The sequence below is a fragment of the Amycolatopsis echigonensis genome (genome assembly GCF_002846615.1).
GTDB lineage: Bacteria > Actinomycetota > Actinomycetes > Mycobacteriales > Pseudonocardiaceae > Amycolatopsis > Amycolatopsis echigonensis.
Genome location: NZ_PJMY01000003.1, coordinates 5,364,226 through 5,477,645 on the forward strand (window position 1 = coordinate 5,364,226; position 113,420 = coordinate 5,477,645).

The 113,420-nt window shown below is 69.2% G+C and carries 109 protein-coding genes (1 of these 109 running past the window's edge); 87 read left to right on the forward strand and 22 right to left on the reverse strand.

Annotated elements, in window-relative coordinates; genetic code table 11:
* The first annotated feature begins 50 nt into the window (after nt 1-50).
* From ATK30_RS46445 to ATK30_RS30585, 7 genes are all read left to right on the forward strand, one after another.
* Nucleotides 51-518, forward strand: a complete 468-nt coding sequence (locus ATK30_RS46445) for a YncE family protein (RefSeq protein ID WP_244194781.1) — start codon at nt 51-53, stop codon at nt 516-518.
* Entirely contained in the window at nt 508-2,817 is a 2,310-nt protein-coding gene (locus ATK30_RS30555; RefSeq protein WP_244194782.1) for a penicillin acylase family protein, read from the forward strand. Before ATK30_RS46445 ends, ATK30_RS30555 begins: the two co-directional genes overlap by 11 nt.
* A gap of 30 nt (nt 2,818-2,847) precedes the next feature.
* Entirely contained in the window at nt 2,848-3,774 is a 927-nt protein-coding gene (locus ATK30_RS30560) for a polysaccharide deacetylase family protein (protein WP_101438428.1), read from the forward strand.
* A 93-nt stretch (nt 3,775-3,867) separates the two neighbouring features.
* Nucleotides 3,868-5,487: a GAF domain-containing sensor histidine kinase gene (locus tag ATK30_RS30565; protein ID WP_158242513.1), complete on the forward strand. Its 1,620-nt coding sequence runs from the start codon at nt 3,868-3,870 to the stop codon at nt 5,485-5,487.
* Between the two features lie 11 nt (nt 5,488-5,498).
* A complete protein-coding gene (locus tag ATK30_RS30570) occupies nt 5,499-6,119 on the forward strand; it encodes a response regulator (protein WP_244194783.1) in 621 nt (206 codons plus the stop codon).
* A 284-nt stretch (nt 6,120-6,403) separates the two neighbouring features.
* Nucleotides 6,404-6,694, forward strand: coding sequence for a transposase (locus tag ATK30_RS30580; RefSeq protein ID WP_101438431.1), 291 nt, complete (start codon nt 6,404-6,406; stop codon nt 6,692-6,694).
* Between the two features lie 47 nt (nt 6,695-6,741).
* Nucleotides 6,742-7,575, forward strand: a complete 834-nt coding sequence (locus ATK30_RS30585; protein WP_101438432.1) for an IS3 family transposase — start codon at nt 6,742-6,744, stop codon at nt 7,573-7,575.
* A gap of 82 nt (nt 7,576-7,657) precedes the next feature.
* Here ATK30_RS30585 and ATK30_RS30590 read toward each other — a convergent pair whose 3' ends face one another.
* The 3 genes from ATK30_RS30590 to ATK30_RS30600 all read right to left on the reverse strand — a co-directional run bounded on the left by ATK30_RS30590 (nt 7,658) and on the right by ATK30_RS30600 (nt 10,302).
* Nucleotides 7,658-8,731, reverse strand: coding sequence for an IS110 family RNA-guided transposase (locus tag ATK30_RS30590; RefSeq protein ID WP_101434552.1), 1,074 nt, complete (start codon nt 8,729-8,731; stop codon nt 7,658-7,660).
* 195 nt (nt 8,732-8,926) lie between these two features.
* On the reverse strand, nt 8,927-9,247 hold the full coding sequence (locus ATK30_RS30595) for a transposase (protein WP_101438433.1): 321 nt from the start codon (nt 9,245-9,247) through the stop codon (nt 8,927-8,929).
* A 305-nt stretch (nt 9,248-9,552) separates the two neighbouring features.
* Nucleotides 9,553-10,302: an IclR family transcriptional regulator domain-containing protein gene (locus ATK30_RS30600; RefSeq protein WP_183126015.1), complete on the reverse strand. Its 750-nt coding sequence runs from the start codon at nt 10,300-10,302 to the stop codon at nt 9,553-9,555.
* A 97-nt stretch (nt 10,303-10,399) separates the two neighbouring features.
* Between ATK30_RS30600 and ATK30_RS30605 the strand changes: the two genes are divergently transcribed.
* From ATK30_RS30605 to ATK30_RS30645, 9 genes are all read left to right on the forward strand, one after another.
* A complete protein-coding gene (locus tag ATK30_RS30605; RefSeq protein WP_101438435.1) occupies nt 10,400-11,656 on the forward strand; it encodes an aromatic ring-hydroxylating dioxygenase subunit alpha in 1,257 nt (418 codons plus the stop codon).
* Nucleotides 11,656-12,120 (forward strand): aromatic-ring-hydroxylating dioxygenase subunit beta, encoded by a 465-nt coding sequence (locus ATK30_RS30610; RefSeq protein WP_101438436.1) that lies wholly within the window; start codon nt 11,656-11,658, stop codon nt 12,118-12,120. Before ATK30_RS30605 ends, ATK30_RS30610 begins: the two co-directional genes overlap by 1 nt.
* Nucleotides 12,117-13,088 (forward strand): PdxA family dehydrogenase, encoded by a 972-nt coding sequence (locus tag ATK30_RS30615; RefSeq protein ID WP_101438437.1) that lies wholly within the window; start codon nt 12,117-12,119, stop codon nt 13,086-13,088. The genes ATK30_RS30610 and ATK30_RS30615 overlap by 4 nt, the downstream gene beginning before the upstream one ends.
* A complete protein-coding gene (locus ATK30_RS30620; RefSeq protein WP_101438438.1) occupies nt 13,085-14,092 on the forward strand; it encodes a 2Fe-2S iron-sulfur cluster-binding protein in 1,008 nt (335 codons plus the stop codon). Before ATK30_RS30615 ends, ATK30_RS30620 begins: the two co-directional genes overlap by 4 nt.
* Nucleotides 14,093-14,136: 44 nt before the next feature.
* Entirely contained in the window at nt 14,137-15,483 is a 1,347-nt protein-coding gene (locus tag ATK30_RS30625) for an MFS transporter (protein ID WP_101438439.1), read from the forward strand.
* Between the two features lie 299 nt (nt 15,484-15,782).
* The gene (locus ATK30_RS30630; RefSeq protein ID WP_101438440.1) at nt 15,783-16,892 is read left to right on the forward strand and encodes a coiled-coil domain-containing protein; all 1,110 of its coding nucleotides are present in this window, start codon (nt 15,783-15,785) and stop codon (nt 16,890-16,892) included.
* Between the two features lie 334 nt (nt 16,893-17,226).
* Nucleotides 17,227-17,490, forward strand: a complete 264-nt coding sequence (locus ATK30_RS30635; RefSeq protein WP_158242514.1) for a multiubiquitin domain-containing protein — start codon at nt 17,227-17,229, stop codon at nt 17,488-17,490.
* 461 nt (nt 17,491-17,951) lie between these two features.
* Nucleotides 17,952-18,740 (forward strand): IclR family transcriptional regulator, encoded by a 789-nt coding sequence (locus tag ATK30_RS30640; protein WP_101438442.1) that lies wholly within the window; start codon nt 17,952-17,954, stop codon nt 18,738-18,740.
* A 109-nt stretch (nt 18,741-18,849) separates the two neighbouring features.
* Nucleotides 18,850-19,731, forward strand: coding sequence for a fumarylacetoacetate hydrolase family protein (locus ATK30_RS30645; protein ID WP_101438443.1), 882 nt, complete (start codon nt 18,850-18,852; stop codon nt 19,729-19,731).
* Here the strand turns inward: ATK30_RS30645 and ATK30_RS30650 are convergent.
* A complete protein-coding gene (locus tag ATK30_RS30650) occupies nt 19,718-20,896 on the reverse strand; it encodes a glycoside hydrolase family 88 protein (RefSeq protein ID WP_101438444.1) in 1,179 nt (392 codons plus the stop codon). The genes ATK30_RS30645 and ATK30_RS30650 overlap by 14 nt on opposite strands.
* A 265-nt stretch (nt 20,897-21,161) precedes the next feature.
* Between ATK30_RS30650 and ATK30_RS30655 the strand changes: the two genes are divergently transcribed.
* From ATK30_RS30655 to ATK30_RS30700, 10 genes are all read left to right on the forward strand, one after another.
* Nucleotides 21,162-22,085 carry a dihydrodipicolinate synthase family protein gene (locus tag ATK30_RS30655; RefSeq protein ID WP_158242515.1) on the forward strand — a complete coding sequence of 308 codons (924 nt, stop codon included), beginning with the start codon at nt 21,162-21,164 and terminating at the stop codon, nt 22,083-22,085.
* Nucleotides 22,082-23,089 carry a LacI family DNA-binding transcriptional regulator gene (locus ATK30_RS30660; protein WP_101438446.1) on the forward strand — a complete coding sequence of 336 codons (1,008 nt, stop codon included), beginning with the start codon at nt 22,082-22,084 and terminating at the stop codon, nt 23,087-23,089. The genes ATK30_RS30655 and ATK30_RS30660 overlap by 4 nt, the downstream gene beginning before the upstream one ends.
* Nucleotides 23,090-23,172: 83 nt before the next feature.
* Complete coding sequence (locus ATK30_RS30665; RefSeq protein WP_101438447.1) at nt 23,173-24,489, forward strand: MFS transporter; 1,317 nt, start codon at nt 23,173-23,175, stop codon at nt 24,487-24,489.
* Complete coding sequence (locus ATK30_RS30670; protein WP_101438448.1) at nt 24,482-24,946, forward strand: MaoC family dehydratase; 465 nt, start codon at nt 24,482-24,484, stop codon at nt 24,944-24,946. The genes ATK30_RS30665 and ATK30_RS30670 overlap by 8 nt, the downstream gene beginning before the upstream one ends.
* Before the next feature lie 3 nt (nt 24,947-24,949).
* The gene (locus ATK30_RS30675) at nt 24,950-26,140 is read left to right on the forward strand and encodes an acyl-CoA dehydrogenase family protein (RefSeq protein WP_101438449.1); all 1,191 of its coding nucleotides are present in this window, start codon (nt 24,950-24,952) and stop codon (nt 26,138-26,140) included.
* Nucleotides 26,137-26,886 (forward strand): enoyl-CoA hydratase/isomerase family protein, encoded by a 750-nt coding sequence (locus ATK30_RS30680; RefSeq protein ID WP_101438450.1) that lies wholly within the window; start codon nt 26,137-26,139, stop codon nt 26,884-26,886. The genes ATK30_RS30675 and ATK30_RS30680 overlap by 4 nt, the downstream gene beginning before the upstream one ends.
* On the forward strand, nt 26,883-28,073 hold the full coding sequence (locus tag ATK30_RS30685) for a CaiB/BaiF CoA transferase family protein (RefSeq protein WP_220817791.1): 1,191 nt from the start codon (nt 26,883-26,885) through the stop codon (nt 28,071-28,073). The genes ATK30_RS30680 and ATK30_RS30685 overlap by 4 nt, the downstream gene beginning before the upstream one ends.
* Nucleotides 28,066-28,830 (forward strand): SDR family NAD(P)-dependent oxidoreductase, encoded by a 765-nt coding sequence (locus ATK30_RS30690; RefSeq protein ID WP_158242516.1) that lies wholly within the window; start codon nt 28,066-28,068, stop codon nt 28,828-28,830. Before ATK30_RS30685 ends, ATK30_RS30690 begins: the two co-directional genes overlap by 8 nt.
* A 138-nt stretch (nt 28,831-28,968) precedes the next feature.
* Entirely contained in the window at nt 28,969-29,196 is a 228-nt protein-coding gene (locus ATK30_RS45725) for a hypothetical protein (RefSeq protein WP_183126016.1), read from the forward strand.
* Nucleotides 29,197-29,212: 16 nt separating this feature from the next.
* Complete coding sequence (locus tag ATK30_RS30700; protein WP_101438452.1) at nt 29,213-30,727, forward strand: aldehyde dehydrogenase family protein; 1,515 nt, start codon at nt 29,213-29,215, stop codon at nt 30,725-30,727.
* Between the two features lie 23 nt (nt 30,728-30,750).
* On the opposite strand, the gene ATK30_RS44785 is transcribed toward ATK30_RS30700, so the two are convergent.
* The 3 genes from ATK30_RS44785 to ATK30_RS30710 all read right to left on the reverse strand — a co-directional run bounded on the left by ATK30_RS44785 (nt 30,751) and on the right by ATK30_RS30710 (nt 33,435).
* Nucleotides 30,751-31,008 carry a hypothetical protein gene (locus tag ATK30_RS44785; RefSeq protein ID WP_143271451.1) on the reverse strand — a complete coding sequence of 86 codons (258 nt, stop codon included), beginning with the start codon at nt 31,006-31,008 and terminating at the stop codon, nt 30,751-30,753.
* A gap of 146 nt (nt 31,009-31,154) precedes the next feature.
* Nucleotides 31,155-32,312 carry an acyl-CoA dehydrogenase family protein gene (locus tag ATK30_RS30705; protein ID WP_101438453.1) on the reverse strand — a complete coding sequence of 386 codons (1,158 nt, stop codon included), beginning with the start codon at nt 32,310-32,312 and terminating at the stop codon, nt 31,155-31,157.
* A gap of 64 nt (nt 32,313-32,376) precedes the next feature.
* Nucleotides 32,377-33,435 (reverse strand): alcohol dehydrogenase catalytic domain-containing protein, encoded by a 1,059-nt coding sequence (locus tag ATK30_RS30710; RefSeq protein ID WP_244194784.1) that lies wholly within the window; start codon nt 33,433-33,435, stop codon nt 32,377-32,379.
* A 116-nt stretch (nt 33,436-33,551) separates the two neighbouring features.
* On the opposite strand from ATK30_RS30710, the gene ATK30_RS30715 reads away from it, so the two are divergent.
* Nucleotides 33,552-35,540, forward strand: a complete 1,989-nt coding sequence (locus tag ATK30_RS30715) for an alpha-ketoacid dehydrogenase subunit alpha/beta (protein ID WP_101441159.1) — start codon at nt 33,552-33,554, stop codon at nt 35,538-35,540.
* Nucleotides 35,541-35,552: 12 nt separating this feature from the next.
* Here the strand turns inward: ATK30_RS30715 and ATK30_RS30720 are convergent, their stop codons facing one another.
* Both ATK30_RS30720 and ATK30_RS30725 read right to left on the reverse strand, forming a co-directional pair.
* Nucleotides 35,553-36,212 carry a TetR/AcrR family transcriptional regulator gene (locus ATK30_RS30720; RefSeq protein ID WP_101438454.1) on the reverse strand — a complete coding sequence of 220 codons (660 nt, stop codon included), beginning with the start codon at nt 36,210-36,212 and terminating at the stop codon, nt 35,553-35,555.
* A gap of 32 nt (nt 36,213-36,244) precedes the next feature.
* On the reverse strand, nt 36,245-37,021 hold the full coding sequence (locus tag ATK30_RS30725; protein ID WP_101438455.1) for an enoyl-CoA hydratase/isomerase family protein: 777 nt from the start codon (nt 37,019-37,021) through the stop codon (nt 36,245-36,247).
* A 136-nt stretch (nt 37,022-37,157) separates the two neighbouring features.
* On the opposite strand from ATK30_RS30725, the gene ATK30_RS30730 reads away from it, so the two are divergent.
* From ATK30_RS30730 to ATK30_RS44790, 9 genes are read left to right on the forward strand one after another with little or no spacing between them, the layout of a single operon-like run.
* Nucleotides 37,158-37,424 carry a hypothetical protein gene (locus tag ATK30_RS30730; protein WP_101438456.1) on the forward strand — a complete coding sequence of 89 codons (267 nt, stop codon included), beginning with the start codon at nt 37,158-37,160 and terminating at the stop codon, nt 37,422-37,424.
* A 28-nt stretch (nt 37,425-37,452) separates the two neighbouring features.
* Nucleotides 37,453-39,483 carry a hydantoinase/oxoprolinase family protein gene (locus ATK30_RS30735; RefSeq protein ID WP_101438457.1) on the forward strand — a complete coding sequence of 677 codons (2,031 nt, stop codon included), beginning with the start codon at nt 37,453-37,455 and terminating at the stop codon, nt 39,481-39,483.
* Between the two features lie 3 nt (nt 39,484-39,486).
* Nucleotides 39,487-41,415 carry a hydantoinase B/oxoprolinase family protein gene (locus tag ATK30_RS30740; protein ID WP_101438458.1) on the forward strand — a complete coding sequence of 643 codons (1,929 nt, stop codon included), beginning with the start codon at nt 39,487-39,489 and terminating at the stop codon, nt 41,413-41,415.
* A gap of 10 nt (nt 41,416-41,425) precedes the next feature.
* A complete protein-coding gene (locus ATK30_RS30745) occupies nt 41,426-41,824 on the forward strand; it encodes a carboxymuconolactone decarboxylase family protein (RefSeq protein ID WP_101438459.1) in 399 nt (132 codons plus the stop codon).
* Nucleotides 41,821-42,579, forward strand: a complete 759-nt coding sequence (locus tag ATK30_RS30750; RefSeq protein ID WP_244194785.1) for an SDR family NAD(P)-dependent oxidoreductase — start codon at nt 41,821-41,823, stop codon at nt 42,577-42,579. Before ATK30_RS30745 ends, ATK30_RS30750 begins: the two co-directional genes overlap by 4 nt.
* 24 nt (nt 42,580-42,603) lie before the next feature.
* Nucleotides 42,604-43,389, forward strand: coding sequence for an SDR family NAD(P)-dependent oxidoreductase (locus ATK30_RS30755; protein ID WP_101438460.1), 786 nt, complete (start codon nt 42,604-42,606; stop codon nt 43,387-43,389).
* Nucleotides 43,389-44,894: an acyl-CoA synthetase gene (locus tag ATK30_RS30760; RefSeq protein WP_101438461.1), complete on the forward strand. Its 1,506-nt coding sequence runs from the start codon at nt 43,389-43,391 to the stop codon at nt 44,892-44,894. Before ATK30_RS30755 ends, ATK30_RS30760 begins: the two co-directional genes overlap by 1 nt.
* Complete coding sequence (locus ATK30_RS30765; RefSeq protein WP_101438462.1) at nt 44,891-45,634, forward strand: SDR family NAD(P)-dependent oxidoreductase; 744 nt, start codon at nt 44,891-44,893, stop codon at nt 45,632-45,634. Before ATK30_RS30760 ends, ATK30_RS30765 begins: the two co-directional genes overlap by 4 nt.
* A 14-nt stretch (nt 45,635-45,648) precedes the next feature.
* Nucleotides 45,649-46,200, forward strand: a complete 552-nt coding sequence (locus ATK30_RS44790) for a helix-turn-helix domain-containing protein (protein ID WP_143271452.1) — start codon at nt 45,649-45,651, stop codon at nt 46,198-46,200.
* On the opposite strand, the gene ATK30_RS30775 is transcribed toward ATK30_RS44790, so the two are convergent.
* Nucleotides 46,083-47,567 carry an aldehyde dehydrogenase (NADP(+)) gene (locus ATK30_RS30775; RefSeq protein WP_101438463.1) on the reverse strand — a complete coding sequence of 495 codons (1,485 nt, stop codon included), beginning with the start codon at nt 47,565-47,567 and terminating at the stop codon, nt 46,083-46,085. The genes ATK30_RS44790 and ATK30_RS30775 overlap by 118 nt on opposite strands.
* 225 nt (nt 47,568-47,792) lie before the next feature.
* On the opposite strand from ATK30_RS30775, the gene ATK30_RS30780 reads away from it, so the two are divergent.
* From ATK30_RS30780 to ATK30_RS30825, 10 genes are all read left to right on the forward strand, one after another.
* Nucleotides 47,793-48,935 carry a CaiB/BaiF CoA transferase family protein gene (locus ATK30_RS30780; RefSeq protein ID WP_101438464.1) on the forward strand — a complete coding sequence of 381 codons (1,143 nt, stop codon included), beginning with the start codon at nt 47,793-47,795 and terminating at the stop codon, nt 48,933-48,935.
* A gap of 37 nt (nt 48,936-48,972) precedes the next feature.
* Nucleotides 48,973-50,103, forward strand: a complete 1,131-nt coding sequence (locus ATK30_RS30785; protein ID WP_101438465.1) for an acyl-CoA dehydrogenase family protein — start codon at nt 48,973-48,975, stop codon at nt 50,101-50,103.
* Nucleotides 50,100-51,284 carry a CaiB/BaiF CoA transferase family protein gene (locus ATK30_RS30790; RefSeq protein WP_101438466.1) on the forward strand — a complete coding sequence of 395 codons (1,185 nt, stop codon included), beginning with the start codon at nt 50,100-50,102 and terminating at the stop codon, nt 51,282-51,284. The genes ATK30_RS30785 and ATK30_RS30790 overlap by 4 nt, the downstream gene beginning before the upstream one ends.
* A 34-nt stretch (nt 51,285-51,318) precedes the next feature.
* Nucleotides 51,319-52,434: a zinc-binding dehydrogenase gene (locus ATK30_RS30795; RefSeq protein ID WP_101438467.1), complete on the forward strand. Its 1,116-nt coding sequence runs from the start codon at nt 51,319-51,321 to the stop codon at nt 52,432-52,434.
* A complete protein-coding gene (locus tag ATK30_RS30800) occupies nt 52,431-53,546 on the forward strand; it encodes a glycoside hydrolase family 88 protein (RefSeq protein ID WP_244194786.1) in 1,116 nt (371 codons plus the stop codon). Before ATK30_RS30795 ends, ATK30_RS30800 begins: the two co-directional genes overlap by 4 nt.
* Before the next feature lie 45 nt (nt 53,547-53,591).
* Nucleotides 53,592-54,749 (forward strand): GAF domain-containing sensor histidine kinase, encoded by a 1,158-nt coding sequence (locus ATK30_RS30805; RefSeq protein ID WP_101438468.1) that lies wholly within the window; start codon nt 53,592-53,594, stop codon nt 54,747-54,749.
* A complete protein-coding gene (locus ATK30_RS30810; RefSeq protein ID WP_101438469.1) occupies nt 54,742-55,377 on the forward strand; it encodes a response regulator transcription factor in 636 nt (211 codons plus the stop codon). The genes ATK30_RS30805 and ATK30_RS30810 overlap by 8 nt, the downstream gene beginning before the upstream one ends.
* Nucleotides 55,378-55,467: 90 nt before the next feature.
* Nucleotides 55,468-56,397 (forward strand): AMP-binding protein, encoded by a 930-nt coding sequence (locus tag ATK30_RS30815; RefSeq protein ID WP_101438470.1) that lies wholly within the window; start codon nt 55,468-55,470, stop codon nt 56,395-56,397.
* 76 nt (nt 56,398-56,473) lie between these two features.
* Nucleotides 56,474-57,796 (forward strand): MFS transporter, encoded by a 1,323-nt coding sequence (locus tag ATK30_RS30820; protein ID WP_101438471.1) that lies wholly within the window; start codon nt 56,474-56,476, stop codon nt 57,794-57,796.
* Nucleotides 57,797-58,198: 402 nt separating this feature from the next.
* Nucleotides 58,199-58,720: a hypothetical protein gene (locus ATK30_RS30825; protein WP_101438472.1), complete on the forward strand. Its 522-nt coding sequence runs from the start codon at nt 58,199-58,201 to the stop codon at nt 58,718-58,720.
* Nucleotides 58,721-58,746: 26 nt separating this feature from the next.
* On the opposite strand, the gene ATK30_RS45730 is transcribed toward ATK30_RS30825, so the two are convergent.
* The 5 genes from ATK30_RS45730 to ATK30_RS30850 form a co-directional block, all read right to left on the reverse strand.
* Nucleotides 58,747-59,394 (reverse strand): hypothetical protein, encoded by a 648-nt coding sequence (locus tag ATK30_RS45730; protein WP_208637457.1) that lies wholly within the window; start codon nt 59,392-59,394, stop codon nt 58,747-58,749.
* Between the two features lie 264 nt (nt 59,395-59,658).
* The gene (locus ATK30_RS30835) at nt 59,659-60,360 is read right to left on the reverse strand and encodes a TetR/AcrR family transcriptional regulator (RefSeq protein WP_183126019.1); all 702 of its coding nucleotides are present in this window, start codon (nt 60,358-60,360) and stop codon (nt 59,659-59,661) included.
* A gap of 35 nt (nt 60,361-60,395) precedes the next feature.
* Nucleotides 60,396-61,427, reverse strand: coding sequence for an MBL fold metallo-hydrolase (locus ATK30_RS30840; protein WP_101438473.1), 1,032 nt, complete (start codon nt 61,425-61,427; stop codon nt 60,396-60,398).
* 101 nt (nt 61,428-61,528) lie between these two features.
* Nucleotides 61,529-62,476 carry an esterase/lipase family protein gene (locus tag ATK30_RS30845; protein WP_101438474.1) on the reverse strand — a complete coding sequence of 316 codons (948 nt, stop codon included), beginning with the start codon at nt 62,474-62,476 and terminating at the stop codon, nt 61,529-61,531.
* 25 nt (nt 62,477-62,501) lie between these two features.
* Nucleotides 62,502-63,287 carry an alpha/beta fold hydrolase gene (locus ATK30_RS30850; protein ID WP_208637458.1) on the reverse strand — a complete coding sequence of 262 codons (786 nt, stop codon included), beginning with the start codon at nt 63,285-63,287 and terminating at the stop codon, nt 62,502-62,504.
* A 253-nt stretch (nt 63,288-63,540) separates the two neighbouring features.
* Here ATK30_RS30850 and ATK30_RS30855 point away from each other — a divergent pair, with 253 nt between their 5' ends.
* The 5 genes from ATK30_RS30855 to ATK30_RS30875 all read left to right on the forward strand — a co-directional run bounded on the left by ATK30_RS30855 (nt 63,541) and on the right by ATK30_RS30875 (nt 67,366).
* Nucleotides 63,541-64,260 carry a hypothetical protein gene (locus ATK30_RS30855; RefSeq protein ID WP_208637459.1) on the forward strand — a complete coding sequence of 240 codons (720 nt, stop codon included), beginning with the start codon at nt 63,541-63,543 and terminating at the stop codon, nt 64,258-64,260.
* Entirely contained in the window at nt 64,257-64,910 is a 654-nt protein-coding gene (locus tag ATK30_RS30860; protein ID WP_208637460.1) for a cytochrome c oxidase subunit 3, read from the forward strand. The genes ATK30_RS30855 and ATK30_RS30860 overlap by 4 nt, the downstream gene beginning before the upstream one ends.
* A 9-nt stretch (nt 64,911-64,919) precedes the next feature.
* Nucleotides 64,920-65,495 (forward strand): flavin reductase family protein, encoded by a 576-nt coding sequence (locus ATK30_RS30865; RefSeq protein WP_101438475.1) that lies wholly within the window; start codon nt 64,920-64,922, stop codon nt 65,493-65,495.
* 147 nt (nt 65,496-65,642) lie between these two features.
* Entirely contained in the window at nt 65,643-66,170 is a 528-nt protein-coding gene (locus ATK30_RS30870; protein ID WP_101438476.1) for a VOC family protein, read from the forward strand.
* Complete coding sequence (locus ATK30_RS30875; protein WP_101438477.1) at nt 66,167-67,366, forward strand: luciferase domain-containing protein; 1,200 nt, start codon at nt 66,167-66,169, stop codon at nt 67,364-67,366. The genes ATK30_RS30870 and ATK30_RS30875 overlap by 4 nt, the downstream gene beginning before the upstream one ends.
* 545 nt (nt 67,367-67,911) lie before the next feature.
* On the opposite strand, the gene catC is transcribed toward ATK30_RS30875, so the two are convergent.
* The 3 genes from catC to catA form a co-directional block, all read right to left on the reverse strand.
* Nucleotides 67,912-68,190 (reverse strand): muconolactone Delta-isomerase, encoded by a 279-nt coding sequence (catC, locus tag ATK30_RS30885; protein ID WP_101438479.1) that lies wholly within the window; start codon nt 68,188-68,190, stop codon nt 67,912-67,914.
* A 25-nt stretch (nt 68,191-68,215) separates the two neighbouring features.
* Entirely contained in the window at nt 68,216-69,364 is a 1,149-nt protein-coding gene (locus ATK30_RS30890) for a muconate/chloromuconate family cycloisomerase (protein WP_101438480.1), read from the reverse strand.
* Nucleotides 69,365-69,452: 88 nt separating this feature from the next.
* Nucleotides 69,453-70,310: a catechol 1,2-dioxygenase gene (gene catA / locus ATK30_RS30895; RefSeq protein WP_101438481.1), complete on the reverse strand. Its 858-nt coding sequence runs from the start codon at nt 70,308-70,310 to the stop codon at nt 69,453-69,455.
* Nucleotides 70,311-70,597: 287 nt separating this feature from the next.
* On the opposite strand from catA, the gene ATK30_RS30900 reads away from it, so the two are divergent.
* Nucleotides 70,598-71,416: an IclR family transcriptional regulator domain-containing protein gene (locus ATK30_RS30900; RefSeq protein WP_101438482.1), complete on the forward strand. Its 819-nt coding sequence runs from the start codon at nt 70,598-70,600 to the stop codon at nt 71,414-71,416.
* Here ATK30_RS30900 and ATK30_RS30905 read toward each other — a convergent pair.
* Nucleotides 71,410-72,300, reverse strand: coding sequence for a LysR substrate-binding domain-containing protein (locus ATK30_RS30905; protein WP_101438483.1), 891 nt, complete (start codon nt 72,298-72,300; stop codon nt 71,410-71,412). The genes ATK30_RS30900 and ATK30_RS30905 overlap by 7 nt on opposite strands.
* 73 nt (nt 72,301-72,373) lie before the next feature.
* Here ATK30_RS30905 and ATK30_RS30910 point away from each other — a divergent pair, with 73 nt between their 5' ends.
* From ATK30_RS30910 to ATK30_RS44795, 11 genes are all read left to right on the forward strand, one after another.
* Nucleotides 72,374-73,591: an acetyl-CoA C-acetyltransferase gene (locus ATK30_RS30910; RefSeq protein ID WP_205670159.1), complete on the forward strand. Its 1,218-nt coding sequence runs from the start codon at nt 72,374-72,376 to the stop codon at nt 73,589-73,591.
* Nucleotides 73,588-74,364: a 3-oxoadipate enol-lactonase gene (gene pcaD, locus ATK30_RS30915; RefSeq protein WP_240690820.1), complete on the forward strand. Its 777-nt coding sequence runs from the start codon at nt 73,588-73,590 to the stop codon at nt 74,362-74,364. The genes ATK30_RS30910 and pcaD overlap by 4 nt, the downstream gene beginning before the upstream one ends.
* Nucleotides 74,364-75,131: a CoA transferase subunit A gene (locus ATK30_RS30920; protein WP_205670165.1), complete on the forward strand. Its 768-nt coding sequence runs from the start codon at nt 74,364-74,366 to the stop codon at nt 75,129-75,131. The genes pcaD and ATK30_RS30920 overlap by 1 nt, the downstream gene beginning before the upstream one ends.
* A 1-nt stretch (nt 75,132) precedes the next feature.
* Nucleotides 75,133-75,780 carry a 3-oxoacid CoA-transferase subunit B gene (locus ATK30_RS30925; RefSeq protein WP_101438487.1) on the forward strand — a complete coding sequence of 216 codons (648 nt, stop codon included), beginning with the start codon at nt 75,133-75,135 and terminating at the stop codon, nt 75,778-75,780.
* Nucleotides 75,777-76,268 carry a nuclear transport factor 2 family protein gene (locus ATK30_RS30930; RefSeq protein ID WP_101438488.1) on the forward strand — a complete coding sequence of 164 codons (492 nt, stop codon included), beginning with the start codon at nt 75,777-75,779 and terminating at the stop codon, nt 76,266-76,268. The genes ATK30_RS30925 and ATK30_RS30930 overlap by 4 nt, the downstream gene beginning before the upstream one ends.
* Complete coding sequence (locus tag ATK30_RS30935) at nt 76,265-77,164, forward strand: HpcH/HpaI aldolase/citrate lyase family protein (RefSeq protein ID WP_101438489.1); 900 nt, start codon at nt 76,265-76,267, stop codon at nt 77,162-77,164. The genes ATK30_RS30930 and ATK30_RS30935 overlap by 4 nt, the downstream gene beginning before the upstream one ends.
* Nucleotides 77,161-78,138, forward strand: a complete 978-nt coding sequence (locus ATK30_RS30940) for a MaoC family dehydratase (protein ID WP_205670158.1) — start codon at nt 77,161-77,163, stop codon at nt 78,136-78,138. The genes ATK30_RS30935 and ATK30_RS30940 overlap by 4 nt, the downstream gene beginning before the upstream one ends.
* A complete protein-coding gene (locus tag ATK30_RS30945; RefSeq protein ID WP_101438490.1) occupies nt 78,135-79,361 on the forward strand; it encodes a CoA transferase in 1,227 nt (408 codons plus the stop codon). The genes ATK30_RS30940 and ATK30_RS30945 overlap by 4 nt, the downstream gene beginning before the upstream one ends.
* A 66-nt stretch (nt 79,362-79,427) precedes the next feature.
* A complete protein-coding gene (locus tag ATK30_RS30950; protein WP_101438491.1) occupies nt 79,428-80,786 on the forward strand; it encodes an MFS transporter in 1,359 nt (452 codons plus the stop codon).
* Nucleotides 80,786-81,970 (forward strand): acyl-CoA dehydrogenase family protein, encoded by a 1,185-nt coding sequence (locus ATK30_RS30955; protein WP_101438492.1) that lies wholly within the window; start codon nt 80,786-80,788, stop codon nt 81,968-81,970. Before ATK30_RS30950 ends, ATK30_RS30955 begins: the two co-directional genes overlap by 1 nt.
* A 243-nt stretch (nt 81,971-82,213) precedes the next feature.
* A complete protein-coding gene (locus tag ATK30_RS44795; RefSeq protein ID WP_134667175.1) occupies nt 82,214-82,561 on the forward strand; it encodes a hypothetical protein in 348 nt (115 codons plus the stop codon).
* 154 nt (nt 82,562-82,715) lie between these two features.
* Here the strand turns inward: ATK30_RS44795 and ATK30_RS30960 are convergent, their stop codons facing one another.
* Nucleotides 82,716-83,288, reverse strand: coding sequence for a PadR family transcriptional regulator (locus tag ATK30_RS30960; RefSeq protein WP_167442034.1), 573 nt, complete (start codon nt 83,286-83,288; stop codon nt 82,716-82,718).
* A 115-nt stretch (nt 83,289-83,403) separates the two neighbouring features.
* On the opposite strand from ATK30_RS30960, the gene ATK30_RS30965 reads away from it, so the two are divergent.
* The 10 genes from ATK30_RS30965 (at nt 83,404) to ATK30_RS46955 (ending at nt 96,060) form a co-directional block, all read left to right on the forward strand.
* Nucleotides 83,404-84,957, forward strand: coding sequence for a class I adenylate-forming enzyme family protein (locus ATK30_RS30965; RefSeq protein WP_101438494.1), 1,554 nt, complete (start codon nt 83,404-83,406; stop codon nt 84,955-84,957).
* Nucleotides 84,958-84,962: 5 nt separating this feature from the next.
* The gene (locus tag ATK30_RS30970; RefSeq protein WP_101441167.1) at nt 84,963-87,401 is read left to right on the forward strand and encodes a xanthine dehydrogenase family protein molybdopterin-binding subunit; all 2,439 of its coding nucleotides are present in this window, start codon (nt 84,963-84,965) and stop codon (nt 87,399-87,401) included.
* A 2-nt stretch (nt 87,402-87,403) separates the two neighbouring features.
* Nucleotides 87,404-88,183: an enoyl-CoA hydratase/isomerase family protein gene (locus ATK30_RS30975; RefSeq protein WP_101438495.1), complete on the forward strand. Its 780-nt coding sequence runs from the start codon at nt 87,404-87,406 to the stop codon at nt 88,181-88,183.
* A gap of 9 nt (nt 88,184-88,192) precedes the next feature.
* A complete protein-coding gene (locus ATK30_RS30980; protein WP_101438496.1) occupies nt 88,193-89,098 on the forward strand; it encodes an FAD binding domain-containing protein in 906 nt (301 codons plus the stop codon).
* Nucleotides 89,095-90,345, forward strand: coding sequence for a xanthine dehydrogenase family Fe-S subunit (locus ATK30_RS30985; protein WP_101438497.1), 1,251 nt, complete (start codon nt 89,095-89,097; stop codon nt 90,343-90,345). The genes ATK30_RS30980 and ATK30_RS30985 overlap by 4 nt, the downstream gene beginning before the upstream one ends.
* 162 nt (nt 90,346-90,507) lie before the next feature.
* Nucleotides 90,508-91,761 (forward strand): MFS transporter, encoded by a 1,254-nt coding sequence (locus ATK30_RS30990; protein WP_020661413.1) that lies wholly within the window; start codon nt 90,508-90,510, stop codon nt 91,759-91,761.
* A 901-nt stretch (nt 91,762-92,662) separates the two neighbouring features.
* Nucleotides 92,663-93,565 carry a LysR family transcriptional regulator gene (locus ATK30_RS30995; RefSeq protein WP_101438498.1) on the forward strand — a complete coding sequence of 301 codons (903 nt, stop codon included), beginning with the start codon at nt 92,663-92,665 and terminating at the stop codon, nt 93,563-93,565.
* 134 nt (nt 93,566-93,699) lie between these two features.
* Nucleotides 93,700-95,031 (forward strand): MFS transporter, encoded by a 1,332-nt coding sequence (locus ATK30_RS31000; RefSeq protein WP_240690818.1) that lies wholly within the window; start codon nt 93,700-93,702, stop codon nt 95,029-95,031.
* Nucleotides 95,028-95,783 carry a maleate cis-trans isomerase family protein gene (locus ATK30_RS31005; protein ID WP_101438500.1) on the forward strand — a complete coding sequence of 252 codons (756 nt, stop codon included), beginning with the start codon at nt 95,028-95,030 and terminating at the stop codon, nt 95,781-95,783. The genes ATK30_RS31000 and ATK30_RS31005 overlap by 4 nt, the downstream gene beginning before the upstream one ends.
* A gap of 148 nt (nt 95,784-95,931) precedes the next feature.
* The gene (locus tag ATK30_RS46955; RefSeq protein ID WP_255443468.1) at nt 95,932-96,060 is read left to right on the forward strand and encodes a hypothetical protein; all 129 of its coding nucleotides are present in this window, start codon (nt 95,932-95,934) and stop codon (nt 96,058-96,060) included.
* Between the two features lie 519 nt (nt 96,061-96,579).
* On the opposite strand, the gene ATK30_RS31010 is transcribed toward ATK30_RS46955, so the two are convergent.
* Nucleotides 96,580-97,329: an IclR family transcriptional regulator domain-containing protein gene (locus tag ATK30_RS31010; RefSeq protein ID WP_078870664.1), complete on the reverse strand. Its 750-nt coding sequence runs from the start codon at nt 97,327-97,329 to the stop codon at nt 96,580-96,582.
* Between the two features lie 117 nt (nt 97,330-97,446).
* On the opposite strand from ATK30_RS31010, the gene ATK30_RS31015 reads away from it, so the two are divergent.
* From ATK30_RS31015 to ATK30_RS31035, 5 genes are read left to right on the forward strand one after another with little or no spacing between them, the layout of a single operon-like run.
* The gene (locus ATK30_RS31015) at nt 97,447-98,760 is read left to right on the forward strand and encodes an aromatic ring-hydroxylating dioxygenase subunit alpha (RefSeq protein WP_240690817.1); all 1,314 of its coding nucleotides are present in this window, start codon (nt 97,447-97,449) and stop codon (nt 98,758-98,760) included.
* Complete coding sequence (locus tag ATK30_RS31020; protein ID WP_020661405.1) at nt 98,760-99,224, forward strand: aromatic-ring-hydroxylating dioxygenase subunit beta; 465 nt, start codon at nt 98,760-98,762, stop codon at nt 99,222-99,224. Before ATK30_RS31015 ends, ATK30_RS31020 begins: the two co-directional genes overlap by 1 nt.
* Nucleotides 99,221-100,195, forward strand: a complete 975-nt coding sequence (locus ATK30_RS31025; RefSeq protein WP_101438501.1) for a PdxA family dehydrogenase — start codon at nt 99,221-99,223, stop codon at nt 100,193-100,195. Before ATK30_RS31020 ends, ATK30_RS31025 begins: the two co-directional genes overlap by 4 nt.
* A 1-nt stretch (nt 100,196) precedes the next feature.
* Nucleotides 100,197-101,222, forward strand: coding sequence for a 2Fe-2S iron-sulfur cluster-binding protein (locus tag ATK30_RS31030; RefSeq protein WP_101438502.1), 1,026 nt, complete (start codon nt 100,197-100,199; stop codon nt 101,220-101,222).
* A gap of 22 nt (nt 101,223-101,244) precedes the next feature.
* Nucleotides 101,245-102,612, forward strand: coding sequence for an MFS transporter (locus ATK30_RS31035; RefSeq protein WP_101438503.1), 1,368 nt, complete (start codon nt 101,245-101,247; stop codon nt 102,610-102,612).
* 170 nt (nt 102,613-102,782) lie between these two features.
* On the opposite strand, the gene ATK30_RS31040 is transcribed toward ATK30_RS31035, so the two are convergent.
* Nucleotides 102,783-103,847, reverse strand: a complete 1,065-nt coding sequence (locus tag ATK30_RS31040) for a LacI family DNA-binding transcriptional regulator (RefSeq protein ID WP_341867371.1) — start codon at nt 103,845-103,847, stop codon at nt 102,783-102,785.
* Nucleotides 103,848-104,445: 598 nt separating this feature from the next.
* Here ATK30_RS31040 and ATK30_RS31045 point away from each other — a divergent pair.
* From ATK30_RS31045 to ATK30_RS31085, 9 genes are all read left to right on the forward strand, one after another.
* Nucleotides 104,446-105,918, forward strand: coding sequence for a nicotinate phosphoribosyltransferase (locus ATK30_RS31045; protein WP_020661400.1), 1,473 nt, complete (start codon nt 104,446-104,448; stop codon nt 105,916-105,918).
* A 141-nt stretch (nt 105,919-106,059) separates the two neighbouring features.
* Nucleotides 106,060-107,154: an LLM class flavin-dependent oxidoreductase gene (locus tag ATK30_RS31050; RefSeq protein WP_027927861.1), complete on the forward strand. Its 1,095-nt coding sequence runs from the start codon at nt 106,060-106,062 to the stop codon at nt 107,152-107,154.
* A 40-nt stretch (nt 107,155-107,194) separates the two neighbouring features.
* Nucleotides 107,195-107,602, forward strand: coding sequence for an NIPSNAP family protein (locus ATK30_RS31055; RefSeq protein ID WP_020661398.1), 408 nt, complete (start codon nt 107,195-107,197; stop codon nt 107,600-107,602).
* Nucleotides 107,603-107,752: 150 nt separating this feature from the next.
* On the forward strand, nt 107,753-109,255 hold the full coding sequence (locus ATK30_RS31060) for an aldehyde dehydrogenase (RefSeq protein ID WP_020661397.1): 1,503 nt from the start codon (nt 107,753-107,755) through the stop codon (nt 109,253-109,255).
* 2 nt (nt 109,256-109,257) lie between these two features.
* A complete protein-coding gene (locus ATK30_RS31065) occupies nt 109,258-109,950 on the forward strand; it encodes an HAD family hydrolase (RefSeq protein ID WP_199817982.1) in 693 nt (230 codons plus the stop codon).
* Nucleotides 109,947-110,744, forward strand: coding sequence for a glutamine amidotransferase (locus tag ATK30_RS31070; RefSeq protein ID WP_037817691.1), 798 nt, complete (start codon nt 109,947-109,949; stop codon nt 110,742-110,744). Before ATK30_RS31065 ends, ATK30_RS31070 begins: the two co-directional genes overlap by 4 nt.
* A complete protein-coding gene (locus ATK30_RS31075; protein WP_037817689.1) occupies nt 110,741-111,730 on the forward strand; it encodes a ribokinase in 990 nt (329 codons plus the stop codon). The genes ATK30_RS31070 and ATK30_RS31075 overlap by 4 nt, the downstream gene beginning before the upstream one ends.
* A 138-nt stretch (nt 111,731-111,868) precedes the next feature.
* On the forward strand, nt 111,869-112,861 hold the full coding sequence (locus tag ATK30_RS31080) for a ribose-phosphate diphosphokinase (protein ID WP_027927859.1): 993 nt from the start codon (nt 111,869-111,871) through the stop codon (nt 112,859-112,861).
* Between the two features lie 42 nt (nt 112,862-112,903).
* Nucleotides 112,904-113,420 carry the 5' end (the start) of a metal-dependent hydrolase family protein gene (locus ATK30_RS31085; RefSeq protein WP_020661392.1) on the forward strand. 788 nt of this gene lie beyond the right edge of the window, so only the first 517 of its 1,305 coding nucleotides appear in the window; it begins with the start codon at nt 112,904-112,906; its stop codon lies off the right edge, out of view.

The window sequence follows — 113,420 nt, forward strand, 5'->3', positions numbered from 1 at the left end:
GGCGCGGGTGCAGGTGTTCGTGGCGAACACCGGGACCCGACAACGTCACCGTGTACGACACCCGGATGCAGGAGGTGGTCGCCACCGTCCGGGTCGGCCGCTCGCCGGTCGGGGCGGGTGCGGCGCCCGGCGGGGACCGGGTCTACGTCACCAACGAGCTCTCCGACACCGTTTCGGTGATCGACGCCCGCACGTACTCCACCCTGGCCACGGTTCCGATGGGCCTGCACCCGTTCGGCGTCGCGGTGGTCGGCTCGCGCGCCTACGTGACGAATTTCGGGGCCGACACCTATCGGCTCGGCCGAGTCGGAGTGGCCGGCCGGGCAAGGTTTCACCCGTTCACCCCTGCGGGCCGGTGCGAATCGGCCCCGGGAGGAGCTGTCGGGCGCCGCTCCGCTACTCGAACGGCTAGTCGCGGGCTGCTGTCCGGCCGTGAAGTTCTGCCGACACGGCGACCGGGCTGGCTGCTTGACTGCGGTCGACTCGACGATGAGACGGGAGACCTTGGTGGAAGTTGAACGGACCTCCCACACGTTGCCCGGGCTGACCGCGCCCGCGGAGATCGTGGTGGATCGCTGGGGTGTGCCGCACATCTACGCGGCCACCACCTACGACGCTTTCCGCGCCCAGGGCTTCAACGCCGCGCGGGACCGGTTGTGGCAGATCGACTTCTGGCGCCGGCGCGGTCTCGGCCGGCTGGCCGAGGTGTTCGGCGCGGAGCACGTCGAACGGGACCGCGCTGCCCGCCTGTTCCTCTACCGCGGGGACATGCGCCGCGAATGGCTGGCCTACGGCTCGGACACCAAGCGTGCGACGACGGCGTTCGTGGAAGGCGTCAACGCGTTCGTGGAACTGACGCGCGAGGACCCGTCGCTGCTGCCGCACGAGTTCCGTGAGCTGGGCTACGAACCCGCGCTGTGGGAACCGGAAGACGTCGCACGCATCCGCAGTCACGGGCTGTTCTACAACGTCCGCGAAGAAGTCGCGCGTGCTCGCACCCTGCGCGACCTGCCGGGCGACGCGGAGGAGCTGCGTCGGCGGCGTGAGCCGTGGCGACCCGTCGAGGTGCCGGAGGGGCTCGACCTGGACGCGATCCCCGACGATGTCCTGCGCGTCTACGACCTCGCCACGACACCGCCCGCGTTCGGGCCGCCCGCGCCCGAGGACCCACAGGGGGACGTGCTGCCCGAGGGCAGCAACAACTGGGTCCTGGCGGGGACCAGGACGCGTTCGGGTCGGCCACTGCTCGCCAACGATCCCCACCGCGCGGCCGCGGCGCTGCCCGGGCTGCGCTACATCGCCCACCTCAGCGCGCCGGGGCTCGATGTCATCGGCGGCGGGGAACCCGCGTTGCCGGGCATCTCCATCGGCCACAACGGACGGATCGCGTTCGGGCTGACGATCTTCGCGATCGACCAGGAAGACCTCTACGTCTACGAAACCGACCCCGATGACCCGGTGAGCTACCGCTACGAGGGCCGGTGGGAGCCGATGCGCCGGGTGACGGAGACGATCGCCGTCCGCGGGGGAGAGCAGGTCGAGGTCGAGCTGCTGTTCACCCGGCACGGCCCGGTGGTCTGTCAGGATCCGGAGAAGAACGCAGCGTTCGCGGTGCGGGCCGCGTGGCTCGAAGCCGGCATGGCGCCTTACCTCGGCAGCATGGACTACATGCGCGCCCGGAACTGGGACGAGTTCTCGGCGGCGATGAACCGCTGGGGCGCCCCGCCCGAGAACCAGGTTTACGCCGACCCGAGCGGCCGGATTGCGTGGCAGACCGGCGGCCTCACCCCGATCCGGCCGAACTGGGACGGCACCCTGCCGGTGCCCGGCGACGGCCGCTTCGAGTGGGCGGGCTTCTACGACACCGACCAGCTGCCCGGCGCCGTCGATCCGGCCGAAGGGTTCCTGGCCACCGCGAACGAGATGAACCTGCCGGCGGACTACCCGCCCGAGCGGCACATCACCTACGACTGGTACGCGCCCTACCGCAAGCACCGCATCGACGAAGCGCTGTCACAGACCACCGACGCCACGCCGGAGAGCATGGTCGAGCTGCAGAGCGACTTCCTGTCGGTGCCCGCGCGCCGGATCGTGGCGCGCCTGCGTGAGCTGCCTGTGCCCGTCGGCGCCGACGGACTCGACCTGCTCACCGGCTGGGACGCGGTCCTCTCGCCGGAGAGTGCTGCAGCCGCGCTGTTCGAGGTTTGGTACCGCCGGCACCTGCGTCCCGCCCTGCTGGTTCGCGCCCTTGAACCCCTCGTGGGTGCGGAGCGGGCCGGGGAGGCCGCCACCCGCGTGTCGCCCGCCGAAGACCTGCTCGCCGACGCGCGCGTCGACCTGGAGCTGTTCGAAGCTGACGACGCCGACACCGCGGAGATCGTGGCGAAGACCCTGCGCGCGGCCGTCGCGGACCTCGAGCGCCTGCTGGGGCCGGACCGCGACGCGTGGCAGTGGGGCCGCCTGCACACGGCCCGGGCCCAGCACCCGCTGAAGGCGCTGCTCGGCACCGTTTCGGCGGACCGGCTCGCCACGGAAGCGCTGCCCCGCGGTGGCAGCGGCGACACCGTCGGCAACACCGCTTACGGCCCGAACTTCGCTCAGTCGGCCGGCGCGACGTTCCGGATCGTCGTCGACGTCGGCGAGTGGGACTCCTCGCTCGCGATGAACGCTCCCGGGCAGTCGGGCCGGCTCGACGATCCGCACCTGACCGACCTGTTCGAGCCGTGGAGCCGCGGCGAGGCGTTCCCCCTGCTCTACACCCGGGACCGGATCGACGCCGAAGCCGAGACCGTCATCGCTCTCAACCCGCCCGCCTGACCGTCATCATCCCCTGAAGGAGAAGGACACATGGGACACCTGCAGCTGCCGCCCGGCAAGAAGATCGCCGTGAACCTCGGCACCGACTTCGACGCCCAGTCGTTGTGGCTCGGCGGGTTCAACCGGCCCAGCCCCTCGTTCATGTCGCGCGGCCAGTTCGGCGCCGAGGTCGGCGTGCCCCGCCTGCTGGAGCTCTACAAGCGGTTCGACGTCACGACGACCTGGTTCGTCCCGGGCCATTCGGTCGACACGTTCCCCGAGCAGTGCAAGGACGTCGTCGAGGCCGGGCACGAGATCGGCCACCACGGCTACTACCACGAGATCCCGCCCGGCATCAGCCGCGACACCGAGCGCCGGCTGGTCGACCTGGCCTTCGCCACCTACAAGAACGTGCTGGGCCTGCGCCCCACCGGCTACCGCTCGCCCTACTGGGACTACAGCGAGAACACCCTCGACATCATCGAAGAGTCGGGCTTCCGCTACGACACGAGCCTGATGGCCCGCGACCTCGTCCCGCACCACCCGCAGCGCTGGCAGATCAACTGGGAGAAGGGCAACGTGGCCGGTCCGGCCAGCTCCGTGCTCGAGATCCCGGTGAACTGGTACCTCGACGACTTCCCACCGCTGGGCTACACCGGCACGTCCACCGGCATGCAGGACACCGAGACGATCTTCCGGCGCTGGCGGGACATCTTCGACTACGCCTACGAGCGCGTCCCGAACTCGGTGTTCGCCTCGTGCGTGCACCCGCAGATCATCGGGCAGGCGCACAACATGCTCTGGTACGAACGGCTCATCGAGCACATCGTCGCCCGCGACGGCGTCTGGTTCGCCACCTGCGACGAGATCGCCCAAGCCTGGGTCGACGACGAAGAGGACGAGCGGCTGAAGGCGCTGCCCGACGTGCGGGGCGTCGAACCGGCCCCGGCGGACTCCAGCTGGGCGCGGCAGGGCTGATCCCGGGTGGTCGCCCGGACCGGTGTAGCCGCTGGTCCGGGCCCCACGGCGAGGCCTGCGGCCGGTCGTGTGCGACGCTGGTGGGGAGGGGAGGTGACGGTGCTCGTGGACTACCTCGTCGACGGGGGCGGCTTGCGGGCGATCGACGACGGCCTGCGCCCGATCCTCGACGAGATCCAGGCCCTCCTCGGCGCCGACCTCAGCGTGGTCCTCTACCAGCCGCGGCGAGCCGGCGCACCACTCACGGTCCTTTCGGCCGGTTCCGGCTGGGGCGACCCGTTCCTCCCGAACGAGCCGGTGGTCACCAGCCGACCGCTGCCACGGCGGGAACCAGCCGCACTGGCCCAGCTCGAAATCCACTCCCAGCTGCGTCGCCACACGGCGAGGCTCGAGGGGAGCGTGGCGGTGCCGTGGCGCGACGCCCACGGCACCGGCGTGGTCGTCGTCGGGAACCTCGGGGTGCCGGTGCCCGGACCGGGGGCGCTGGCGGACGAGGCCCTGCGGCGGCACTACCGCACCGCGATCGTCCGGGCACTGCGGCACGCGAGGCGGTCCGGCGCGGGGCAACTCGACCGTGACCTGCGGGCCGCGGCCCGGCTGGTCGCGGAGGCGGCCGTCGACGGTTCGGACGTGCCCGCCGCGCTGTCGGCCGTGCTGACGTCGGCGCGCGACCTGTTGCGATCCGAGGTCGCCTACCTCGCTGTCCCGGACAACGGGCCAGGCACGTTCGTCTTCGACCAGATGCTCGGCATCCGGACCGTGGCGTTCCGCAGCCTGCGCGTGCAACTCGGACAGGGCCTCGGCGGGCTCGCCCGGCAGGTCGGCAAGCCCATCCGCTCGGCGAACTACGCCGACGACTCGCGGTTGCAGGCCGCGCCGGTCAGCGAGACGAAGGGCGAGGGCATCATTTCGGCGATGGCGGTCCCGGTGACGGTCGGCCCGGAGATCGCCGCGGTGCTCTACGTCGGCGACCGGCGCATGCGCGCGTTCACCCCGGTCGACGAAGACCTCCTCGAAGAGTTCGCCGGCCACGCCTCGCTGGGCCTGCGCCGACGGCTCGCCGAACGCGACCGGCTGGCGGCGATCGAGCGGACGGTCCGGGAGCAGGTCGCCTACGACCTGCACGACTCGGTGGTCCGGGGGCTCGTCACCATCGGGTTCGAAGCCGAGCAGGCGGGGTTCACCGCGCAGGACCCGGACACCGCCTCCCGGCTCGCGGCGATCGCGCGCGCGGCCGAGTCGTGCATGATCCGGCTGCGCGGCGAACTCGGCTCCCTCGTCGCCGTGGGCCCGCCCGCCGCGACGTACGCGTCGGAGGTCCTGGAGCGCGTCGACCGCCTGCCTGACCGCGGTGTTCGGCGGGCCCTGGAGCTGGAGGGCGAAGACGTCGAACTGTCGGGCGAGGTCGCCGGCGCGCTGGTGAAGGTGGGGGAGGAAGCGGTGGCGAACGCCGAACGGCACTCCGGGGGCGCGACCGTGACCGTCCGGGTGGTGACCACCGGGCCGCACGTCGTGAGCATCGAGGTGACCGACGACGGGACGTTCGACGAGGCCACCTGCGGTGCGGTGGCCGGGCACTTCGGGATGAGCGCCATGCGAGCGGCGATCGAGCGGCTGGGCGGCCGCCTGGCGGTCGGACCGGCCGGGGGCCGCGGCACGACGGTGACGGCGACGGTCCCCACCCAGGGGCGCGTCGGGACGGGGGAGCAGTGATCCGGTTCTGCGTGGTCGACGACCACGACGTGGTTCACGGTGGCCTGCGGGCGATGGCCGATCGCGAGCCTGACCTCGAGTACCTGGGTGGGGCCACGACGGTGGCCGACGGCACGGACCTCGTCGACCGGCTGCGCCCGGCCGTCGCGATCCTCGATCTGCGCATCGGCGAACGCGACGGCGGCAATGGGATCGATCTGTGCCGGACCTTCACTGCGCGGCACCCGGACTTGTCGGTGGTGCTGTTCAGCGCGTACGGCAACAGTGAGCTGCTGGCCCAGGCCATCGAGGCAGGGGCGTCCGGATACGTGCTGAAGGAGACCTCGCTGGGCCGGGTGCCGGCGATCCTGCGCGAGATCAAGGCGAGCGGAAGCTGGTTCGAACCCCGCATCGCCAACGAGCTCTTGCAACGCAGGGTCCACAGTGCACACTCATCGGCCGCGTTTAGCGAGCAGGAACTGGACATTGTGCGCGGCATCGGCCGTGGGGAGAACAATTACGACATCGGCGAGCAGTTGCACATCAGCCCGCACACGGTGAAGTACCACATCGCGTCGATGCTGAGGCGGCACAACGTCCACCGCCGCGCCGAGCTGGTCCGGCTGGCTTCGGACCTGCACCTACTGGACTAGCAATGCTCACCACTGTCCTGCCCGGGCACAGCCGGATCCCAGTGGTCGCCTCCACCGAGCGGCTCCAGGGCCTCGGGGCCGCAGCCGCCGCCTTGCAGGCAGTTCCGTTGGCGCCCCGGGCTGCTCTGCCGCTGCGGACCCGCTCGATCGGGGACGTCGACTTCGCGGCCCAACGACGGGAAAGGGCACCACCGCGCTGCTGACGGCTGCGGAAGAATGAGCTTCCCCCGGTCGTCCGGACACCTGACCTGAGGTGACCGCCGGTCACCAGGGAGGATGTTCCGATGCCTGCACCACACCCGCCTGAGTTTCGTCAGCGTGCCGTCGAGCTGGCCCGTCTGGGCGACAAACCGGTCGCCGCGCTGGCGAAGGACTTGGGGATCAGCGAGTCCTGCCTGCGCAACTGGATGGCCCAGGCCGACGCCGACGAGAACGGCTCGGCCACGAAGCTGACCAGTGCGGAGAAGAAGGAGCTTGCCGAGCTGCGACGGAAGAACCGGCAGCTCGAGATGGAGAACGAGATCCTGAAACGCGCGGCGGCGTACTTCGCGCGGGAGAACATCCTCCCAAAGTAACCTTCCCGCTGGTCCATGAACTGGCCGCGGACGGTATCGACGTCGCGGTGGCCTGCCGGGTATTGAACGTGTCCCGCTCCGGCTATTACGAATGGCGCGACCGGCCGCTCTCGATCCGTGAGGAGGAGAACGCGGTTTTGCTGAAATACATCGAACAGATCCATGCCGATTCCCGCGGCACCTACGGCTCGCCGCGGGTGCACGCCGAACTCACCCTTGGCCTGGGCTTGCCGGTCAACCTCAAACGCGTCGAGCGGCTCATGCGCGAGGCCGGCATCCAGGGCCTCTACCGGCGCCGGCGCCACCACACCACGGTCCGCGACCCGGCCGGGCAACCCAGTACTGACCTGGTCAACCGCCGTTTCGCCGCCGACGCCCCGGACCGGTTGTGGATCACCGACATCACCGAACACCCCACCGAGGAGGGCCGGATCTACTGCGCCGCGGTGATGGACGCCTACTCGCGGCTCATCATCGGCTGGTCCACCGCCGATCATATGCGCACCGAACTGGTCACCGACGCTCTCGGCATGGCCATTCTCCGCCGCCAACCCGACGGCGGCAAAACCATCCTGCATTCCGACCGCGGTTCGCAATACACCTCATGGGCTTTCGGGCAACGCCTCCGCGCCGCCGGGCTGCTCGCATCCATGGGCACCATTGGTGACTGTTACGACAATGCCATGATGGAATCGTTCTGGGGCACTCTTCAGCTCGAACTTCTCGACTCGAAAACCTGGAAAACCCGCGACGAACTTGCCAACGCGATATTCGAATGGATAGAGTGCTGGTACAACCCGAAACGGAGACACTCCAAGATCGGGATGCGCAGCCCCGCCACGTTTGAGGCCCTCAACCAGCCACCAGACGCGGCGGCCTGACCCCACACCCGCCGTGTCCGGCGAACGGGGGGAAGCTCACGTTCACCGGATCTCCTTGATGCTCCTATGTCAAGCCCCTATGTCAAGCCGCCTGCGGCAGCGGTGCAGATTCGGTTGTGGTCGGCCGCTTGGCCGGCGCGGCACGGTGCTCGTCGGCCAGAAGTGCGCGGAACACAACGTCGGAGAGCCGTCGCCGGAGCAGGCGGATGGCCTCTTTGCGGGTCTTGCCGCGCGCGAGGAGCTTGTCGACGTAGTCCTTGCCCGGTCCGATGCCTCGAACCTGGGTGATGGCGATCATGTGCAGGGCGCAGTTGATGGTGCGGTTGCCGCCGCGATTGAGCCGGACCTTGCCAGAGCTGCTGCCCGACCAGACGGGGATCGGGGCGGTTCCACTGAACCGGGCGTAAGCGTCCTTCGAGCGAAACCGTTGCGCCCCAGCCGTTTCCCCAAGGATAACCGCGGCGCCCAGAACCCCGCAGCCGGGGACTTCCAGCAGCGTGGGCGCCAGGACGCGCACCCGGTCACGCAGTTCACGCTCCAGGGCGTTGATCTGCATCGTGAGCTCCCGGCAGCGAGCCAGCAGTTCGCGGGCGATGCGCGCCACAAGACCGTCGCGGCCGGCCAGGCGGCGGGCCAACTCATCGATGACGCAGTAACGGCGCAGACCACGCGCGGGGACATGCAAGTTCGGGTCGATTTCGTGCAGGTGCCAGCGCAACCGATTGATCAGCTCCGTGCGCTGCTCGACGAGGTTGTGGCGGTAGTCGACCAGCAGCTTCACCTCGCGAGTCGGCCCATCCAGCTGCGCGACGGCCAGGTCTGGCTCGCGCAGAGCCGCGTGCGCCACTGCCAACGCATCGATCGGGTCGGACTTCCCGGGCGCGCGCCCGCTGCGACGGGACGCGGCCATCAGATGGGTGGGCACCCGCGCCACCGCGCACCCGGCGCTCAGCAAGTCACGTTCCAGCCTGCGTGTGACATGCCGGCAATCCTCGACCGCGAAGCGCGCGTTCGGCCACTGGCCGGCCCATTCCACAATCTTCAAGTGGTCCTCGCTGGTGGTGCCGACCGTCCGCTCGGCCAGCTTCCGGCCGATCCCGTCAACGGCTACCAGCGTGTGGCTGCGTTTGTGCGCATCCACACCGATCACGACCATGCTCAACCCGGGTTCCCTTTCCTCGCAGACCGATGACACCATCGGGCGAGGCGGGCACGCGTCAATCGGGCCTGCGGCGCGCTCCTATGAAGCCACATCCTCGCCCAGCGGGTGTCCGGCGGGGCCGCACATCAGGACAAGCCACCAGTCGCCTGGGGCAGCGAAGAAACGAGCGAACCCTGCCGGACACCAAGATCATGACATTGACGCGAAGAAAGCTGTCGCTCGTTTGAGGATCTCCACGTCCTCCGAGAGCCGGCGGTTCTCCCGCCGCAACCGGGCCAGCTCCTCCCGCTCGTCGCTGGTCAGCCCGTCGGTGCGGGTTCCCGCATCCAACTCGGCCTGGGCGACCCACTGCCGCACAGCTGTCTCGGTCAGGTCGAAATCCTTCGCGACCTGACCCACCGAACGGTCGCCGCGCTGGCACAGCTCGACGATCTCGGCCTTGAACTCCCGCGTGAACGAACGACGAGGTCGAGGCTTCTTCTTGCCCATGGTCTCCATGATGAGGGACATCCTTCCCGGAGGCTCGCGCCCCCTGATCTCCGATGTCCGTCAAAACGGGTCACGCCCACCTTGCGCGAGAATCCGGCTCCGATGTGTCGAGAGGCGGGCAGGGCCCGTCGTGCCAGTCGGCCGTCGTGGCGTGCACAGGGCAGGACCTGGACGAGCTGCAGCGACGCGTTTGCAGCGACCGTCCGGAAACCCGCCGGTTGGCCGTTGTGTCGCAGGCCGGCTGCCGCGGAATCCGCCGGCCAGGCTGTCCCGTCACTGCAGCACAGGACGTGACTCGGTTTGGTGGCGGTGCACCCGAAGCGACCTCAGAGCTGGCGGCCGAGCAGGCTCGCGTGCTGCTTCATGATCGGCCCGAACCGGGTTCGCAGCTCTTCGGCTGACGCTCGGGCGGCGGAGGTGCTCACCGACATCGCGGCGACCACGTGGCCGGCCGGGTCGGTGACTGGCACCGCGATGGAGAGCAGTCCCAGCTCGAGCTCCTCGTCGCTGATGGCCAAGCCTTCGGTGCGTGCGTGCTCGACGCGTCGTTTGATGTCCTCCGCGGTCACCGGCGTTTTCGGTGTGCGCGCGGGGAAGTCGCCTGAGTCGAGGTAATCGCTCAGCTCGTCGTCGGAGAGGCCCGCGAGCAGGACGCGCCCGGTAGCTGAGGCGTAGAGCGGCACCCGGGCCCCGACGCGTACGCCCGCGTTGACGATGCGCGTGCCCTCGCTTCGCGCGACAAAGAGCGATTCGCCCGCCGAGAGGACCGCGAGGGAGGCCGACTCGTCCACGGCGTCGCGCACGGCGGCGAGGTGCGGCCGCGCGAGCTGTGGCAGCTGGACGGACTCGTCGTAGGTCGCGCCGAGGCGCAGGACCCGTGGCGTGGGGGAGAAGAACTTGCCGTCGAAGGTGACGTACCCGAGCTCTGTCAGGGTCGTCAGGCAGCGGCGGGCGGCGGCCCGGCTCAGGCCGGTGGCGCGGGCGGCGTCGCTGATCGTCAGCCGCGGCGACGACGCTCCGAACGCCTCCAGTACAGCGAGCCCCTTAGCCAGTCCTGCCATTACCTCTGCGGTCATGCGCACATCTTTCCTTGACATCCGGGACAGCGGCGATTCTACTACATGGTGTTCGGATGATAGACACGTGTTCGGTATGCGAACAAGAAGGAGTGCGATGACTGTCACGACACCGTCCCGGCGAAGCTGGCCCAGGTCGCTGACCGAGGTGCCTTACTGGGTGTTCCAAGACGAAGACGTCTATGAGGCTGAGCAGGAGAAGATCTTCCACGGCCCGTTCTGGAGCTACCTGTGCCTCGAGGCCGAGCTGGCCGAGCCGGGCGATTTCTGCGCCACCTTCATCGGTGAACAGCCGGTGCTCGTGACCCGCGACGTCGACGACCAGATCTACGCCTTCGAGAACCGTTGCGCCCACCGCGGCTCGCTGATCGCCATGGAGCACTACGGACACGCCAAGGACTTCACCTGCGTCTACCACGCCTGGACCTACAACCTCCAGGGCGACCTCACCGGGGTCGCGTTCGAGGAGGGCATCAACGGCAAGGGTGGCATGGGCAAGGACTTCTGCAAGGCCGCGCACAGCCCACGCAGGCTGCGCCTGGCGAACGTCCACGGCCTGATCTTCGGAAGCCTGGACAACGACGTCGCCGAGATCGAGGAGTACCTCGGGCAGGAGATCCTCGACCGGATCGAACGAGTCCTCGGTGGACGGAGCCCCGTTGTGCTCGGACGCTTCACCCAGACGTTGCCGAACAACTGGAAGCTCTACATGGAGAACGTCAAGGACTCCTACCACGCCAGCATCCTGCACCTGTTCTTCACCACGTTCGGGCTCAACAAGCTGAACCAGAAGGGCGGCATCATCGTCTCCGAGAACGGTGGCCACCACGTGAGCTGGTCGGCGATCAACCGCGACGCGGAGAGCGGCGAACACTACAAGAGCCAGAAGATCCGCTCCGACAGCGAATACCAGCTCGAAGACCCGTCCCTGGTCGACAGCTTCAGCGAGGTCGGCGACGACATCACCTTGCAGATCCTCTCGGTCTCACCGGGCTTCGTGCTGCAGCAGATCCAGAACGCCATCGCTGTCCGCCAGGTGCTGCCGACCGGAGTCGACTCGACCAGCCTGAACTGGACCTACCTCGGGTTCGCCGACGACACCGAGCAGCAGCGGCTCATCCGGATGAAACAGTCCAATCTGGTCGGTCCGGCCGGGTACGTCTCGATGGAAGACGGTGCCATCGGCGGATTCGTCCAGCGGGGCATCGCCGGTGCGGGCAGCGAGTTCGCCACCGTCCAGATGGGGGGTGACCAGGCGGTCTCCAGCGAGAGCCGGGTCACCGAGGCGTCGATCCGCGGCTTCTGGAAGGTCTACCGCGAGGCGATGGGCTTCACCGTCGAGGAGGGCGCGTGATGGACCCGTTCACCATGATCACCCGGGCGCAGGGCAGCTATGTCCGCGCGATCGACGACGGCCCGATCGAAGACTGGCCGGAACACTTCACCGACGACGCCTTCTACAAGGTGACCACCGCGGACAACCACCGCCGCGGTCTGCCGGCCGGGATCATCTGGGCCGACAACAAGGCGATGCTCAAGGACCGGATCTCCGCGCTCAAGGAAGCCAACATCTACGAGCCACACTCCTATCGCCACCTGCTCGGCCAGCCCGCGCTCCTCGACGAGCGCGCGGACGGGGCGACCAGCGAGACCTCGTTCCTGGTCGTGCGGATCACCGGCAACGGACCCACCGACGTCTTCGCCAGCGGGCGTTACCTCGACGAGTACGTCTTCTCCGACGGCAAGGCACTGCTCACGAAACGGGTCGTGGTCTGCGACAGCTCCCGCACCGACACCTTGCTGGTGCTCCCGCTGTGAGCCGTCTTCTCCTCAGCACCGGTGACCCGAACGGCATCGGGCCCGAAATCGCCGCGAAAGCGGTGGCGCGACTCGGCACCGCCGCACCGGTGATCGTGGGGGACCGGTGTGCCGTTGAGGGGCCCGCCGAGGCCTGCGGGCTGCGGGTGCGCGAAGCCGAGCCTGGAGCGATCGCCGAGGCCGGGGTGTGCGACGTGATCGACATCGGCGTGCTCTCGGCCGGTGAGCTGCGCGTCGGGCAAGTCCGAGCCGAGGCCGGCGCCGCGACCATCGCCTACGCCAGGGCCGCCGTTCGGCTCGCGAGTGGCGGCGGCTTTCGCGGCATCGTCGCGGGCCCGCACTCGGAAACCGCCGTGCGCGACGCCGGCATCTCCTTCGCCGGATACCCGCCGCTGATCGCCGAGCTCACCGGCGTCCCCGAGGAGCGTGTCTTTCTCATGCTGGTCGGCGGCGGCCTGCGCGTCGCCCACGTCACGCTGCACGTCTCGATGGCAGAGTCCTTGCGGCGGTTGAGTGTCGAGCTGGTCACCGACGCCGGCCTCGCATTGCACCGCGCACTCGAATCGATGGGCATCTCAGCTCCCCGGCTCGGCATGTTCGGGATCAACTGCCATGCGAGCGAAGGCGGCCTGTTCGGCGAGGACGATCGCCGGATCACGACCCCGGCCGCCGGACGGTTGCGAGCCGCGGGCGTCGACATCTCCGACCCGGTCGGTGCGGACGTCCTGCTCGGCGCTCCGGATCGCGACGGCTACCTGGCGATGTACCACGACCAGGGCCACATCCCGGTCAAGCTGCTGGCCGGCCGTGGCGCGGTCGCGATCACCATCGGCGCCGGTGTCCCGTTTTCCAGCGTCGGCCACGGCCCGGCCTTCGACATCGCCGGCCAGGGCACCGCCGATCCGAGCGCCTTGCTGTCCGCACTGAGTTTGTTCGAGAACACACCGCAGGAGGCCGCGACGCGATGAACACCATCACCGTCACTGACACCGACATCGCATTCCCGTGCGAGCCAGGACAGACCGTGCTCGACGCCGCGGAGGCGGCCGGTTGGGCGATCCCGTACTCCTGCCGCAAAGGCGTGTGCGACACCTGCCTCGGTGGCATCACCGCCGGTCCGATCACCGTCCCCGGCACGGGCACGGTTCGTGGCCCCGTCGATGGCATCCGGCTGTGCCGGGCCAGCCCGGCCGGCGATGTCGAAATCAGCCCACGCCGCATCACGGCGAGCACGCCACCGATGCGGAAGCGCTTGACGACCACCGTTCACCGCAGGCGTCAGGTCGCTCCCGGTGTGACAATCCTCGACCTGCGCTACCCGATCGGGCGGCGAACCCCGTTCCGCGCCGGACAGTTCCTCAACATCATCCTCGACGACGGCGACACCCGGTCGTACTCGCTGGCCAACGTCCCGCACCACAACGACATGGCTCAACTGCATGTCCGCCACGAGCCGGGTGGTGTGTTCTCAGCGAAGATCCTGAGCCAGCTGGAATTCCACGACACCGTGGAGATCGAGGCGCCGTTCGGCGAGTTCGTCGTCGAGGACTCCGCCGAACCGATCCTGCTGCTGGCGACCGGAACCGGCTTCGCCCCCATGCGCTCCGTCATCCTCGACCGCATCGCCCGGCGGCTGACGACCCCGGTCCATTTGTACTGGGGCGGCCGGACCCCCCACGACCTCTACCTCGCCGACACGGTGGCGGAGTGGACCCGGCGTCATCCCTGGCTGCGCTTCACCCCCGTGCTCTCCCGCGCCGACGCCGGCTGGACCGGTGCCGCCGGCTGGGTGCAGGACGCGGTCCTGGCCGACTACGCCGAGCTGGGACAGCACCACGTCTACGCCTGCGGCAGCGAAAGCATGACTGTCACGGCTCTGGACACGTTGACGCGGGAACGCGGTCTCGATCCCGGACGATTCCACGCCGACGCTTTCGTCCCTGCCACCGGCGCCCGCGTGGCCGGCCGGTAAGCCACCGAGCTCGTCTCCCACTCCCACCCGCCGTGGAGGTTTCCATGTCAGCAAGTACCACCGGCCGGTCGCAGACGTTGCGGCTGCCCGGGTTCATCGACGAACGACGGTCAAGCTGGTTCCAGCGAGGCATCGTGCTGCTTTGCGGCTTGGTGATGTTCCTGGACGGATTCGATACCCAGGCGATCAACTACATGGCGCCGGCGATCACCAAGGAATGGGCGCTCAGCAAGGCCGACATGGGGCCGATCTTTTCCGCCGCACTGGTCGGCCTGATGGTCGGCTACCTGGTGATCGCGCCGCTCTCGGACAAGTTCGGGCACAAACGGCTCGTCGTCGCCGGAACACTGCTGTTCGCGCTCAGCACGCTCGCCTCGGTCTGGGTGCAGAACCCCGAGCAACTCCTGACACTGCGGTTCGTCACCGGCATCGGGCTGGGCGCGACCACCCCGAGCACGATCGCGCTCACCGCCGAGTACAGTCCCAAACGATTGCGGGCCAGTTTCGTGCTCGCGATCTACGTCGGTTTCTCGATCGGCTTCGTCGTGGCCAACTATGCGGCAGACTGGCTGATCCCCGGCTACGGCTGGCGTTCGGTTTTCGCGGTCGGCGCGGCGCTTCCGCTGCTTTTGGTGGTCGCGTTGGTGGCGTGGTTACCCGAGTCGCTGTCCTTCCTGATTCGCCGCGGCCGGCAGGCGGCGGCGTACCAGGTGTTCCGCAGGATCGATCATTCGCTGCCAGTGCTCAGCGACCCACAGATCGAGGCCGGGAACTTCACCGAGGGGAAACGGGTGAAGCTGCGTCAGCTCGTTTCGCGCGGGCAGCTGGTCGGCACCGTGCTGTTGTGGATCGTTTTCGCGCTGAACCTGGCGATGTTCTACGGCTTGCAAAGCTGGGTACCGACCATCCTCGCCGAGCACGGCTACTCCAGCGGAACGTTGGCGACCGCTTCATCGATGACCACGATCGGCGGCATCGCGGTGGCGTTCGCGGTCGGGCCCGCCATGGACCGGCTCGGCGCTTTCGGCAGTTTGGCGACGCTCTACTTCGCGGGCTGCGGCTTCCTGGCGCTGATGACTGTCGCACTGGGCGCGCCGGTGTGGGTGCTGCTGATCGCCATCTTCCTGATCGGGTGCGGCGTCAGCGGCGGGCAGAAGAGCGTGATCGCGCTGGCCACGGTCTTCTATCCGGTCGAGGTGCGTTCCACCGGCGTCGGCTGGGCGCTGGGCATCGGCCGGGTCGGCGGCATCCTCGGGCCGCTGATCATCGGCGCGGCACTCGGCGGTGGCTGGAGCGCCCAGCAGGTGTTCCTCGCGCTCGTGGTGCCCTCGGCGGTCTGCGGGGCGTTGGTGCTCTACCTCGGTCGGAGCAACAAAGCCGCCGCCCGCTGACCGGTCTCGACCGATGATCGCGCGGTTCACCGGACGTGCTGTGTACGCGCATCAGCTCGCACGCAAGGCGAGGAGCCGCGGAGGGTGGTCGCTGGTAGGTTCGTTGCGAGCCGCAGTGTTCCCGGAGGTGCGCTCTACGTCCCGTTCGTGGTCGGCACCGTGGCGGTCGCGTTGGGAATCGTCAGCCTGGCGACCGCTCACCGCCTGCTGCGTGACGCTCATCCCTGCTGGGCCGGCCTTACGGTCCAGCAGGGTGCGGCCAGCTCGGCCTCGACCTGCCCGGGTATCCCGATTTGCAGGTGACGCGAACTCTGAAACGAACCGGAGGCGCCACTTTCGCCGCGACTGTCGGCGGCGCCGCGATCGACGAGCCTCAGTACGAAGCGATTCTGCGTGAAGCTTGGTCGGCGCGGCCGAGCCTGCTGGATGCCCTCATCTTCGGCACCAGAACGGCGGGGAAAGACAGCGGGTTTCCCATCCGCGACCACCTCGCGGACGTCTTCGGTGTTCAGCCGCTTCTCGATGCCGCTTCACAGCTCAAAGAACGACGCGGCGCTTTGACTGCGAAGATCAAGTCGATCCGCGACGATCTCGTAGCGACCGACGAGGCCGTCGCCGAAGCCGACCGAGAGGTGGCCGCCCTCGAGCGCGGAGTCGAGGCTGCAGCTGCGGAACGAAACGTCATTGAAGCCCGGATTGGTGATCTCGAAGCCACTGCGGCGTGCGCCGCAGCGTGGGAGCGATATCGTCGCGACGCACAGGCCTACGGCGATCGGGTGCGCGAGCCGGTTGCGCAGATGACCGACGTGCTGGATGTCGGCACGCACGATCCGGCGCGCGCATTGGCCGACGGTGAGCGTGAAGCTGCCGCAGCTCTGCAGGAGAGTCCGGATGCCCGGCCGGCTGCCGAAGTCGCGTCGGCCGCAGCCGCGAACGCCTCCGATCTCCTCGGTGCCGCGACCACCGAGTGCCCAACCTGCCTGCGGCCACTCAGCGCGGCCGAGCGCGACGCCGCACTCGCCTCGCACGGCGACCTCGGCGTTCACGCACGCACCGAAGTCGAACGCCGGCAACGGGAAACCGCATCCGTCCGACAGCGGCTCGAAACGATCGCGGACTTCGGGCGAACCCTGAACGGCCTGCACACTCCGATCGAACCCGACAACGAGGACCCGGGCCCGGACGCAACCGTCGAGCTGGCCGAGGCACGCCGGCTGGCGTCCGAGCTCGCCGAGAAACACGGCGCACTCGGCGCTCGGCTGCCGGAAGCAAAGCGGAAGGCTGCGAACCTCCGCCGGGCCGGAAATGAGCAGAACGACCTTCTGACAGCGGCGCGCGAGGAAGCCGTCGCCGAGGTCACGGCCTCGGTGACCTCAGCGGAGGCGAACGCGCGACTGCCCTATTGGTGACCAGATTGCTCCTGACGAGGACGTTGGCGCGCGCATCGACGATCTGGTTCGACGAACCCCTCGAGCACCTCGACCCCCGCCGCCGTGCCACCATCGCACGAACGCTCCTGCTCGCCGCCGAAGCGGGTGCTGTCGACCAGGTGGTGGTCACGACCTACGAGGAAGGGCTTGCCCGCCGGTTGGCTGCGATCGCGCCGCGCACCGTCGAGCTCACGTACGCGCGAATGAGCAAAGAGTTGCAAGATCTTCCCGAAGAGGGGGTGTGGAACCGACGGGGCCGACGACCTCTTAGTGAAAGCCCGCAAACGGCGGGCCGATCAGAGGAGGCGACGACGTGTCAGCCACCCACACCGGTGCCGACATCGACGACACCCCGGGACGTCACCCTGGGGAACAGCGGACCGGGTTCGTGTTCGACGTCGACGGTACGACCTGCGAGCACAAGCATCCCACCATCACCGGCGCGGAGATCATGGTCCTCGCCGGAATCAGCTCGAGCGACGGACTGATCCAGATCCTGCCGGACGGGACCCGCAAGACCGTCGCACCCGATGAGACGGTTCACCTGGTGCCCGGAGCGCAGTTCAAGCGGGGCTGATGATGACGGAGCCGAATCGGCTCGCGGTGCGCCTGGCGCAGGAGGAAACCCTGCTGCGCCGGGCATACCCCGGAGCCCGCATCGATCGGCACCCAGGTCGGCCCCCGGCAAGTCGCCGGCCCGCGCGAAGGCTGTATCGATTGCGGCGGAATTCGCCGGCGGGCCGGCCGCCGGTCTTATTCGGCGGCCTGACTGGTCAGCGGCTGAGGGGCCTTGGACAACGCCGGCCGGAGAACGGCGCAGTGCCCGGTGGGGGAGTGATGCCCAGCACGCAGCCCTCAGTCAGGTGGACTTGATGATGCAGGCCGGCCTGGAAGGGAACTCGTCGACCGGGTGGTCCTGTCGGGCCCGCTCGGCTTGGGCCTTGAGCACGCCGATCTCCGCTGTTGTCCACGGACTGAACCGCGGCGGCTGCGTCCAACTATACTGAATGCCATTCAGCAGCACAGGAAGGACCGGACGTGGCGGAATCACCGGTGCGCAGCGTGGACAAGGCGCTCGCCGTACTGCAGCTGCTCGGCGAGAAGGGACCGGACGGTCTGTCCCTTGTGGACATCGCGCAGGCACTCGGCAGTCCCAAGAGCGGGGCCCACCTCACCCTGTCCGCGTTGCGGCACCGCGGTTTCGTCACGCAGGACCGGGAAAGCGGCCGGTACCGGCTCGGCGGCGAGACGTTGCGGGTCGCCGCGTCCTACGAGGAAAAGCTGAGCTTCCGCACCAGCCTGCTGCCCTTGATCAGACGGTTGTCCGAGGAGATCCGGCAGGTGTGCCACGTCGGCATCCTGGACGGCGCGGACATCATCTACCTGGAGAAGGTCGATGCCGACCGGTCGGTGACGGTGGGCTCGAAGATCGGCGGCCGCAACCCGGCGGCGAGCACCGCGCTCGGTCGCGCGGTGCTCGCCTGCCACGAATGGAACAGCGGGGCGTTGCGAGCCCAGCTGGGGGGCACGAAGGCAGGTCCGCTGCCCGGACTCAGCTGGACCCACCTGCAGGACGCGCTGGAGCAGGCGCGGGCTCGCGGCTACGCGCTCGACCTCGAGGAGAACGAGCCAGGGATCGCCTGTGTCGCGGTTCCGGTGCTGCTCAACGGAGTTCCGTGCTGCGCGATCTCGATCTCCACTCTCGCCGGGGAAACCGGTCCCGCCACTCTCGCGGGCTACGTGGAGCGGCTGCATGCTCTCGCGGCGCAGTACCTCGTGCCTCCGCTCCAGCTCCCGCCCCGCCCGGTGGGCGCCCGGCCCCGCTGACCCGCCCCCTGCGTTGACGGGTTGCTCGTGGGCCCGTAGTGTCTGACTGATACTGAACGGCGTTCAGTATCGCTGAACTCCGAAGATGCTGAAGCATAAGGGGAAAAGCGTGACCCATCTTGTTCGATTCGCCGAGCCCGGCCATCCGGCGGACATCCGCGTCGGGGTGCTGGACGATGAAGGTGAGCGCCTGCGCGCCCTTCCCGTAGGCAGCATGAGCGAGCTGCTCGGCCGGCCGCTGACGGAAATCCGGGAGCTGGTCGCCGCGGCCGCCGGCGCACCGGCCGTGCCCGCGTCCGGTGCGCAGTTGCTGCCGCCCCTCGACGGGCGAATGGAGGTGTGGGCGGCCGGCGTGACCTACCGCCGGTCGGAGGAGGCCCGCCGCGAGGAAAGCGCGGACGAGGACATCTATGCCCGCGTCTACCACGCCCAGCGGCCCGAGCTGTTCTTCAAGTCTGCGGCCTGGCGGGTGGTCACCGAAGGCCAGCCGATCGTCATCCGGGCCGACTCGCCCAACAACGTGCCGGAGCCCGAACTCGGCCTGCTGCTGACGAGCCGCGGCGAAATCGCGGGCTACCTGGTGGTCGACGACGTCAGCTCGCGCAGCATCGAGGGCGAGAACCCGCTGTACCTGCCGCAGGCGAAGATCTACCAGGGCTCCTGCGCGGTGTCGGCCGGAGTGCGGCCGGTCTGGGAGATCGACGACCCGCTGAAGCTGGACCTGAGCATGCGGATCCTGCGCGACGGGCGGGAGGTGTTCAGCGGGCGCGCCAACACCGGTGAGATGAACCGCAAGCCGGCTGAGCTGGTCGAGTACCTCTTGCAGGACAACACCTACCCGGACGGCGTGGTGCTCTCCACCGGCACCTCGATCGTGCCCGAGCTCGATCTCGGCCTGGCCGAAGGGGACGTGGTCGAGATCGAGATCGGCGAGGTGGGCACCCTGCGCACCCCGGTGGTACGAGGTGCGGGCAAGCTCAATCGGGATTGATCGCCCGCTCCGGGACGAGGTCGGCCACACCGCGCACCAGCGCCAGCGCGGCGAGGTAGTAGTAGTCGCCGTACGGCAGGGGTCCGTCCATCCCGAGCCGGTGGGGCGCCGAATAGCAGGCGTGGGCGAGCACGCCGACCTCGTCCTGGAAAAGCGCGTCGCGCCGCAGCGCGCGCAACATGCGGGTCAGCCGGTCTTCCGCACCCACCAGACGAGCCAGGTCCGCGTCCCGCCGCAAGGTGAGAGCGAGGCCGTAGCAGACGATCGCGGCGGCCGACGAGTCCTGGATGCCGGTGTCCACCACCAGGTCGTACGGGGTCAGCGAGTCGATGTCGTGGCTTCCGCAGTAGAAGTCGAGCAGCCGCGCCGCGATCCGGCCGTACTCCGCCGAACCGGTTTCGCAGGCCATGGTGAGGTAGCCGGCGATTCCCCACGCCTGACCGCGGGCCCAGCAGGAGTCGTCGGCCGCGCCCTGGAACGTGCCCTGCCAGAACGCTTCGCCGTCGTCGCCGATCCGCGCCAGGTGGTAGGTGGAGCCGTCCGGGCGCAGCAGGCTCCGGGCGGTCCGATCGGCGTGCGCGCGGGCGATTTCGGCCCATCCCGGTGCCCCGGTGTGGTGGTGCGCCCACCACAGCAGCGGCAGGTTCATCATCGTGTCGATCGTGCTGGTGGGCCGGGACCGGTCCTCGCCGACCGCGCCGAACGCCTGCAGGTGGCCCGAACCGGGTACCCGTCGCTTCGCCAGGACCTCGGCGGCGCGCAACGCCGAGGACGCCGCGGCCGGATCGCCGAACAGCCGGGCGACCAGTGCCGCGCTCGGCCAGAAGATGAACCCGATGTCGTGCGTGCCGTGATCGTCCACCCGGCAGTCCAGCTTGGCCGACAGCGTCCGGGCTCGCTCGACGAGGCCGTCGTCGGCGCAGCCGAGCTGAGCGAGGTGCAGCATCGCCCCCGCCCAGAACCCGGTGGTCCAGTTGCCGTGGTCGTAGTCCGTGCCGACCCACCGGCTGGCCTCGTCGATGGGGCGGTAGACCCAACGGCCGTGCTCGGCGTAGTGCGCGGCCCGGTCGGCGCCACCACCGAGCACCGCGCCGGTCACCCGCCTGCCCATTTCCTCGATTTCTTCCCGGGTCGGCAGGAATTCGCCGGTGAATTGACTGTCCATGACTCTCCTGTGGCTGAAGCGAGGTCGACGAAGCGACGGATGTCGCTTTTCGGGAAAGGGCGGCCGCGATCAGGACGGTTCAGCAATGCTGAACGGTATTCGGCCGTGATGATCAAAGGTTAGGCACCCCCCTGCGTCCGAGTCAACCCGCTCGGCGGTCGCCGGGCAGGCGTCGAGTGAAGGTCGAACTGCCTCTTGACAACTTCAGTGTTCGTCAAGGTATGGTCCACGCAATCCATTGCGCAACCGATTGCGGAGAGAGTCAGTGGACCTCAACGGAGTAATTCCGGCCAACATCCTCCCCCTCGACGACGACCTCTCGATCGACGTCGAGGCCTACCGCAGGCACGTACGGCACCTGGCCGGCGTCGCCGGCGTCGTGGCCATCACCTGCAACGGACACGCCGCCGAAGTGAGCAGTCTGGACCGGGCGGAACGGCGGAAAGCCGTCGCGCTCGCCGCGGAGACAATCAACGGAAAAGTGCCGCTGATTTCCGGCGTCTACGCGGACAACCACATCCAGGCGGTCGAGTACGCCCGGGACGCGAAAGACGAGGGCGCGGACGCGCTGCTCGTCTTTCCGCTGCCGGCACTGGCGCTGGGTGGCAGCCAGGAGATGGCCTATCGGCACGTGGCCGAGCTCGCCGGCGCGACCGGCCTGCCGCTCGTGCTGTTCTCCTACCCCGAGTTCACGGGGATGCACTACGGCTTGGACACCCTGGCGCGCATCTGCTCGCTCGAGCAGGTCGTCGCGGTGAAGGAGTGGAGCCTCGACCTGCGCAAGCACGAGGAGACCCGCCGCGTGCTGCGCGAGCTGGACCGGCCGGTCTCGCTGCTCACCAGCTTCAGCACGAACCTGCTACCGGCACTGGTCTCGGGCGCGGACGGTATCCTGTCCGGGCACGGTAGCGTGATCGCCGACCTGCAGGTCCGCCTGCTGGCCGCGGTCCGGGCGCACGACCTCGCCGAGGCCGAGCGGCAGTACGCCCGCATCCAGGCGCTCACCAGGGTGATCTACCGGGCGCCGATGGCGAACATGTACGCCAGGATGAAGGAGCACCTGATCATGCTCGGGCACGAGCTCACCCCCGCGGTGCGTCCGCCGCTGGAACGGGTGAGCGAGGCCGAGCGCGGGCAACTGAGGCAGGCGCTCGCCGAGGCCGGGCTGCTTCCGACAGGCGCACGATGACCGGAGCCGCTCGACCGGGCACCGCAAAGGCGGTCGCCGAACTGGCCGGGGTCTCGGTGACCACCGTCTCCCGGGTGCTCAGCGGCCAGGCCTCGGCGATCCCGCAGGAGACGCAGGACCGGGTGTTCGCCGCCGCGCGCCAGCTCCGCTACCGGCCGAACTCCCTGGCGCGCGCCCTGCGCAAGGGGACGACGCAAAGCATCGGCCTGATCGTGCCGGACATCTCCGACGCCTACTTCCACCAGGTGGCCCGCGGGGTCGAGGACGTCGCGCAGGCCGCGGGCTGCGTGGTCATCCTGACCAACACCGATCGCGTGCCCGCCCGCGAGGAAGCCTGCGTGAACCTGCTGCTGGACAAGCGGGTCGACGGCATCGTGTTCGCCGGCGGCGGGATCGACGACGACACCCACCTCGACGGCTTCGACTGGAGCTCGACCAGGGTGGTCACGATCGGGCCGCACCAGCTGCCCTTCCCGTCGATCACCGTGGACGACTCCGCCGCCATCTCCGACGCCGTGCACCACCTGGCGGAGATCTCGTGCCGCCGCATCCTGTGCCTCGCCGGGCAGCCCAACTGGCTGGTCACCCAGCGGCGGCTCGCGGGCTACCGGCAGGCGGTCGCGGAACTGGGCCTCGACACCGACCCGGATCTCGTCGTCTACGGCGATTTCACCGAGTCGGCCGGCGAAGAGCTCACCGCCAAGGCGCTCGCCGCCGGCTCGTTCGACGGCGTCATCGCGTTCAACGACTACACCGCCATCGGCGCGATGCACGCGCTGGCGTCGGCCGGCGTCCGGGTGCCGGACGACGTCGCCGTCATCGGCTGCGACGACATCCCGGTGGCCCGGATGGTGCACCCGGCGCTGACCAGCGTCAGCTTCTCCCAGTACGAATTCGGCCGCAACGCCGCGGAGATGATCCTGGGCTCGGTCCCGCTCCCGGCCGGCCAGCGCATCACGTTCCCGCACGAACTCCTGCGGCGGCACAGCACAGCCCGCCGCTGACCGGTCCGTTCCGGACCGTTCCGTCACCTCCGACCCCCGATCCACACCGACACTGCCCTTCAGTGTGGAAGGAGCACGCCCTCATGTCCTTGCAGACAGCCATGTCCAATCGCCGGTACCGGGTGGCCATCGCCATCTCCTTCGCGTTCTTCGTCGCCTACTTCGACCGGACCAACGTGTCGGTCCTCATCGCGAACCAGGAGTTCACCGACAGCCTCGGCATCACCGGCAACAAATTCGCCCAGGGCCTGCTGATCACCGGGTTCCTGTTCCCCTACGGCCTGTGCAACTTCTTCACCGGACCGCTCGGCGACAAGATCGGCGGCCGGCGCGGGGTGATCTGGTCGATCATCGCCTGGACCGTCCTGATGTGCGCGATGGGCCTGGTCTCGAACTTCGTCGTGATGCTCGTCCTGCGCATCGTGCTCGGGCTCGGCGAGTCCATCATGACCCCGTCCTGCAACATGATCGTCGCCGAATGGTTCCCGGACCGGGAACGCGCCCGGGCGAACTCGGCTTGGCTCGGCGGCCTGTTCCTGGCGCCCGCCGTCTCCTTCCCGGTCATCGTGTGGATCGTCAACGTCTTCGGTTGGCGGGAAAGCTTCTTCGTGCTGGCGGCGGTCGGCGTGCTCGTCGCCTTGCCGATGATGTGGCGCTGGACCGCCAACCGCCCGGAGGAGATGGCCGGTGTGTCCCCGGCGGAACTGCGCCACATCCGGGACGGCCAGGCGAAACCGGCCGACCCCGAGCCGGTCAAAGCCAGCCTGCGCAGGCTGTTCGCGAACTACCGGTACTGGCTGTGTGTGTTCTCCTACATGGGATACGGTCTCGGCTTCTGGGGCATCAGCACGTTCGTGCCGTCCTACCTGGAGCACGAACGCCACCTGGGCTTCACCTCGTCCGGCACCTTCGCCGTGATCCCCTGGCTGACCGCCGCCGTGCTGAACCTGGTCGGCGGGATGATCGGCGACCGGATGCCCCGCGGCCGGGTGCTGCTGTGGTCCGGCGGCTACGTCCTCGGCGCGCTGCTGTCCTACCTCGGCGTGGCCACCGGGACGGTCGGCATGTCGGTGGTGTTCATCTCCGCGGCGGTCGGCTTCCTCGGCTTCACGCTGGCGCCGATGTGGTCGGTCATCCAGGAGCTCACCCCGCGCGGCACCACCGGTCTGGGCACCGGCATCGCCAACGGCGTCTCCTACATCGCCTCGGCCTTCGGCCCGGCACTGGTCGGCGCGCTGGTGGACAGCTCCGGCTCCTACAACCTCGGCTTCTTCCTGTTGGCCGGCTTCCTCGTGGTCACCGCACTGGCACTGGCGCCGTTGTGGCGCGGGCACGTCAGGCGCGGCGACCTGGCAGAAGTCCCTTCCACCGCAACGAAAACGGAGGCTCACCATGACTGACGGCAACACCGCCACCAAGCTGGTGCCCATCTCGCCCGAACTCGCCGAAGGTGCCTTCGCGATCGGCCGCACGACCACCTTCACGAAGACTGTCGGCGAGAGCGATATCTACCTTTTCGCCGGTGTGAGCGGAGATCTCGGCCCGAACCACGTGGACGAGGAGTACATGAGCAAGACCCGGTACGGGCGCCGGATCGCGCACGGCGTGCTCATCGTCTCCTACATGTCGACCTGTTCGTCGAAGCTGATCGAGGAAGCGGGCAACGAACCCGCCGTGTCCTACGGCTACGACCGGGTCCGGTTCGTCAAACCCGTTTTCATCGGCGACACCGTGACGGTGACCTACACCGTCGCCGAACGCGACGACGAACGCGGTGAGATCAGGTCCCAGGTGACCGCGAAGAACCAGCACGGCGACGTGGTCGCGGTCGCCACCCACATCCTGCGGAGGGTCTGAACCATGGCTTCCACCACCCCGTCCATCCCCCTCGGCGAGCTGAGCGAGGAACACGAGCTGCTGCGGCAGACCGTGCGCAAGTTCGCCGAATCCGAGGTCGCGCCGCGGGCGTTCGAGATCGACCGCGAGGACGAGTTCCCGCACGATCTGTACCGGCGGATGGGCGAACTGGGCTTCCTCGGGCTCAACGTGCCCGAGGAGCACGGCGGCAGCGGAGCCGACGAGCTGAGCATGTCGATCACCCTGGAGGAGCTCGCCAGGGTCTCCGGCACGGTCGCCAACGCCTGCCTGCTCGCGAAGCTGCAGTCGGAGCTGATCGTCAAACGCGGCACACCCGAGCAGATCCGCACCTACGTGCCCCGGATCGCCGCCGGCGAGCTGATCTGCCTGATCGCGGTCACCGAGCCCGGCGCCGGGTCCGACGTCGCAAGCGTCAAGACCAGCGCGAAGCGCACCGGCTCGGGATGGAAGCTCAACGGCACCAAGGCGTTCATGACCGCCGGCGCGGTGGGCGAGCTGGCCGTCGTGCTGGCCCGCACCGATCCGGCAGCGGGCAGCAAGGGACTCACCACGTTCCTCGTGCCCAAGAGCCCCGACGGCGACCCGGCCAAGGGCTTCCTGGCCGACCACAAGGAACAGCTGATGGGCATGCGCGGCCTGGCCACGGCCGGGATCACGCTGCAGGACACGCTCGTCTCCGACGAGCACGTGCTCGGGGAACCCGGCCGCGGACTGGGCAACGCGCTGGGCTCGTTCAACAACGGCCGCATCGTGATCGCTTCGCTGGCTCTCGGCCTCGCCGCGGGAGCGCACGACGCCTCTCTGCGGTATTCGCAGGAGCGTGAGGCGTTCTCGCAGCGCATCGGCGACTTCCAAGCGGTGCAGTTCATGCTCGCCGACGCCTGCGTCGAGATCGACGCGGCGCGGCTGCTCGTCCGCCGGGCGGCCCAGCTCAAGGACGCGGGCGCGCCGTTCGCACTGCAGGCGTCCCAAGCGAAACTGTTCGCCTCCGACGTCGCGGTCCGGGTCGCGACCAACGCCGTGCAGATCCACGGCGGTTACGGCTACACCAAGGACGCCGTGGTGGAGCGGATCTACCGGGACGCGAAGCTCACCCAGATCTACGAGGGCACCAACCAGATCCAGCGGGTGATCATCGCCCGGCACCTGCTGCCGAAGGCCGGCGGGAAGTGACCGTCCACTGCGGACTGGACAACGGCGTGGCCGAGCTGGTGGTGGACAACCCGCCGCTCAACCTGCTCACGCTCGCCGTCCGCGCCGAGCTCGCGGCGCACGCCCGCCGTCTGGCGGGGGACGAGTCCTGCCGGGTGGTCGTGGTGCGTGGGGCGGGGGACCGGGCCTTCTCGGCCGGTTCCGACATCCGGGAGTTCCCCTCGGACGAGGCGCGCGGCTTCGAACGCGCCGATCTCGAACACGGCTGGTTCGCCGCGCTCGCCGAGCTTCCGCAGCCGACCATCGCCGCCGTGCACGGCCACACTCTCGGTGGCGGCCTGGAACTCGCGTTGACGTGCGATATCCGGGTGGCCGACGAACAAGCACACCTGGGCTTCCCGGAGGCGGGGCTCGGGCTGGTGCCCTGTGGCGGTGGCACCGCCCGGCTGCCGCACCTCGTCGGCGCGGCCAGGGCGCAGCTGCTGTTGCTGTCCACGGAGCGGATCACCGCCGGTCAGGCGCTGGCGTACGGGCTCGTGGACAAGGTGGCTCCGGCGGGCCGGCTGCGCGAGACGGTGGCCGAGCTGGCGGCGTCGATCGCGGCCGCACCGGGCGCCACCACCCGTGCCATCAAGGCCGCGGTCCGGACGAGCGTGACCGAAGGCGTCGACGCGGGGCTGGCCGCCGAGCGGCGTCTCGGCGGCCCGCTTTTCGCGACCGAGCGCGCGCAGCAGGCCGTGCGCGGCTTCCTGAAGGAGAAATCATGAAACCCCTGCAGATCCTGCGTGACGTCAAGATCGTCGCGTTCACCCAGTTCCTCCTGGGCCCGGCGAGCGTGCAGTACCTCAGCGACCTCGGCGCGGACGTGATCAAGGTGGAGCAACCCGGGCGGGGCGCGTACGAGCGGTCGTGGTCCGGCGGCAACACCTACGTCGAGGGGGTAAGCGCTTTCTTCCTGTTGTCGCATCGGAACGTGCGAAGCGTGACGATCGACCTGAAGTCGCCGGAGGGGCAGCGAGCCGCGCTCCGGCTCGCGTCGAGCGCCGATGTCGTGGTGGACAACTTCCGGCCGGGCGTGCTGGACCGCCTCGGCGTCGGTTACGCAAAGCTGTCGGAGCTGCGCCCTGACCTGATCTACGCCTGCGGGTCCGGCTACGGCTCCGACAGCCCTCACCGCGACCTGCCCGGGCAGGACCTGCTCCTGCAGGCGATGACCGGGCTGGCCGCGGCGACCGGCCGTGCCGGTGACCCGCCGACCCCGGCGGGCGCGGCGGTCGTCGACCAGCACGCCGCGGCTCTGCTGGCGATGGGCATCCTCGCCGCGCTGCACCACCGGCAGCGCACCGGCGAGGGCCAGCGGGTGGAGGCGACGATGGTGCAGGCGGCGCTCGACCTGCAGCTGGAGCCCGTGGTGTACCACCTCAACGGCGGCCTCGTTGAGCGCCCGGCCGAGCCGCTCGGCTCCAGTTTCCACGAGGCGCCCTACGGGGTGTACGAGACGGCCGACGAGTTCATCGCGCTGTCGCTCAGCCCGGTCGCCAAGGTCAGCGCGGCACTCGGTGATCCGGCCGAACTGCGGGAGTTCCTGGACCCGGCGGTGAAGTTCAGCCGGCGCGAACAGATCCGGAGTGCGCTCGGCCCGTTGTTGCGCAACCGCTCCGCGAAGGAGCTGCTCGCGTTGTTCCGCGAGCACGGGATCTGGTGCGCACCCGTCAACGACTACGACGCCGTCTTCGCCGACCCGGTGGTGACGCACCTGGATCCGGTGCTGGAGTTCGAGCATCCCCGGGCGGGCAAGGTGAAGATGCTCAAGCATCCCGTGCGGTTCAGCTCGGGCGAACCGGAACTGCGCACCCCGCCGCCCGAACTGGGCGAGCACACCGACGCGGTGCTGAGCGAGCTCGGCTATTCGGCCGAGGAGATCACCGAGCTCCGGGAGGCCGGCGTTGTCTGAGAGCCTGTTTTCCTTGCAGGGCAGCGTCGCCGTCGTGACCGGTGGAGCGCGCGGAATCGGGAAGGCGGCGGCGCGGGCGCTCGCCCAGCACGGGGCCGGGCTGCTACTGGTCGACCGGCTCGAGGCGGAGCTGGCCTCGACGGCGGCCGAGCTGGCCGAGGCGGGCGCCGCGGTGGACACCCTGCTCGCCGACGTCACGGCGGACGACATCGGCGAACGAGTCCGCGCCGCGGCGACCGCCGCCGGGCCGGTCACGGTGGTGGTCAACGCCGCCGGGGTGATGGTGCGGTCCGCGATCACCGAGCTCACCGTGACCGAGCTGGACACCCTGTGGCGGGTGAACGTGCGGGGGACCGTGGAGGTCACCCAGGCCCTGCTTCCCCAGCTGATCGAGCGCGGCTACGGCAAGATCATCAACGTCGGCTCGCTGGGTTCGGTCCGCGGCCTGGAACGGCGGACGGGGTACGCGACCACCAAGGGCGCGGTCGCGCAGTACACGATCAGCCTCGCCAGCGAGGCCGGTGCGTACGGGATCAGGGCGAACGTGGTGGCGCCCGGCTACGTCGCCACGGACATGGCCTCTCCGTGGATCTACGGCGACGCCGACCGCACCGAACGGCTCCGGGCCCGGATCCCGCTCGGGCAGTTCGCCACGCCCGCGGACCTGGCCGGCACGTTCGTGTTCCTCGCCGCCCCGGCGTCGGACTACGTCACCGGCCAGATCCTGCTCGTCGACGGTGGCTGGACCACCACCTGAGCCGGAGCCGGGCTTCGGTGAAGCGCCGGCCGCGGTCGGCCACGCGGCGCTCGCTCCGACCCCGTCGCTTCGACCTTTCCCGGGCACTCGACCGACGCCATGCCGGTCGCCGCCCCGGCCTGATTCAGGAGCACCACCATGGCTTTCGTGATCACCGATGCGTGCCTCGACGTCCTCGACCCCTCGTGCACCGGGGAATGCCCGGTCGGCTGCATCTACGAGGGCCTCGGTCGCCGACCGGACCCTGACCGGCACCGAGGTGGCACTCCCCGGCCGCGAGTCCCCGCTCGGCGCGCCGGCGGGGCTTCCCACCTCGGTGCCGTGGGCGCCGATACCGCCGCCGTCGCCGCATTCCCGCGCCGCTGACCCCCGAAGGAGCACCGTGACCGCCGCCCTGACCACCGGACGAGACCCGCGCACCGGCGCCGCACTGCCCGGTGGGGAACCGCTGAGCGATGACGCCGCCGTCGAGCGGATCGTCGCCGCGGCGCAGGCCGCCGCACCCGCGCTCGACGCGCTCGGCCGCAGCGGCCGCGCCAGGCTGCTGCGCGCCTTCGGCCACGCCCTGGACAACCGACGCGACGACGTCGTGGCGATCGCCGACCGGGAGACCGCGCTCGGCGCGGCCCGGCTCGGGGGAGAGCTCACCCGGACGAGCTACCAGTTCACCTTCTTCGCCGACGTCCTCGAGGAGGGCAGCTACCTCGAGGCGACCGTCGACCACGCCGGCCCCACCCCGATGGGGCCGAGGCCCGACCTGCGCCGGATGCTCGTGCCGATCGGCCCGGTCGCGGTCTTCGGCGCGAGCAACTTCCCCCTCGCCTTCTCCGTCCCCGGCGGGGACACCGCGTCGGCGCTCGCCGCGGGCAACCCGGTCGTGGTCAAGGCCCACGGCTCGCACCCGGCCACCTCCCGGCTGGTCCACGACATCCTGCGGACGGCCGCCGCCGAGGCCGGCGCTCCCGAGGGCACGATCGGCATCGTCTTCGGCCGCACGGCCGGCGAAGCCCTGGTCCGCCACCCGGCGGTGCGGGCGGTGGGCTTCACCGGATCGCTCAGCGGCGGCCGGGCGCTGCTGGATGCGATCAACGGCCGCGACGACCCGATCCCCTTCTACGGCGAGCTGTCCAGCCTCAACGCCCTGGTCGTCACCGAGGCCGCCGCGGCCGGGCGGGCGGCCGAGATCGGCGCCGGGCTGGCCGCCTCGGTGACCGGGTCCGCGGGCCAGCTGTGCACCAAGCCGGGGCTCGTCCTGATCCCGGCCGGCGCCGCCGGGGACGCCGTGGTCGCCGCGGCGGCGCAGGGACTTGAGGGCACGGAGGTCGTGCCCCTGCTCAACGAGCGCATCCACGCCTCCTACCTCGCCGACACCGGCCGGCTCCGCGCTGCCACGGGGGTGTCCGCGGTGGCCGAGGGCGACGCCGAGCGGGGTGGCTTCCGGGTGGCTCCGTTGCTGGTCTCCGTCGAGGCGAGCCGTCTGCCGGAGCAGGCGCTCGCCGAGTACTTCGGCCCGGCGACGGTGCTCGTGCGCTACCGCACCGAGGACGAGCTCACGGCCGTGATCGGGCGCCTGCCGGCCTCGCTGACCGCGTCGGTGCACCTCGGCGCCCGGGAAACCGCGCCACGGTGGATCGGCGCGCTGCGGGACAGGGCCGGACGTCTGGTGTTCAACGGCTACCCGACGGGCGTCGCGGTCAGCTGGGCCCAGCACCACGGGGGACCGTGGCCGGCCACCAACAGCCTGTTCACCTCGGTCGGGGCGACCGCGATCCGCCGGTTCCTGCGGCCGGTGACCTGGCAGGACGCCCCCGGGCAGGCACTGCCCGATGAGCTGCGCGACCACCCCGCCCGCCCGGTGCCCCGCAGGGTGGACGGCGTGCTGCGGCTACCCGGCTGACCCGGCCACGCAGGCCGGGTTCCTCAGCGGAACCGGCTCCCGCCGTCCGCCACCGGGGCGGAGACACCTGGCCCGGCCGCGCCCTCGGGTACTGCCGTCCACGAGCCGAGCGCGTCCACCGGCGGCGACGCGGGCAGGCCGGATCGAAATCGGGTCTCGATCGGCGCAGAGGTCGGCATGTGGGCGACCGGGGCCGGCTGCTCGCGGGCCAGGTCCGTCGCCTGGCTCGCCAGCTTGCGTTCCGGCTGCCGGTGAGTCCGCGATCGCGGAACTACCCTCATCGGCCATCTGGGGAAATCGGGCGCGATGGTCGATGGGTGAGTGGTCCGCCGTTCGCGCGTCGCGAGCATGACTGGCGTGAAACAGACCGGGCGACGTCGCTTGGTTCGTCGCCGCCCGGTCGGTACTTGGTTGTGGGCTCCGCGGCTCAGCTTGTGCTGCGGGTGAGTGCCCGGGCGATGACGTTGCGCTGGACTTCGCTGGTGCCTTCGCCGATCTCCAGGATCTTGGCGTCGGCGTAGAAGCGGGAGATGGTGGATTCGCGGATGAAGCCGTAGCCGCCGTGGATCTGTACGCTTTCGCTGGCCGCGCGGTTCGCCACTTCGGACGCGTACAGCTTCGCCATCGCCGCGGCGGTGCCGAAGGGGCGGCCCTGGTCGGCGAGCCAGGCGGCGTTGTAGACCAGCCAGCGGGCCGCGGCGATTTCGGTCGCCATGTCGGCGAGTTTGTGGCCCACGGCTTGGAAGCTGTGCAGCGGCCGGCCGAACTGCTCGCGTTCACCGGCGTGGCGGACGGCGAGGTCGAGGGCCTTCTGGGCGAGGGACAGCGACAGGGCGGCGACGCTGATCCGGCCACCGTCGAGGACTTCGAGGAACTGGCGGAGTCCGTTGCCTTCTTCGCCGATCATGTGGTCGTCGCCGATCCAGCAGTCGGTGAAGACCAGTTCGCGGGTGTCGAGCGCGTGCCAGCCCAGTTTTTTCAGCGGCTGGCCCTTTGCGTAGCCGTCGGTGCCGTCGGGGACGAAGAAGGTGCCGAAGCGCTTCGAGCCATTCGAGTTTTCGCCGGTGACGGCCAGGACAGTCACGCCGAGGCTCATCTCGGTGCCGGCGTTGCTGATGAACATCTTGGTGCCGTCCAGCACCCAGCCGCCGTCGACCCGGCGGGCCCGGGTCCGGATCCCCGCGGCGTCGGAGCCCGCGGTCGGTTCGGTCAGGCCGAACGCGCCGAGTGCCTCGCCCTCGGCGAGCGGGCGCAGCCAGCGTTCCTTCTGCTCGTGGGTGCCGAACGTGGCGAGCGGGAGAGCGGCGATGGTCGAGTGCGCGTTCCAGGCGGAGGCCACCGACTGGTCGGCCGCGCCGAACTCCTCCATGGCGGCGACGTAGGAGACGAACCCGGCGTCCGCGCCGCCGTACTTCTCGTCCACCAGCATGCCCATCAGCCCGAGCTCGCCGAGCCGGCGGAAAACGCCGGCCGGGAACTCGCAGCGTTCGGACCAGTCGGCGGCGAAGGGGGCGATCTCCTTGGCCGCGAAGTCCCGGCAGAGCTGCTTCAGTGCGAGGGTCTCTTCGGGCAGGTCGAAGTCCATCAGTCCTCCATGCGGTGTCGTGCGGCCCCGGGAGGCTGCGTGGGGTCGGTCGTGTTCGGCGGCATCAGGGCCGCCCGGGTTCGAGGAGGATCTTGAGGTGGTTGCCGCGATCGGCGGCCAGCTCGGCGAAGGCGTCCGCGCCCGCGGAGAGGGGGCGCACCCCGGTGAGCAACGGGGTGGCGTCGAGCCGTCCGGTGGCCATGAGGTCCAGGACGCGGGGGATGTCGTGGTTGTAGCCGAGCGAGCCGAGGATGGTGCGTTCGAACGGGACGATCTGGGTGATCGGCAGGGCCGTCTCGGCGCCGCTGATCCCGCAGAGCACGGCTCGTCCGCCGCGGCGGACGGTCGTCACCGCCAGCTGGACCAGTTCCGGGCGGCCGGTGGCTTCGACCACGACGTCGGGGCCGACCCGGCCGGTGCGCAGGAACACCTCGCGCCGCACGTCGGTGGTGGCCGGGTCGTAGACCTCGGTGGCGCCCAGTTCGGCGGCGGTGCGGGCGCGCGCGTGCACCGGCTCGCTGACGTAGATCCCAGCGGCGCCGGCGAGCTTCGCGGCCAGCAGCGCGGCGACGCCAATGGGGCCGGCGCCGAGCAGCAGCACGTTGTCGCCGGGCTGGACGGTCGTTCGCCGGATGGCGTGCAGGCCGACGGCCAGCGGCTCGGCGAGCGCGGCGAGCTGGTCGGAGACGCCGTCGGGGATCGGGACGAGGCCCTCGACGGGGACCGTGGCGTGCGAAGCGAAGCCGCCGTCGGAGGCCAGGCCGACCGAGCCGCCCTTCGCGCAGATGTGGTACTCGCCGTGCAGGCACCAGCGGCAGACGCCGCAGCGAAGGCAGGGGTCGACCGCGACGCGGGTGCCGACTTCGATCCCGGGCACGGGAGAGCCGAGCGCGACGACGGTGCCGCTCATCTCGTGCCCGAGGGTGATCGGCGGCTTCACGCCGGTGAGGGGATGGGCGCCGGTCCGGATGAGGTTGGGTCCGTGGACGAACTCGTGCAGGTCCGTGCCGCAGATCCCGCAGAACGACACGGCGATGACCGCCTGCCCTGGCTTCGGTGCTGCCGGAGCACCCACATCGTCCAGGCACAGCTTGCCCTTCGCGTGCCAGCGCAACGCCTGCACGCCGATCACCTCCGACCGCGAGTTGTTTTTTCGACCAATCGGTACAAGAATCGTCGTTCCCGGCGCGATGTCAAGAGGCCGGGCGGAAATCGATGGACGGCAAGGGCAGGAGCGCGATGACTTCCACCCGGGTGAGCGACCTGGCAACGGCTTTCGACGGTGAGCCGGACACACTGGTGGGGATGTACCGGCGGATGCGGCTGATCCGGCAGTTCGAGGACCGCGCGTCCCGGCTGTACCGGAACAACGAGATCCCCGGCTTCCTGCACCTGTCGATCGGGCAGGAGGCGTCGGCGGTCGGCGCCTGCTGGCCGCTGGACGACCGTGACGTGATCACCTCGACCCACCGCGGGCACGGGCACTGCATCGCCAAGGGGATCGACGTCGAGGGTATGTTCGCGGAGCTCATGGGCAAGGAGACCGGCACGTGCCGCGGGCGTGGCGGCTCGATGCACATCGCCGATCCGCGGCGCGGGGTGTTCGGCGCCAACGGCATCGTCGCGGCCGGCGTGCCGATCGCGGTCGGTGCCGCGACCGCCGCCCAGCTGCGCGGTGACGGCGGCGTCGCCCTGGCGTTCTTCGGCGACGGCGCCGTGGCCCAGGGCATGTTCCACGAGGCCGCCAACCTGGCCTCGGTGTGGCAGCTGCCGGTGATCTTCTTCTGCGAGAACAACAAGTACGCCGAGTTCTCCCCGATCGCGACGCAGACGCGGGCTTCGCTCGCCGACCGCGCGCCCGGCTACGCGATGGATTTCCATCAGGTCGACGGCAACGACGTCGTCGCCGTGGCCGACCTCGTCCGGCGCCTTGCCGGTGACCTGCGAGCGGGAGCCGGCCCGGTGATGGTCGAGGCCGAGACCTACCGGTGGCACGGTCACTACGAGGGCGACCCGCTGAAGTACCGGGACCCCGGCGAACTGGCCGAGTGGAAGGAACGCGATCCGCTGGTCCGGCTGGCCGCCCGGTTGCGGGAGCTGGGCGAGGACCCGGCGGTGGTCGACGCGGCCGTCGACGCCGAGATCGACGCCGCCGTGGAGAAGGCCCGCGCCGCCGCCCAGCCCGCCGAGGAGACGCTGCACCACTTCGTGGGTGTCCCGCGCGAACCGGTGCCCGAGCCGGCCGAAGCGACCGGCGAGGTCTTCCGGACGATGGATGCGGTCCACGACGCACTCGAGCACGAGCTGGAGACCGACGGCTCGGTGTTCCTGGCCGGGATCGACGTCGGCGCCGGTGGCAACGTGTTCGGCCTGACCAGGGGCCTGGCCGGGAAGTTCCCGGGCCGGGTCCGCGACACGCCGATTTCGGAAAGCGCGATCATCGGCGCGGCCGTCGGCGCGGCCATGGCGGGGCTGCGCCCGGTCGTGGAGGTCATGTACTTCGACTTCATCGGCGTCTGCCTCGACCAGCTGATGAACCAGGCGGCCAAGCTGCGGTTCATGACCGGCGGCGCGGTCAGTCTGCCGATGGTGGTCCGCACCCAGTTCGGTGCCGGGAAGTCCTCGGGCAGCCAGCACTCGCAGAGCCTCGAGGCCCTGCTCGCGCACATCCCCGGCCTGACCGTCGTGATGCCCTCGACGCCGGCGGACACCTACGGGCTGCTGCGTGCCGCGATCCGCGACCCCAACCCGGTCGTGTTCATCGAGAACCGCCTGATGTACGGGCGCAAGGGCCCGCAGCCGCCGGCGTCGCACCTGATCCCGCTGGGCAAGGCCGCGATCCGCCGGGCCGGCACCGATGTCACGCTGGTCTCGTACTCGAAGCTGGTGCACGACTGCGCCGACGTCGCCGAGGAGCTGGCCGCCGAGGGCATCAGCGTCGAGCTCATCGACCTGCGGACGATCGCGCCGCTGGACACCGAGACGGTGCTGCGCTCGCTCGCCAAGACCGGGCGGCTGGTCGTCGCGCACCAGGCGGTGGGCGAGTTCGGCGTCGGCGCGGAACTGGCCGCGGTGGCCGCCCGTGAGGGGTTCTGGACGCTGGACGCCCCGGTCATCCGGCTGGGCGCGGAGCGGACCCCGGCGCCGTACAGCCCGTCGCTGGAGCGCGTGTGGCTGCCCTCGAAGGACGCGATTGCCGCGGCGGTGCGGGAGGCTGCCGGCGCCTGAGCGGGCGTGGCCTCAGGCGGAGGAGCGGTCGCGGTAGTCCGCGAGCCGTTTCTCCAGCCCGGCCACGTCGTAGCCGCTGTTGCAGAACCCCGAGAAGAGTGTTGCGCAGTACTCGCGCGACAGGAACTCCGCGTCCCACTGGCCGTCACGATGCGCCCACTGGTAGGTGTGGTTGTGCAGGTTGAGGAACTGCAACATGGCCAGCCGGGGGTCGAGGCGGCGGAACGCCCCGGACTCCATCGCCTCGGCCAGCAGATCCAGCACGATCTTCTCGAACTCCCGGCGCTGCCGCAGCAGGCGGGCCCGGTTGGCGCCGCGCAGGTGCCGGTAGTCGTGCTCGTAGACCCAGATGTGGTCGAGCCGGGCGAGGATGTTCCCGAGCAACGTCTCCGACAGCAGCCGCAGGCGCAGCACCGGGTCCTCGTCGAGCGCGGCGATCTGCCGGGCCGCGGTCAGCAGCGGCCCCAGGACCCGGTCCTGGATCTCGACGAGCAGGTTCTCCTTCGAGCCGATGTAGTAGTACAGCGCGCCCTTGGCGAGGCCGGCGACCTGTCCCAGCTCCGCGATGCCGGTGGCGGCGTAGCCGTGTTTGGCGAACAGCGCGGCGGCCTGGTCGATGATCTCCTGGCGCTTGATCTCGTAGCCGGGCCCGTGCCCCGGTGGTCTCGGCATCGTTCCCCTCCGTCGGTGACAGGTTGTTCACTTTAGGCGGGATCACCGAACCTCGCCTTGCCCGGTCCGTGCTGCAGGAACGATGCCATGCCCGTGTCCCGGTCGGTCGTCGCGAACAGACCGGCGATCAACGAGCGCTCCAGCGCCAGCCCGCCCGCGATCGGCAGGTCGATCCCCTGGTCGACCGCCTCCTTGATGGCCTGGATCGCGAATCGGGGGCCGGCTGCGAGCTCGTGTGCGAAGCCGAGCGCTGCCTCGTAGGGATCCTCCGCGAGCCGGTCCACAATGCCCAGGTCCAGGGCTTCTTGCGCGGGTACCCGCCGCCCGGTCATCATCAGTTCCTTCGCCTTGCCTCGCCCGACCAGCCGGGTCAGGCGTTGCGTCCCGCCGGAGCCGGGGATGATCCCCAGCAGGACCTCGGGCAGCCCGAGGACGGCGTCTTCGGCGGCGATCCGGAAGTCGGCGGTGAGGGCGAGTTCCATCCCGCCGCCCAGCGCGTAGCCGGTGACGGCCGCGACGACCGGCACCGGCAGTTCGGCGAACCGCGTGAACGTCTGCTGCAACGCCCGGTTCCAGCCGGTGATGTCCTCGAAGCCGAATGCCGCGAGCTGCTTGATGTCCGCGCCCGCGGCGAAGCACCGTGGACCGCCGTAGAGCACCACGGCGTGGACTCCGGGATCGGCCTCGAGCGTGGCGGCCGCATCGGCCAGCGCGCGCTGCATCCCCGTGTCGAACGCGTTCAGTGGTGGCGCGTCCAGGCGGACGGTCGCCACGCGGTCCGCGATCTCCAGCTGTACCGGTGTCGTCATCGCCGAAGCTCCCCTTCTCACCCGGTCCGGGCTTGTCAGGCCGCAGCCGGAGACCTACAGTGCTCACCATCACGGTTTCGTAGACCGATTGGTACACGAAACTCGCCAGCGGCACAACACACCGGAGTGATGGCCCATGGATGCAGTCGAAACACCCGTCCCGGAGGGACTCGCGGTCACCCGGGAGGAAGTCACGGCGGACGAGCTGGCGGCGCTGGGCGTCGACCTCGAACGCGATTTCCCGGGTTCTTCAGCGGCCGACTTCCGCCGCTACCCCGTGCTGACCGAAGGCGGCTGGTTCACCGTCGTCAAGCACCAGAAGACGCTCGAATCGGTGAGCCGTGAACGCGGGCCGCTGCTCGGCCCGATCGTGCTGACCTCGGACGGCCTCGACGTCTACTGACCACCACTTGCGAAAGGCGGGAAGTTTCATGATCGGAGTAGACGTCGGAGGCACGTTCACGGACGTGGTGGCGATCGCGGACGGAGAGATCCGCACGGTCAAGGTGTCCACGGACGTGCGCACGACCGAACGCGGTGTGCTGCGCGGCGCCGAGGAAATCGGGGTCGCGGATTCCGCGGTCTTCAACCACGCGAGCACGCACGGCTTGAACGCGATCATCACGCGCCGGCTGCCGAAGATCGCGTTCCTGACCACGTTGGGACACCGGGACATCCTCGACATCGGCCGCACGTGGCGACCGGTGGAGGGCCTGATGAACCCGTCGTGGCGCCGCTCCTACGGCGACGCGAACCAACCTCTGGTGCCGCGTTATCTGCGGCGCGGGATCCGGGAGCGCCTCACCGCCGACGGCGGCATCCTGATCCAGCTCGACGAAGACCACGCTCGCGAGGAACTGCGGATCCTGCGTGGCTGCAACGTCGAAGGCGTCGCGATCTGCTTGATCAACGCCTACGTCAACAACCACCACGAAGAACGCCTGCGCCAGCTCGTGCACGAAGAGCTGGGCGACATCCCGGTCTCCATCTCCAGCGAAGTTTCCCCGCTGGCCAAGGAGTTCGCCCGCGCATCGACCACCGTGGTCGACGTGTTCATGCGGCTGACCTACGACGAGTACACCCGCCGGCTCGACTCCGGTCTGCAGGAGCTGGGCTTCACCGGCGACCTCAACTTCGCCGACTGCGCCGCCCAGCTGGTGCGCTCCGACGTCGCGATGGAACACCCCTTCCGCATCGTCTTCGCCGGCCCCGCGGCCGGCACCGTGTCCAGCGCCCACTTCGGCAGCCTGATCGGCGCGGGCAACCTGCTGTGCGCCGACGTGGGCGGAACTTCGTGCGACATCAGCATGGTCACCGAGGGGCGTCCGTTCGTGAACACGACGTTCGAGCTCGAGCACGACCTGATCGTGAACGCGCTGTCGAACGAGATCTCGAGCATCGGCGCCGGCGGCGGCAGTCTCGTCACGATCAACGCGGCGGGCGAGCTGAAAGTGGGCCCGGGCAGCGCCGGTGCCGACCCCGGCCCGGCCTGCTACGGACTCGGCGGGACCCAGCCCACGACCACCGACACCTGCCTGCTGATGGGCATCATCGACCCGGACGGCTTCGCCGGTGGCCGGATGAAGCTGAACCCGGACCTGTCCCGGCAGGCCTTCGACGCGCTGGACTCCAAGCTGTCGTTCGACCAGCGGGTCAGCTACGCGTTCAACATCGGTATCAACAACATTGCCGAGGGTGTCGTCAACATCGCCATCCAGCACGGCGTCGACCCGCGCGACTACAGCCTCGTCGCGTTCGGCGCGGCCGGACCGATGCTGCTGCCCGCGGTGCTCGACCTGGTGCACGCGGCCGAGGTCATCGTGCCCCCGCACCCCGGTCTGTTCTCCGCCCTCGGCCTGGTCAGCTCGGACCTGGTCTACGCCGACAGCCGCAGCGCCTACACACTGCTCACCGCCGAGGCGGCCGAACAGGTCGACAAGGTCTACCACTCGATGGAGGAGCGGCTCCGCGAACGGCTGCAGGAGAAGGACCGCGGCAACGTCACCTTCGTCCGCAGCTTCGACGGCCGCCTCGCCGGCCAGACCTGGGAGACGCCGTTCGTCGGCGTGCCCGACGGCGAGATCGACGCCGACGCGATCGCGACGATGGTCGCCAACTTCCACGACGCCTACGCGGAACGCTCCGGCAACCGCTTCGAGGCGCTGCCCGTGCAGGGTGTCACCTACCGGGTCCAGGCGGTCGTGCGGGCCGACAAGGTCGAGTACCCGACGCTGCCCGAGCGCCCGGCCGGCGAGTCCGCCGAGCCGACCCGCACCCTGCCGATCCGCTACCTCACCGACGAGGTCCTCGACGCCGGTGAGTACCAGCGCAGCGACCTGCGGGCCGGTGACCGGGTCCCCGGCCCCGCGGTGATCCGCGAACCGCTGTCCACCACGTTCCTCGTCCCCGGTCAGGTCGCGACCGTCGGGGCCCACGGCGAGCTGCGCATCCGGAAGGCGTGAACCATGACTTCTCTCAAGGACCTCGACGACGCCCAGTTCACCGAGCTCTACGGCTCCGACCGGTTCACCGCGTCGGTGCTGGCGAGCCGGATGCGGTACATCGTGCAGCACATGTGCACGGGCCTGCTGAACAACGCGTTCTCGCTCATCCTGCGCGACTGGTACGACTTCGCGGCCACGATCTCCGGCCCGCCGGAGCAGAACTACCCGATGTCGTCGGTGAGCAACAGCCTCGCGATGTTCCTCGGCACCATGTCCGAAGCCGTGCGCAACACCATCGAGGAGTACGGCCCGGAGAACCTCAACCCGGGTGACGTGGTGATCTGCAACGATCCGTACCGCGCGGGCAACCACGTCAACGACGTCTGCTTCATCCGCCCCGTCTTCCACGAGGACAAGCTGATCTCGTTCGTCACCCTGCGGGCCCACCAGCTCGACATGGGCGGCGTCGTGCCGGCCGGGTTCAGCGGTACGAAGCGCAATGTCTACGAGAACGGTCTCGTGATCGCGCCGACGCTGCTCTACCGCGACAACAAGCCGGTCAAGTCGGCGTTCAACCTGATCTTCGACAACGCCCGCTTCTGCGCGCTGCTGCTGCCGGACATCAAGACGATCTACCAGAACCTCCTGCTCGGCGAGCAGCTGATCCTGGAAAGCGTCGAGCGCTACGGCGTCGACGCCTACCTCGGCGCCGTCCGCTACGCCACCGACGTCTCGGCCGAGTCGATGCGGACCGCACTGGCCGGGCTGCCCGACGGCGTCTACGAGGCCGAGGAAGGCATCGACTGCGACGGGGTCGACGACTCGATCGAGTACCGGATCCGCCTGAAGATCACCAAGGCCGCCGACCGGATGGAACTCGACTTCAGCGGCACCTCACCGCAGGCCCGCACCAGCATCAACGCGGGCATCCTCGACACCAAGACCGCGGTCGGTGTCGCGCTGAAGTTCCTCGTCGACCCGGCCACGCCGTTCACTTCCGGGGCGTATCGGCCGATCGACATCGTGCTGCCCGCCGGCACGTTCATCAGCGCCACGCCACCGGACGGCGCTGTGTTCCTGTACTGGGAGAGCACCGGCCCGGTGCTGCTGGCGGTGTTCCGCGCACTCGAGAAGGCGCTGGGCCGCAAGGCGGTCGGTGGCGACTACGGCTCGCTGAACATCCACAACGCCAACGGCGTGCTCGCCGACGGGACCCCGTGGGTCACCACCGCCCAGTGCGGTGGCGAGCACGGGCCGTGGGGCGCGACCGAGGCCGGAGACGCCGACAGTTACTCCGTCGTCTACCAGGCCAACAACCTCGACCCGGCGACGGAAGCCATCGAGTCCGAGGTGCCCGCCGTCGTGCTGCGCAAGGAGTACGTGCCCGACAGCTCCGGCGCCGGGGAGAACCGTGGCGGCGCGGCCGTTCTCAAAGACACGCTGTACCTGACCGCGGCGGAGCACTGGTCGAGCCCGCTGCACACCAAGTCCGCCAGCGGCGTGGGCGTCTACGGCGGGCGGGCCGGTGCGCTCGGCGCGACGTGGGTGTTCGACCCGGACTACAAGAACGTGCCGAAGGACAAGGACCTCATCGGCACCGGCCCCGAGGTCTACGCCGGCTCGACGCCGGTGGCCGGGATGCTGGACCCGCGGACCAGGACGGTCGACCCCGGTGGTGAGTACTTCTACTTCGCCAGCACCCCGGTCTGGCACACCAAGCCGAACGCGGTGTTCCGCTACCTCACCAACGGTGGCGGCGGCTGGGGCTCACCGCTGCAGCGCAGCCCCGAGCGCGTCTGTCGCGACGTGCGCGACGAGTACGTGACGATCGAAGGCGCCTACCGCGACTACGGCGTCGTCATCACCGGCGACCCGCACGGCGACCCCGAAGGCCTGAAGATCGATCACGACGCGACCGCCGAGCGCCGCGCCGAGATGGCCGCGAAGTAAGGAGGATCGGGTGTCCGACAACGGAACAGATGTCGCCCGCCAGAACGCATTGCGCGACGCGTTCATCAAAGAGCGCGGCTATTGGAACCCCTTCTGGGAGGGGTTGCTGAGCCTCGATCCCGACTTCTTCGACGCCTACCGCGAGTTCTCGGCCGTGCCGTGGCGCAAGGGCGTTCTGGAACCGAAGATCAAGGAACTGATCTACACCGCGATCGACGCGTCCACGACCCACCTGTACGAGCCGGGGTTGCGCCAGCACATCCGCAACGCGCTCGGTTACGGCGCCACCAAGGAAGAGATCATGGAGGTGCTGGAACTGACGAGTGTGCTCGGCATCCACACCTGCACCCTCGGCGTGCCCGTGCTGATGGAGGAGCTGGCCGCTCACGAGCAGCAGAAGGCGACGTGACGCCCGGTGTTCTCGACCCGCGCGGCCCGGCCTCCCTGGCCGGGCAGCGTGCGGTCGTCACCGGGGCCGCGCGCGGGATCGGCAGCCGGGTTGCCGTCGAACTCGCCCTCGCCGGAGCCCACGTCACGGCGCTGGACCGGCACGACCCGGCCGGCACCGTCGCCGAAATCACCGAGCTCGGCGGCAGCGCGGCCGGCCTGCAGGCCGACATCACCGATCGCGAAGCCATCGCCACCGCGATGGCCGAGGCCGCCGGGCCACCGCGGCGGCTCGACGCGCTGGTGACCTGCGCCGCGGTCTACGGCGAGACCGTCGCGCTGGACGAGCTGTCCGAGTCCGAAGTGGACCTCGTGCTCGGCGTGAACATCAAGGGCACACTGTGGTGCATCAATGGTGCGCTGCCGTTCCTGCGAGGGCACGATTCGCGAGTGGTGTGCATCGGCTCGGTGGCGGGCAAAGTCGGGGGCGTGCTGGCCGGGCCGCACTACGTGGCCAGCAAGGGCGCCGTGCACGCGGTCGTGAAGTGGCTCGCCAAGACCGAAGCCGGCAACGGAATCCTGGCCAACGCCGTCGCCCCCGGCGTCGTCGACACCGAGATGATCCGCGGCAAGGGGTATTCCGACGACTACAACCCGCTGGGCCGGCTGGCCCGGCCCGAGGAGATCGCCCGGGTGGCGGCCTTCCTCGCCTCGCCGGCGGCCAGTTACATGACCGGCGCGGTCGTGGACGTCAACGGTGGCTATGCGATGGGCTGAGGCCCGAAGAACAGGAGGTCTGCAGTGGATACAGCGGGATGCGCGGTCGTCACCGGCGCGGGTTCCGGAATCGGCCGCGCCTGCGCCATGCGGCTCTCGGAGTCCGGACTCGCCCTCGCCCTGCTCGACGCCAACGGCGAAGCCGCGGAGAAGACGGCGGCCGAATTGCCCGCCGCGGCCGCGTTCGGCGTCGACGTCACCGACGAGACCCAGGTCGCCGACGCGGTGCGCGAGGCCGCCCAGCGGTTCGGAGCGCCGAAGGTGCTCGTCAACGCGGCGGGGATCATCGTCCGCAAGACGCTGCTGGAGTCGAGCGTCGAGGAGTGGCGACGGGTGCTGGACGTCAACCTCACCGGCTACTTCATCCTGCTCCGGCAGGTGGTCCCGCTGATGGCAGCCGGTGGCGGCGGAAGCATCGTCCAGATCGCCTCGATCGCCGGGCACACCGGCTACGGGTTCTCGTCCTACACCGCCGCAAAGGGCGGTGTGCTCGCCCTGACCCGCCAGCTCGCGGCGGAACTGGCGAAGGACGGCATCCGGATCAACTCCGTGAGCCCGGGCGTCGTCCACAGCGGACTCAACCGCGACACGCTGTCGAACAGCGCGATCCACGCGGCCACCGTGGCCAACACGCCGCTCGGCCGCATCGGCGAGCCCGACGACATCGCCCGTGCGGTCGCCTTCCTCGCGAGCCCCGACGCCGGCTACGTCACCGGCACCGACCTGGTCGCCGACGGCGGCATGATCAGCACGATCCACTGGGGCCCGGCCGGGGACGAGCTGCACAGCTTCCACGCCCAGGAGCGCTGATGGCGAACTTCGCGACGATCCTCGACCACAACACCGGCCGCGACCCGGGCCGGACCGTGCTCAGACAGGGCGAGCGCAAGCTCACCAACCGCGAGCTGCTCGACCGCGTCGACGCGGTCGCCGCCGGCCTCGCCGGACTCGGTGTCGGCCGCGGCGACGTCGTCGCCATCCTGCTCTACAACCACCTGGAGTTCCTCGAGACCGCGTTCGCGGTCAACCGGGTCGGTGCCGCGTTCCTGCCGCTGAACTATCGGCTCTCCCCAGAGGAGTGGCGCTACATCATCGACCACTCCGGCGCCGTGGCGCTGCTGACCGAGCCGGAGTTCCGGCCCGCGATCGAGCAGCTCGCCTTGCCGGCGTTGAAGCACCGGCTGCTGCTGGACGGCGCTGCCGACGGGTGGACGGGCTACGCCGATCTGCTGGCGGCCAACGAAGGGAAGTCCGTCGTTCCCGTGCCGGTCGCCCCGGACGAGCTGCAGCGGCTGATGTACACCTCCGGGACGACCTCCCGCCCCAAGGGCGTGCGGATCACGCACGGCAATCTGGCGTGGAAGAACCTGGCGCACATCGTCGAGTTCGGCATCACCGCCGCCGACACGACGCTCGTGTGCGGGCCGCTTTACCACGTCGGCGGGTTCGACCTGCCCGGCGTCGGGACACTGCACGCCGGGGGTTCGCTCACGGTGCTCCGCAAGTTCGACGCGGCGGAGGTCGTGGCGGCCATCGAACGCGAGCGCCCGACGAACATCTGGCTGGCCCCGGCGATGATGAACGCGATCCTGCAGCTGCCGGACCTGGCCGGGCGGGACACGTCCTCGATCCGGTTCATCATCGGTGGCGGTGAGAAGATGCCCGTCCCGCTGGTCGAACGGATCCTCGCCGCGTTCCCGAACGCGTGGTTCGCCGACGCCTACGGGCTCACCGAGACCGTCTCGGGCGACACGTTCAACGACTACGAGCACATGCTGGCCAAGGTCGGCTCCGTCGGGCGCCCCGTCGTCCACCTCGAAGTCCGCATCGTCGACGAGACCGGCACGTCCGTCGGACCGAACGAGCTGGGTGAGATCACTCTCCGCGGCCCCAAGGTCAGCACCGGGTACTGGCACGACGACGAGGCCACCGCCAAGGCCTTCCGCGACGGCTGGTTCCACACCGGCGACATCGGCCGCGTCGACGAGGACGGCTACCTCTACGTGGAAGACCGCAAGAAGGACATGATCGTCTCCGGCGGCGAGAACATCGCCACCCCCGAAGTCGAACGCGTCCTCTACGAGCACCCGGACGTCGTCGAGGCCGCCGTCGTCGGCATGGGACACCCGCGGTGGGGCGAAGTCCCGCAGGCGTTCGTGGTCCTGCGCCCCGGCGCCCCGGCCGATCGCACCGCGTTGATCGAGTTCTGCCGGGCCCGGCTCGCCAAGTTCAAAGTCCCCGCCGACCTGGTGTTCCTCGACGCGCTGCCCCGAACACCGTCCGGCAAGGTGCTGAAACGGAACCTGCGCTCATGACCGCGTTCGACCTCACCGGAAAAGTCGCCTGGATCACCGGCGCCGGCAAGGGCCTCGGCCGGGCCGTCGCGGAAGCTCTCGCCGGGGCCGGCGCGACCCTCGCCGTCACTTCCCGCACCCGCGAGGACCTCGACCGGCTCGCCGCCGACCTCGGTTCGGCGTTGGTGCTGCCGGGCTCGGTGTCCGAGCCCGCCTTCGCCGAAAGCTGTGTGGAGGCGATCGTCGGACGCTTCGGCCGGCTCGACGTGGCCGTCACCGCCGCGGGCATCAGCCCGACGTTCCGGCGCAGCGAGAACAGCGCCGACCGCGACTGGGCCCAGGTACTCGACGTGAATCTCTCCGGCACCTACTACTGCGCGCGGGCCGCCGGACGTCACATGCTCGAGCAAGGCTCCGGTTCCATCATCACCGTCTCGTCGGTGCACGCACGAACCGGGTTCGACCGGATCGCCGCCTACGCCGCCAGCAAGGGCGGCGTCGAGGCGCTCAGCCGCGTCCTCGCCGTCGAATGGGCGCCCCGCGGCGTGCGGGTGAACGTGCTCGCCCCGGGGTACTTCCACACCGATCTGTCCGAAGGACTGGTGACGAGCAAGTGGGGCCAGCGGATCCTGGCCCGCATCCCGCAGAACCGGGTCGCGAACCCGCCGGAGCTCGGCGGCGCCGCGGTCTACCTGGCCTCGGACGCCGCCGCCTACACCACCGGGAGCACTCTCACCGTCGATGGCGGCTGGACCGCCTGAGAAGTCCGCGAACGATGGCCTTCCCGGTCGCGTTGGACATCCGCCGGAAGCCGAGATCGCCCGATGGTGCGACGACCTTGACGACGAGACCGCTTCCGCTGGTGATCCACCGCAGCACCCTGCGCCACCGGCGGGGCCGGATCCAGGAGCTCACGGACCTCGACCTGGATGACGTCGACAGCAGGCTCGACCTGCACGTGGCCACCAGGCGTGTTCGTCGACGCGGCCGAGGACGTCGGCGAATGCACTCGGCACGGGGGTCGCGCCCGAGCAGGCGCGACCCCCGTGCCGCCGCAGTGCGTACCACCGGAGATGCCCTGGCCGGTCCGGTTGCCCCCTGCTCCGCCGAGCAGGTCTCCTCGTCCCGGCGGCGGGCATTCCGTTCCTGCTCCCGGTGCCACGCGCGGTCGTGCGGCCGGCCCCGGTCGTGCTCGCCGAAGACGGGCCGCTACCGCGGCGCGGTCACCGGTGCGGCTGTGAGCGCACCGTCCACCCGCCGCGGGATGCGGAGGTCGTTCGCGTCGCGCAGCGCGGGCGGCAGCACCGTGTCGGGCACCGACTGGTAGGCGACCGGGCGCAGGAACCGGCGCATCGCGGTGACGCCGACCGAGGTGTGCACCGAAGTCGTTGCCGGGTACGGGCCGCCGTGGTGCTGCGCCCAGCCGACCGTCACGCCGGTCGGCCAGCCGTTCCAGATGACGCGGCCGGCTCTGCCGGTCAAGGTGCGCAGCAGGGCCGGTGCGACCGGGTCACCGCTCTGTTCCCCGTGCACAGTAGCGGTGAGGTTGCCGTCCACCAGGTCCGCCGCGGCAGGCAGCTCCGCGTCGTCGGTGTAGGTCACGACCAGCGCGAACGGTCCGAAACACTCGACGAGCAACTGCCCGGGACACCGGGCGAGCTCCGTGGCGGTGGTGCTGACCAGGACCGGCCGGACGACCGACTCGTCCGCGGCGTCCTGCTCGGGGACGCTCAGCGGCCGGACCGCCGGGTGGGCGGCGAGCCGCGCGGCCTCGGCCCGGAAGGCGGTGCCGATGCCCTCGTGCAGCAACCGCATCGGCGCCGTGGCCGCCTCGGCGGCGATCAGGTCTTCCAGTCCGTAGCCCGCCGGCACGAACAACACGCCCGGTTTGGTGCAGAACTGGCCGGCGCCCAGTGACATCGACGCCAGGAAGCCGCCGGCGATCTCCTTGCCGCGGACCCGGGCGGCTTCGCGGGTGACGAACACCGGATTGAGGCTGCCCAGCTCCCCGTAGAACGGAATGGGGGAGGGGCGCGTCGCGGCCAGGTCGGCCAGTGCCCGTCCGCCCGCCGTGGAGCCGGTGAAGGCGACGGCGGCGATCCGGGCGTCGGTCACCAGCTTGCGCCCGTTCTCCATCCCGTGGACCACGGCGAACGTGCCCTCGGGCGCGCCGGCGGCGTGCAAGGCGTCGACGACCACCCGCGCGTAGGCCCCCGACAGCCGGGGCTGTGCGGGATGTGCCTTCGCGACCACCGGGCACCCGGCGGCCAGCGCCGCGGCGGTGTCGCCCCCGGCCAGCCCGAAGGCGAACGGGAAGTTGCTCGCGCCGAACACCGCGACCGGACCGAGCGGGATCAGCATCCGCCGCAGATCCGGGCCGGCGCCGCTCGCACCGGCGCGGTCGATGATCGCCTCCAGCCACGAGCCTTCCTCGACGGCATCGGCGAACATCTCCAGCTGCCCGGCGGTTCGTTCGACCTCGCCGGTGAGCCGCGGCACGCCCAGAGAGCTGTCCGCGTCGGCCAGCGGCACCAGCTCGTCCGCCTGCGTGCGCAGCGCACCGGCGACGGCGCGCAACAAGCCGGCGCGCTCGGTCAAGGGCATCGCCGCGAGCACCGGGGCGGCCGCCTGGGCCGCCGTCAGCACTTTCTCGTACTCCTGGCAGGTGGTGTCCGCGGTCGCGGGGGCAGGCATCATCGCTCCTCTTGCTCGCCGAATGGCCGGAAGTTTCTGGCTGCACGGGAATCCGTGGCTCCTCACGATCACAGGCGGCCCGCCGGAACCGGTACCTCCAGCTGGAGGTACCGGCGTCGTGGCGCCCCGGGTGAGCATCGATCCATCGCGGCGACCCGCGACCTCGCTGAGGAGGACAGTTTTGCTTCATTCCGCAGTTCTTTCCCGGTCTGCCGGGGGTGCTCGATGACCGGCCGGGCGGCCGGACCGCTCGCCGGAATCCGGGTGCTCGACATGACCAGGCTCGCTCCGGGCCCGTACGGCAGCATGCTGCTGGCCGATCTCGGCGCCGAGGTGATCGCGATCGGCGGCGGCCGTTCCGGCCTGCCGGTGCCGGCGCTTTCCCGGGGCAAGGAATTCGTCACGCTCGACCTGAAGACCACCGAGGGCCGCACCGCCCTGCACCGGCTGGTCGCCGAGTCCGATGTGGTCATGGAGGGCTTCCGGCCCGGGGTGGCCGACCGCCTCGGCGCGGGGTACGCGGAGCTCAGTGCGCTCAATCCGCGCCTGGTCTACTGCAGTGTCACCGGCTACGGCCAGACCGGCCCGCTCTCGCAGCGGGCCGGCCACGACATCAACTACCTCGCGATCGGCGGTGCGCTGGGCACCTTCGGGCCGGCCGGGAGCCCACCGGTGCCCCCGCTGAACCTGGTCGCCGACTTCGCCGGTGGCGGCCTGCTCGCCGCGTTCGGCATCGTCGGTGCGCTCTACGAACGGGAGCGCTCCGGCCGCGGGCAGTACCTCGACGCGGCCATGGTCGACGGCGTGCTGTCCATGATGGGCATGAACTTCACCGACTGGGGCCGGGGTGCGCTGCCGCGGCGCGGCGAGGGTGTGCTCGCCGGGTCGATGCCGGCCTATCGCTGCTACGAGTGCGCCGACGGCCGGTACGTGGCGGTCGGCGCGCTGGAGAACGCGTTCTTCGCCAACCTCTGGCAGGCACTCGACCTGGGTGAGGTGCCCGACCACTTCGACCCGGCGAACTTCGCCGGGATCGAGGCACGGCTGAGCGACGCCTTCCGGCAGCGCCCGATGGCAGAGTGGACGAAGTTCTTCGCCGAGATCGACGCGTGCGTCACGCCGGTTCTCGAACCACACGAGCTGGACGGGTTCGCGCAGATCGCCGAGCGTTACCAGGGATTTCACCCGCAGTCCGTGCCGGCGGTGCCGGTGTTCTCCCGGACCGCCGCGGCGCCCGGGCCGACCGACACCGCCGACGCGACCGAGCGGGTGCTCGCACGGTTCGGCCTCTCCGCCGAGGAAGCGGGCAAGGCGGCGGGCGCCCGCGACGGCAGCGCCGTCACGGGCCTGCGCTGGCCACCGATGTGAACCGGTACTTCGAAAAGCCTTGAGGAACAGGAAGAACATGAACACCGAGTACGAGGACTTCCGGGCGAGTGTGCGCCGGCTGGCGGCGGACAAGATCGCGCCCCACGCGGCGGACGTGGACGACAAGGAGCGTTTCCCCGAGGAGGCCTGGGCAGCGCTGCGCGCGGCGGACCTGCCGGGCCTGCCCTACGACGAGAAGCTGGGCGGTTCCGGCGCCGATCTGCTCTCCCAGGTGATCGCCGTCGAGGAGGTGGCGGCGGCCTGTGCCAGCTCCGCGCTGGTGCTGCTGGTCAACTGGGCGGGAACGTCCACGGTGGTCAGTCATGGCTCCGACGAGCTGCGCGCCGAGGTGGTGCCGAGGGTCGCCGGTGGCGAGGCGGGTGCCGCCTGGTGCATGACCGAACCGACCGTGGGCTCCGACCTGTCCGGCATCAGGACCACCGCGACCCGGGATGGTGGCGACTGGGTCCTCAACGGACAGAAGCGGTTCATCAGCAACGCCCCGTGGGCCGAGTGGTACGCCGTGCTCGCCCGGACCGGGGAGAAGGACTTCGGCGTCTTCATGGTCCACAAGGACGATGCCGGCATCTCCTTCGGACCGCACGAGAAGAAGATGGGCATGCGGGGCAGCCCGACCACCGACGTCGTCCTGGCGGACTGCCGGATCCCCGGCAGGCGTGTCGTGGCCGACCCGACGCAGGGCTACCGCTACATCAACGGCGAGCTCAACGTCAGCCGGGCCCTGATCGCCGCACAAGCACTCGGAATCGCACAGGGCGCCTTCGACGCCGCCGTCGCCTACACGTGCGACCGCCGGCAGTTCGGGCAGGCATTGTCCCGGTTCCAGCTGCTGCGGGGGATGGTCGCCGACATGGCGGTGAAGATCGAGTCCGCCCGAGCGCTGCTCCACGACGCGGTCGCGCTCATCACCGCGGGCGACCCGCGGGCGCGGTCCCGGGTCTCCATGGCGAAGCTGCTCTGCAGCGACAACGCGATGTCGGTGACCACGGACGCCCTGCAACTGCACGGCGGCTACGGGTTCATCCGCGACTACCCGGTGGAACGCATGATGCGCGACGTGAAGATCACCCAGATCTACGAGGGGACCAACCAGATCCAGCGGCTGGTCATCGCGAAGGACGTCTACGCCGGGCAGGTGCGGTCATGAGCCGGGTACTCGACGGAATCCGCGTCCTCGACCTCGGCGAGATCATGCAGGGTCCGCTCGCGGCGCAGGTCCTCGGTGACTTCGGCGCCGACGTGATCAAGGTCGAGCGCGGGATCGGCGGCGACATGATGCGGTCGCTGGACCGCGCGGCGGGGGAGGCGGGGGAACCCTGCTCCTACTTCGTCGCGGTGAACCGGAACAAGCGCAGCGTCTCGCTCAACCTCAAGACACGCGAGGGCATGGACGCGCTGCACCGGTTGCTGGCGCGGGCCGACGTGCTGGTGCACAGCTACCGGCCGGCCGCGGTGCGCCGGCTCGGCCTGACCTACGCAGAACTGGCCGAGCGCTACCCGAAGCTGGTCTACGCTTCGGCTTCCGGCTTCGGCGAGAGCGGACCGTACGCGCACAAGGCGGGACAGGACATGCTCGCCCAGTCGCTGAGCGGCATGGCCCGCACCGTGGGCGACCCGAACCTGACGGCGCACATCCTGCCGGTTCCCGTGGTCGACTACGCGTCGGGAATGGCGCTGGCACAAGGGATTCTCGCCGCCCTGCTGGAGCGTGAACGTTCCGGCCGGGGGCAGCACGTGAGCGTCAACCTGCTCGACACGGCACTGGCGCTGCAGACGCTGGAAAGCGCGTCACTGCTGATGTACCAGCGTGAGACGAACTGGGTCACCGACTGGTACAGCGGGATCTTCGAGACCAGTGACGGCATGGTCACCGTGCTCGGGCTGTTCCGGGAGAACGCACTGCACCTGGTGTGCAAGGCGCTCGAAGTGGAGGACCTCAGCCGTCGCCCCGAGTTCGCCACCGCCGAACTGCAGGCCCGCAACAAGGACAAGGCCAACGAGTCCCTGCGGGACACCGTCCGTGCGCTCACCACGGACGACGCGATCGCGCGGTTCGACGCCACCGATCTGCTCTCCGCGCCGCTGCTGACGCTCGAGGAGGCACTGGCACACCCGCAGGTGCTCGAGAACGGCACGATCACCCAAGTCGAGGTCGGCGGGCGGCGGACGACCCGCATTCTCGGCAACCCGGTCAAGCTGTCCCGGACCCCGGCCACGACCAGGCGGGGCGTCGCCGACGTGGGCGAGCACACCGAACCGGTATTGCGCGAGTTCGGCTTCACCGACGACGACCTCGCGCGACTGCGCGCGAGCGGGGCCGTCCGATGAGGACGATCGAACGAACCCAGCGAGGAGGATCCCGATGAACGAGCGCAAGGCCGTGGTGCTGAAGGAGTTCGGTGCCGACCTGGAGGTCATCCGGTTCCCCGGGGTGCGACCCGGACCGGGCGCGGTGGTGGCCGACGTCACCCACGCCGGTGTCTGCGGCACCGACATGCACCTCCAGCAGGGCCGGATGGCGATCCCGCTGCCGGTCGTGCTCGGCCACGAAGCGGTCGGCCGGGTCCGCGAGCTCGGGGAAGGGGTGTCGGCCGACGCCACCGGCGCGCCCCTGCGCGAAGGCGACCTGGTGTCCTGGGCGTCGAACATCCCGTGCGGCACCTGCTTCCACTGCACTACCGCGGGCGAGCCGTCGCTGTGCGAGACCCGCAAGGTCTACGGCATCAACCAGAGTTGTGCTCAGCCCCCGCACCTGTCCGGCGGCTGGTCGGAGCAGATCTACCTGCAGCCCGGCTCCACCATCGTCAAGCTGCCCGAGGGCATCCGGCCGCAGCAGGTGATCGCGCTGGGTTGTGCCGGTCCGACCGTCGTGCACGCGGTGCTGGACATCGGCAAGCCCCGAGAAGGCGATGTCGTGGTGGTCCAGGGCAGCGGGCCGGTCGGCATGGCGGCGGCCATGTTCGCCGCCGTCGCCGGCGCGAGCAAGGTGATCATCGTCGGCGGGCCGGCCAACCGGCTCGAAGTCGCACGGGAGATCGGCGTCGGCGACGTGCACCTCGACATCTTCACCGAGACCGACCAGGAGGCCCGGCTCGCCAAGGTGCTGGCGGAGACGCCGGACGGGCGTGGCGCCGACCTCGTGATCGAGGCGACCGGGGTGCCGGCCGCGGTTGCCGAGGGCATGGCCATGACCCGGCGCGGCGGCACGTACCTGGTGGTCGGCCAGTACACCGACCACGGGCCGACGATGCTCAACCCGCACCACATCACCCGCAAGCAGTTGCGGGTGCTCGGCAGCTGGGCGTTCTCGCCGCGGAACCACCTGGACTACGTGCTGTCCCTGCCCGATCTCGCCGCGCGCTTCGACCTGGAGCGGCTGGTCACCGCCTATCCGCTGGAGCGGGCCGACGAGGCGCTGGCGGACATGCGCGCGGGCCGGACGCTCAAGCCGGTGCTGGTGAGCGGAGACCGGTCGTGAGCGGGCGGTGGGACGCAGCTTCGCAGCGGATGCTGCTGCGGATCGACGAGACCGCGGCCGACGTGGCGACGGGCTTCCCGAACTACGCCGACACGGACACGGGCGAGTGGACCCGCAGCGCGGACGGGTTCTGGACCGGCGGCTTCTGGGGCGGCCTCCTCGCGCTGGCGGCCGTCGACTCCGGTGCGCGGCGGTACGCGCGGCTGGCCGATGACGTCGCCGAGCGGCTCACGGTCCGGGCGAGCTCGGACACGGCGTTCCGCGGTTTCCTGTTCTTCTACGGCGCCGGGGTCGCACACCTGACCGGGAAGAGCGAAACCACGCGTGAGGCGGCGCTCGCCGGTGCGCGGGCGCTCGCGTCGAGCTTCAACCACGACGCGGGGCTGATCCCGCTCGGCAGTCAGGCCGAGGAGTCCGACGCGGTCGGCGCTGGTGCCGCCAACATCGACGCCGTGCCCGGCACCGTCGCGCTGCTCGCCTGGGCCGCGCGGGAGACGGACCGGCCGGAGCTGGCGGACATGGCCCGCGCGCACGCGCAGCGCCACGTCGAGTACTGCCTGCGCGAGGACGGTTCCGTGTGCCAGTCCGCTGCGTTCGACGAGTGGGACGGGACCCTGTTGCGGCGCTACACCCACAAGGGACGCTCCGACGACAGCACGTGGGCCCGCGCCCAGGCCTGGGCGATGCTCGGCTTCGCCCAGGCCGCCCGCTGGGTGGGTCCCGAGTTCGCCGGGCCGGCGACGACGGCCGCGGACTGGTGGCTCGATCAGCTGCCCGCCGACCGCGTCGCACCCTGGGATTTCAGTGCCGGACCGGACGAGCCGCGGGACACCTCCGCGACCGCCATCGCCGCGGCCGCACTGCTCAAGCTGGCCGCGCTCCTCCCGGACCGCCCGCGGTACCGGGAGCACGCCGCCGCGATGGTGGACACCCTGACCACGTTCGTCACGCCGACCGGTGTGGGGGACCACCGCCGGCCGGGCATGTTCACCGGGGGCTGTTTCGACCCCCGGCGCGGGGTCGCCACCGACGCGGAGCTGGTCTGGGGCGACTACTTCCTGCTGGAGAGCCTCCTGGCGCTGCGGGGCGTGCTCGAACCTGCGGAGTTGTAGATCACCCCGGTTATCATGATCACACGTGGACCAGGAGAGGTCGCAATGACGGATGTGCCGGAAACCCCGGTGGAAGCTCTGCTGGAGCAGCTCGCTTCGCGGCATTCCGAGTTGCTCGTCCTGTCGGACGGCTCACTCGCGATGAAGTCGGTGGCCCGCCGCATCCGGGAGCTGGGCGAGTTCGACATGTCCCTGGTCGGCCGGCTCGAGCCGGGGCGCCGGCTGGTGCACCGGAGCTGGCAGGGCACGATGAGCACGGCCCTGCACCGGCTCGTCGTGCCCGAGGGCGTCGGGCTGGGCGGTAAGAGCATCGCCGAGCGACGGCCGGTCTGGGTGCGCGACTACCGCACGTCGGACACGATCACCCACGACTTCGACGAGCTGGTCGCGCGGGAGGGGCTCGGCGCCATGCTGGCCGTCCCCATGATCTACGGCGGGGAAGTGCTCGGTGCCGTGTACGTCGGCATCCGCGACGAGGCGTCCTTCGGCGACCGGGTCATCGCGCGGGTGGAAGAGGTGGCGGCCGTCGCTTCGGTGACCCTGGTCAGCTCCGAGCGGGCGAAGCTGCAGACGGGAGTCGCGCTGGACGCCGAGCGGGGGCGGATGGCGGCCGACCTGCACGACTCGGTCAGCCCGGTGCTCTTCCGCATCGGCGCCGAGCTCCGCAGCCTGCGGTCGATGGACGACCTCGACCGGATCCGGGACCGGCTCGACGAGGTGGAACGGCAGGTCACGTCGGTGAGCGCGCTGCTGCGCAACTCGCTGGCCCGCCTCAACGAACAGCCCCCGGAGCGCCGGCTCGCGGTGGCCATCCAGGAGGACTGCGAAGCCTTCGAGGAGCGGACCGGCCTGCCGGCCTCGTTCGTGGCGCTCGCGGAGATCCCGGAGCTGGCGCCGGGGCGTACGGAGGCGCTGACCAGCGTCGTGCGCGAGGCGCTGGTCAACGTCGAGAAGCACGCCCAGGCTTCCACCGTGGTCGTGAGCGTCGTGGTCGCGGGCGGGCGGCTCACCGTCGTGGTCGCCGACGACGGGCACGGCTGGGCCACCGGGGACCTGGCCAAGGCGGGCCACCTCGGCCTGCCGCTGTCCGAGCGCCGGATGGAGCGGGTGGGCGGCGGCGTGTCGGTCGTCGGCAACGAAGACGGCGGCACGACCGTGCGGGCCTGGGTGCCCTGCGAGGCCGAGAGCACCGGCGATGGGTGAGCACACCGACATCCGGGTGCTCGTGGTGGACGACCACCCGGTGATCCGCGGCGGCGTCGAACTGCTCGCCGCCGAGGACCTGGCGATCACCGTGGTGGGCGGCGCGAGCACGGGGCACGAGGCGATCAAGGTCGCGCAGGAGGTCGCCGCCGACGTGATCCTGCTGGACCTGCGCCTGCCGGACATGCCGGCGCCCGAGCTGGTCACCCGGCTGCGGCGGGTCGCACCGCGCGTGAAGATCCTGCTGTTCACCGCGTTCGCCGACCACGGCGCGATCGACGTGCTGATCGAGGCGGGCGCGGACGGCTGCCTGGTCAAGGACATCACCGGCGGCGACTTCGCCACGGCGGTGCGGCGGGTGGCCCGCGGGGTCCGGGTCGTCGATCCCCGGCTGGCCGGCCGGCACGCCTCCGCGACCCCGGAACTGCTGTTCCGGGTCGGCCTCACCAGGCGCGAGTACGAGGTGCTGCGGCTCGCCGCGATGGGACACAGCAACCCGGAGATCGCCGAGCGGCTCGCGCTCGCCCGGAACACCGTGAAGACCTACCTGCAGACCGCGATGCAGAAACTGAACGCGCGGAACCGGGTCGAGGCCATCGCCAAGGCGCACGAGCTCAGGCTGCTCTAGCCGGTTCGCTTTCCCCGTTCAGCCGGTTCCGCTTTCCCGGCGATTTCCACGAGTCGCCGTGCTGTCACGAATTCGGTGAGGTGTTTCGTCATGAGTGCGTTCCTGGACTACTGGGGAAAACACGGAGGCAGGCCGGCGATGGTCTGGGTGGATCGGGCCGGGCGCCATCGCCTGCTCCCTTATTCCCATTTCGCCGGCCGCGCCGCGCGGTTCGCCGGCCTGCTGGACGACCTCGGACTCGCGACGGGGGAGTCGGTCGCGGTACTGCTGCCGCCGGTGCCCGAATGGTGGGAGGTCGCCGCCGGGACGATGCGGGCCGGGGTTCCGTTCGCGCCGATGCCGTGCGGCGAGCTGGACGGCGACCGGTTGCGATCCGCCGGAGCGGCTGTGGTGGTGGTCGACGAGGCACGCCTCGAACCCGCGCTGGCGCTCCGGCGGGCGGGCGTGGTGCGGCACGTGCTCTGTGTCGGCGGCCTGCCGCACGCCGAAGCGATGAACTACCGGGCCATGATGTTCCTGACGGAGCCGGACCACGAACCGGAAGCCGCGGACGGCCCGGTCCTGCTGACCGGCGACGAGAGTTACAGCCACGCCGATCTGGGACGGCTGGCGGACGGACTCGGCCTGGCGTGGCTGGATCGGAGCCACGACGACCTGCACTGGAGTCTCACCCCACGGCACACGGCCGCCGGCGTCCTGCTCGGCTTGATCGAGCCGTGGTCGGCGGGGGCGGCGATCCTGGTCGACGAAGCCGGTGGTGACCCGACGCGGGTACGCGGCCTGGTGGCACGGTTTCCGGTAACCACGATGTCCGCCCCCGGAACGTCCTATGTGGAGCTCGCGGCAGCGGGAGTGGGTGGTCTGCGGAACTCGTCGTTGCGCCGCGTGCTCGCCACCGGCGCGCAGCCGGACGCCGACGCCGCGCGGACGTGGTTCCGGCAGACGGGCCTCTGGATCCATCCCGGCCCCGCACCCGCCGCGGAGCTGACGACCTGCGCGACTTTTCCCGGCGCCTTTTGACCTCTCCAGGTGGAGGTACCACGTGGTGCCCGCCGCGAAGAGGCTTTCGGAAACCCTCCGTTGAAAAGGAACACCGATGTCCCTGATCTCGCGCAGCGGAAAAGCAGGATTCGCCAGCGCCGTCGGCACGACCGTGGAATGGTACGACTTCTTCATCTACGGCACCGCGGCCGGACTCGTCTTCAACAAACTTTTCTTCCCCCAGTTCGACGCCGTGGTCGGCACGTTGTTGTCGTTCGCGACGTTCTCCGCGGCATTCGTCGCGCGGCCGATCGGCGGAGTCCTGTTCGGACACTTCGGCGACCGGATCGGCCGCAAGTCCATGCTGGTGCTGACCCTGAGCATCATGGGGACCACGACCTTCGCCGTCGGCGTGTTGCCCAGCTACGGGACGATCGGGGTGGCCGCCCCGATCACCCTCGTCACGCTGCGGTTCGTCCAGGGCCTCTCGCTCGGCGGTGAATACGGTGGCGCGGTGCTGATGACGGTCGAGCACGCGCCGTCCCACCGCCGCGGCTACTACGGGAGCTGGGTGCAGATGGGTGTGCCGGCAGGCCTCATGCTCGGCAACGCGGTGTTCCTCGCCTTCGGTGCGATGTCGCCCGAGAGCTTCCTGTCCTGGGGCTGGCGCGTGCCGTTCCTCATCGGCGGCGTGTTCGTCCTCGCCGGACTCGTCGTGCGGCTGAAGCTCGGTGAAAGCCCCAGCTTCGACCGTCTGAAGGGCAAGGAGAACGTGGTCAAGCTGCCGATCGCCGTCGTGGTCCGGCAGTATCCGAAACAGGTCCTGCTGACCGGCGGTGCCTACCTCTCGATCGGGGTCACGTTCTATCTGACCACGGTGTTCGGCCTGAGCTACGGTGCCCAGCAGATCGGTTTCAGCCGAAACTCGATGCTGTGGATCGTGCTGGCGGCGATGGCACTCACCTTCGTCACCCTGCCGCTCTTCGGCGCCCTTTCCGACCGCATCGGCCGCAAGCCGGTCTTCGCCGCGGGGACGGTGGCGATGGGTGTGCTGGCGTTTCCCTGGTTCTGGCTGCTCGGCACCGGTTCGTTCCTGCTCGCCACAGCCGGTTATCTGTTGATCTGCACCGGTTTCTCCGCCGCGTTCGGTCCACTCGCCGCGTTCTTCGCAGAGGCCTTCGAGACGAAGATCCGGTATTCGGGCATCTCGTTCGGCTACACCCTCGGCACGTTGGCCAGCAGCGCGCTCGCGCCGATCATCGCCACCTGGCTACTGGACCGCACCGGCGGCGTCATGGCGGTGGCGTGGTACATGGTCGGCACCGCCGTGCTCTCGCTGCTGTGCACGTTCGCCTTGCGCGAGACCAACGGATCAAACCTGTCCGGCCGGCCACGAACGGCGTCGCGGAGCGAGTCGCCACTGCTGCCTGCCGAGTGAACCACGGCGCCGACGTTGTCTCCCCGGAGGAGGCGGACGCCGACCGGTCGGTGACGGGCGAAGGACGGCGTCGCAACCCGGCGGCCGCCGCCCTGGTGCTCGCTTACCGGGAACGGGACAGTGCGGTGTTGGGCCCAGCGGGGGCACGAAGGCAGGGCCCCTGCCCGGCCTCAGCTGGGCCACCTGCACGACGCGCGGCAGAGCTGGGGCCGGCTCGGGGCGATGTGCTCGAGCCGCCCAGCGCGGTGCCGGGCGCATCGGACCGCACCCTCGGGTGCCTCGGGTGTTTCGTAACAAATCGACACGATCAGGTCACGGCGAGGCTCTCGGTGTAACAGCGATCGCCCGATCGGCGACCTCGCACACGCACCATGATCCAAGGGGAATTTCATGCGAATGAGAATGATCGTCGCTGTCGCCGGGAGCGTCCTCCTCGCCGGCTGCAGCATGCCGAATGCCAACACCGGCAGTGTCAGCCCGGCCTCGGCCGGTGCACCCAGCGCGGCAGCGCCGGCCGAGCAGAAGCCCGCGCCCACCTGGGGACAGCGCTATACGTGGAAGTCGGGGCTGGCCATCGAACTCGCGGCGCCGGTGGCGTGCAAGCCGTCGTCCTATGCGTCGCCGCCGAATGTCGAGCGTGCCGTCAAAGTCAAGTTCACGATCGTCAACGGCACCGACAAGCCGTACGAGGCCGCCGGGCTGTCATTCGGGAACGACGTGCAATTCTCCGGTGCGAAAGCCGAACCGATCTTCGACAGCAACGGTAGCTGCGGTGGTGGTGGACTCGATGCCGCCACGGTGATGCCGGGCAAGACCTACACGTACGAACAGGCTTACTCGGTCGGCAAGGCGAAGGGCGAGTTGCAGATCGCTCTTCAGCCGGACTTCGGGTCCGACAAGGCCGTGTTCGTCGGCCCGGCCTGACAGTCAAGGGGCGTTGAACGCGATCGTCAGGTGCGACGGCCCGCCGGAGTGGGACGATCGAAGCCGTCGCCGGCGGGCCGGAGCGGTCGTCGTGGGTGCGACGGGTGTGGATCCGGACCCTCCACGGGTGCCGAAGGGCTTCCGGCCGGGATGTGGGCGGCCTGATGCGGCGGCGAGCAGTGCCACGCTTGCCGCCGGGCAACGGCACCGTCGTGGCGACGCGGCCCGTGGCGGTGTCGAGCAACGCGAGCCGGTCCGGGTCGCGCACGCCGACCGCGACGCGATGGGTGACGCCGTCGGCGACGATGCCTTCCCGCGGCGCGCCGACCGGCATGACCTCGCCCGCCGGTGCTGCTGTAACCGGTGCCGGTGCGGGCTTTGCCGGCGGCCAGCGCGAACATCGCGACGGCGGTCAGGCCCGTCCAGACCACGCCGCCCAGGCTGTGACCGGGCCGGAAGCCGGTCGCCAGCGCAAGGGAGGATTGGACGGCGAGGTAGACCGCGAGCAGTCCGAAGGCGATGCCGATCAGGCGCAGCGCGCGATCCCGGCGTAGGGTGCCGGAGCCGGACAGCTCCCAGACGACCACGATCGACGCGCCGATCTCGATCAGCGAGTCCACGCCGAACCCGGCCAACGCCACCGAGCGCGCGGTAATGGCGGTGACGGCCAGCACCGCGATGCCGACGACGTTCCAGTCCAGCGTGAGGTACTCCAGCAGGAGCCCTCGACGCAGCAGGGCGGCGCGGTGCTCTGATCGCGACGCTCATGCTTCGCATGATGGCAGGCCGGCCAGGCAGCGCGGGCCGGCGGCGGGGTGCTCGGCACCGGCGGTGACCGTCGTGGCGGTGTACTAGGTGCGCCGGTTGTAGACCGCAAACGACAAGGTCCGTGAAGCAGGCTTCCTGCTCGTCGCGACCAGCAGGGTTCGATTGGCCTGTCAGCGGTTCGAAGCCGTTTTGGCCGGCTTGCGCGCTCGTGAACGCTGCGGCTTCCGCATGGGCTCGGCTTCGACGGCCTCGGGGACGGCCAAGCCCGCACGCACAAGCGACTTCGCTGTGCGGATCACTTGGTCGAGGGTGCCGCGGCGAGGGTTCCACCACTCGGCGGCCCAGTTGAGCGCCCCGAGTACGAGCATGCGCGCCGCCCGTGCGTCGAGGTCGGGGCGGAGGGCGCCTTCGCGCTTGGCGGCGTCGAAGAGCCGTCGCCAGACGTCACCGTAGCGATTGGCCTCGGCTTCGTACCGGGCTCGCATGTTGTCCGGGAGCTGGCCGGCGTTGCGGATCGCCGCGGTCGTGTAGTCCGAGGTCTCGAGCTGGTACCGCAGGTGGGACTCCACGGCAACCTCGATCCGATCGAGCGGACCCGTTTCCGGCGGGAGCGCGTCGAGCTGCTGCTGCACGTGGTCGGTCATGTTCGCGATGCCCGACCACATGACCTCCTCGATGAGCTCCTCGCGGGACGGGAAGTGGTAGTAGATCGCCGGCGCCTGCAGCTCGGCGACCTCGGCGACGTCGGTCAGCCGGGTACCGGCGAACCCTTTCCGGCTGAGCACGTGCGCGGCCGCGTCGAGGATGCGCTGGCGCGTGCGCGCCGACTTGCCGCCCGCGCTGCTCGTCGTGTTTGCCGGTTTTCTAGCCACGAGTCGATCCTAACGGCCGCAGGCCGCCAACCTGGTCAAGCAGCCCGGTAGCGGCGGGTGGCGGGCGTTTCGTCCACGGTGACGCGGCCGAGGTGGGCCAGCACGTCGAGGTGGGCCTCGATCTCCATGACGGCCGACATCTGGTGGTCCAGCTGGAGGTTGTCGAGCCGCCGGCGGTGCCGTGTCCACGGCAGGCGCTGGGCGACCTCGTACGCGTTGGTGGCGCCCGCCACCAGCAGGCCGTTCACCTCGTCGAGCCGCTCGCGGTGGTGGTCGAGGATCTCGTGCACGCGGGCGTGGGTGCTCGCGCCGACGGGACCGTGCGCGGGCAGCAGGATCATGTCCGGCCTGCTCAGCAGCAGCTTCAACGAGGAGATGAACGAGCGGAGGGGAGTGGCCTCGGGTGCGATCTCGAAGCCCAGGGAAGGCGTGATCGTCGGGAGCACGTGGTCGCCGGCGATCAGCACGCCGGCGTCGGCGTGCGCGTAGACGACGTGTCCCCGGGTGTGGCCAGGGGTCGCGACGGCTTCGAGCTCGCCTTGACGCAGGGGGATGCGGTCGCCGTCCTCGAGCCAGCCGTCCGGCGGGCCGTACGGTGTCGCGACCTCGTATTCGGGCATTTCGTCCGTTCGGAGGCGCTCCGCCAGCTCCTCGGCCCCGCAGCGAGCCAGCAGCGCCGGGTGCTTCGGGAACCTGCTGGTCCCGTCGAAGCCGTTGATGCTGAAGCGTTCGTTCTCGCCGATGAAGAGCTTGAGGCGCAGAGTCTCACGCCACGCGAAGGCCTGGGTGTAGTGATCCCAGTGGTGGTGCGTCGCGAGGCAGATCTTCACGTCGTCGAGCCGGTGGCCGAGTTCGGACAGCGCGGCGGCGACAGCTCGTTCGTTTGCGGCGCTCACCCAGCCCGGGTCGACCAGTACCAGGCCGTCGTGCCCTTCGAGCAGGTAAGCATTGACGGCGGACAGCCCGTTGATCGGGAGCGGCAGCGGAATGCGGTGGATCCCGGGTCCGACGGCATGCGCTCCGGGGGTGGTCCAATCGTCCGCCTGGTCGATGGGATTCGCGGCCATTCGCCTGTCCTCGTCTAGTTGTCGCCCGTACGCAACGACTTTAACATTAATTAGATTAAGGAGACGGGCATGTCATGCACGTCGTCCTCGTCGGCAGCCGGTCAGCCGGCGAGGGCGTAGTCCCGCAGCGGTGGCTCCGACGGAGTGCACGGAAGGGAGTAGAAGGCGCCTGCTGCCGCAACCGCCGTGTTCAGCAGCCGCGCGCGGCCGGCCTGGTCCAGTCCGGGTAGGTCCGTGGCGAAGCAGGTCGACGCGGCGACGCGCGCGGGCATGGCCGGTCCAGCGTGGGTCAAGGCGTCGGCCACGAGGGCGTACGCGACCGCGTCGGAGAGCATGCCGAGGTGTCCGACCAGCCGGTCCGGGCAGACGTCCTGGACGAAGATGTCGGTCGCGCCGGGGAAGCGGGTCGCGGTCGGGGCGGGGAACACCACTTCGTCCGAATAGGAGCCGATCGACGTGAAGGCCACGCCGTCGAGCGGTTCGCGGACGAGGGCTCGCATCCACTTCGAACCCGCGCTCAGCTGGTGGGCGACGTCCGGGCACCTGCCGGGCACGCAGACGCCGTTCGCCAGCCGAGTGCCGTCCTGCGGGCCGGACAGTGCGATGGCGTCGTCCACTTCGGCCGCCAAGTCGGGCCAGAACCGCAACGCCCACGGGATGAGGCCCCCGCCCTGGCTGTGCCCGATGACTGAGACCTTGCGTTCCGCAGAGCTGTACACCGACCGGATCGCGTGCACGACGTACTCGACGCTCACCTGCATGTCGATCTCGGCGCGATGGGGCAGCTGGACGGTGCACACCGGATAGCCCGCCGTCCGCAGCGCGCGCTGATAGCCCCACCTCCACGTTTCCTCAGGCGTGGTGAACGTGCCGTGCACCAGGATCACCGGCGTCTTGGCCGGAGAGCTGACATCGGCGGAACAGCTCAGCGCCTGGCTGAGGGAGCTGGTGGGTTCTTGCAGGACGGGGCCGGAGGCGGCCGACGCCGGGACCGTGATCAGCGCGGAAACGAGGGCAGTGAACAGTGTCGCGAGAACGAACTTCGCCATTGAAGCTCCTTTGTGGACTTTGATCTCAGCCGTTGCCGATGAGGCCGTGTGCGCGGCACCAGTCGGTCATGGCGGCCATGACCTCGGCACGGTTGGTTTCGTTGAGGATCTCGTGCCGGGCACCGGGGTAGGCGACCACGGTGACGTCCTTGAGGCCGGCTTCGCGGTAGCGCTGCTCGAGCGGGTGGAGGAGGGCGAGACCGCCGTTCACCGGGTCTTGGTCGCCGACCGCGATGTAGAGCGGCAGGTCGGCACGGACCTCGTCCGTTCGCGTGGCCGCCAGTGCGGCGCCTTCGAACACCGCCTTGATGCCATCGGGATCCAGGCTGAAGCCACATCGCGGGTCGGCGATGTACGCGTCGACAGCCGAGTCGTCCCGGGAGAGCCAGTCGAAGTCGGTCCGCGCCGGCTGGAACGGCGCGTTGAACATGCCGGGCTCGAGCGGGGCGTCCGCGGGTAACGCGGCCGCCAGCAGGTCGACGGCCGCGGTTCCCGTGAGGATGACGGCATCCACGTCGGCGCTGTGGTCGACGAGGTACTGCTGGGTCGCGAACGAGCCGAGGCTGTGTGCGAGGAGGGTGAGAGGCAGGCCGGGATGCTCCCGGCGAGCATAGCTGCCGAGGACTCCGATGTCGGCGACCAAGGCGGGCCAGCCGTCCGTTCCGAGCACCCCGAACTCCTGGGGCGACGACGCACTCGCACCGTGGCCACGGTGATCCTGCGCGTAGACGACCACGCCTTCGGCGGTGAAGCGTTCGGCAACTTCGGCATAGCGCAACGCGTGCTCGCCCATGCCGTGGGTGATCTGCACTCTCCGATCCGCCGGTGAGCGCCCGCACCCCAGTGTCCGAGCGTGAAATTTAACCTAACATAGAAGGTGGCCGAGGCGTGCCTGGTCGAGCCCGGCGAATCGAGGGCACATCGTCGGGCTCCTGACGGGTTGGAGCTTCCCCCTTGCGGGATCGCTCGACGCTCAATAATCTAGTCGAGATTAAAATCGGTCGACGCGGACCGGCTGTCGTGATGTGGCCGGGTCCGTTCGCCGGACACGTCGGGAGCGTGCCATGAACACGAAGATCAAGCTGCTGTGCGCCTGGAGTGGGCCCGCCACGGTGGTTCTCGCTCTGACGGGCTGGTTGATCGCCGGGGTGCTGCCGATGCCGCCCGCGGCACATCAAAGCGCGACGGAGATAGCCAACTTCTACGGCGACTCGTCGAGCAAGGTCCTCTTCGGGCTCATCCTGTCCGCGCTCGCGGTCGGTTTGGTCTTCCCGCTGATCGCGCTCATCGGGGTGCACATGGTGCGGATGGAGGGCCGGACCCCGCTGCTGACCTTCCTTCAGCTCGTCACGGGCGCCGCGACCGGCGTCCTGCTGCTCATTCCCCTGCTGATGATGGCGGTCTGCGCCTTCCGTCCGGACCGTGCGCCGGACCTCACCCTGATGCTCAACGACCTCGCGTGGCTCTTGTTCATCACTCCGATCGCGCCGTTCATGATCCAGAACATCGCGATCGGCCTGGCCGTGCTCCGCGATCGCAACCCGGAGCCTGTCCTGCCGCGGTGGGTCGGCTACCTGAACTTCTGGGTCGCGTTCCTGTTCGTCCCCGACGTGCTCGCGTACTTCTTCTACAGCGGGCCATTCGCGTGGCAGGGCATCTTCGTCTTCTGGCTCGCCCTGACCGCCTACGCGGTGTGGCTGGTCGTGATGGGCCTCGTGCTTCGCCGGGCGGTCCTGCGCGCGGAGGTACCGTCCGGCGAAGCTTCGGAACCGGTTCCCTCGTGACGGAGGTGAGTCGCGTCGACGACGAGCTTCCGGACTTCCTGCAGCCGGAGCCGTTTCGTGCGGCCACGCGAAGGCCTCGGCGCCAACCCGTGGATCGGCCGCCCGGGGAGTACGGGCTCTGGATCTTCATCTTCGGAGATCTGACGCTCTTCGCTGCCTTCTTCGTGGTGTTCACCTGGGAGGCCGGTCACGACCGCGCTCTCTTCGGCGACTCGGCGCGCCGGCTGCTGGTGCCGCTGGGGGCGGTGAACACCCTGGTCCTGCTCCTGAGCTCGTTGCTCGTGGTCGCCGCTGTCCGGGCCTACGCGGCCGGAGCCGCGGCGGTCGCGTCACGCGCCTCGGCCGGCGCCATCGGTTGTGCGGCCGTGTTCGTCTCGATCAAAGTGACCGAGTACGGGCACGCAGTGGGAGCGGGGAGCACGCCTGGGACGAACCTCTTCTTCACTTTCTACTTCGTGCTGACCGGCATTCACCTGCTGCACGTCGTCGTCGGCACCATCCTGCTGGGAGCGGTTCGCCGCCGAGCACGTGCCGGGGTGCCGTGGGACGCGGCGCGGCGCCTTGTCGAGGGAAGCGGCGTCTACTGGCACATGGTGGACCTCTTGTGGATCATCCTTTTCTCACTGCTTTACCTGGTGGGTGCAGCATGAGGAGGCGTCATGGACGAACCGGACTTCCGCCGTGCGATTAGCCGCTTCGCCACCGGCGTCACTGTCGTCACCGCGCGAACGGGAGATCGAACATACGGCATGACGCTCAGCGCCATGACGTCGCTGAGCCTGGAACCGCCCTCGTTGCTTGTCTGCATCAATCGCAGGGTGCCGACCGAACAAGCCGTGGCCAGCAGCGGGAAGTTCGTCGTCAACGTGCTGGCCGATTACCAGGAACGTATCGCGCGGCGGTTTGCACGTCCGGCAGCGGACAAATTCGACGGGGTGGACATCGAGTTCTCGCGAACGGGGATCCCGGTGCTCAAGGGGACCGTCGCAAGTTTTGAATGCACCGTGCGGGAACGCCTCGCCGGCGGTACGCACTCGATCTTCGTCGGACACGTCGATTCTGCCCGTTTCAACGACAGGCTCCCGCTCGTTTACCACGCTGCCGGGTTCGGCGATTTCAACTCGCGGACAGGACGCACAGTCGCGGAGGGACAAGTTGGATCAGACCAGTTCGCCTCATTCGGCACCACCCCGACCGAAGGACTCGCCGGAGTGGGAGCCTTCTTCTCGTCATGACCGCCTGCTGTGGCAGTTGCTCGATGCTGCTTCGACCCGGCCCCCGCCGATCGATCTCAGGGACGCGGGCCTGCCCTGCGCCATGACTGGATCGAGGGAAAACGTTGGATCCTCTTCACGGCCGTTGCATGACACGGAGGCAAGATAATGGTCGACCCGATTCCGGCGATCCGCGCTAATCATGTTGTCTTGTTCGTTTCCGACCTCGAGCGATCGGTGCGCTTCTGGACCGCCGCTTTTGCTATGGACGTCGTCGCGCGGGAACCGAGCGCGAATGCCGCGTTCCTCCGTCTTCGCCGATCGGGGAACCATCATGATCTGGGACTGTTCGGCATCGGTCCGTCCGCCCTGCCGAAAGTTTCGGGATCCATCGGGATGTACCACATCGCGTGGCAGGTGGACATGATCGAAGACCTCGAGGAGGCGCGGCTGGTTCTCGTCGAACTGGACGCCTATACGGGCGAATCGAGCCACGGCGCGACCAAGAGCGTGTACGGCAGGGATCCCGATGGCAACGAATTCGAGGTGATGTGGATGATGCCGCGAGAGGAATGGGGGGCCTATGAGAGCGAGGCGCCCGTGGGCCCGCTCGATCTCAGCAGGGAGGTCGCTGTCTGGAGCGGAGTGGCTACCGCGGAGTCCGTCGGAGGCGGCGTGTTCGGGGAGGCGTCGTGACTTCCGCCTCGTCGCAATACGGCGAGCCGGTCGTAGTCACCAGCGGAAACGACGATGAAGAAGCCCCGCTGGTCGTTCTTCTCCACGGCCGGGGTTCGCATGAACGAGACATCATTTCGCTCGCCGACCATCTTCCGCCCGAATTCGGCTACGCAGCCGTTCGTGCACCGATCGTGGAAGGAGGCGGCTACGCGTGGTTCGCGAACCGCGGCATCGGTCGGCCAGTCGCCGCGTCGCTGCGCTCCACTACGGACTGGTTCCGCGGCTGGCTGGACTCGGCCGTGCCGAGAGAGCGTCCGGTGGTGCTCGCGGGATTCAGTGGCGGAGCCGCGTTCGCCGGCGGCTTGATCTTGGACGAACCCGGGCGGTTCGCCGGCGCGGCGATCCTGTCGGGAACGATGCCGTTCGATGCGGGAATGCCGGCCACGCCGGCGCGCTTGGCCGGCCTCCCGGTGTTCCTCGCACTCGGCGCCCGCGACACTGTGATTCCCGCGGAGCTGCTCGCGAGGACATGGGCATATCTGACGGGGGAGTCAGGCGCGCCGACCGTCGCCCGGCGGGACGCGACCGGGCACTCGATCACCGAAGAGCAGCTCCGGAATCTCGCCGGATGGGTCCGGGAACGCTTCCTGTTCATCAAAACCAGCGGCCTGGCACCGAACCCAGCGGAGTCTCGCTCGGCGCGCTGGCCCACACTGCCGGCGGGTGCCTTGGCGGCACGAGTGGGCCGGCGACCCGAAGTGACGACCTCGATCCCTCAACAGCAGGTATCGCAGAATGCTCCGGCGACATTGCAGGAACAGCTGTTCGCGACTCTTGCCGGGCTGCCGGGGGTCACAACGCAGCAGTCTGAGGTCTCGGTGCCGGGTGCGCGCGGCTTCGTGCTCGAAGAGCGGAGAGGCCCGGAATCGGCTTTCCTCGTTCCCTCGGCTGGAGAGTTCGCGCATCTTCACCCCGCCTTCGACGGTTCGATGCATCTCGCCCTTCCATTGGTCTTGGCCGCCGATGCCGTAGCGAAGGGCTGGGCGCTGGCGCATCCCCTCGCCGGCGTGCGCCTCCCGCCAGGCATGGTCATGGTCTACGGCCCGCGTGATGGCGACGAGCTGCACACCGTCACCGAGATCGCCCGCAGCTCGTATCTGTTCGCCTCGGGCCGGCTGCGCGCGGATTTTGCGACCGATTGGCGGAAGTCCTAGTCGGCCGCTCCGTCGGCCGCCTGCGGACACTGGCCGACGCAGGTCGCAGGGCTGCACGCGGCACCGGTCGAGATCAGCTGCGCTCCGCAGCCGGCAGGCCCGTCGTAGCGATCCTCGACCACGCGCAGGTAGGCGTCGCGCGGGCGACCGGCTTCAACCGGTCGCCCGCGCGACACCGGAGGATCAGGTTGACGAACATGAGTTCGTCGGCCCTCTTCTCGTTTCGCCTCCGGACGTTGCCCGCGCACTCCCCGGAGAACACGGGTGTCTGAACCGGCCCGGCGACCGGAGCCGCCGTGCAGTCCGGCCCGTGCGCCAAGCTGTCGCTGCGCTGCAGAGCCCGTTCGGCAGAAACCGCCCGTTCCGAAGGTTCTCCAGCCGCTGCGCTCCGGCCGGCAGTTCGTCGACCGGCGCCGGTGGTCTGAGGTCCTGCGCGGGTCCCCGGCGAACAGCGTGCGTCGCCGAGTCCGCCTTCGTTCGTGCGATCGGAGCGGGCGCTAGGCCGAAGCGAGATGCTCCGTGGCGGCAGGCTGCTCGGCGTCCGGTCAGCCGGCTTTCGAGGGGTGCGCCGCGAGCGGCGTCACTTTGATTTTCATGTAGGGAAAGAGCGGCAGGCTCGAGAGCAGGGTGTGGAGCGCGTCGTTGTCTTCGACGTCGAAGATGCTGATGTTCGCGTATTCGCCGACGATTCGCCATAGTTCGGGCCATGTCCCGGTGCTCTGGATCTCTTCGGCTCGTGCTTTCTCCCGCGCGACGAGGTCGGCTCGGGTTGCCGAGTCCAGCTCGTGCGGGATCGCGACGTCCATCCGAACGTGGAACAGCATTTTTCCTCCTGGTCTGATGCGGGGGTCAGTCGCGAGTGAGTCCGCGGCGCCGGAGGGCGCGGACTGCTTCCGGGTCGACGGTGACGCCCAGGCCCGGGCCGGTGGGCACGTGCAGGTGTCCGGCGGCGAAGCGCAGAGGCTCGGCGATGATGTCTTCGGCGAACAGCAGGGGCCCGAACAGTTCGCTGCCCCAGGTGATTCCGGGCGCGGCGCAGGCCAGCTGGAGCGAGGCAGCGGTGCCCAGCCCGGTTTCGATGGATGTCCCTGCGTGGCAGGGGACTCCGGCGGCTGCGCCGAGAGCGACGAGGTCACGGGCCCGGCGGAAGCCGCCGACTTTGGTGAGTTTCATCGACCACACGTCGGCTGCTCTGGTCCGGATCAAGCGCAGCGCGTCCTGGGAGGTGCGCAGGCTTTCGTCGGCCATGACGGGCACGGGGAGCGCGTGGTTGATCTCGGCGAGTGCGTCGATCTGGTCTCCGGGGACCGGCTGCTCGATCAGGTCGATGCCGGCGGCGGCCAGCCGCGGCAGGAGCCGGAGGCTGGTCAGGAGGTCCCAGCGGGCGTTGAGGTCCACGCGCAGACTGGCTGAGGACGACATCTTCTCGGCGATCGCGGCGATCCGGTCGATGTCGTCGGCCGGATCGAGGGCGCCCATCTTGAGCTTGAAGCTGCGGTGGTCGCCGCTGGCGAGGATCCGCTGGATCTCGTCCACGACGACGCCGGCGGGTTCGGCACCCAGGGCCCAGGTGACCTCGATGCGTTCGCGGGCGAGGCCGCCGAGGAGGGTGTGCACCGGAACGCCGAGGCTGCGTGCCCAGGCGTCGTGGAGGGCGACTTCCACTGCTGTCTTGGCGTAAAGGTTCGCGGCGACGTGGTCGGTGACGTCCCGCATCAGGTCGTCGATCCGGTCGACCGGCCGTCCGCGCAGCAGCGGCGCGACATAGGTGTCGATGGTGACTTTCATGGACTCGACCGATTCGCCGCCCCACCACGGGCCGCCGGGCACGACGCCTTCGCCCGTTCCGACGATCCCGGCTCGGGTGCGGACGAAGACCAGCAGGACCGGTTGCGCGTGGAGCGTCACCCGGGCGAACTTGTGCGGGCGACGGAGGGGGACGTCCAGGATGACGGTTTCGATGCTTTCGATGAGAACGTCGTCAGGGGTCGGGGACATGGTGCCTCTCGGGAGCCTGGGCGGAATGCAACTGCAAGGCGTGGCTGCAGGGGCGGCAGGCGCCGTCCCCGCAGCCACGTGGGTGGCGTCAGTCCTTTTCCAGTTCGAAGTCGTATGTGACGCGGCGGACGCCGGCGCCGTCGTCTGCCGGCGCGATGACGAGTTCGGGTTTTGTTGCCGCGGCGACGTCGGAGTCCAGGTACTCGCCGGCTTCGAAGTACAGCTGGGTGGTGATCGTCCGATGACCGTCGGCGCGGACCATGAGGTGGATGTGCGCCGGTCGCCACGGGTGCCAGCCGGCGCTTTCCAGCAATGCGCCGGTCGGGCCGTCGTGCGGAATCTGGTAGGGCGCGGGCTGGACGGTGCGGATCGCGAACCTGCCGTGGTCGTCGGTGACGACGACGCCGCGGAGGTTCCCGTCGGGAAGGTGCGGGGCGAATCCGGCGTAGTAGCCCTCATCGTCGGCGTGCCAGATGTCGACCTCGGCTCCGGGCAACGGGTTGCCGTCGACGTCGCGCACCTGGCCGGAGAGCACCAGCGGAGTTCCCTTTTCGTCCGGGCGCATGGGAAGCGTGCACTCGGCGGAAAGCTTGGCCTGGCCGGGAAGGTAGTAGGGCCCCTCGATCGAGCCCTTGGTGCCGTGCTGCGACCTCGACACCTGGTCCTCGACGAAGTGTTCGACGAACACGTCGAGCACCAGCGGCCATTCTCCGCCTTCGCCGACCGACATCAGCCACGCTTTGGCGGCCTGGTATTCGGGGTATGTGACGTCGTGGCGGTGCACGACGTCGTCGATGGCCTTCAAGATGTCGCCGACGATGCCGGCGACGCGCTCGGGGCTGCTTCCTGCGGTGCTGCGCCGCGTGGAGCTTTCCTTGAACGCAGCGGTCGCGCTGGCGCCGGATCCGGCCGCGGTCGGGGAGTGATGTTCATGGGTGGCAGTCATTCGGTGCTCCTGGTCGGATGATCAGCGGTTGAGAATGCCGCTCGCGTCGGTAGGGCTGATGAGGTCCAGCACCTTTCACGGGCGCGCCGTGCGGCCGGTCTCCACCGGTCGTTCGGCCGGTGCCGGTGGCGAATCGGCCGAAGGCCTCTCGCAGAGGTCGAGAGTCCACACTGGACCTTCGTCGTACGCTATGCGTACGATGAATACGCTGTGCGGTTCACACCGTGGGCTGCGACGGCGGCTTTGTCAAGTCGGATCCGCGCGCCAATTGCTGGGAGGATGGGCCGATGGAGCGCAAACCCGTCAACGAGCGAGACTTCGTCCAGAGCATCGAACGCGGTTTCGCCGTGCTGAACGCTTTCGACGAACAGCATCCGCGGATGGCCATGCCGGAAGTCGCGCAGCGGACAGGGCTGTCCCGTCCGGCTACCCGCCGGATCCTCCTGACGCTGCAGGAACTGGGCTACCTTGCGAACGCGGGCGGCGCATGGTTCCTCACCCCGCTGGTGCTCACCCTGGCGCAGCGCTATTCCGCCAGTCACAGCATGATCGAGTGGGCGCAGCCGCTGCTGCTGCGGCTGGCCGAGGAGACGCAGGAGTCGGCGTCGCTGGCGACCCTGGTCGGCACGGAAGTCGTCTACGTCGCGCGCGTCCAGGTGCGCCGCATCCTGAGCAACACCGTCGACGTCGGCAGCCGCATGCCGACGACCGCGACCTCGACCGGTCGCGTGCTGATGGCCTGGCGTGAGCCGGACTTCCTCGCCAAGGTGATCGCCGAACAGGGCATGCCGAGGCTGACCGCGCACACTGTCACCGATCCGGTGCGGCTCGCCGACATCCTGCACGAGGTCCGACAGCAGGGGTACTGCATGGTCGAGTCCGAACTCGAAATGGGATTGCTGGCCGCTTCCGTGCCGGTGCGCGACGCCAGCGGAGAGGTGACCGCGGCCATCGCGTACTCGACGTCGCTGGGCAGATTCACCCGCGAGCACGTCGAAACCAAGGTGATTCCGCTGATGCTCGACATCGCCGGCGAGCTGTCGCGACTGCTCGGCCACGGTTCGGCGGACAAGACGCCGCGCCCGGAACGAGACGGGTTCTACTGAGCGCTGCTGCTCATCCGGCCGAGAATCGCGAGCGCGCGCTGCATCACCAGGTCGGTCTCGTCTCTCGTCGCGGCGACGAGCGGGACCGTCGGCACGTCGTCGAGCGGCAGGTGCACGACTCCCGGCACGCCGAGGAACGCGGTCGGCTCCGGCACCACCGCAACGCCGAGGCCGGCGGCCACGAAGGTCAGCAGCGTTGAGGTTTCGGCGACTTCGTGCGTGACGTGCGGGGCGAATCCGGCGTCCTCGCACAGCCGAGTCACCAGCCGGTGCATGGAGGATCCAGCGGCCCCGCTGTGCAGGACGAGGCCCTCGGCCTCGAGATCGCCGATCGCTAGACGCGCACGCGTGGCCAACGGGTGGTCCTGCGGCACCGCGACCAGCAACCGGTCCTCGCGCAGCACGGTCAGGCGCAGGTCCGGAGCCAGTCCCTCGGTGTGCCGCAACAGGCCCAGATCGAGTGACCCCTCGCGCAGGCCCGCGACCTGCTCCGGGGCGAGCATCTCGCCGCGGAAGCGGACCTCGACCGCGGGCAGCTCCGCCCGCAGCTCCCGGGCCAGCGCCGGCAGCAGCGAGTACGTCGCCGACCCGACACAGCCCACGGTCAACCGGCCTTCGCGGCCCTCGGCGACGCGTCTGGCCCGGGCGCGCGCCGCATCGACCGCCGCGAGCACCGCGCGAGCCTCGTCCAGATACGCCGCCCCGGCCGGGGTGAGGGCGACCCGGCGGGTCGTCCGCTCCAGCAGGTCGACGCCCAGTTCGGCCTCCAGGTGCCGGATCGCTCGGGACAGCGGCGGCTGCGCCATCCGCAGCCGCTCTGCGGCGCGCCCGAAATGGCTTTCCTCGGCGACGGCGACGAAGTACCGCAGGAGGCGGAGCTCCATTAATACCTCCAGAGTTGATTTACGAACTTAAATGATACTTCTGTTCTCTCGGTCGGGCTCTTACGCTCGCCGCGTGAGCAATGTGGTGATCTGCAATCCGGTCCGTACGCCGGTCGGCCGCTACGGGGGCGCGCTGGCTTCGCTGACCGCGACCGACCTGGCATCCGGGCTGCTGCGCGAACTCGCCGGCCGAACCGGGCTGGGCGAGGGCGACGTCGACGACGTGCTGCTCGGCCAGTGCTACCCGAGCGGCGAGTCGCCGGCCATCGGCCGGGTCGCCGCGCTCGACGCCGGTCTCGGGACTTCGGTGCCCGGGCTGCAGATCGACCGCCGCTGCGGCTCGGCGCTGCAGGCTGTGCTCTACGCGGTCGGGCAGGTGGCCTCGGGCGGTGCACGGCTCGTCGTGGCCGGCGGGGCCGAGTCGATGTCCACTGTGGAGCATTACGCCACCGGCCTGCGCGCGGGCAAGATCGCCGGCGGGATCCAGCTGCACGACCGGCTCGTGCGAGCCCGGGAAACCGCGGGCGGCAACCGCTTCCCGGTGCCCGGCGGGATGCTCGAAACGGCCGAGAACCTGCGCCGGCAGTACCGCATTTCCCGCCGAGAGCAGGACGAACTGGCCGCAGCGTCGCACGAGCGGGCTGCCGCCGCGCACGAGACCGGGAAATTCGCCGACGAACTCGTCCCGGTGGTCGTCCCCGGCGGCCGGCGCACGCCGGAGACCACCGTGGACCGGGACGAGCACCCGCGGCCCGGCACGACCGCGGAGCAGCTCGGCAGGCTGCGTCCGGTGCGGCTCGCGATGGACGAGGCTGCGACAGTCACCGCGGGCAACGCCTCGGGCCAGAACGACGGCGCCGCGCTGTGCATCGTGACGACCCGCGAGGAAGCGGACCGCCGCGGCCTCACCCCGGTGCTGATGCTGAAGTCGTGGGCAGTGGCCGGCGTCCGGCCGGAGGTCATGGGCATCGGCCCGGTGCCCGCCACCCGCGCGGCGCTCAGGCGCGCCGGGCTGACCATGGCCGACCTCGACGTCATCGAACTGAACGAGGCGTTCGCCGCCCAGGTGCTGGCCTGCCTGCGCGAGTGGGGCGTCGACGCCGACGACAAGCGGCTCAACCCCAACGGTTCCGGCATCTCCCTCGGCCACCCGGTCGGCGCGACCGGAGCGCGGATCCTGGCGACGCTGGCGCACGAGATGACGCGGACCGGGGCACGCTACGGCCTGGAAACCATGTGCATCGGCGGTGGCCAGGGCCTCGCCGCGATCTTCGAAAGGGTTCAGTCGTGAACGAGTCCATTGTGGTCCATCATGCGGTGACCGGCAGGGAAGACGGCCCGGTCGTGGTGCTCTCGAACTCGCTCGGGACCACGATGGCGATGTGGGACGCGAATCTGGCGGAGCTGGAGAAGCGTTTCCGCGTCGTCCGGTACGACACCCGCGGCCACGGGGGCTCACCGGTCCCGAGCGGCCCGTACACGATCGACGACCTCGCCGACGACATCGTCGCGCTGCTGGAGCGCCTCGGGGTGCGCAGCGCCCACGTCGTGGGCCTGTCCCTCGGAGGCATGACCGCGATGCGGCTCGCCGCGCGCCGTCCGGATCTGGTCGACCGGATGGTGCTGCTGTGCACGAGTCCCTACCTCGAACCGTCGTCGGCGTGGCGCGACCGTGCGGAGCTCGTGCGGGCGGAGGGAACCCAGGCCGTCGACGCCGCGGTCGTCGCGCGCTGGTACACCGCAGCGCACCTCGAGGCCCACCCCGAGGTCAAGGCGGCGGGCGCGGCCATGGTCGCTGCGACACCGGCCGAGGGCTACGCCTCGTGCTGCGAAGCCATTGCCGCCATGGACCTCCGGCCGGATCTTGCGTCGATCACCGCGCCCACGCTGGCCGTCGCGGGCGCGGAGGACCCCGCCACGCCGCCGCCGCACCTGCAGCAGATCGCCGACGGTGTCGCGCGAGGCCGCCTCTTGGTGGTCGACAAATCGGCCCACCTGGCCAATGCCGAGCGACCCGAAATCGTGACGCCGGCGATCCTCGCGCATTTGGGAGCGGCGCAATGATCCCGGACAAGGTCGTCGCCGATGCTGCCTCCGCGGTAGTCGACGTCCGGCCGGGCAGCACCGTCGCGGTCGGCGGGTTCGGCCTCGCTGGCATCCCGTGGTTCCTGATCGAGGCGCTGCTCGAGCAAGGGGCCGACGACCTCACGGTCGTGTCCAACAATTGCGGCGTGGACGGCGGCGGGCTCGGGTTGCTGCTGGAGCAGCGGCGGATCAGCCGGGTGATCGCGTCCTACGTGGGCGAGAACAAGGAATTCGCTCGCCAGTACCTCGCCGGCGAAGTCACTGTCGAGCTGACGCCCCAGGGAACGCTGGCCGAGCGGCTGCGTGCCGGGGGTGCGGGGATCGGCGCGTTCTTCACCCCCACCGGCGTCGGCACCGTGGTGGCCGAAGGGGGTCTGCCCTGGCGCTACCGCCCGGACGGCTCGGTCGCGCTCGCTTCCCCGGCCAAGGAAGTGCGCACGATCGCAGGCCGCCCGATGGTTCTGGAGGAGTCGATCGTCGCCGACGTCGCGCTGGTCCGGGCCGCGGTGGCGGACCGCGCAGGGAACTGCCGATTCCATCGCTCCGCCCGCAACTTCAACCCTGCCGTGGCGACCTCGGGCCGGCTGACGATCGTGGAGGCCGAGCGGCTGGTCGAGGTCGGCGACCTCGACCCGGACGACGTCCATCTGCCCGGCGTATTCGTCCAGCGGGTCGTGCCGTTGGCCCCGGACCAGGCGTCGCGCAAGGAAATCGAGAAGCGCACGATCCGCGAAAGGCGGGCATGACATGCCGTGGACCCGTGAGCAGATGGCGGCCAGGGCCGCACGCGAACTGCGCGCCGGCGAGTACGTCAACCTGGGCATCGGACTGCCGACCATGATCACCGAACACCTCGCCGTCGGTTCCGGGGTGACCGTGCACGCCGAGAACGGGATCCTCGGCGTCGGCCCCTTCCCCTACGTCGACGAGGTCGATCCCGACCTCATCAACGCGGGCAAGCAGACCGTGACCGTGACGCCCGGGGCGTCGTTCTTCGGCTCCGACGAGTCGTTCGCGATGATCCGCGGAGGCCACATCGACGTCGCCGTGCTGGGGGCGCTTCAGGTGGCGGCCAACGGCGACATCGCGAACTGGAGCGTTCCCGGCCGGATGATCAAGGGCATCGGCGGCGCGATGGACCTGGTGTCGGGCGCGTCACGGGTGATCGCACTGATGGAGCACCGCACCCGTGACGGCGAACCGAAGCTGGTCGCCGAGTGCGCGCTGCCGCTGACCGGGCGCGGCGTGGTGTCCCGGGTGATCACTGACCTGGCCGTGCTCGACATCTCCGACGGCAGCTTCGTCCTCGTCGAGTGCGCGCCCGACGTCGCGCCGGAACAGGTGCGCGCCGCCACCGGCGCGCAGGTCGCCGAGCGGCAGGCGGTGGCCGGATGAGCCTCGAAGAACGCGTCCGGCGGATGGAAGATCTGCATGCGCTGCAACAGCTGCGCGCTCGCTACTGCCAGTACCTCGACGACGGGCGCTGGACGGAACTCGTGGAACTGTTCACTCGCGACGGCGCCTTCGTCGGGCTGTCCGCGGTCCGCGGGCACGCGGAACTGCTGGAGTTCTTTCCCGGGCTGCAAAAGGGAAGCCTGAGTTCCTGGTGGCATTTCTCCGCCAACGAAACGCTGGAGCTCGACGGCGACACCGCGACCGGCGAAACGTGGCTGCTGCAGCCCTGCGTCGTCGACGGCCGGGCACAGCTGGCCGCCGGCCGGTACGCCGATCGCATGGTTCGTGCCGCAAACGGGGACTGGTTGTTCGACGAACGCAAGGTCACCTTCTTCTGGTGGTCCGACCTCGCCGAAGGCTGGGACGCCGGACGGTTCGCCTGGCCTCCCGCGCGCGTCGCGGCCGACGACCGGTATCCCCCGCGATGAGCGCGCGAACACCGGATTCCGTGCTCGTTCCGCGCTCGTGCCTGGTGGTGCCCGCGAGCGACGAACGCAAAACGGCCAAAGCCCTTGCCTCCGCCGCCGACGAAGTCGTGCTGGACCTCGAGGACGCCGTCGAGCCCGGGAGCAAGGCGAGCTCCCGCGAACGCGTCGCGCAGATCCTGGCCGAGGCCGGACGGCCAGGTCTCGCGGTGCGGGTCAACCAGGTCGGGACGGCCTGGTGCCACCTCGACGTGCTCGCCGCGGCGGCGGCCGCGACCGGCCCGCTGACCCTGGTCGTGCCGAAGGTCGAGGACGCGGCCGACGTGTCCTTTGTGGATCGTCTGGTGGCCGGGGCGGTCGCCGGTCGCGACGGCTGCCCGGACATCCGGCTGGACGTGCTGATCGAATCGGCCGCAGGGCTGGAGAACCTGGACCGCATCGTGCCCGCGGCCGCGCGAATCCGCGCAGTCGTCATCGGTTACGCCGATCTCGGCGCGAACCTCGGATGCGACCTCGACGCCGCCTCACCCGGCGCGCGCAGCTTGCGCGCCCAGGTGCGGAGCCGGGTCTTGCTCGCCGCGCGGGCCGCGGGTCGCGCCGTCGTCGACGGGCCGTGGTTGTCGATCGCCGCCGACGCCGAGTTCGCTGCGGACCGCCGGGAGGCCCGCGACCAAGGCTTCGACGGAAGCTGGACTATCCACCCCGCTCAGCTCGGGGTGGTCAACGACCTGTTCACCCCCGCACCGGCCGAAGTGGACTGGGCCCACGGCGTCCTCGACGCGCTCGCCGGCGCCGCCGCCCGCGGTTCGGGCGCGGTCGCGCTCGACGGGCAGATGCTCGACGAGGCCGTGGCCGTCCGGGCGCGCCGGGTGCTGGCCCGCGCTGGGGAGCGACGGTGACCGGGACTGTCGTGCGCGCCCGGGGACCGTACTTCGACGAGCTCGAACGCGGCGAGGTTTTCGACGCCGCACCGCCGGTCACGCTCACTGCGGGCGGTGCGGCGGTGCATCAGATGATCGTCGGGGACCGGCTGCGCTACGCGACCGATCACGTGGCCGGAGCCCGCCTCACCGGGCGCGGTCCGGTCGCTCACCCCGCCTACGTCTGGGACGTCGCCATCGGTCAGTCGACCCAGGCTACGCATTTCGTCCGGGCCAACCTGTTCTACCGCGGCCTGCGCTTCCTGAGTTTCCCCGTGCTCGGCGACACCCTGCACACGCGGACCACCGTGGTGGGGCTCCGGGAGAACACGCGGCGGCCCGGCCGCGGCGCCACCGGACTGGCCGCGTTGCGGATCCAGTGCGTCGACCAGCGCGGCGCGGCCGTGCTGGACTTCCACCGCTGCGCGATGCTTCCGTTGAGCCCGGACGCACCCGACACCGGGCACCAGGACGACCTCAGCGGCATCGGGACCGACGCGCCGTCGGCCGAAGCCGCGCTGCAGACCCTTGACCTGACACAGCACCGGACCCGCACACCGCCGGAACCCGGCACGACGATCGAGGTGGTCGGCGGCGACGTGGTCAGCTCGGCGCCGGAGCTGGCGCGGCTGACGCTGAACGTCGCCCAGGTGCACCACGACGCCGGAGTCACCGGAAGGCGGCTGGTCTACGGCGGGCACACCATCGGCCTTGCCGCCGCTCAGGTCGCCCGTGCCTTCCCGGACCTGGTCGCCTTCCTGGGCTGGGAATCGTGCGACCACACCGGGCCGGTGCACGAGGGCGACACTCTCCGTTCGACGATCGACCTGCTGTCGGCTCGCCCCGGGCCGTCCGGCAGCGTCGTCGCCCAGCTGCGGGTTCGCGTCACCGCCGAAGCGGGAAACGACGTTCCGCGGGACGTGCTGGACTGGCGCTGCGAGGTGCTCACGTGACCGCGCCACTGGCCGGGCTGCGCGTCGTCGAGGCCACCAGCTTCGTCGCCGGGCCGCTCGCCGGGATGACCTTGGCGCAGCTCGGTGCCACAGTGCTGCGGATCGACCCGGTCGAGGGCTCGGTCGACGGCGGCCGCTGGCCGCTGGACCGCGTCGGGCGAAGCCTGTTCTGGGCCGGCCTCAACAAAGGCGTCCGCTCCGTCGCGCTCGATCTGCGCATTCCGGAAGGCCAGGAACTGGCGACCGCGCTGGTGACCGCGCCCGGCGACGACGCGGGACTGTTCGTCGACAACACGATCGGCCGCCTGTATTTCGACCACGACCGCCTGCGGGCCCGCCGCGAGGACCTGGTGCACGTCCACATCCAGGGCTACGCCGACGGCCGCGCGGCGATGGACTACGCGGTGAACCCCCGCTACGGCGTGCCGATGCTGACCCGCCACACCGATCTCGACCGGCCGACCAACCACGTCCTGCCAGCCTGGGACATCGCCACCGGGCTGCTCGCGGTGTCCGGACTGCTCGCCGGGCTGCGCCGGCGCGCGCTCGACGGTCAGGGTTCGCGGATCGACCTCGCGCTCGACGACGTCGCGGCGGCGCACGTGGCGCATCTGGGCTGGCTGGCCGAAGCAGAGGAGAACGGCCGCGACCGGCCCCGGCTGGGCAACCACATGTACGGGGCGTTCGGGGTCGACTTCGCCTGTGCCGACGGGCGGCGGGTGATCGCCGTCGCGATCACCCGCCAGCAGTGGCGGGATCTGGTCCGGGTCACCGGGACCGAGAAGGTCTTCGCCGCGCTCGAAACCGCACACGAGGTCGACCTCGACGAGGAAGGGGCGCGCTTCGAGCACCGGGCGCTGATCGAAGCGGTCCTCGCGCCCTGGTTCGCCGCCCGCACGGCGGCGGAGGTGCTCGACGCCGCGAAGAGCACCCGGGTGATGGTCGGCGAGTTCCGCACGCCGTCGGAAGTCGTCGCGGCCTACCGCCGCGGCGAGGAATCGGCGGTGCTGGTCGACGTCGCCGCGGAAGGGCGGCCGCCGATGCTGACGGCGACGTCGCCGCTGCGCTGGGATGAGCGCTACCTCGAGACGTCGGGCGCCCGCCCGTTCGGCTCGGACACGCACTGGGCGTTGAGCGAGATCCTCGGCCTGTCCGACCGGGAAATCGGCTCGCTGGCCGATCGCAAAATCGCCGGGTCGCGCTCGGTGCCTGGCCGCCGGTAGCCCGCTCCTTTTCCCAGCCCGAGAACCACGTTCGCACCCAGTTCGAATCCAGAAGGAGTGACATCGATGTCGCACAACCCGGTCCCCGCGGGCGGCCCGCGCACGCTGGCCAGAGTCGCCGGCGCAGCTCTCATCGGATCCGCACTGGAGTGGTACGACTATTTCCTGTACGGCACCGCTGCCGCGCTGGTCTTCAACAAGGTTTTCTTTCCGGAGCAGAGCGCGACGACGGCGTTGCTGCTTTCGTTCGCCACCTTCGGCGTCGGGTTCGTCGCCCGACCGGTCGGCGCCGCGATCTTCGGGCACATCGGCGACAAACTGGGCCGCAAGCCCGCACTCGTCGCGACCCTGTTGCTGATGGGGGCTTCCACGACGCTGATGGCCGTCATCCCGTCGTACGGATCCATCGGCATCGCCGCGCCGGTGATGCTCGTCGTGCTGCGGCTGTTGCAGGGCGCGGGGTCGGGCGCGGAATACAGCGGTGCCGCGATCTTCGCCGTCGAATACGCGCCCGCACACCGTCGCGGGCTGTACGGCGCTCTCGGCGCCAGCGGCTCCTACGCCGGCATGGCGCTGTCGTCGGCGGCGGTTTTCCTGTCCACGTCGCTGACCACCGACGAGCAGTTCCTCTCCTGGGGCTGGCGGCTGCCGTTCCTCGCCAGCGTGGTGCTCATCGGGCTCGGCATGTGGCTGCGGCTGCGGCTGGACGAAACCCCGGCCTTCGAGGAGAACCAGCGGGAAACCGCACCGGCCGAGGAAAGCGGCGTTCCGATCTTCACCTTGCTGCGCACGCGGTGGAAGAACGTGTTGCTGGTCGTGGGCGTGGTTGCCGCGCCGCTGGCGCTGAGCTACGTGTACCAGGTTTACGCGCTGGCTTTCCTGAAGCAGTCGGGCCACTCGGCCTCGGTCGGCACCGCCAGTCTGGTCGTCGCCGGCGTGACCGTGATGGTCACCGCGCCACTGGCCGGGCTCGCCTCCGACAAGTGGGGCCGGCGCCCGGTTCTGATTGGCGGCGCTGTCTTCGCAGCGGCCTACGCGTTCCCGTTCTTCTGGCTCGCCGGAAGCCACAACACCCTTCTCGCGATCGTCGCGGTCGCCATAGCCCAGGGCGGCAGCGTCGGCATCATGTTCGGTGTCCAGGGCGTGATCCTCGCCGAGCTGTTCGCGACGAAAACCCGCTACAGCGGGGCGGCCGTCAGCCGCGAGATCGGCGCAGTCCTTTTCGGCGGCCTGGCCCCGCTCATCTCGGTCAGCCTCGCCGCGGCCGGCGGCGGCGCCCCGTGGCCGGTGGGCCTCTACGTCCTCGGCCTGTGCGCGATCACCGCCGTCGCTGGGCTCTTCGCCCCGGAAACCGCCCGCACGACCCTCGATTCCCTCGACGACGTCGTCGAGGGAGGCCACTCCGAAAGCAAGGTGGACGCCTGATGACACACCGCCCTGTCCCGCGGCCCGGCACGCCGCGATATCTCACCGAAGACCGGCGCGACGTCCAGCAGCTGGCCCGGCAGTTCGCCCGCGAACGGGTCCGGCCGCTGGCCGACGAGCTCGACTCCCGGCAGGGTGCGATCCCCGACAGCCTGCGCGACGAAATGGCCGAACTCGGTTTCTTCGGCCTGATGATCCCCGAGGAATACGGCGGACTCGGGCTCGGCGTCTTCGAGTACTGCCTGGTCGCCGAGGAGCTGGCGCGCGGCTGGCTCAGCGTCGCCAGCCTGCTGGCCCGCGGCAACGGAATGGGCGGCGAGTTCACCGAGGAACAGCGCAAGGAACTGTTGCCACGCATGGCTGCGGGGGAGTATCTCGGCGCCTTCGCGCTGTCGGAGGCCGAGGCAGGCTCGGACGTCGCGAACCTCTCCTGTCGCGCCCGCCGCGACGGCGACGATTGGGTCGTGCACGGCACGAAAATGTGGTGCACGTACGCGGATCAAGCCGACTACCTCGTCCTGTTCGCGCGGACGTCGGACAAGGACCCGGCCAAGCCGCACCGGGGGATCAGCGCCTTCCTGGTCGACAAGCCCCGGGGCTCCTTCCCCGCGGGTATGAGCGGTACGAAGATCCGCAAGATCGGCTACTTCGGCTGGTCGACCTGGGACCTGGCGTTCGACGGCCTTCGGCTGCCCGCTTCGGCGATGCTCGGCGAGGAGGGGCGCGGCTTCTATCTCGCGCTGAGCGGTCTCGAGGTCGGTCGCGCGCACACCGCGGCGCGCGCCATCGGGCTCGCCCAGGCCGCGTTCGACGACGCGGTCGAGTACGCACGCACCCGGCAGCAGTTCGGCGGACCGCTCACCCAGTTCCAGGACCTCCGGTTCAAGCTCGCCCGCATGGCCGCCGACATCGAAGCGGCTCGCCAGCTGATGTACCACGTGGCCACGGAAATCGACTCTGGCCGCCGCTGCGACCGCGAGGCCGCAATGGCCAAGTACTTCGCCAGCGAAATGGCCGAGCGGGTGACCAGCGAAGCCATGCAGATCCACGGAGGTGCCGGGTACACCACGGACTTTGCCGTGGAACGGCACTGGCGAGACGCCCGGCTGACTCGGATTTTCGAAGGTGCCAACGAAATCCAGCTCCGCGTGATCTCCGACGACATCCTCGGCCCCGCGAGATGACACGAGCCGCAGCTCGGACCGTATGTCGATGGCGGCTGGCGCTGTGCCGAGGTCGATGCTGGGTGTGGAGTACTCGCTGATGCCCGCCACCTGCACGGCTGCGCGCTGATGCATGTCAGGACGGCAGCCCGGCGAAAGCCGGTTCGACGGCATGCTGCGCCGACAGGGTGAGCCGAGCCGCGGTTCAAACGCCGCGGGCTGATTCGCCTGGGCAAAACCGCATCGAAGGTCCTGGCCTGCCCGGTGGGACGTCGCCGGACCGTGCTGGGCTACCGGCCGGTCGGCTATATGGCCGTAATTGCGGCGCTGGGCGGCAAGGCCGCTCTGCGCCGCGGGGTGCATTTGAGGAGGATGCCGAGGCATCGGCGGGAGCTGCTCAATGTCCTCGTCCAGCTGACGTCGCCGTTCGCTCCGTCGTTGAGGGCGATCATCATTTCTCTCGGTCGACGCAACAAGTACACGACTGGCAACGCCGGTCGAAGGGGGCGGCATGCTGCGCCGGAAGAGGTGACCGTGCGGTCTCCGTCCGTGCGGGGGTCGTCTGTCCGGCAGCAGCTGGCTACGGCCGGCCGGCTGCGGATCAAAGGCTGAACTTCGCCTCATCGCTCTGGGTGGTTTCCGAGGTCTTGGAGCCCAAGGGTGCACACCAGGCCCAACGGTTCCCGCGGCGCGTTGTCGGCGCGAGGTAACTGGGTGGACGAGGCAGAGAGCCGCGTTCCGGGCGGCGGCCGCCGGCGCGGGGACGCTAGTCCCGAGGCGACTGCTTTCCGATCTCGAACTCGCCGCGGTCGGCGCGCTCGCGTACGCCGCGCCAGAACTCGAGGGCGGCGTATTCCATGCCGAGCCCGAGTTCCAGGGTGATCATCCGGCCGGCTACTTCCTCGATGTGGCCGAAGCGGCGCTGCATTTCCTCGTATTCGGCGATCCGGCGCTCGTGCTGCTCGACCTGACCCTTCGCGAGCTGTGCCACGTCGTCCGGTCCGGCCAGCTCGCTGAAGAACAGCTTGATCTCCGCTACGTCGCGCAGCTCGAAATGCTCGTCGACAGGCTCGGCCATCCAGCCGCGCAGCGCCTTCCGGCCGGCTTCGGTGATCGAGAACGTTTTGCGCCGGCGCCCCGAATCTTCCTCGTCGAGTTCCAGCAAGCCGGCTTCCTCGAGCCGTTTGGGCTCCGAGTACAGCTGCGCGTGCGGGAAGTTCCAGAAGTAGCCCACTGACCGGCCGATCGCGCGTTTGAGGTCGTAGGACGTGGAAGGCCCGCGCAGCGCGATCATGCCGAGCACCACGTACGACGTCGTCGACAACCGAACCGTTGACATGCTCCGAACCATATCGTAGGTTCGCAACCATCCGAAACAGACGGTCGGAATCGTACCGTGTGTTACGTACGGTAGTTCCGATCGGCACGACCGCTGTCGCGATGGAGGGACGGTCATGGATCTGGGTACGGTTCTGCGCTGGACGGCGGAGCGTTATCCCCGGCGCCGTGCGGTGGGCGGCAGAAGCCCCATGACCTATGCGGAGTGGGATGCGCACACCGACCGGCTGGCACGGGCGCTGGCCGAGCTCGGCGTCCGGCCCGGCGAACGGGTGGTGCTTTCGCTCGCCGGTGGCGAACCGCTGGCCAGCCTGCACCTGGCCGTGCAGAAGCTCGGTGCGGTCTCGGTGCCCTTGTCGTTCCGGTTCGCGCCGCCCGAACTTGCCTACTGCGTCGCCGACGCCGCGCCCGCCCTGGTGATCACCGACGCCTCGACCGCGGCTCTCGCGGACGAGGCGCTGGTTGGGCTGCCCCCGGTGGCTCGGATCGCCTCCGGGCCACCGGGCGAGGACACCATCGAGCGCCGGGCGCTGGCTCAGCCGAGCGGCTGCCTGGGCATCCGAGTGTCTGATCAGGACATCAGCGTGATGCTCTACACCTCGGGCACCACCGGGAAGCCGAAGGGCGTGCCGCGCACGCACTCTGCCGAGCACTACGCGGCGATCGCGCATTTGATCCAGAGTGGACAGTCCCGCTTCGACGCCACGCTGGGCGTGATGCCGCTGTTCCACACGATGGGGCTGCGCACTCTGCTGGCCACTCTGGTCGGCGCGGGAACCTGGGTGCCGCAGGTGAAGTTCGACGCGGACGAGACGCTCGAATTGATCACCGCGGAGGGGATCGGTTCGCTGTACCTGGTGCCGACGATCTACTGGTCGCTGGTGCGCACCGGCCGGCTCGCCGAGGCGCGAACCGTGCGCAGGCTGGCCTACGCGGGCTCGTCGATGACCCCGGCGCTGGCCGAGCAGCTCGCCGGCGCGCTGGCACCGGAGTCCTTCGTCAACCACTTCGGCAGCACCGAGATCTACACCTTCACCATCGGGCCGGACGTGCTCGCGAAGCCCGGCTCGGCGGGCCGCGCCGGCATTTTCTCGCGGGTCCGGCTGGTGGACCCGGACCCCGCCGCGCCGCCGGACGCCGAGGTGGCGCCGGGGGAGCAGGGCCAGATCGCCATCTCGATGGCCAGCCCCGAGGCGTTCGCCGGGTACTGGCACCGGGCGGACGCCAACGCGAAGTCCATCCGCGACGGCTGGTACTTCCCCGGCGACCTGGCGATCGCCGACGAGGACGGGGACCTCTGGGTCGCCGGCCGGGTCGACGACATGATCAATTCCGGGGGCGAAAACATCTACCCCGACGAGATCGAGGACGCGCTGATCCGCTGTGCGGCGGTGCGCGAGGTGGTCGTCGTGGGCATGGCCGACGACCGGTGGGGGCAGGCCGCCACCGCGTTCTTCGTCCCGGGCGACGGCATGACCCCCGAACACGCGACCGAAGTGCTCGAGGCCTTCGTCCGCGAGCAGTCCGGGCTGCCGTCGTTGAAGTGCCCCAAGCGGTTCGTCGCAGTCGACACCATCCCCAAGTCCGGGGTGGGCAAGATCCTCCGCCGCGAACTGAGCTCCGGGAACTACCGCGCGCTGTTCGACAGCGTCGCAGAAGCAGGCAGGTGAACCGCATGACCGCAGTTTCCGGAAAGCCGGCCAGGAGGACGGCGCGGATCGAGGACCCCGCGCTGCTCACCGGCCGCGGCAGGTTCCTCGACGACATGGACCCGTTGCCGGGCACGCTGACCGCGGCGGTGGTGCGCAGCCCGCACCCGCACGCCCGGATCCGCGGCGTCGACCTCGAACGGGCCCGCCGGCACCCCGGGGTCGCCGCGGTGATCGGTCCCGAGGAGGTCAAGGCGGCCCTGCGCCCGTTCCCGCTGGCGCTCAAGGCACCGATGCCGTACTACCCGACGGCGACGGACAAGGTGCGCTTCGTCGGCGAACCGGTCGCGGTCGTCGTCGCGAACGATCGGTACCTGGCCGAGGACGCGGCGGAACTCGTCGAGGTCGACTACGAGCCGCTGCCGCCGGTGGTCGACGTGGAGAAGGCACTGCTGCCGGACGCGCCGCGGCTGCACGAGGACGCCGACAGCAACGTCGCGACCGACCGGACCTTCACCTTCGGCGGCGTGGACGACGTGTTCGCCAAGGCGGATCACGTGGTCAAGGGCAAGTACGACTTCCCGCGCTACTCCTCCACCCCGATGGAGTGCTACTCGGTCGTCGCCGAGTGGCAGGACGAAGGGGACGGCCCGGCCATCCAGGCGTGGGCGAACTTCCACGGCCCGTTCTCCATGGTGGCGGTGCTGGCCGGCGCGTTCGGCCTGCCCGCGTCGCGGATCCGGCTGATGATCCCGGCCGACAACGGCGGCAGTTTCGGCATCAAGGCGGGCATCTATCCCTATGTCGCGCTGATGGCGCTGGCCAGCAAGCACGCGGGCCGGCCGGTGCGCTGGACCGAGGACCGCATCGAGCACCTGCTGGCCAGCTCGGCCGGCTCGGACCGGGCGATGCGGTTCGAGGCCGCCGTCTCGAACGACGGCACGGTGCAGGCGCTGCGCGCCGACCTGGTGGACAACGTGGGCGCCTACCTGCGGCCGCCGGAGCCCAGCACGCTGTACCGCTGCTTCGGCAACATCACCGGCGCGTACAAGATCGACGCTGTCGAGATCCGCTCGCGCGCTGTGGTGACGAACAAGACGCCCACCGGGCTCAACCGCGGCTTCGGCGGCCAGCAGCTGTACTTCGGCCTGGAACGGCTGATGGACAAGGTCGCCGAAACCTGCGGCCTGGACCCGATCGAGCTGCGCAAGCGGAACTTCGTGCGGCACGAGGACTTCCCGTACGCCACCCCGACCGGCGGCATCTACGACTCCGGCGACTACCACCGCGCCCTCGACATGGTCGTGAAGAACGCGGACTACCAGGCCCTGCGCGAAAAGCAGCGGGAGGCGCGGGCGAGAGGCGAGTACTTCGGCCTCGGCGTGGCCACCATCGTCGACCCGTCCGCGACCAACATCGGCTACGTCGGCCTGGCCACCCCGGCCGAGCAGCGGGCGTCCGGGCGCGGCAAGTCCGGCTCCACCGAGCACGTCCGGATCAGCGTCGACCCCAGCGGGCAGGTGTCGGTGCTGCTGGGCACCGTGCCGCAGGGCCAGGGCCACGCCACCGTCGCCCAGCAGGTGGTCGCCGACCAGCTCGGCCTGCCCCTGGAGCAGGTGCGCCCGATCGTCGAGATGGACACCGCCACCACCCCGTGGACGATCAGCTCGGGCAGCTACTCCTCCCGCTTCGCGCCGCTGCTGACCAGCGCGCTGGTCGAGGCCGCGGAGAAGCTCGCCGAGACCGTCAAGATCGCCGGCGCCACCCTGCTCGGCGTCGCGGCCGAGGAGGTGGAGCTGGCCGAGGGCCACGTCCGGCAGCGCGGCGAACCGGGCCGGGCGGTCCCGTTCAAGCACGCGGCCGGGCTGGTGCACTGGGACCCCGGCGCGCTGCCGGAAGGCACCTCCGCCCGCCTCTACGAGGAGGCCGCGTTCACCCCGCCGCAGTCGAAGGCGGCCAGCCGCTCGGACCAGATCAACTCGAGCCTGTGCTACGGCTTCGTCGCGGAACTGGCCGTCGTCCGGATCGACCCGGAGACCCGGGAAGTGAAGCTCGAGCAGGTGGTCACGGTGCACGACGCCGGCACGATCCTCAACCCGACGCTGCTCGAAGGCCAGGTGCACGGCGCGCTCGCGCACGCACTGGGCGGCGCGCTGTTCGAGGAGATGCGCTACACCGACGCCGGGCAGCCCACCGCCACCTTCATGGACTACCTGTGCCCGACCACCGCGGAAACGACCTTCGAGCTCAACAGCGACCACCTGGAAACACCGTCCCCGCTGACCCGGCTCGGGGCGAAAGGCTGCGGCGAAGGCAGTTGCATGAGCCTGCCGGTCGCGATCGCCAACGCGGTCGCGGACGCGCTCGCTCCGGCCGGAGTGGACGTCACCAGCCTGCCCCTGCACGGAAACGTGCTCCACGAGCTGCTGACCGGCAGCACCTCGCAGAACGAAAGGAACCACTGACGATGGCACTCACCGGAGGCGAGATCAGGCTCGACCGCGGCCACGAAGGCCGGGTCGCCTACTTGACCCTCGATCACGGCAAGTACAACATCATCACCTGGGAGACCCGTCAGGTGATGGCCGACCGGTTCGCGGAGATCGACGCCGACGACGAGATCAAGGTCGTCGTCGTCCAAGGCGCGGGGGAGCACTTCTCCTCCGGCGGCGACATCGCCGGGTTCATGGAGGTCGACCCGATCGACTTCACCGACCTCGGCCAGAACGTGACCGCTCCGGCGCGCAGCCCCAAGCCGGTGATCACCGCCGTCGACGGCTACTGCTTCGGCGTCGGGCTCGAACTCGCGCTGTCCACCGACATCCGGGTGGCGACCAAGCGGGCCGAGTTCGCGCTGCCGGAAATGCGGCTGGGCATGATCCCCGGCTCCGGCGGCACGCAGCGCCTCGCCCGGCTGATCGGGCTGTCCCGCGCGAAGTACCACGTGATGACCGCGTCGCGGATCAACGCGCAGCAAGCCGGGGACTGGGGCCTGGTGGCGAACGTGGTCCAGGACCGCGCCGCGCTGGACGCCGAGGTGGAGCGGATCGTGGGCGTGCTGCTCGGGTTCTCCCCGCTCGCCGCGCGCACCGCCAAGGAGGTGCTCGACAAGGGCGTGGACGCGCCGCTGTACTCCGGCATCGAGCTGGAGCGCAAGGCGTACTCGATGCTGCGCTCCAGCAACGACTTCGCTGAGGGCGTCGCCGCGTTCACCGAGAAGCGCGCACCGAAGTTCCAGGGCCGGTGAGCTGACACCATGAAGGCCGCACCATTCGCCTACGTCCGGCCGTCGAGTCTGTCCGACGCGATCGCCGAACTCGCGAGCACGGGCGGCGGCGGCAAGGTCATCGCGGGCGGGCAGTCACTGGTCCCTGTGCTGGCCATGCGGCTCGCCCGCCCCGAAACCTTGGTGGACATCAATTCCGTCCCGGAGCTGGACCGGGTCGACACGGCGGGCGGGTACCTGGAAATCGGCGCCACGGTGCGCCAGCGCCGGGTCGAACGGGACCCGGCGGCTGCCACGGTTCCCCTGCTGGGCATGGCGTTGCCGTGGGTCGGGCACCGGGAACTGCGCAGCCGGGGCACCGTGTGCGGGAGCCTCGCGCACGCCGATCCCGCCGCCGAGCTGCCGGCCGTCGCGTGCTGCCTGAACGCCGAGCTGACCGTGACCGGCACCGGGGGTTCCCGTCAGGTGCCGGCCCGGGAGTTCTTCTCCGGCGCGATGACCACCGCGCTCGGACCGGACGACATCCTGACCGCGGTGCGCTTCCCGGCCGTCGGCGATCGGGAAGGCTTCGGGTTCGCCGAGATCGCGCGCAGGCACGGCGATTTCGCGCTCGCCGGGGTCGCGGTCCGCGTCCGGGTGCGCGGTGCGGAGACCGAGGCGGAGCTGACCGGGTTCGGCGTGTCCGATCGGCCGGTCACCCGCTCCGTCCGCGCCGAGCTCGCCGCCGCGCTTGGTGAGTGCGGCAGCGACGTGCGCCGCCTGGCGAGCGCTCTGTCCGACCCGCTCGCGGCGGTGGCCGACGAACTGGTCGACACCGACGGCGACGCCCACGCGTCCCGCGACTACCGTCGCCGGCTTTTCCGCACGTTGGCGAGCCGGGAACTGTGCAAGGCATACGAGCGCGCTCGCAGGAGCGCCGGTGAGGTGACCTCGTGAAGACTGTTCCGGAAACGACCGAACCCTTGGCGCAAAAAGGAAAACCGCGTGCGGTCAAGGCGGCCGCGGACGCTCTCGTCGAGGTCAGGATGACGGTGAACGGAACGCCTGCCGTGCTCAGCGTGCCCGCGCGAGTGACGCTCGCCGACGCGCTGCGGGACCACCTCGGGCTCACCGGCACGCACGTGGGTTGCGAGCACGGCGTGTGCGGGATGTGCACGGTGCTCGTGGACGGGGAAGCGGCCCGGGCCTGCCTGCTGTTCGCGGTCCAGCTCGACGGGGCGGACATCGTCACCGTGGAGGGCTTGGGCCGGCCGGACGACCTGCACCCGCTGCAAGAGGCATTCGGCCGCAACCACGCGCTGCAGTGCGGTTTCTGCACCCCCGGCTTCTTGATGAGCTCGTATGACCTGCTCAGCAACAAGCCCGAAGTGACCGAGGACGAACTGCCCGGGGAGCTGTCCGGGGTCATCTGCCGCTGCACCGGGTATCGCAACATCCTCGCCGCGGTCGAGGAAACCCGGGCGGCGCACCCGGACGGCATTCCCGCCCCGGGCAACTGCGCGCGCCGCGCGCTTGTGGGCCGGGCCAGCGGTCAAGCGGGCAGCACCGACGGCCGCGAAGCCGACGAGGACAGCAACGCCGCCGAGACCCGCCGGGTCGATATCGTGCTGCCGGACGGCGATCCGACGATCGCGGTCGACATCGAGACCGAGATCGGCGTGCCGGTGGACGCGGTGTGGCGCGTGTTCGACGATGTGTCGCTGCTCGCCCGGTGCCTGCCAGGAGCAGAGCTCACCGAGGACCTGGGCGAAGACCACTATGCCGGCCGCGCGCGCGTTTCGGTGGGCCCGATCAAGCTCGCGTTCAAAGGGGTGGCGCACGTCGTCGAGCACGACCGCGCCAGTCAGCGGTTGCGCGTGCTCGCGCAGGGGCAGGACACCGGCGGAGCGCAGACCCAGGCCGACATCGTGCTGCGCACCGAGGCCACCGCCGCCGGTACCGCGATGCGGGCCGAAGCCCAGGTCTATCTCACCGGGCGCATCGCGCAGTTCGGCCGCGCGCTGGCCGGGGACGTGAGCCGGCGCATGTTCGAGCAGTTCGCGGACGCCCTGGCCGAAGCCGCGACCTCCGGGCAGGCGCCCAGCGGTCCGGTCAAAGCGCCGAGCGCGCTGAAACTTCTGTTCGCTCCGCTGTTCGACCGGATCCGGGCAGCTCTGCGTCGCACGCGCCGGAAGTCCCGCTGATCTGGATTCGCGGGCAGGAGTCCACGTTTCGGATTCCTGTCCTGGTTCTCGCTGTCCTGTCTCATCTCCCGTGAGGGGAAAACCTTGACACCCGATATCGCACCACGGTCAAAGTCGCCTCGTGCCGCGGTATTCGCATCCGTCGCCGGCTGGTCCTTCGACTTGTTCGACCTGTTCCTGCTGCTCTACGTGGCCGGCCCGATCAGCAAGAACATCTTCCCGAGCACCAGCCCGACCCTGGGTATCGCCGCGGTGTTCGGCTCGTTCGCGGTCACCGTCGTGATGCGCCCGGCGGGCGCCGCGATCTTCGGCGAGCTGGCCGACCGCAAGGGACGCAAGGCCACCATGGTGCTGGTCATGGGCGGCGTCGGCATCACCACCGCCGCGATGGGCCTGGTCCCGCCGCACGCCGCGGTGGGCGTGCTCGCCCCGATCTTGTTCCTGGCGCTGCGGATCGCGCAAGGATTGTTCGTCGGCGGTGTCACCGCGACCACGCACACGCTCGGCACGGAGAGCATCGGCGCGCGCTGGCGCGGCCTGATGAGCGGGCTGATTGGGGCCGGCGGAGCGGGCCTCGGCGCCGCGCTGGCCAGCCTGGCCTACATCGTGGTCTCGGCGATCTTCACCGGCCCGGCATTCGACCAGTGGGGCTGGCGGGTGCTGTTCTTCTGCGGACTGCTCAGCGCGCTGCTGAGCTTGTTCGTGCTGCGCAAGGTCGAGGAATCTCCGGAGTTCGAAGGGAAACAGCGGGCTCCGGTGCCGTTTCGGGAACTGGTTCGGGGCCGCGGAAAGAAGATCCTCGCGCTCAACATCGCGGTGGCCGCCGGCGGCGGCGCGCAGTACTACCTGACGTCCGGGTACTTGCCCACCCTCCTCAGCGAGGTGGTGGGGGTACCGGCAGGTCAGCGCGGCGCCATCCTGCTGATCAGCAGCGTCGTGGTGATCGGGGCGGCGATCGGTGCGGGTGAACTGAGCGAACGGCTCGGCCGCCGCCGCACCATGATCGGGTTCGGCCTGTGCAACCTCTTCGCGTTGCCGTTGCTCACCTGGGGCATCGCCTCCGCCGGAGGCCATCGCGGCGCGGTCGTCGCGGTGCTGTGCGTGATCATGGTGATGCTGTCCAACGCCGCGTACTCGCCGCTGATGATCTTCCTCAACGAGCGGTACCCGACCGAATTGCGGGCCAGAGGCACCGCAGTGAGCTGGAACCTCGGCTTCATGCTGGGCGGGCTGATGCCGACCGTGGTGAGCCTGCTCAGCCCGGCTCTGTCGGACGTTCCCTCGCGGCTCGTGATCTTCTTGGCGGGCGCGACCCTGGTGTTCGTCATCGCGATCCTGGCCAGCCCGGAAACCCGGGGTGCGCTCGATCGTGAGCGCGGTGCCAGGACCGCGGCCGACGACGCCACTCCCGTCTGACAGTGGCGGTACATCGAGTACGTGTTCTTCGGTCGGTGGGCGAGGCAGGGCATGCGGCTCGATCCGGACGCCGTGGCGGCTGGGCACGTGACGCGCTTCCGGCCCGCGCCGGCTGATCGGGATGCCCGGACCTACTACCGGTGTGCCGCGCGTGTCGGTGGCCAGTTGAACCCCCGGCTGACTCCCCCCTGGCGGCCAGTTAGCGGGAGAGTTATCTGCCATGCGCCCGACTGCGTAGCGTGCCTCCCGGCGCGTTCGCGGAAGCCGGGCAGGACGAATAGCAGCCTGTAGCTCCCGATCGACATGGTCGTGCACAGTGCGACCGCGCTCTGGGTGCAGTCCGCGAGCCCGCCCAGCAACCGGCCGAGTTCGCCGGTTCTCTATCGACAAACCGATGCGATGAACGCAAGACTATGGTTTGACCATCCGGTGAGATGCGAGTCAGCGTGCTCGCCAGCGGAGCTATCCGACCAGTCGTTTTCCTTTATGGCAGAGTCTTCGGCTGGCTCTCGCTGTCGCCGAGGCGGCGAACGCGGCCAGCGAGACGCTAGCCGTCGAGAAACATTCCATCGAGTTCGTGCCGAGCTCCGGGGCTCGATGATGTGCAGTGCAATCAGGCATTGCGGGATCTGGTTTCCGCCGGAATACTGCATTCCGTTGCGAGTGGCGCTGCGACTCCCTCAAAAGGTAATCGCGACATTCGCAAACTCCTAGGTGGTCACTTGAGCTGAAGGCGGTGCGCTTGTCGCACGTCGCGTTCCCGCGGGATGTCTGCGGCGGGCTCGGGGATGCGTATCCTTTCGAACGAAGCCTCCCGATCGCATTACTTTCCCGCACCCTGCCGAAACGGGCCAGGAGCAACCGGGGAATGCTCAGATCGGTGAAAGGAGAGACCGGAGCGATGACGCTGGACCCGACGTCCCTGAAACTGTTCGTGCAAGTGGTCGACCACGGCACGATCGCCGAAGTCGCCGACCGCGAGCATCTCGCCGCCGCCGGGATCAGCAGGCGGCTGCGCGATCTGGAGCAGATGCTGGGAACGGAACTGCTGGTGCGCACCAACCGCGGAATCACCCCGACGGCGGCCGGTGCCGCTTTCGCGGTCTCGGCCCGGCAGGTGCTCGACGACCTGGCAGACCTGACGCGACGGATGCGGGACTTTTCGTCCGGGGCGCGCGGGCTCGTGCGTCTGCTGGCGAACATCTCCGCGGTGTCGACCTTCGTGCCGCCGCTGGTCGCGTCGTTCGCCGCCCGCTATCCCGGCGTCCGGCTGCAGGTGCTCGAACAGGACAGTCTCGCGATCACCGAGGCGGTCGCCGAGAACCGGGCGGATATCGGGCTGTTCACCAGCCTGCCGTACCACGCCGACATCGAGGTCTACCCGTTCCGCCGGGACGAGCTGAAGGTGCTGGTGCCGGAACGGCATCCGCTGGCCGCGCGCGATTCGGTCGGCTTTGCCGAAACGCTCGACCACGAGCACGTCGTGCTCCGCACCGGAACGCATCTGCGGCTGCAGATGCTGACCGCCGCCGGGCAAGCCGGGCGGACGCTGCGGCATCAGATCGAAGTCGCGTCCTACGACGCCCTGTGCCGGATGGTCGAATGCGGCCTGGGGATCGGCGTCGTTCCGGCCGGGAACCTCGTGGGGTACGCCTTGACCGGCACCAGAACGCTGGCTCTCGACGAGCCGTGGGCCAGCCGCGACCTGTCCCTGTGCGTCCGCCGAGCCGAGGCGCTGCCACCCGCGGCGCGGCTCATGTTCGAACACCTCCTCAGCGACGAAGGTCGCGCCCTCCAGCCATGACGGCAGGTGATGGCGGTCTCGCGAATCATTGCTGTGCAACGGCAACGCGTCCTGCTTAATCTTCATCGTCCGCTCCGGACCAGCCGTCGGGCACTGGCGCCGGAACACCGGAACAAGGGAGAGAGAGGACATCGATGATCCGTGCTGACTCGCCAGAGTCGCCGTCTGCCGGCATGGGCTCGGTCGCACCTTCCGTGCGCTGGAAAACGCTCGGAGGTTGCTGGGGTGCTTGGCTTTTCGACGCGCTCGACGCCGCAGTGTTCAGCTTCGTCCTGCTCGCGGTCGCGCACACGTTCCACACCACACTCGCCGAGGTCGCTGCCTCCGTCGCCTGGTTCTTGCTGGCTACCGGTGTCGGCGGCTATCTTTTGGGCTACCTCTCCGACCGCATCGGGCGGAAACGCACGTTGCTGGTATCGGTCGTCACCTATGCGACCGGAACCCTGCTCTGTGGCTTCGCCCACAATGTCGTGGAGCTGAGCGTCTACCGGCTGTTGGTCGGCATCGGCGTCGGCGGCCTGTGGTCGGCCGCGGTCGCGCTGGTCAGCGAAGTCTGGCCGACGCGGAAACGCGCGTGGGCGATTGCGGTCATGCAGACCGGATGGTCCGCGGGCAACCTCCTGGCCGCGGTCCTCGCCTGGACCGTGCTGGATCCCGCCGACCCGGCGTCATGGCGCAAGCTGTTCGTCATCGCCGCGATCCCCGCGTACGTCGTCGCTCTCGGCATTCTCGTCGCGGTGCGCGAATCTCCCGTCTGGATCGCCGAGCAAGCATGTGGGGGACGCGAAACCGCCCGGCCCGGCATCGCGGCGATCTTCCGGCGGGAACTCCGTGCGACCACCGCAAAAGCCTTGTCGATTTCCGTCCTGGGCATGTTCGGCTACTGGGTGATCATGACGTTCACGCCGACGTTTCTCCAGAGCGTGCTGCACGTCCGGATCGACCAGGCGCCGGTTTTCCTGGTGTGGACCGGGGTCGGCGCGACCGCCGGCTACCTGCTGTTCGGCGCCCTCGCCGAACGGATCGGCAGGAGGCGGGCATTCGCGTTCTTCTTCGCGGGCATCGCCGTCGCGATCCCGCTGTTCGCCTACGGCGTGCGCATGATCCCGCTGCGCGACGGAGCAATGGCCTGGACGACAGCGAACATCGCGATCGTCGGCGGGCTTTCGGCCCTGCTCGGCTTCTTCACCGGGTACTTCAGCGGATTTGGCGCCTGGTACGCCGAACTGTTCCCCACCCGTGTCCGGGCTGCCGCGGCCGGGTTCTGCTTCAACTTCGGGCGGGTCGGGGCGATCGCGGGAATCGTCGTCGTGCCGCTGCTGGTGCCCGTCGCCGGCTTTGCCCTCACCTACTGCCTGGCCTCCGTGACCTACCTCCTCGCCGCCGGCCTCGTTTTCACTTTGCGCGAAACCGGCGGCGAGGAACTCGACGTGAACCACTACCCCGTTTCCGAGGAGAACGCATGACCACCAACTTCCGCATCGGCCAGATCGTGCCGAGTTCGAACACGACGATGGAGACCGAGGTTCCTGCGATGCTGCACGCGCGGCACCGGCTCTTCCCCGAAGAGCGCTTCACGTTCCATTCCGCGCGGATGCGGATGATGCACGTGGATCCCGACGAGCTCAAGCGCATGGACCTCGACAGCGACCGCTGCGCCGTCGAGCTCAGCGACGCGCGGTGCGATGTGCTCGCCTACGCATGTCTGGTGGCGATCATGTGCCAGGGGCCGGGTTACCACCGCGTGTCCGAGCAGCGGCTCGGCGAGGTGGCCGAGGCTAACGGGGCACCGACGCCCGTGATCAGCTCGGCCGGGGCGCTGGTCGCCGGTCTCAAGACGATCGACGCCAAGAAGGTGGCGATCGTGACGCCGTACCTGAAGCAGCTGACCGCTCAAGTCGCCGGATACCTGGAGAGCGAGTCGATCGAGGTGAGCGACGCGCTGAGCCTGGAGGTGGCGGACAACCTCGCAGTGGGCCGCCTCGACCCCGCCGACCTGCTCGACCATGTCGAGCGCCTGAACATCACGGGTGCGGACGCTGTCGTCCTGTCCGCGTGCGTCCAGATGCCCTCGCTGTCCGCGATCGAGCCGGTGCAGGACAAGCTCGGCGTGCCAGTGGTCACCGCGGCCGCGGCGACCGTGCATCGCATCCTCACCACGCTGCGTCTCGACACCACGGTGCCGGACGCCGGTCATCTGCTGTCCGGCGCCTACTGACTCCTCCATACGGGATACCTCGAACGGACAGTCGTGCGGTGCCGCAGGCGTGCTGCCTCCACCGGGCAGAACGTGCGCCAAACGGCCGCAACGGCAGGCAAACCGGCTACATCGACGTTCTCCATTACGTCCACTATGGAGCGAATCGATGACGTCCGGCGAAGGGTCCCTGCGACGCAGTCTGTCCACCCGCGCCGTGATCGCCACCGTCGCGATGGTGTTCACCGCACGGTCGCCCGGCGCGGCCGGGGCAGGCCACTCGGAGGGCCCGATGTGAGCACCCCGATTCCGTTGTGCCGCCTGGATATCGCGGATCGCCCGGAAGGAGCCGTTGACCGGATCCGGTTCCCGGGCGTGGGCGAAAGCCGGCGGCGCTCGCTGTGCCGAGAGAACCTGTGGTGCATCCCGTGTTCGGGGATGTCATGCGACGAAGCCTGTCTTGGTACCTCGCGCCTGGCGTTGGGAAATCCTTCGTCCAGTTGAGGTTCGCTCGTGCTCTGGACACGGGTGCGAGCGTTGGCAGAGGGCCGGTCTGGCGTGCCTAGCCGCCCGGGCGAGGGCAGCCGCGTGCACGGTTGAGTGGTAGTGGCAGCGGTTGCTCCTTCGATGAGGCCCATGTCCCGCAGCATCGCTAGTTACCGGTCCGCTGAGGGCACCGGTATCGCCCACTGCCCAGCAAGCTCCTTCACTGAGGCATCGGCCGCTGCGCGGCGAGGGCGAACAACGTCACCAGCGCCCGGCGAGCGCTGTCGGGTTCGGGCGTGCCACCCCGGTGTTCTCCGCGGCTCGTTCCCAGTCAGAGCTGCCGCCCGAGTTCGGCCGCGTGCTGTTGCATGACCGGCCGGACACGGTCGCGGAACTCCTCGACAGTGACCCGGGAGCTCGAGGCGCTGATGGAGATGGCGGCAACGACCTGGCCGGCCGGGTCGCGGACCGGCACGGCGATGGAGAGCAGTCCTGGTTCGAGTTCCTCGTCGCCGATGGCCACACCGTCCGCACCGGCGTCCTTGACGCGCTGTGCGACGGCGTCGGCAGTGGTGGGCGTCTTGGGGGTGCGCGCTGGAAATGGCGCGGCGGCGAGGTAGTCGGCCAACTCGGATTCGCTCAACGCGCCGAGCAGGATCTGTCCGGTCGAGGAGGCATAGAGCGGGATTCGCGCGCCCACCCGAATGCTGCTGTTGAGGATCCGGGTGCCCTCGCTCCGGGCGACGAACAGCGAGTCGTTTTCGTCGCGGACCGCCAGCGAGACGGATTCGTCGATCACGTCGCGGATAGCCGCCAGGTGTGGTCGTGCGAGCTGCGGGAGAGCTGCGGACTCGGTGTAGGCGGCACCGATGCGGAGGACTCGGGGAGTGGGGGAGAAGAACTTCCCGTCGAAGGTGACATAGCCGATTTCCGCAAGCGTGGTCAGACAGCGTCGAGCGGCGGCGCGGCTCAGCCCGGCGGCCTGGGCGGCGTCGCTGATCGTCAGCCGGGGCGTGGCCGTCCCGAATGCCTCGAGGACAGCGAGCCCTTTGGCGAGTCCTGCCATTCCTTCGACTGCCATGCAGCCCTCCTCTTGACATGCGCGCCCCGCGGCACGTCTACTGAAGCAGATGTTCGGAAAGCGGTTATACGTTCGCATACCGAACGGAATTAGTCAAGTGTCTCCGGAGGGAATGCGTTGAACGAGTCGAGAGGGGCAGGGGCGGCGTCGCAGGCCGCGGCGCGTGCCGACATGTCGAGCCGCGCGTGGCCTGTGTCGCTGACCGAAGTTCCGTACTGGGTTTTCCAGGACGAGGACGTCTATCGAGCCGAGCAGCAGAACATCTTTCACGGCCCCACGTGGAACTACCTCTGCCTGGAAGCGGAGCTCGCCGAGCCGGGAGACTTCTGCGCCACCTTCATCGGAGAGCAACCGGTGCTCGTGACCCGCGATCACGACGGCCAGATCTATGCCTTCGAAAACCGGTGCGCACACCGCGGCTCCTTGATCGCGATGGAGCACTACGGGCATACCAAGGACTTCACGTGCGTCTACCACGCCTGGACCTACAACCTCCAAGGCGACCTCACCGGCGTTGCCTTCGAAGACGGCATCAATGGCAAGGGCGGAATGCGCAAGGAGTTCTGCAAGGCCGCGCACAGTCCGCGGCGGCTCCGCCTCGCGAACGTCCACGGCCTGATCTTCGGCAGCCTCGACAACGACGTACCCGCGATCGAGGAGTACCTCGGCCAGGAGATCCTCGACCGGATCGAGCGTGTTCTCGGCGGGCGCAAGCCGGTAGTGCTCGGGCGGTTCACCCAGACGCTGCCGAACAACTGGAAGCTGTACCTGGAGAACGTCAAGGACTCTTACCACGCCAGCATCCTGCATCTGTTCTTCACCACCTTCGGGCTCAACAAGCTGAACCAAAAGGGCGGCATCATCGTCTCCGAATCCGGCGGCAACCACGTGAGCTGGTCGGCGATCAACCGGGAGGCCGAAGCCAAGACCGCTGAGCACTACAAGGACCAAGGCATCCGCTCCGACTCGGAATACCAGCTCGAGGACCCCTCGCTGGTGAACAGCTTCCGCGAGTTCGGCGACGACGTCACCCTGCAGATCCTGTCGGTCTCGCCGGGATTCGTGCTGCAGCAGATCCAGAACTCCATCGCGGTGCGCCAGGTGCTCCCGACCGCGGTCGACTCCACCCGCCTCAACTGGACTTACCTCGGCTTCGAGGACGACACCGAGGAACAGCAGCTGGTGCGGATGAAGCAGTCGAACCTGGTCGGCCCAGCCGGGTTCGTCTCGATGGAAGACGGCGCGATCGGCGGCTTCGTGCAGCGGGGCATCGCCGGCGCGAGCGGTGAGTTCGCCACCGTTCAGATGGGCGGCGACCAGGCGGTTTCCAGCGAGAGCAGGGTAACCGAGGCCTCGATCCGCGGCTTTTGGAAGGTCTATCGCGAAGCCATGGGTTTCTCGATCGACGAGTGCGAAGGAGTGCGCCGGTAATGGACGCGTTCACGCTGATCAGCAGGGCCCAGGGCAGTTACGTGCGCGCCATCGACGACGGCCCGATCGAAGACTGGCCCGAGCATTTCGCCGAGGACGCCTTCTACAAGGTGACCACCGCCGACAATCACCGCCGCGGCCTGCCCGCTGGCCTCATCTGGGCCGACAACAAGGCGATGCTCAAAGACCGGATCTCCGCGCTCAAGGAAGCCAACATCTACGAGCCGCACGTCTACCGGCACCTGCTTGGCCAGCCTGCGATCCTCGCCGAGAGCAAGTCCGGCGCCACCAGCGAAACCGCCTTCCTGGTCCTTCGCATCGCCGGCAACGGGCCGACGGATGTCTTCGCCAGCGGCCGCTACCTTGACGAGTACGTCTTCGCCGACGGCGCGGCGCTGTTGAAAAAGCGGGTGGTGGTCTGCGACAGCTCCCGCACCGACACATTGCTGGTGCTTCCGCTGTGAGCGAGCCGCGCAGAGCGCTGCTGAGCATCGGTGACCCGAACGGCAGCGGCCCCGACATCGCGGTCAAAGCGGTTGCGATGCTCGGCGCCGCCGCACCGGTCGTGGTGGGAGACCGGCACGTCCTCGTGGAACCTGCCCGCAAGGCCGGCCTTGCCCTTCGGGCAGCGGTCCCCGGGGCGAGGGCCGACGCGGGAATGTGCGACGTGATCGACGTCGGCGCACTCGATCCCGCGGAGCTGGCCATCGGCCGAGTGACCGCTGCGGCAGGCGCAGCGACCATCGCCTATGCCGCCAAGGCAGTTGCGCTGGCGATGGACGGCGGCTACCGAGGCGTCGTCGCCTGCCCGCATTCAGAGAACGCGGTCCGCCAGGCCGGCATCGCCTTCGCGGGCTACCCGCCGCTGATCGCCGAGCTGACTGGTACGCCGATCGACGAAGTCTTCTTGATGCTGGTCGGCGGCGGCGTCCGGATCGCGCATGTGACTCTGCATGAACGGCTCGTCGACGCGATAGGCCGGCTGACCCCAGAGCTGGTCGTCCAGGCCGGTGTCGCTCTCCATACGGCGCTTCGCCGGATGGGCATTGCCGCGCCACGGATCGGCGTTTTCGGGATCAACCCGCACGCAGGCGAGCATGGCCTCTTCGGGGACGACGACCGCCGGGTCACCGAGCCTGCGGTGGCGGCCTTGCGTGCGCGTGGCATTGACGCCGAGGGGCCGACCGGGGCAGACGTCTTGCTCGGCGGCACGCGGGACGCGGACGCGTACTTGGCGATGTACCACGACCAAGGGCACCTCCCGGTCAAGACACTGGCCGGGCGCACCGCCGCCGCGATCACGATCGGCGCGGGCATTCCGTTCTCCAGCGTCGGTCACGGCCCTGTTTTCGACAAAGCCGGGAGCGGCACCGCCGACCCGAGCGCCGTGCTCTCCGCCCTCCGGTTGCTCGCACCGCCCGTTCAGGAGGACTGAGATGACCGCCATCAGCGTCAAAGACACCGCTATCACCTTCGACTGCGCGCCCGAACAGAATGTGCTCGACGCGGCAGAGGCCGCGGGGTGGGCAATCCCTTACTCCTGCCGCAAAGGCGTATGCGACACCTGCGTCGGCACCTTGACGGCTGGAGAGGCGGAAATACCCGGCAGCGGCCGAGCGTGCGGTCCTGCGGAAGTCCGGCTATGCCGAGCGCGCCCGATCGGCGACGTGGAGATCGCCCCTCGCCGCATCGAGGCACGCACGCCTCCGGTGCGCAAGAAGCTCACCACCACCGTCTACCGCCGGCGCCAGGTCGCGCCCAGCGTCACGATTCTCGACCTGCGTTACCCGATCGGCCGGCGCACGCCGTTCCGCGCCGGCCAGTTCCTCAACGTCATCCTGGACGACGGCGACACCAGATCCTATTCGCTGGCCAACTCTCCCCAGCACAATGACCTCGCCCAGCTGCACGTGCGCCACGAGCCCGGCGGAGCGTTCTCCGCGAGGATCCTGCAGCAGCTGGAATTCCACGACACCGTAGAGATCGAAGCCCCCTTCGGCGAGTTCTTCGTCGAAGACCCCGCCGAAGGGGCGGACCAGGCCGGCTCCCCGATCCTGCTGCTGGCGACCGGCACTGGATTCGCGCCGATGCGGTCCATCATCCTAGACCACATCGCGCGCCGACTGACCCGTCCCGTCCACCTGTACTGGGGCGCACGCACTGTCGAGGACCTGTACCAGTTCTCCACCCTTCAAGCCTGGGCCGGCCGTTTTGACTGGCTGAGTTTCACGCCCGTGCTCTCCCGGCCGCACCCTGGCTGGGAAGGCGCCACCGGCTGGGTCCAGCAGGTCGTCATCGCCGACCACGCGGACCTCGGCGGCCACCAGGTCTACGCCTGTGGCAGTGAATCCATGACCCGTTCCGCTGCGGAGGAGCTGGGCCGTGCGCGAGGCATTCCTCCCGAGCGGTTCCACTCCGACGCGTTCGTCTCCGCCGTGCCCGTGCCGTACCCCGTCGGCTGATCCTCTCGCACCTGGAGTTCCCATGCCCGAATACACTTCGCCTCCCGCCACCGCCGCCGGGCCGCCGGGACTGTTGCGCCTCCCGGCCTTGATCGACGAACGCCGCCCGGGCCGCTTCCAGTTCGCCGTTGCGCTGCTGTGCGGACTGGTCATGCTGCTCGACGGGTTCGACACCCAGGCGATCAATTACATGGCCCCCGCCATCACCCGAGACTGGGGTATTTCCACCGGCACGATGAGCACGATCTTCTCCGCTGCGCTGGTCGGCCTGATGATCGGCTATCTGCTGCTCGCTCCGCTGTCGGACAAGTTCGGCCACAAACGGCTCGTCCTCGCCGGGGTGGCGGTCTTCTCGCTGTCCACGCTGCTCTCGGTCTGGGTGCGCAACCCCGATCAGCTCCTGGTGCTCCGGCTCGTCACCGGCATCGGACTCGGCATGGCAACCCCGAGCACGATCGCGCTCACCGCCGAGTACAGCCCGAAACGGGCCCGGGCCAGTTTCGTACTGGCGATCTACTGTGGATTCTCTTTGGGATTCGTGGCTGCCAATTACGCCGCCGACTGGCTCATCCCGATGCACGGCTGGCGCTCGGTCTTCCTCGCCGGAGCGATCCTGCCGCTCATTCTGCTGGGCTTGCTGACCTGGCGGCTGCCGGAATCGCTGGCTTTTCACGTGCGCCGCGGCGAGACCGCCAAGGCATACGCCCTGTGCCGGCGGATCGACCGGCGGCTGCCGGATACGACCGCCGTGCGGATCGAGGCGGCGAGCGCCGACCCGCGCAAGCGAGTCAAACTGTCCGAACTCCTCTCTGGTCGGCAGCTGTTCGGCACAGTCCTGTTGTGGGTCGTCTTCGCCGTCAATTTGGCGATGTTCTACGGCCTGCAGAGCTGGATGCCCACCGTTCTGCACGAACGCGGATACTCGGCGGGCACCCTGGCCACCGCTTCCTCGATGACCACGATCGGCGGCATCGCGATCGCGTTCCTGGTCGGCCCCGCGATGGACCGGCTCGGCGCGTATGGCGCGCTCGCCACGCTCTACCTGTCCGGCTGCGGTTTCCTGGCACTGATGAGCGCGGTACTCGGCGCACCGGCGTGGCTCGTCCTCGTCGCCATCTTCCTGATCGGCTGTTCGGTCTCAGGTGGACAGAAGAGCGTGATCGCGCTCGCCGCCGTCTTCTACCCCGAAGAAGTGCGGTCCACCGGTGTCGGGTGGGCACTGGGGATCGGCCGGGTCGGAGGCATCCTCGGCCCGCTGATCGTGGGCGGCATGCTGTCCGCCGGATGGAGTCATCAGCAGTTGTTCCTCACCCTGGCAATTCCGTCCGCGTTCTGCGGGTTGATCGTGCTCTACCTCGGCTTGCGTGCGAAGAAATCCACGCGCACCTGATCCTGGCGGCTCGTCTCGCACGCTTCCTGGCCCGGTGTCGTGAACGCTTGGCCAGGAAGCGGCGACGTACAGCCGGTCCCGGCTCACCCCGGGTGTCAGATGCCGAGTCCACAACCTTGCCGGGCAGCTCTAGGGGCACGTACCTCTGAGCATCGATGCTTTTACGCTCGTCAGTGGACGGAGACGGGACCTGTCGACTCCCGGATCTTCAGAGTTACCGGCGACGGAGGGGGAGGGGTCGGATCGGTGCCGTCGACCATGCCGAGCAGCAGCTTGACGGCCTGGATGCCCATCTCCCGAGCGGGCTGCCGGACGGTGGTGAGAGCTGGCGTCAGGAGGGAAGCGAACGGCAGGTCATCGAATCCGACCACCGAGACGTCCTCCGGCACCCGCAGGCCAGCGCGGCGACAGTAGGTCAGAGCCCCAATTGCCATGAGGTCGTTCGCGCAGAGTAAAGCAGTGGGCCGATCGTCCGCCGGGCGGCTCAGGATCGCGGCGGCCAACTGCTCGCCCGACGACATCTTGTAGTCACCTACGAGCACGGGGATGCCATCGGGATCCAATCCGGCGGCGGCGATGGCCTCTCGGTAGCCCGAGAGGCGCTGTTCGGCCGTCCAGAGCTCGAGCGGACCGCCAAGGATGGCCAGGCGCTCGTGCCCGAGCGAGGTGAGATGGGTGGCGATCTCCCTCGCGCCCCGACGGTTCTGCGAGACCACGGACGGCAGGTTGAATCCGGGGAGCTTTTCGTCGACGAGGACGACAGGGCCGACCTGGGTCAGCTCGACCAGAGCCTCCATTCGCGTCTCTGACCCGGAGAGGTAGATGAGCCCGTCGAGGCGCTGACTGCGCAGCAGTCTGCTGTTCCAGGACTCGCTGCCACCGGTCGCTTCCGGTGTGCAGAACACCACCAAGACGTCCTTCTCGGACGCGGCTTGTTCCACTCCCTCGGCGATCAGCGCGAAGTACTGGTTCACCAGGTCGGGGACGACGAGGCCGACGGTGGCCACGCTGTGTCTCTTGAGGTTGCGAGCAGACTCGTTGGGCAAATAGCCCAGCGCGCGGACAGCCTCCAGCACCCGCGCACGCCGGTCGGCCGCGACGGGCCCGCTGTCGTTGAGCACGTAACTTACCGTGCTGATAGCGACTCCTGCCCGCTCAGCAACCTCCTTCATCGTGGGCCTGCGCGTCGGCATGGCTCCCGAGTTTCGGGTCAAGTCACCCCCACGTGTCCTCATGCGGCTCTTCGTTCACGTCGCGAAGGGTAACCATAGCTGATTCCAGCTCAGAGATAGAACGGTTTCCAGAACTACTGCTGGACTAGGCTGGCCGCGAGTGGCGCAGCGTCCCCGATGTCGCGGGTGGCGCGGGTCTGTCGGCCGCTGCGCATCGCCGCTCCGCGCCCCGGTTCGGGCGCTGGCCGCTGAGGCGGCCTGGAGCCGCAAGCCCGCCGGACACGAGGGGGCGCGGCCAGTGACGGCCGAGCAGTGATCCGCGGTAGGGGGTGGTGGCACCGGAATCTCCGACCTCTACGGTCACGACATCTTCGAGTTCGATCGAGAGCTCGACCGCCGTCAGGTACCCCTGGCCGGGCCGCTCGGGTCCTCCCGGGCCTGGTTCCCTCCGGCCGATCGAAACTCACCGTTTACAGAGCCGATCTGCCGCTGATACAGTCCGGTCGCTAGAAAGGTTTCTACCCGCTGGGTCAACGATACTGAGCAGCGAAAGTCGTGGTCGCAGACCGCATGCTTCGGCACCTGTGTAGAATCGTTAATGGCCTGCCGGCGACTGCTGGTGACTACTCCAGTCGCGGGGCGACCGAGAGGAAGGACAAAGATGTCCCTGGGCGAGCAGTTCGACAACATCATCGTCAACACCGACAACTACAAGCATTGCCACTACTCGCTGTACCCGCCGGGCACCGAGTACATCTCGTCGTACATCGAGTCCCGCGGCGGCGAGTTCCCCGTCACGATGTTCGTCGGCCTCCAAGCCTTCATCCGGGATTACCTGATGCGCCCCGTGACGCTTGAGGATGTCGATGAGGCCGAGTACCTCATGCGCGAGCAGGGGATGCACTTCAACCGCGACAACTGGATGGGCATCATCAACGACCACGGCGGCTATCTGCCCGTCGAGATCGAGGCGATCCCCGAGGGCACCGTGCTGCCCAGCAACAACGTGCTCGTGCAGCTCATCAACACTGACCCGAAGTATCACTGGGTGACCAGCTTCTTCGAGACCGCCCTGCTGAGGGCGGTGTGGTACCCGACCACGATCGGCACCCTGAGCTGGCTGTGCAAGCAGGTGATCCGCACCGCCCTGGAACGTACTTCCGACAACGAGGGAGCGCTCCGGCACATGCTTCACGACTACGGCGCACGGGGCGTCAGCTCGCAGCAGTCCGCCGCGCTGGGTGGCATGGCGCACTTGGTGAACTTCAGCCAGAGCGACACCACCCCGGGCATCCTCGCCGCCAAGCGCTGGTACAACGCCGTGGCTCCATCGAACTCCGGCCCCAACTCCGAGCACGCCGGCTTCACCGCCTGGGGGCGAGACTTCGAGGTCGACGCCATCCGGAACATGCTCGAGACCTACCGTGACAACGGCTTCGCGCTGGTCTTGACCGACACCTACGACCACGAGCACTGCGTCAAGAAGATCCTCGGCGGCGAGCTGAAGGAATTGATCCAGAACTTCCCCGGCCTGGTGGGCGCGCGCCCCGACTCCGGCGACGTCGTCCAGGTCACCTCCGACACCACCGAGTGGCTCATGGACGCCTTCGGCTACGAAGTCAACAGCAAGGGCTTCAAGATCCTCCCTCCGTTCATCCGAGTGGTGCAGGGCGACGGCGTGACCGGCGAGAGCCTCAGGGCGGTCCTCATCGAGATGGAGCGCCGCGGCCTGGCGGCAGACAACGCCGTCTTCGGCATGGGCGGCGGCCTCCTCCAGCACGTCAACCGCGACACCAACAACTTCGCGCAGAAGGCAAACGCCGTGTGCGTCAACGGTGAGTGGCGCGATATCTCCAAGCAGCCCACCGGAGCCAGCTTCAAGAGGTCCAAGGCCGGGCGGCTCGCCCTCGTTCTGGAGGACGGTGAGTACAAGACCGTGCCGCGCGACTCGGTCAGCCCTGAGCAGAACCTGCTCAAGCCCGTCTTCCGCAACGGAAAGCTGCTGAAGAAGTGGGACTTCTCTGAGCTGATCGCTGCCAGTGAGGCACCAGTGCCGCAGGAATGGTACGGCGATTACCTCGCGCCGATGGTCACCGGATCCGCACCGGCACCCGACGGCGCGGCCGTCAGCTGAATCACTCACCCGCGAGGCATTCATGAAGCAGTCCACGGCATCGTGGTCTTTCCCGATGGCGTGGACTGCCGCGCCGAGAGCCTCGGGGGTTGGTCCTGCGGTCCCCTTGGAAGTCAGCGAACAAGAGTTGAGGAAAACACGATGGCAATGAAGTTCTGGGTTACGGCGCCGTTCTTTTATCCGGACACGACCCGGCCCTGGTCCGAGGTTTTGGACAGCATGCTCAGGATCGTCGATGCCGCTGAGGAGTTCGGCTTCGAGGGGATCACGATCAACGAGAACCAGTTCCAGAACTACGTAGCCAATCCCTCGGCGATGATGTTCGCGACGGTCGTGGCTCAGCGGACCAAGCGGCTGCGGATCGTCCCGGGTGTGGTCGTCCTGCCGGCTTACAACCCGCTCCTGGTCGCTTCCGAGATGAGCCTGCTGGATCATCTCGCGCCAGGTCGGATCGGGATCGGCGTGGCACGCGGCGGGAGCAGGTTCCAACTCGATCGGCTCGGGGTGAAGCCGGAGAACCAGCGGGCAATGTACGAAGAAGGGCTGGAGATCGTCCGTCGGCTCTTCGCTGAAGACGACGTGTCCCATGACGGCCAGTTCTATTCATTCCCGCCGACGACCCTGGTCCCGAAGCCGGCGACGAAGCCGCATCCTGACATCTGGGTCGCATCGCAGAGCAACGAAGGTGTTCGCCGGGTCGCTCAGCAGGGCCTGAATCTGATCACGGCGCCGAACTACGGCAACTTCGAGCCCTACGGCGACCTTGAGGAGCTCATCGGGAGCTACAACGACGAGATCGAAAAGACCGGGAATCCTCGCGGTGAGGTCATGGTGCTCCGCCACACCTGGGTCGGTCGTACCGAGGAAGAGGCGTTGGAGTACTTCGACGACGTCGTGAACGAATACAACTACTACATGGCCCTGGTCAAGGGTCCCGGCACGGTCGACACCAAGGAAGAGCGGCTCGCCACCCGCAATGTCGGCGAGAGCCGAGACTATGTGCACCGCGGGAATATGACACCTGAGCAGCATTCCTTCTCCAGGGACAACCTGCTGGATAAGTACGCCGACCCGGTGTTGACCACGCCGGATCGCATGATCGAGCGGTTCAAGTCCTACGAGAAGCTTGGAGTGGACCACTTGGCGTGCCTCATCGCGGTCGGTCAGCCCACCGACGCGATCGTCAAGAACATGAAGATGATGGCTGAAGAGGTCTTTCCCGCGTTCGCGGACTAGCACCCTTCGCGTCTCCAAGTGCGCCTGAGCGATACCAGCCGTGGACGTCCACCCGTCGATTGCCGTGAGGGCTCAGAAGGCGAAGACCGCAGAGGAGGTCAACAAGGTGATTTACGAGGTTCGCGAGTATATCCCGGCGGCAGGTCGTTTCCGAGATGTCGTCGACCTGTTCACGTCAGTGGTGGTGCCGCTGTTCAGGAAGCACGGGATGGAGATGACGCAGGTGGGTTGCACCACCATCGGCGACAACTCTTTCAATGAGGTCGTCTACACGATGCGGTTCTCCGACCTTGCTGAGCTGGAGCGCAAATGGGGCACGTTCCTTGCGGACCCTGATTGGGCATCAGCGTTGGCCAGTCGTGAGGAGAACGGTCCGCTGTACCAGGCCATCCGTCGGCGGGTAATCGAATCCACGCCCTTCGAGGGGGTTTTGGATCACGCTGTGTGACGGCGAGTCGCTGGTCCACCGCGTCCAGTTCCTTGGCCACCGGCCTCGCGCCCATCGCCGACTGGGCGCGATCCGATGAAGTGCCGGGTCGGCAATTGACGACAACCACCAGCTCTGCGGTAGCCGACCAGTTGGAGGCGAAGCATTCCGATGACAATCAAGACGCCCAGCGCGCCGATCTCGAATCCGGGGCAGTTCTACATTGACGGGCAGTGGGTCGATCCTTCGACGACCCACACGATCGACGTGATCGAAGCGGCGACGGAGGAGCGGTTTTTCAGTGTCGCTGAGGCCGAAGCGGCGGATGTCGCGCGGGCGGTGGGAGCGGCACGCCGGGCCTTCGACGACGGCCCGTGGCCACGGATGCCGCCGAGCCGGCGGGCGGAGTTCCTTCGCGCCATCGCTCAGGCCGCAGCCAAACGCTCCGATGACCTGGTCCAGTTGTGGCCCCGAGAGACGGGGGTCATCGCCGGCATTGTGCCGGCCGTCCTGCAGGAGGTCCCTGGGGCGTTCGACTACTACGCGGATCTCGCCGATCGGTATCCGTTCGAGCAAGAGGTGCCCACCAGCTCGGGCGAAGGCTTCGGGATGATCGTCGGGGAGCCCGTAGGCGTCGTGGGGGCGATCATTCCGTGGAACACCCCGATGCACCTGGCCGCCTGGAAGCTGGCACCCGCGCTGCTCGCCGGGTGCACGGTGATCGTCAAGGCGTCACCGGAGGCACCGGGAGCCGCGTATGTCATCGCGGAGATCGCTGAACAGGTCGGCCTCCCCCGCGGCGTGGTTAACGTGCTCACCGCCGACAGGGATGCCTCTGAAGCGCTGGTGACCGATCACCGCGTGGACAAGATCACCTTCACCGGGTCTACGGCGGTGGGGAAGAGGATCGCGGGGATCTTGGCCGAGCGCATCGGGCGGTACACCCTCGAGCTGGGAGGCAAATCGGCGGCGGTCGTCCTCGACGACATGGACATTGCCGCGGCGGCCGACAGCCTGACCGGGGGCGCGTGCTTTGTTTCCGGCCAGATCTGTGCATCGCTGACTCGGGTGATCGTGGCGCGCCATCGGCACGACGAGATGCTCGAGGCGCTCGCCGAGCGGTTCTCTCGGGTCAAGGTGGGGAACCCGTTCGACCCCAGCGTCCAGATGGGGCCGCTGGCCTCTCGCCGACAGCGTGAGCGCGTCGAGGGTTATGTCCAGATCGGCAAGGACGAAGGGGCCACTCTGGCGTTCGGCGGTAACCGCCCCAAGGACCTCGACCGGGGCTGGTTCATTGAGCCGACCGTTTTCGGGAATGTGAACAACTCCTCCCGGATCGCCCAAGAGGAGATCTTCGGGCCAGTGATCTCCGTCATCGCCGCTGCTGACGAGGAAGACGCGATCCGGATCGCCAATGACTCTGTGTTCGGTCTCAACGCTTCGGTGTTCACCAACGACGCGGACCGTGCTCGCGAGGTGGCCAGGCGCCTGCGTGCAGGGACAGTGGGGCAGAACGGCAACCGGGCAGACTTCGGGATCGGCTTCGGCGGCTTCAAGCAGTCGGGTGTCGGCCGAGAGGGCGGCGTAGCCGGCCTTCTGCCGTACCTCGAGAACAAGACCGTCGTACTCGATCAGAAGCCGCGGTTCTCCTCCTCGCCCGAAGGGCGGCCCTGAAGGTGAACACATCCGCTGAGGCCAGCAAGGTGGGCTGCCTCCATGTCTTCGACATGGACGGCACCCTCCTGAGGAGCACCGCCACGATCGAGCTGGCTCGCCAGATGGGCCAACTCGAGGCCGGGCAGGAAATCGAGAGGGCATGGGGCGAGGGGACGATCTCCGACACCGACTTCTGGTCGAAGCTCCTCGACATCTGCAAGGACGCATCCCCTGCCGACTTCGACGATGCCTTTCAGAGCTCGCCCTGGATGGACGGTGTCGCCGAAACCTTCGAGAGCATTCGATCTCACGGCGAGGACGTGATCGTGATTTCCCAGTCGCCGACGTTCTTCGTCCGCAGGCTGGAGCTTTGGGGCGTCAACGAGACCTACGGCTCGGCCGTCGAGTTGGGCAGCCCGCTGGAGAACTCAGCGACGCTGATGCCAGAGGCGAAGGTGGCAATCACCCAGTCGGCTCTCGCTGCTCGCAACCTGACCGCCGACGAGTGTGTGGTCTACGGGGACTCATCCAGCGACGTGGAGCTGTTCACGACGTTCCCGCACTCGGTCGCGGTGAACCCGTCGCCCGTCTTGGCGCCCCTGGCCGCGAAGACCTACCTCGGGATCGACATCCGCGAGGCGCATGCGCTGGGTCGCCAGCTCAAAGCCGCATCAACCAGAAACCAGTTCGCGCAAGGGAGTTCCAGTTCATGAGCACCATCGGGTCGCCGCTCAGGGTTCTGTTCGTGGGGGAGTCGTGGGTGAAACACACGATCCACATGAAGGGCTTCGACCAGTTCCACTCGACCGAGTACGAGGAGGGCGCGGGCTTCTTCCTCGGCTGCCTGAATGACGCTGGGTTCGACGTCACCTACGTCCGCGGCCACGAGATCACCTTGCGGTTCCCCCGCTCGCCGGAGGAAATCGACGAGTTCGACGTAATCGTCATCTCTGACATCGGATCCAACTCCTTCCTGCTGCCGGACGAGAGTTTCCTGCGATCGGAGAGGTCGCCAAACCGGCTTGGCCTGGTTGCGGATTACGTCAAGCGAGGTGGCGGGCTCGTCATGGTCGGGGGGTATCTTTCCTTCACCGGAATCGATGGCAAGGGCCGCTTCGGCATGAGCCCGCTCGCCGATCCGCTGCCCGTAGCCATGCTCCCGTACGACGACCGTGTCGAGAGGTCGGAGGGGGTCGAGGTGGAGGTCTGCCAGCCTGATCACCCGGTCCTGGGCGGCACGCCTCCGGAATGGCCCCACCTTCTCGGCTACAACAAACTCATCGCGAAGCCGGACGCCACCGTCGTGGCGCGGGTGGGCGAGGACCCGATGTTGGTCGTGGGCCAGCACGGTGACGGCAGGACCGCGGCGTTTGCCTCCGATCTCGCCCCGCACTGGGCACCTCAGGAGTTCCTGGACTGGCCGCACTACGGCGAGATGTGGACGGCGATTGTCTCGTGGACCGCGCAGGCGCAAAAAGCGCCGGCGCTCGGGGAAAAGGTGTCGTGAGCTTGAGCGACGGTGCGCGGTCGGCCGGATCAGGCAGGGGCGGGCGCCTCCTCGTCGTCGGGGCGCTGAACGTCGACATGGTCGTCGCCGCCTCCAGGCTTCCCGGACCAGGGGAGACCGTGGTGGGGGCGGACTTGCAGCGTCACGGCGGAGGGAAGGGCGGCAACGCCGCTGTCGCGGCGGTGCGCTCAGGCACCGACGTCCGCTACGTCGGCGCCGTCGGGCCTGACGAGTTCGGAGTGGCTGCGTTGGCCGAGCTGCGAGCCGAAGGGATCGACGTCAGCGATGTCGTGATCAAGGAGGGGTCCGCTACTGGAGCTGCGCTCATTGTCGTGGATCCCTTCGGGGAGAACCAGATCGCCGTAGCCGCCGGTGCAAATGCGGTGGTGGGCGCTCGGGACGTGAGGGCCGCGATCGAGCGAGCGAGCGGGTGGCCAGGGTGTGTTCTGGTGAGTACGGAGATCTCCGCCGCGGCAGTCGTCGAAGCGGTCGAAGCCGCCACCGCGCAGGGGTGGCTGTGTGTGCTCAACCCGGCGCCTGTCGCCCCCGGCATCCAAGAGCTCCTCAAGCTCGCCCCGATCATCACCCCGAACCAAGGCGAGCTGCGAGACCTCTACCAGCTGCTCGGTGAGCCCGGAGACCCGCCGGCGGAGAAGATGGCGGCCGCGGTGGCATCGCATACGAGAGCGCCGGTGGTAGTCACACTGGGTGCCGACGGGGTGCTGTTGTGCGGTGCTGACGGAGTCAGCACCCGGATCCCGGCTTGGCCGGCACGTCGAGTGGTCGATACCACCGGCGCTGGGGACACCTTCAACGGCGTGTTTGCCGCCAGCTTGGCAGCGGGAACGGACGTCGCCGGCGCGGCGCGGCGCGGAGTGGTTGCTGCGGCGTTGTCGGTTGAGTCGGCGGGCGCGCGCACGGGTATGCCGAGTGCGGCGACGATCGACGCCGTCTTGGCGACCACCGAGCGCCGCGCGGGCACGTAACGGCGGTCGAACCCGCAGCGTCTCCGATTTTTCGGACCGAAGTAGAAAGGCTTCTGCATCGTGAATCTGACCACTGACCGAGGAAGGTCGGATGCGCCCTCGGGCGCCCGTAATCCGCACTGGCGGAGTGGTGAGCTCATGAACGCGTCGTTGCAGGCTAATTGGGGCAGGCGGCTGATGGTGTTCTCCGGCCGGTCCAACGCGCCATTGGCGGGTGCCATCGCTGAGCTTCTTGAGATCGAGCTCGGCAAGGTGACCCTGAAGACGTTCTCCAGCGGAGAGGTCTACAGCAGGTTCGAAGAATCAATCCGTGGCGCGGATGTCTTCATCGTTCAGCCGATGTGCGCGAACCCGGAGACGGGCGTCAATGCGAACGACTCGCTCCTGGAGCTCCTGGTGATGGTGGACGCCGCCGTCGGCGCGAGCGCGCACCGCGTGATCGCAGTGACTCCGTGGTATGGCTACTCGCGGCAGGACAAGAAGTCAGCTCCGCGCGAGCCGATCTCGGCTCGCATGGTGGCTCGCGCACTTGAGGCGACGGGTGTTGACCGAGTGCTGACGATGGACCTGCACGCCGGCCAGTTGCAGGGGTTCTTCGGCATCCCGGTCGACCACATGACGGCGTTGGGCATCCTCAGTGACTACTTCGCCGGCCTCGACGACGACCTGGTGATCGTCGCTCCGGACTCGGGTCGGGTGAAGCTCAACAAGCAGTTCGCCACGCAGATCGGGGCCGGCCTGGCCATCCTGGACAAGGAGCGGCCCCAGCAGCAGGTCGCCGAGATCACCACCGTCATCGGCGATGTCCGCGGGAAGACCGCCATCGTGATCGACGACATGATCGACACCGCCGGCACGTTGTGCGCGGCAGGAGAGGCGCTCAAGCACGCGGGTGCTCGACGAGTGCTCGCCGCAGCGACCCACGGGGTCTTCAGCGGGCGTGCGTACGAACGTCTTGCTGCGTCGCCTTTCGAGCAAGTCGTCGTCACCGACACGATCCCGCTCCGCGCAGGTGCCCCTGACAAGATCAAGGTGCTTTCCTGTGCCCCGCTGCTCGCGGACTCGATCAGCAGCATCTTCACCGACGGTTCCGTGAGCGCTGTCTTCGGCGGAAAGAACCACACCTTCTAAGGGGATGAGAATGTCAGATCCAGCGTGCTTCCCGGGCTCGCGATGACTGCTGGCGACATCGCGATCGAAGGCGGCTTGGTGTGGTCGGGGCCGGGCCAGCATCACAGCGACGGACTCGTGCACATCCGAGCAGGCACAGTGGCCTACGCAGGGCCGCGGGCAGAGGGCAGGGTCCCCCCGGGGACTCCCCGGCTTGACGCTGCAGGTTGCACCGTCCTGCCCGGCCTGATCGACGCCCACGTCCACCTGACGACCAATTCCGATCACCAGCACGTAATTGCGAGCGATGTCTTCCGCGGCCAGGTGAGCAAGCCGGCCAAGCTGCTGCACGGGCTGCGCAACGCCCACCGAGCGCTCGCCGCCGGATTCACGACGCTGCGTGTCATGGGGCACCGCGGCGCCGGAGAGCCCGAGCTTCGCGATTTCACCGATGAAGGCTTGGCGGTCGGACCTCGTTTGGTGGTCGCTCCGTGGTGGATCACCATGACCAACGGTCACGGCGATCTGTTCTATCCGCCGTACACGCCACGAGAACAGTGGGACACGGCAGACGGCATCG

Excerpts from the sequence above, each read along its gene's own strand:
- ATK30_RS30560 (WP_101438428.1), top strand. The coding sequence starts at position 2,848 with ATGGGACACCTGCAGCTGCCGCCCGGCAAGAAGATCGCCGTGAACCTC.
- ATK30_RS30580 (WP_101438431.1), top strand. The coding sequence starts at position 6,404 with ATGCCTGCACCACACCCGCCTGAGTTTCGTCAGCGTGCCGTCGAGCTG.
- ATK30_RS30590 (WP_101434552.1), bottom strand. The coding sequence starts at position 8,731 with ATGGTCGTGATCGGTGTGGATGCGCACAAACGCAGCCACACGCTGGTA.
- ATK30_RS30595 (WP_101438433.1), bottom strand. The coding sequence starts at position 9,247 with ATGTCCCTCATCATGGAGACCATGGGCAAGAAGAAGCCTCGACCTCGT.
- ATK30_RS30600 (WP_183126015.1), bottom strand. The coding sequence starts at position 10,302 with ATGACCGCAGAGGTAATGGCAGGACTGGCTAAGGGGCTCGCTGTACTG.
- ATK30_RS30605 (WP_101438435.1), top strand. The coding sequence starts at position 10,400 with ATGACTGTCACGACACCGTCCCGGCGAAGCTGGCCCAGGTCGCTGACC.
- ATK30_RS30610 (WP_101438436.1), top strand. The coding sequence starts at position 11,656 with ATGGACCCGTTCACCATGATCACCCGGGCGCAGGGCAGCTATGTCCGC.
- ATK30_RS30620 (WP_101438438.1), top strand. The coding sequence starts at position 13,085 with ATGAACACCATCACCGTCACTGACACCGACATCGCATTCCCGTGCGAG.
- ATK30_RS30625 (WP_101438439.1), top strand. The coding sequence starts at position 14,137 with ATGTCAGCAAGTACCACCGGCCGGTCGCAGACGTTGCGGCTGCCCGGG.
- ATK30_RS30650 (WP_101438444.1), bottom strand. The coding sequence starts at position 20,896 with ATGGACAGTCAATTCACCGGCGAATTCCTGCCGACCCGGGAAGAAATC.
- ATK30_RS30660 (WP_101438446.1), top strand. The coding sequence starts at position 22,082 with ATGACCGGAGCCGCTCGACCGGGCACCGCAAAGGCGGTCGCCGAACTG.
- ATK30_RS30665 (WP_101438447.1), top strand. The coding sequence starts at position 23,173 with ATGTCCTTGCAGACAGCCATGTCCAATCGCCGGTACCGGGTGGCCATC.
- ATK30_RS30670 (WP_101438448.1), top strand. The coding sequence starts at position 24,482 with ATGACTGACGGCAACACCGCCACCAAGCTGGTGCCCATCTCGCCCGAA.
- ATK30_RS30675 (WP_101438449.1), top strand. The coding sequence starts at position 24,950 with ATGGCTTCCACCACCCCGTCCATCCCCCTCGGCGAGCTGAGCGAGGAA.
- ATK30_RS30685 (WP_220817791.1), top strand. The coding sequence starts at position 26,883 with ATGAAACCCCTGCAGATCCTGCGTGACGTCAAGATCGTCGCGTTCACC.
- ATK30_RS45725 (WP_183126016.1), top strand. The coding sequence starts at position 28,969 with ATGGCTTTCGTGATCACCGATGCGTGCCTCGACGTCCTCGACCCCTCG.
- ATK30_RS44785 (WP_143271451.1), bottom strand. The coding sequence starts at position 31,008 with ATGAGGGTAGTTCCGCGATCGCGGACTCACCGGCAGCCGGAACGCAAG.
- ATK30_RS30705 (WP_101438453.1), bottom strand. The coding sequence starts at position 32,312 with ATGGACTTCGACCTGCCCGAAGAGACCCTCGCACTGAAGCAGCTCTGC.
- ATK30_RS30715 (WP_101441159.1), top strand. The coding sequence starts at position 33,552 with ATGACTTCCACCCGGGTGAGCGACCTGGCAACGGCTTTCGACGGTGAG.
- ATK30_RS30720 (WP_101438454.1), bottom strand. The coding sequence starts at position 36,212 with ATGCCGAGACCACCGGGGCACGGGCCCGGCTACGAGATCAAGCGCCAG.
- ATK30_RS30725 (WP_101438455.1), bottom strand. The coding sequence starts at position 37,021 with ATGACGACACCGGTACAGCTGGAGATCGCGGACCGCGTGGCGACCGTC.
- ATK30_RS30730 (WP_101438456.1), top strand. The coding sequence starts at position 37,158 with ATGGATGCAGTCGAAACACCCGTCCCGGAGGGACTCGCGGTCACCCGG.
- ATK30_RS30735 (WP_101438457.1), top strand. The coding sequence starts at position 37,453 with ATGATCGGAGTAGACGTCGGAGGCACGTTCACGGACGTGGTGGCGATC.
- ATK30_RS30740 (WP_101438458.1), top strand. The coding sequence starts at position 39,487 with ATGACTTCTCTCAAGGACCTCGACGACGCCCAGTTCACCGAGCTCTAC.
- ATK30_RS30760 (WP_101438461.1), top strand. The coding sequence starts at position 43,389 with ATGGCGAACTTCGCGACGATCCTCGACCACAACACCGGCCGCGACCCG.
- ATK30_RS30765 (WP_101438462.1), top strand. The coding sequence starts at position 44,891 with ATGACCGCGTTCGACCTCACCGGAAAAGTCGCCTGGATCACCGGCGCC.
- ATK30_RS44790 (WP_143271452.1), top strand. The coding sequence starts at position 45,649 with ATGGCCTTCCCGGTCGCGTTGGACATCCGCCGGAAGCCGAGATCGCCC.
- ATK30_RS30775 (WP_101438463.1), bottom strand. The coding sequence starts at position 47,567 with ATGCCTGCCCCCGCGACCGCGGACACCACCTGCCAGGAGTACGAGAAA.
- ATK30_RS30780 (WP_101438464.1), top strand. The coding sequence starts at position 47,793 with ATGACCGGCCGGGCGGCCGGACCGCTCGCCGGAATCCGGGTGCTCGAC.
- ATK30_RS30785 (WP_101438465.1), top strand. The coding sequence starts at position 48,973 with ATGAACACCGAGTACGAGGACTTCCGGGCGAGTGTGCGCCGGCTGGCG.
- ATK30_RS30790 (WP_101438466.1), top strand. The coding sequence starts at position 50,100 with ATGAGCCGGGTACTCGACGGAATCCGCGTCCTCGACCTCGGCGAGATC.
- ATK30_RS30795 (WP_101438467.1), top strand. The coding sequence starts at position 51,319 with ATGAACGAGCGCAAGGCCGTGGTGCTGAAGGAGTTCGGTGCCGACCTG.
- ATK30_RS30805 (WP_101438468.1), top strand. The coding sequence starts at position 53,592 with ATGACGGATGTGCCGGAAACCCCGGTGGAAGCTCTGCTGGAGCAGCTC.
- ATK30_RS30810 (WP_101438469.1), top strand. The coding sequence starts at position 54,742 with ATGGGTGAGCACACCGACATCCGGGTGCTCGTGGTGGACGACCACCCG.
- ATK30_RS30815 (WP_101438470.1), top strand. The coding sequence starts at position 55,468 with ATGAGTGCGTTCCTGGACTACTGGGGAAAACACGGAGGCAGGCCGGCG.
- ATK30_RS30820 (WP_101438471.1), top strand. The coding sequence starts at position 56,474 with ATGTCCCTGATCTCGCGCAGCGGAAAAGCAGGATTCGCCAGCGCCGTC.
- ATK30_RS30825 (WP_101438472.1), top strand. The coding sequence starts at position 58,199 with ATGATCGTCGCTGTCGCCGGGAGCGTCCTCCTCGCCGGCTGCAGCATG.
- ATK30_RS30840 (WP_101438473.1), bottom strand. The coding sequence starts at position 61,427 with ATGGCCGCGAATCCCATCGACCAGGCGGACGATTGGACCACCCCCGGA.
- ATK30_RS30845 (WP_101438474.1), bottom strand. The coding sequence starts at position 62,476 with ATGGCGAAGTTCGTTCTCGCGACACTGTTCACTGCCCTCGTTTCCGCG.
- ATK30_RS30855 (WP_208637459.1), top strand. The coding sequence starts at position 63,541 with ATGAACACGAAGATCAAGCTGCTGTGCGCCTGGAGTGGGCCCGCCACG.
- ATK30_RS30865 (WP_101438475.1), top strand. The coding sequence starts at position 64,920 with ATGGACGAACCGGACTTCCGCCGTGCGATTAGCCGCTTCGCCACCGGC.
- ATK30_RS30870 (WP_101438476.1), top strand. The coding sequence starts at position 65,643 with ATGGTCGACCCGATTCCGGCGATCCGCGCTAATCATGTTGTCTTGTTC.
- catC (WP_101438479.1), bottom strand. The coding sequence starts at position 68,190 with ATGCTGTTCCACGTTCGGATGGACGTCGCGATCCCGCACGAGCTGGAC.
- ATK30_RS30890 (WP_101438480.1), bottom strand. The coding sequence starts at position 69,364 with ATGTCCCCGACCCCTGACGACGTTCTCATCGAAAGCATCGAAACCGTC.
- catA (WP_101438481.1), bottom strand. The coding sequence starts at position 70,310 with ATGACTGCCACCCATGAACATCACTCCCCGACCGCGGCCGGATCCGGC.
- ATK30_RS30900 (WP_101438482.1), top strand. The coding sequence starts at position 70,598 with ATGGAGCGCAAACCCGTCAACGAGCGAGACTTCGTCCAGAGCATCGAA.
- ATK30_RS30905 (WP_101438483.1), bottom strand. The coding sequence starts at position 72,300 with ATGGAGCTCCGCCTCCTGCGGTACTTCGTCGCCGTCGCCGAGGAAAGC.
- ATK30_RS30925 (WP_101438487.1), top strand. The coding sequence starts at position 75,133 with ATGCCGTGGACCCGTGAGCAGATGGCGGCCAGGGCCGCACGCGAACTG.
- ATK30_RS30930 (WP_101438488.1), top strand. The coding sequence starts at position 75,777 with ATGAGCCTCGAAGAACGCGTCCGGCGGATGGAAGATCTGCATGCGCTG.
- ATK30_RS30935 (WP_101438489.1), top strand. The coding sequence starts at position 76,265 with ATGAGCGCGCGAACACCGGATTCCGTGCTCGTTCCGCGCTCGTGCCTG.
- ATK30_RS30950 (WP_101438491.1), top strand. The coding sequence starts at position 79,428 with ATGTCGCACAACCCGGTCCCCGCGGGCGGCCCGCGCACGCTGGCCAGA.
- ATK30_RS30955 (WP_101438492.1), top strand. The coding sequence starts at position 80,786 with ATGACACACCGCCCTGTCCCGCGGCCCGGCACGCCGCGATATCTCACC.
- ATK30_RS30960 (WP_167442034.1), bottom strand. The coding sequence starts at position 83,288 with ATGTCAACGGTTCGGTTGTCGACGACGTCGTACGTGGTGCTCGGCATG.
- ATK30_RS30965 (WP_101438494.1), top strand. The coding sequence starts at position 83,404 with ATGGATCTGGGTACGGTTCTGCGCTGGACGGCGGAGCGTTATCCCCGG.
- ATK30_RS30970 (WP_101441167.1), top strand. The coding sequence starts at position 84,963 with ATGACCGCAGTTTCCGGAAAGCCGGCCAGGAGGACGGCGCGGATCGAG.
- ATK30_RS30975 (WP_101438495.1), top strand. The coding sequence starts at position 87,404 with ATGGCACTCACCGGAGGCGAGATCAGGCTCGACCGCGGCCACGAAGGC.
- ATK30_RS30980 (WP_101438496.1), top strand. The coding sequence starts at position 88,193 with ATGAAGGCCGCACCATTCGCCTACGTCCGGCCGTCGAGTCTGTCCGAC.
- ATK30_RS30995 (WP_101438498.1), top strand. The coding sequence starts at position 92,663 with ATGACGCTGGACCCGACGTCCCTGAAACTGTTCGTGCAAGTGGTCGAC.
- ATK30_RS31000 (WP_240690818.1), top strand. The coding sequence starts at position 93,700 with ATGATCCGTGCTGACTCGCCAGAGTCGCCGTCTGCCGGCATGGGCTCG.
- ATK30_RS31005 (WP_101438500.1), top strand. The coding sequence starts at position 95,028 with ATGACCACCAACTTCCGCATCGGCCAGATCGTGCCGAGTTCGAACACG.
- ATK30_RS46955 (WP_255443468.1), top strand. The coding sequence starts at position 95,932 with ATGACGTCCGGCGAAGGGTCCCTGCGACGCAGTCTGTCCACCCGCGCC.
- ATK30_RS31010 (WP_078870664.1), bottom strand. The coding sequence starts at position 97,329 with ATGGCAGTCGAAGGAATGGCAGGACTCGCCAAAGGGCTCGCTGTCCTC.
- ATK30_RS31020 (WP_020661405.1), top strand. The coding sequence starts at position 98,760 with ATGGACGCGTTCACGCTGATCAGCAGGGCCCAGGGCAGTTACGTGCGC.
- ATK30_RS31030 (WP_101438502.1), top strand. The coding sequence starts at position 100,197 with ATGACCGCCATCAGCGTCAAAGACACCGCTATCACCTTCGACTGCGCG.
- ATK30_RS31035 (WP_101438503.1), top strand. The coding sequence starts at position 101,245 with ATGCCCGAATACACTTCGCCTCCCGCCACCGCCGCCGGGCCGCCGGGA.
- ATK30_RS31040 (WP_341867371.1), bottom strand. The coding sequence starts at position 103,847 with ATGAGGACACGTGGGGGTGACTTGACCCGAAACTCGGGAGCCATGCCG.
- ATK30_RS31045 (WP_020661400.1), top strand. The coding sequence starts at position 104,446 with ATGTCCCTGGGCGAGCAGTTCGACAACATCATCGTCAACACCGACAAC.
- ATK30_RS31050 (WP_027927861.1), top strand. The coding sequence starts at position 106,060 with ATGGCAATGAAGTTCTGGGTTACGGCGCCGTTCTTTTATCCGGACACG.
- ATK30_RS31060 (WP_020661397.1), top strand. The coding sequence starts at position 107,753 with ATGACAATCAAGACGCCCAGCGCGCCGATCTCGAATCCGGGGCAGTTC.
- ATK30_RS31070 (WP_037817691.1), top strand. The coding sequence starts at position 109,947 with ATGAGCACCATCGGGTCGCCGCTCAGGGTTCTGTTCGTGGGGGAGTCG.
- ATK30_RS31080 (WP_027927859.1), top strand. The coding sequence starts at position 111,869 with ATGAACGCGTCGTTGCAGGCTAATTGGGGCAGGCGGCTGATGGTGTTC.